Annotated in this window: 101 protein-coding genes and 1 tRNA gene (2 of these 102 only partly in view); 70 read left to right on the forward strand and 32 right to left on the reverse strand. The window is 68.2% G+C overall.

The features are described from left to right. The 3 genes in view from prsK to IP91_RS19110 are tightly spaced (at most 30 nt apart) and all read left to right on the forward strand, a layout consistent with a single transcriptional unit that may run on beyond the window. On the forward strand, nt 1–1,467 hold the 3' portion of the coding sequence (gene prsK, locus IP91_RS19100; protein ID WP_229474665.1) for an XrtA/PEP-CTERM system histidine kinase PrsK. 573 nt of this gene lie to the left of the window's left edge; only the last 1,467 of its 2,040 coding nucleotides appear in the window; the start codon falls outside the window, past its left edge; its stop codon occupies nt 1,465–1,467. 30 nt (nt 1,468–1,497) lie between these two features. Next, nucleotides 1,498–2,868, forward strand: coding sequence for a PEP-CTERM-box response regulator transcription factor (gene prsR / locus IP91_RS19105; protein WP_145650689.1), 1,371 nt, complete (start codon nt 1,498–1,500; stop codon nt 2,866–2,868). Further along, nucleotides 2,869–4,098 carry a VanZ family protein gene (locus tag IP91_RS19110; RefSeq protein WP_145650690.1) on the forward strand — a complete coding sequence of 410 codons (1,230 nt, stop codon included), beginning with the start codon at nt 2,869–2,871 and terminating at the stop codon, nt 4,096–4,098. An 18-nt stretch (nt 4,099–4,116) separates the two neighbouring features. Here the strand turns inward: IP91_RS19110 and IP91_RS19115 are convergent, their stop codons facing one another. The 7 genes from IP91_RS19115 to IP91_RS19145 are packed head-to-tail and all read right to left on the reverse strand — an operon-like array spanning nt 4,117 to nt 10,360. Further along, nucleotides 4,117–4,782, reverse strand: coding sequence for a tetratricopeptide repeat protein (locus tag IP91_RS19115; protein WP_145650691.1), 666 nt, complete (start codon nt 4,780–4,782; stop codon nt 4,117–4,119). Next, entirely contained in the window at nt 4,776–6,062 is a 1,287-nt protein-coding gene (locus IP91_RS19120) for a glycosyltransferase (protein ID WP_229474667.1), read from the reverse strand. The genes IP91_RS19115 and IP91_RS19120 overlap by 7 nt, the downstream gene beginning before the upstream one ends. A gap of 5 nt (nt 6,063–6,067) precedes the next feature. Continuing rightward, nucleotides 6,068–6,919 carry a hydrolase 1, exosortase A system-associated gene (locus IP91_RS19125; RefSeq protein ID WP_145650692.1) on the reverse strand — a complete coding sequence of 284 codons (852 nt, stop codon included), beginning with the start codon at nt 6,917–6,919 and terminating at the stop codon, nt 6,068–6,070. Further along, nucleotides 6,909–7,754: a hydrolase 2, exosortase A system-associated gene (locus IP91_RS19130; RefSeq protein WP_145650693.1), complete on the reverse strand. Its 846-nt coding sequence runs from the start codon at nt 7,752–7,754 to the stop codon at nt 6,909–6,911. The genes IP91_RS19125 and IP91_RS19130 overlap by 11 nt, the downstream gene beginning before the upstream one ends. Before the next feature lies 1 nt (nt 7,755). After that, nucleotides 7,756–8,004 (reverse strand): acyl carrier protein, encoded by a 249-nt coding sequence (locus tag IP91_RS19135; RefSeq protein WP_145650694.1) that lies wholly within the window; start codon nt 8,002–8,004, stop codon nt 7,756–7,758. A 2-nt stretch (nt 8,005–8,006) separates the two neighbouring features. Next, nucleotides 8,007–9,116, reverse strand: coding sequence for a GNAT family N-acetyltransferase (locus tag IP91_RS19140; RefSeq protein ID WP_145650695.1), 1,110 nt, complete (start codon nt 9,114–9,116; stop codon nt 8,007–8,009). Continuing rightward, the gene (locus tag IP91_RS19145; RefSeq protein ID WP_229474669.1) at nt 9,113–10,360 is read right to left on the reverse strand and encodes an aminotransferase class I/II-fold pyridoxal phosphate-dependent enzyme; all 1,248 of its coding nucleotides are present in this window, start codon (nt 10,358–10,360) and stop codon (nt 9,113–9,115) included. Before IP91_RS19145 ends, IP91_RS19140 begins: the two co-directional genes overlap by 4 nt. Nucleotides 10,361–10,632: 272 nt before the next feature. On the opposite strand from IP91_RS19145, the gene IP91_RS26500 reads away from it, so the two are divergent. The 11 genes from IP91_RS26500 (at nt 10,633) to IP91_RS19195 (ending at nt 25,211) form a co-directional block, all read left to right on the forward strand. Next, nucleotides 10,633–12,219 carry an acyl-CoA ligase (AMP-forming), exosortase A system-associated gene (locus tag IP91_RS26500; RefSeq protein ID WP_145650696.1) on the forward strand — a complete coding sequence of 529 codons (1,587 nt, stop codon included), beginning with the start codon at nt 10,633–10,635 and terminating at the stop codon, nt 12,217–12,219. Next, nucleotides 12,216–13,451, forward strand: a complete 1,236-nt coding sequence (locus tag IP91_RS19155) for a pyridoxal-dependent decarboxylase, exosortase A system-associated (protein WP_145650697.1) — start codon at nt 12,216–12,218, stop codon at nt 13,449–13,451. The genes IP91_RS26500 and IP91_RS19155 overlap by 4 nt, the downstream gene beginning before the upstream one ends. Before the next feature lie 78 nt (nt 13,452–13,529). Continuing rightward, nucleotides 13,530–15,377: an asparagine synthetase B family protein gene (locus IP91_RS19160; protein WP_145650698.1), complete on the forward strand. Its 1,848-nt coding sequence runs from the start codon at nt 13,530–13,532 to the stop codon at nt 15,375–15,377. Between the two features lies 1 nt (nt 15,378). Then, nucleotides 15,379–16,410, forward strand: a complete 1,032-nt coding sequence (locus tag IP91_RS19165) for a polysaccharide deacetylase family protein (RefSeq protein WP_145650699.1) — start codon at nt 15,379–15,381, stop codon at nt 16,408–16,410. Next, nucleotides 16,407–17,033 carry an arsenate reductase/protein-tyrosine-phosphatase family protein gene (locus IP91_RS19170; protein ID WP_145650700.1) on the forward strand — a complete coding sequence of 209 codons (627 nt, stop codon included), beginning with the start codon at nt 16,407–16,409 and terminating at the stop codon, nt 17,031–17,033. The genes IP91_RS19165 and IP91_RS19170 overlap by 4 nt, the downstream gene beginning before the upstream one ends. Next, a complete protein-coding gene (locus tag IP91_RS19175) occupies nt 17,030–18,136 on the forward strand; it encodes an acyltransferase family protein (protein WP_145650701.1) in 1,107 nt (368 codons plus the stop codon). The genes IP91_RS19170 and IP91_RS19175 overlap by 4 nt, the downstream gene beginning before the upstream one ends. After that, entirely contained in the window at nt 18,133–19,359 is a 1,227-nt protein-coding gene (locus IP91_RS26095) for a carboxylate--amine ligase (RefSeq protein WP_158643169.1), read from the forward strand. Before IP91_RS19175 ends, IP91_RS26095 begins: the two co-directional genes overlap by 4 nt. A 14-nt stretch (nt 19,360–19,373) precedes the next feature. Further along, entirely contained in the window at nt 19,374–20,381 is a 1,008-nt protein-coding gene (locus IP91_RS19180; RefSeq protein ID WP_158643170.1) for a glycosyltransferase family 2 protein, read from the forward strand. Further along, nucleotides 20,378–21,376, forward strand: coding sequence for a glycosyltransferase family 2 protein (locus tag IP91_RS19185; RefSeq protein WP_158643171.1), 999 nt, complete (start codon nt 20,378–20,380; stop codon nt 21,374–21,376). Before IP91_RS19180 ends, IP91_RS19185 begins: the two co-directional genes overlap by 4 nt. 197 nt (nt 21,377–21,573) lie before the next feature. After that, nucleotides 21,574–24,351 carry an XrtA/PEP-CTERM system TPR-repeat protein PrsT gene (gene prsT / locus IP91_RS19190; protein ID WP_158643172.1) on the forward strand — a complete coding sequence of 926 codons (2,778 nt, stop codon included), beginning with the start codon at nt 21,574–21,576 and terminating at the stop codon, nt 24,349–24,351. 62 nt (nt 24,352–24,413) lie between these two features. After that, nucleotides 24,414–25,211, forward strand: coding sequence for a GNAT family N-acetyltransferase (locus tag IP91_RS19195; RefSeq protein WP_229474671.1), 798 nt, complete (start codon nt 24,414–24,416; stop codon nt 25,209–25,211). A gap of 16 nt (nt 25,212–25,227) precedes the next feature. On the opposite strand, the gene IP91_RS19200 is transcribed toward IP91_RS19195, so the two are convergent. The 9 genes from IP91_RS19200 to IP91_RS19240 form a co-directional block, all read right to left on the reverse strand. Beyond that, nucleotides 25,228–26,766, reverse strand: coding sequence for an FAD-binding oxidoreductase (locus IP91_RS19200; protein ID WP_145650704.1), 1,539 nt, complete (start codon nt 26,764–26,766; stop codon nt 25,228–25,230). Nucleotides 26,767–27,089: 323 nt separating this feature from the next. Next, nucleotides 27,090–28,028 (reverse strand): EDSAP-1 family PEP-CTERM protein, encoded by a 939-nt coding sequence (locus IP91_RS19205; RefSeq protein WP_145650705.1) that lies wholly within the window; start codon nt 28,026–28,028, stop codon nt 27,090–27,092. Nucleotides 28,029–28,146: 118 nt separating this feature from the next. Beyond that, nucleotides 28,147–29,037, reverse strand: coding sequence for a lytic transglycosylase domain-containing protein (locus IP91_RS19210; RefSeq protein WP_145650706.1), 891 nt, complete (start codon nt 29,035–29,037; stop codon nt 28,147–28,149). Nucleotides 29,038–29,394: 357 nt separating this feature from the next. After that, the gene (locus tag IP91_RS19215) at nt 29,395–30,489 is read right to left on the reverse strand and encodes a nucleotidyltransferase domain-containing protein (RefSeq protein WP_145650707.1); all 1,095 of its coding nucleotides are present in this window, start codon (nt 30,487–30,489) and stop codon (nt 29,395–29,397) included. After that, nucleotides 30,486–31,403, reverse strand: coding sequence for an HprK-related kinase A (locus IP91_RS19220; protein ID WP_145650708.1), 918 nt, complete (start codon nt 31,401–31,403; stop codon nt 30,486–30,488). Before IP91_RS19220 ends, IP91_RS19215 begins: the two co-directional genes overlap by 4 nt. A gap of 4 nt (nt 31,404–31,407) precedes the next feature. Continuing rightward, nucleotides 31,408–31,644 carry an HPr-rel-A system PqqD family peptide chaperone gene (locus IP91_RS19225; protein WP_145650709.1) on the reverse strand — a complete coding sequence of 79 codons (237 nt, stop codon included), beginning with the start codon at nt 31,642–31,644 and terminating at the stop codon, nt 31,408–31,410. Further along, entirely contained in the window at nt 31,644–32,228 is a 585-nt protein-coding gene (locus tag IP91_RS19230; protein ID WP_145650710.1) for a hypothetical protein, read from the reverse strand. The genes IP91_RS19225 and IP91_RS19230 overlap by 1 nt, the downstream gene beginning before the upstream one ends. Before the next feature lie 201 nt (nt 32,229–32,429). Next, nucleotides 32,430–33,029, reverse strand: coding sequence for an XrtA/PEP-CTERM system exopolysaccharide export protein (locus IP91_RS19235; protein WP_145651205.1), 600 nt, complete (start codon nt 33,027–33,029; stop codon nt 32,430–32,432). A gap of 140 nt (nt 33,030–33,169) precedes the next feature. Then, complete coding sequence (locus IP91_RS19240; protein ID WP_145650711.1) at nt 33,170–33,958, reverse strand: S1 family peptidase; 789 nt, start codon at nt 33,956–33,958, stop codon at nt 33,170–33,172. 250 nt (nt 33,959–34,208) lie between these two features. Between IP91_RS19240 and IP91_RS19245 the strand changes: the two genes are divergently transcribed. The 18 genes from IP91_RS19245 (at nt 34,209) to IP91_RS19330 (ending at nt 56,079) form a co-directional block, all read left to right on the forward strand. Next, a complete protein-coding gene (locus IP91_RS19245) occupies nt 34,209–35,726 on the forward strand; it encodes an XrtA system polysaccharide chain length determinant (protein ID WP_307724428.1) in 1,518 nt (505 codons plus the stop codon). Between the two features lie 15 nt (nt 35,727–35,741). Then, complete coding sequence (locus IP91_RS19250; protein ID WP_229474675.1) at nt 35,742–36,617, forward strand: XrtA-associated tyrosine autokinase; 876 nt, start codon at nt 35,742–35,744, stop codon at nt 36,615–36,617. Next, on the forward strand, nt 36,610–38,151 hold the full coding sequence (locus IP91_RS19255) for a TIGR03016 family PEP-CTERM system-associated outer membrane protein (protein ID WP_158643173.1): 1,542 nt from the start codon (nt 36,610–36,612) through the stop codon (nt 38,149–38,151). Before IP91_RS19250 ends, IP91_RS19255 begins: the two co-directional genes overlap by 8 nt. Nucleotides 38,152–38,166: 15 nt before the next feature. After that, on the forward strand, nt 38,167–39,177 hold the full coding sequence (locus IP91_RS19260; RefSeq protein ID WP_145650714.1) for an XrtA/PEP-CTERM system-associated ATPase: 1,011 nt from the start codon (nt 38,167–38,169) through the stop codon (nt 39,175–39,177). After that, nucleotides 39,174–40,325, forward strand: a complete 1,152-nt coding sequence (wecB, locus tag IP91_RS19265; protein WP_229474677.1) for a non-hydrolyzing UDP-N-acetylglucosamine 2-epimerase — start codon at nt 39,174–39,176, stop codon at nt 40,323–40,325. The genes IP91_RS19260 and wecB overlap by 4 nt, the downstream gene beginning before the upstream one ends. A gap of 94 nt (nt 40,326–40,419) precedes the next feature. Continuing rightward, on the forward strand, nt 40,420–41,241 hold the full coding sequence (locus IP91_RS19270) for an XrtA system polysaccharide deacetylase (protein ID WP_229474712.1): 822 nt from the start codon (nt 40,420–40,422) through the stop codon (nt 41,239–41,241). Further along, complete coding sequence (locus IP91_RS19275) at nt 41,238–42,329, forward strand: FemAB family XrtA/PEP-CTERM system-associated protein (protein WP_145650716.1); 1,092 nt, start codon at nt 41,238–41,240, stop codon at nt 42,327–42,329. Before IP91_RS19270 ends, IP91_RS19275 begins: the two co-directional genes overlap by 4 nt. 4 nt (nt 42,330–42,333) lie before the next feature. Continuing rightward, nucleotides 42,334–43,599 (forward strand): TIGR03087 family PEP-CTERM/XrtA system glycosyltransferase, encoded by a 1,266-nt coding sequence (locus IP91_RS19280; RefSeq protein ID WP_229474679.1) that lies wholly within the window; start codon nt 42,334–42,336, stop codon nt 43,597–43,599. After that, nucleotides 43,596–45,152: an exosortase A gene (gene xrtA, locus IP91_RS19285; RefSeq protein WP_145650717.1), complete on the forward strand. Its 1,557-nt coding sequence runs from the start codon at nt 43,596–43,598 to the stop codon at nt 45,150–45,152. Before IP91_RS19280 ends, xrtA begins: the two co-directional genes overlap by 4 nt. 6 nt (nt 45,153–45,158) lie before the next feature. Beyond that, nucleotides 45,159–46,337, forward strand: coding sequence for a TIGR03088 family PEP-CTERM/XrtA system glycosyltransferase (locus IP91_RS19290; RefSeq protein WP_145650718.1), 1,179 nt, complete (start codon nt 45,159–45,161; stop codon nt 46,335–46,337). Then, on the forward strand, nt 46,325–48,220 hold the full coding sequence (locus tag IP91_RS19295; RefSeq protein WP_145650719.1) for an XrtA/PEP-CTERM system amidotransferase: 1,896 nt from the start codon (nt 46,325–46,327) through the stop codon (nt 48,218–48,220). The genes IP91_RS19290 and IP91_RS19295 overlap by 13 nt, the downstream gene beginning before the upstream one ends. A 31-nt stretch (nt 48,221–48,251) precedes the next feature. Further along, complete coding sequence (locus IP91_RS19300) at nt 48,252–49,496, forward strand: TIGR04063 family PEP-CTERM/XrtA system glycosyltransferase (RefSeq protein WP_145651214.1); 1,245 nt, start codon at nt 48,252–48,254, stop codon at nt 49,494–49,496. Next, entirely contained in the window at nt 49,493–50,599 is a 1,107-nt protein-coding gene (locus IP91_RS19305) for a glycosyltransferase family 4 protein (protein ID WP_145650720.1), read from the forward strand. The genes IP91_RS19300 and IP91_RS19305 overlap by 4 nt, the downstream gene beginning before the upstream one ends. Next, the gene (locus tag IP91_RS19310; RefSeq protein WP_145650721.1) at nt 50,596–51,993 is read left to right on the forward strand and encodes a phenylacetate--CoA ligase family protein; all 1,398 of its coding nucleotides are present in this window, start codon (nt 50,596–50,598) and stop codon (nt 51,991–51,993) included. The genes IP91_RS19305 and IP91_RS19310 overlap by 4 nt, the downstream gene beginning before the upstream one ends. Then, nucleotides 51,990–53,318 (forward strand): putative O-glycosylation ligase, exosortase A system-associated, encoded by a 1,329-nt coding sequence (locus IP91_RS19315; RefSeq protein WP_145650722.1) that lies wholly within the window; start codon nt 51,990–51,992, stop codon nt 53,316–53,318. The genes IP91_RS19310 and IP91_RS19315 overlap by 4 nt, the downstream gene beginning before the upstream one ends. Beyond that, entirely contained in the window at nt 53,305–54,291 is a 987-nt protein-coding gene (locus tag IP91_RS19320; RefSeq protein ID WP_229474682.1) for a polysaccharide deacetylase family protein, read from the forward strand. The genes IP91_RS19315 and IP91_RS19320 overlap by 14 nt, the downstream gene beginning before the upstream one ends. A gap of 13 nt (nt 54,292–54,304) precedes the next feature. Continuing rightward, entirely contained in the window at nt 54,305–55,780 is a 1,476-nt protein-coding gene (locus IP91_RS19325) for a lipopolysaccharide biosynthesis protein (RefSeq protein ID WP_145650723.1), read from the forward strand. Further along, nucleotides 55,777–56,079: a 2Fe-2S iron-sulfur cluster-binding protein gene (locus IP91_RS19330; RefSeq protein WP_145650724.1), complete on the forward strand. Its 303-nt coding sequence runs from the start codon at nt 55,777–55,779 to the stop codon at nt 56,077–56,079. Before IP91_RS19325 ends, IP91_RS19330 begins: the two co-directional genes overlap by 4 nt. Here IP91_RS19330 and IP91_RS19335 read toward each other — a convergent pair. Then, on the reverse strand, nt 56,076–56,990 hold the full coding sequence (locus IP91_RS19335; RefSeq protein ID WP_145650725.1) for an AraC family transcriptional regulator: 915 nt from the start codon (nt 56,988–56,990) through the stop codon (nt 56,076–56,078). The genes IP91_RS19330 and IP91_RS19335 overlap by 4 nt on opposite strands. 113 nt (nt 56,991–57,103) lie before the next feature. Here IP91_RS19335 and IP91_RS19340 point away from each other — a divergent pair, with 113 nt between their 5' ends. Next, on the forward strand, nt 57,104–57,646 hold the full coding sequence (locus IP91_RS19340; protein WP_145650726.1) for a carboxymuconolactone decarboxylase family protein: 543 nt from the start codon (nt 57,104–57,106) through the stop codon (nt 57,644–57,646). 23 nt (nt 57,647–57,669) lie between these two features. Here IP91_RS19340 and IP91_RS19345 read toward each other — a convergent pair whose 3' ends face one another. Next, nucleotides 57,670–57,975, reverse strand: a complete 306-nt coding sequence (locus IP91_RS19345; RefSeq protein ID WP_145650727.1) for a hypothetical protein — start codon at nt 57,973–57,975, stop codon at nt 57,670–57,672. A gap of 119 nt (nt 57,976–58,094) precedes the next feature. On the opposite strand from IP91_RS19345, the gene IP91_RS19350 reads away from it, so the two are divergent. Together IP91_RS19350 and IP91_RS19355 are read left to right on the forward strand one after the other, a co-directional pair. Further along, on the forward strand, nt 58,095–58,364 hold the full coding sequence (locus tag IP91_RS19350) for a MoaD/ThiS family protein (protein ID WP_145650728.1): 270 nt from the start codon (nt 58,095–58,097) through the stop codon (nt 58,362–58,364). A 1-nt stretch (nt 58,365) separates the two neighbouring features. Continuing rightward, nucleotides 58,366–59,496, forward strand: coding sequence for a WD40/YVTN/BNR-like repeat-containing protein (locus tag IP91_RS19355; protein WP_145650729.1), 1,131 nt, complete (start codon nt 58,366–58,368; stop codon nt 59,494–59,496). Here IP91_RS19355 and IP91_RS19360 read toward each other — a convergent pair. Further along, on the reverse strand, nt 59,481–60,107 hold the full coding sequence (locus IP91_RS19360) for a TetR/AcrR family transcriptional regulator (RefSeq protein ID WP_145650730.1): 627 nt from the start codon (nt 60,105–60,107) through the stop codon (nt 59,481–59,483). The genes IP91_RS19355 and IP91_RS19360 overlap by 16 nt on opposite strands. A gap of 108 nt (nt 60,108–60,215) precedes the next feature. Between IP91_RS19360 and IP91_RS19365 the strand changes: the two genes are divergently transcribed. Both IP91_RS19365 and IP91_RS19370 read left to right on the forward strand, forming a co-directional pair. Beyond that, a complete protein-coding gene (locus tag IP91_RS19365; RefSeq protein ID WP_145650731.1) occupies nt 60,216–61,226 on the forward strand; it encodes an MBL fold metallo-hydrolase in 1,011 nt (336 codons plus the stop codon). A gap of 79 nt (nt 61,227–61,305) precedes the next feature. Continuing rightward, nucleotides 61,306–63,327, forward strand: coding sequence for a 3'-5' exonuclease (locus tag IP91_RS19370; RefSeq protein ID WP_145650732.1), 2,022 nt, complete (start codon nt 61,306–61,308; stop codon nt 63,325–63,327). 57 nt (nt 63,328–63,384) lie between these two features. Here the strand turns inward: IP91_RS19370 and IP91_RS19375 are convergent, their stop codons facing one another. After that, a complete protein-coding gene (locus IP91_RS19375) occupies nt 63,385–65,859 on the reverse strand; it encodes a TonB-dependent receptor (protein WP_145650733.1) in 2,475 nt (824 codons plus the stop codon). A gap of 189 nt (nt 65,860–66,048) precedes the next feature. Between IP91_RS19375 and IP91_RS19380 the strand changes: the two genes are divergently transcribed. From IP91_RS19380 to IP91_RS19400, 5 genes are all read left to right on the forward strand, one after another. Then, the gene (locus IP91_RS19380; protein ID WP_145650734.1) at nt 66,049–67,053 is read left to right on the forward strand and encodes a LacI family DNA-binding transcriptional regulator; all 1,005 of its coding nucleotides are present in this window, start codon (nt 66,049–66,051) and stop codon (nt 67,051–67,053) included. Nucleotides 67,054–67,139: 86 nt separating this feature from the next. Further along, the gene (locus IP91_RS19385; protein ID WP_145650735.1) at nt 67,140–69,473 is read left to right on the forward strand and encodes a glycoside hydrolase family 65 protein; all 2,334 of its coding nucleotides are present in this window, start codon (nt 67,140–67,142) and stop codon (nt 69,471–69,473) included. Then, a complete protein-coding gene (gene pgmB, locus IP91_RS19390; protein WP_145650740.1) occupies nt 69,470–70,111 on the forward strand; it encodes a beta-phosphoglucomutase in 642 nt (213 codons plus the stop codon). Before IP91_RS19385 ends, pgmB begins: the two co-directional genes overlap by 4 nt. Nucleotides 70,112–70,149: 38 nt before the next feature. Beyond that, nucleotides 70,150–71,430 (forward strand): MFS transporter, encoded by a 1,281-nt coding sequence (locus IP91_RS19395; protein ID WP_145650747.1) that lies wholly within the window; start codon nt 70,150–70,152, stop codon nt 71,428–71,430. After that, on the forward strand, nt 71,427–72,437 hold the full coding sequence (locus tag IP91_RS19400) for a substrate-binding domain-containing protein (RefSeq protein WP_145650754.1): 1,011 nt from the start codon (nt 71,427–71,429) through the stop codon (nt 72,435–72,437). The genes IP91_RS19395 and IP91_RS19400 overlap by 4 nt, the downstream gene beginning before the upstream one ends. A 90-nt stretch (nt 72,438–72,527) precedes the next feature. Here the strand turns inward: IP91_RS19400 and IP91_RS19405 are convergent, their stop codons facing one another. The 5 genes from IP91_RS19405 to IP91_RS19425 form a co-directional block, all read right to left on the reverse strand. Then, nucleotides 72,528–72,728, reverse strand: a complete 201-nt coding sequence (locus IP91_RS19405) for a hypothetical protein (RefSeq protein ID WP_145650763.1) — start codon at nt 72,726–72,728, stop codon at nt 72,528–72,530. A gap of 22 nt (nt 72,729–72,750) precedes the next feature. Then, nucleotides 72,751–73,656, reverse strand: a complete 906-nt coding sequence (locus IP91_RS19410; protein ID WP_158643174.1) for a phytanoyl-CoA dioxygenase family protein — start codon at nt 73,654–73,656, stop codon at nt 72,751–72,753. A 186-nt stretch (nt 73,657–73,842) separates the two neighbouring features. Further along, nucleotides 73,843–77,163, reverse strand: a complete 3,321-nt coding sequence (icmF, locus tag IP91_RS19415; RefSeq protein ID WP_145650771.1) for a fused isobutyryl-CoA mutase/GTPase IcmF — start codon at nt 77,161–77,163, stop codon at nt 73,843–73,845. Between the two features lie 65 nt (nt 77,164–77,228). Continuing rightward, a complete protein-coding gene (locus tag IP91_RS19420; protein ID WP_145650778.1) occupies nt 77,229–80,762 on the reverse strand; it encodes an indolepyruvate ferredoxin oxidoreductase family protein in 3,534 nt (1,177 codons plus the stop codon). Between the two features lie 162 nt (nt 80,763–80,924). Next, a complete protein-coding gene (locus IP91_RS19425; protein WP_145650788.1) occupies nt 80,925–81,860 on the reverse strand; it encodes a LysR substrate-binding domain-containing protein in 936 nt (311 codons plus the stop codon). Between the two features lie 80 nt (nt 81,861–81,940). Between IP91_RS19425 and IP91_RS19430 the strand changes: the two genes are divergently transcribed. Then, nucleotides 81,941–83,158, forward strand: a complete 1,218-nt coding sequence (locus tag IP91_RS19430; protein WP_145650795.1) for an HD-GYP domain-containing protein — start codon at nt 81,941–81,943, stop codon at nt 83,156–83,158. Between the two features lie 13 nt (nt 83,159–83,171). Here the strand turns inward: IP91_RS19430 and IP91_RS19435 are convergent, their stop codons facing one another. Next, complete coding sequence (locus tag IP91_RS19435; protein WP_145650797.1) at nt 83,172–84,221, reverse strand: GGDEF domain-containing protein; 1,050 nt, start codon at nt 84,219–84,221, stop codon at nt 83,172–83,174. A 319-nt stretch (nt 84,222–84,540) separates the two neighbouring features. On the opposite strand from IP91_RS19435, the gene IP91_RS19440 reads away from it, so the two are divergent. The 15 genes from IP91_RS19440 (at nt 84,541) to IP91_RS19510 (ending at nt 98,266) form a co-directional block, all read left to right on the forward strand. Next, nucleotides 84,541–84,753, forward strand: a complete 213-nt coding sequence (locus tag IP91_RS19440) for a Flp family type IVb pilin (RefSeq protein ID WP_145650800.1) — start codon at nt 84,541–84,543, stop codon at nt 84,751–84,753. Between the two features lie 60 nt (nt 84,754–84,813). After that, nucleotides 84,814–85,350, forward strand: coding sequence for an A24 family peptidase (locus IP91_RS19445; RefSeq protein WP_145650802.1), 537 nt, complete (start codon nt 84,814–84,816; stop codon nt 85,348–85,350). A gap of 87 nt (nt 85,351–85,437) precedes the next feature. Next, nucleotides 85,438–86,826 (forward strand): DUF8689 domain-containing protein, encoded by a 1,389-nt coding sequence (locus tag IP91_RS19450; RefSeq protein WP_229474686.1) that lies wholly within the window; start codon nt 85,438–85,440, stop codon nt 86,824–86,826. Next, on the forward strand, nt 86,823–87,683 hold the full coding sequence (gene cpaB, locus IP91_RS19455; RefSeq protein WP_145650807.1) for a Flp pilus assembly protein CpaB: 861 nt from the start codon (nt 86,823–86,825) through the stop codon (nt 87,681–87,683). Before IP91_RS19450 ends, cpaB begins: the two co-directional genes overlap by 4 nt. Before the next feature lie 9 nt (nt 87,684–87,692). Next, complete coding sequence (locus tag IP91_RS19460) at nt 87,693–89,183, forward strand: type II and III secretion system protein family protein (RefSeq protein ID WP_145650811.1); 1,491 nt, start codon at nt 87,693–87,695, stop codon at nt 89,181–89,183. A gap of 7 nt (nt 89,184–89,190) precedes the next feature. Continuing rightward, nucleotides 89,191–89,475 (forward strand): hypothetical protein, encoded by a 285-nt coding sequence (locus IP91_RS19465; protein WP_145650814.1) that lies wholly within the window; start codon nt 89,191–89,193, stop codon nt 89,473–89,475. Beyond that, on the forward strand, nt 89,472–90,938 hold the full coding sequence (locus IP91_RS19470) for a pilus assembly protein TadG-related protein (RefSeq protein ID WP_145650816.1): 1,467 nt from the start codon (nt 89,472–89,474) through the stop codon (nt 90,936–90,938). The genes IP91_RS19465 and IP91_RS19470 overlap by 4 nt, the downstream gene beginning before the upstream one ends. After that, a complete protein-coding gene (locus IP91_RS19475) occupies nt 90,935–91,387 on the forward strand; it encodes a TadE/TadG family type IV pilus assembly protein (protein WP_145650826.1) in 453 nt (150 codons plus the stop codon). The genes IP91_RS19470 and IP91_RS19475 overlap by 4 nt, the downstream gene beginning before the upstream one ends. Next, nucleotides 91,377–91,970 (forward strand): TadE/TadG family type IV pilus assembly protein, encoded by a 594-nt coding sequence (locus tag IP91_RS19480; RefSeq protein WP_145650836.1) that lies wholly within the window; start codon nt 91,377–91,379, stop codon nt 91,968–91,970. The genes IP91_RS19475 and IP91_RS19480 overlap by 11 nt, the downstream gene beginning before the upstream one ends. 21 nt (nt 91,971–91,991) lie before the next feature. Further along, nucleotides 91,992–93,176: a CpaE/TadZ family protein gene (locus IP91_RS19485; RefSeq protein ID WP_145650844.1), complete on the forward strand. Its 1,185-nt coding sequence runs from the start codon at nt 91,992–91,994 to the stop codon at nt 93,174–93,176. 14 nt (nt 93,177–93,190) lie between these two features. Beyond that, on the forward strand, nt 93,191–94,537 hold the full coding sequence (locus tag IP91_RS19490) for a TadA family conjugal transfer-associated ATPase (protein WP_145650852.1): 1,347 nt from the start codon (nt 93,191–93,193) through the stop codon (nt 94,535–94,537). A gap of 9 nt (nt 94,538–94,546) precedes the next feature. After that, nucleotides 94,547–95,521, forward strand: a complete 975-nt coding sequence (locus IP91_RS19495; RefSeq protein WP_145650861.1) for a type II secretion system F family protein — start codon at nt 94,547–94,549, stop codon at nt 95,519–95,521. Continuing rightward, nucleotides 95,518–96,507: a type II secretion system F family protein gene (locus IP91_RS19500; RefSeq protein ID WP_145650870.1), complete on the forward strand. Its 990-nt coding sequence runs from the start codon at nt 95,518–95,520 to the stop codon at nt 96,505–96,507. Before IP91_RS19495 ends, IP91_RS19500 begins: the two co-directional genes overlap by 4 nt. A gap of 14 nt (nt 96,508–96,521) precedes the next feature. Beyond that, the gene (locus IP91_RS19505; RefSeq protein ID WP_145650877.1) at nt 96,522–97,640 is read left to right on the forward strand and encodes a LytR C-terminal domain-containing protein; all 1,119 of its coding nucleotides are present in this window, start codon (nt 96,522–96,524) and stop codon (nt 97,638–97,640) included. Nucleotides 97,641–97,705: 65 nt separating this feature from the next. Next, nucleotides 97,706–98,266, forward strand: a complete 561-nt coding sequence (locus tag IP91_RS19510) for a flavin reductase family protein (protein ID WP_145650879.1) — start codon at nt 97,706–97,708, stop codon at nt 98,264–98,266. 169 nt (nt 98,267–98,435) lie between these two features. Here the strand turns inward: IP91_RS19510 and IP91_RS19515 are convergent, their stop codons facing one another. Continuing rightward, nucleotides 98,436–99,530 carry a tartrate dehydrogenase gene (locus IP91_RS19515; RefSeq protein ID WP_145650881.1) on the reverse strand — a complete coding sequence of 365 codons (1,095 nt, stop codon included), beginning with the start codon at nt 99,528–99,530 and terminating at the stop codon, nt 98,436–98,438. Between the two features lie 89 nt (nt 99,531–99,619). Here IP91_RS19515 and IP91_RS19520 point away from each other — a divergent pair, with 89 nt between their 5' ends. Continuing rightward, complete coding sequence (locus tag IP91_RS19520) at nt 99,620–100,573, forward strand: LysR family transcriptional regulator (RefSeq protein WP_145650883.1); 954 nt, start codon at nt 99,620–99,622, stop codon at nt 100,571–100,573. A 5-nt stretch (nt 100,574–100,578) separates the two neighbouring features. Here IP91_RS19520 and IP91_RS19525 read toward each other — a convergent pair whose 3' ends face one another. From IP91_RS19525 to mscL, 3 genes are read right to left on the reverse strand one after another with little or no spacing between them, the layout of a single operon-like run. Further along, nucleotides 100,579–101,271 (reverse strand): DUF2461 domain-containing protein, encoded by a 693-nt coding sequence (locus IP91_RS19525; RefSeq protein WP_145650886.1) that lies wholly within the window; start codon nt 101,269–101,271, stop codon nt 100,579–100,581. Between the two features lie 12 nt (nt 101,272–101,283). Continuing rightward, nucleotides 101,284–102,468, reverse strand: coding sequence for a Do family serine endopeptidase (locus IP91_RS19530; protein ID WP_145650892.1), 1,185 nt, complete (start codon nt 102,466–102,468; stop codon nt 101,284–101,286). Between the two features lie 17 nt (nt 102,469–102,485). After that, nucleotides 102,486–102,920: a large conductance mechanosensitive channel protein MscL gene (gene mscL / locus IP91_RS19535; protein WP_145650894.1), complete on the reverse strand. Its 435-nt coding sequence runs from the start codon at nt 102,918–102,920 to the stop codon at nt 102,486–102,488. A gap of 246 nt (nt 102,921–103,166) precedes the next feature. On the opposite strand from mscL, the gene petA reads away from it, so the two are divergent. From petA to IP91_RS19575, 8 genes are all read left to right on the forward strand, one after another. Beyond that, nucleotides 103,167–103,775 carry a ubiquinol-cytochrome c reductase iron-sulfur subunit gene (gene petA, locus IP91_RS19540; RefSeq protein WP_145650896.1) on the forward strand — a complete coding sequence of 203 codons (609 nt, stop codon included), beginning with the start codon at nt 103,167–103,169 and terminating at the stop codon, nt 103,773–103,775. A 2-nt stretch (nt 103,776–103,777) separates the two neighbouring features. Next, nucleotides 103,778–105,190: a cytochrome b gene (locus IP91_RS19545; protein ID WP_145650907.1), complete on the forward strand. Its 1,413-nt coding sequence runs from the start codon at nt 103,778–103,780 to the stop codon at nt 105,188–105,190. 27 nt (nt 105,191–105,217) lie between these two features. Then, complete coding sequence (locus IP91_RS19550) at nt 105,218–105,985, forward strand: cytochrome c1 (protein WP_145650911.1); 768 nt, start codon at nt 105,218–105,220, stop codon at nt 105,983–105,985. 130 nt (nt 105,986–106,115) lie between these two features. Further along, nucleotides 106,116–106,727: a glutathione S-transferase N-terminal domain-containing protein gene (locus IP91_RS19555; RefSeq protein ID WP_090436157.1), complete on the forward strand. Its 612-nt coding sequence runs from the start codon at nt 106,116–106,118 to the stop codon at nt 106,725–106,727. Nucleotides 106,728–106,808: 81 nt separating this feature from the next. After that, a complete protein-coding gene (locus tag IP91_RS19560; protein ID WP_145650920.1) occupies nt 106,809–107,327 on the forward strand; it encodes a ClpXP protease specificity-enhancing factor in 519 nt (172 codons plus the stop codon). Nucleotides 107,328–107,363: 36 nt separating this feature from the next. After that, nucleotides 107,364–107,439 (forward strand) — tRNA-Thr (locus IP91_RS19565). Nucleotides 107,440–107,547: 108 nt separating this feature from the next. Further along, entirely contained in the window at nt 107,548–108,372 is an 825-nt protein-coding gene (locus IP91_RS19570) for a hypothetical protein (RefSeq protein WP_145650928.1), read from the forward strand. After that, nucleotides 108,372–109,211, forward strand: coding sequence for a hypothetical protein (locus tag IP91_RS19575; RefSeq protein ID WP_145650936.1), 840 nt, complete (start codon nt 108,372–108,374; stop codon nt 109,209–109,211). Before IP91_RS19570 ends, IP91_RS19575 begins: the two co-directional genes overlap by 1 nt. A 78-nt stretch (nt 109,212–109,289) precedes the next feature. Here IP91_RS19575 and IP91_RS19580 read toward each other — a convergent pair whose 3' ends face one another. Beyond that, nucleotides 109,290–110,054 (reverse strand): SDR family oxidoreductase, encoded by a 765-nt coding sequence (locus IP91_RS19580; RefSeq protein WP_145650944.1) that lies wholly within the window; start codon nt 110,052–110,054, stop codon nt 109,290–109,292. A gap of 158 nt (nt 110,055–110,212) precedes the next feature. On the opposite strand from IP91_RS19580, the gene IP91_RS19585 reads away from it, so the two are divergent. Both IP91_RS19585 and IP91_RS19590 read left to right on the forward strand, forming a co-directional pair. Beyond that, the gene (locus tag IP91_RS19585) at nt 110,213–111,172 is read left to right on the forward strand and encodes a GlxA family transcriptional regulator (protein WP_145650947.1); all 960 of its coding nucleotides are present in this window, start codon (nt 110,213–110,215) and stop codon (nt 111,170–111,172) included. 75 nt (nt 111,173–111,247) lie between these two features. Continuing rightward, entirely contained in the window at nt 111,248–112,498 is a 1,251-nt protein-coding gene (locus IP91_RS19590; RefSeq protein ID WP_145650949.1) for a hypothetical protein, read from the forward strand. A gap of 4 nt (nt 112,499–112,502) precedes the next feature. Here IP91_RS19590 and IP91_RS19595 read toward each other — a convergent pair whose 3' ends face one another. After that, a complete protein-coding gene (locus IP91_RS19595; protein ID WP_145650951.1) occupies nt 112,503–114,725 on the reverse strand; it encodes an alpha-galactosidase in 2,223 nt (740 codons plus the stop codon). Between the two features lie 165 nt (nt 114,726–114,890). Between IP91_RS19595 and IP91_RS19600 the strand changes: the two genes are divergently transcribed. Continuing rightward, a protein-coding gene (locus IP91_RS19600; RefSeq protein WP_145650959.1) for a cupin domain-containing protein crosses the window boundary here: on the forward strand, nt 114,891–115,009 show its 5' portion. 211 nt of this gene lie beyond the right edge of the window; only the first 119 of its 330 coding nucleotides appear in the window; the start codon lies at nt 114,891–114,893; its stop codon lies off the right edge, out of view.

Raw genomic sequence — 115,009 nt, forward strand, 5'->3', positions numbered from 1 at the left:
TGGGCCGCCCGGGGCCTCGTCAATGCGCTGACGGCGCCGCTGCTGGCGGTCGCACTGCCCCGCAGCGCATCGTGGTCGAACCAGCTGGCCGTGTCGCGCCGCATGCTGTTCCATTCGGCCGCGCTGCTCGGCTCGGCCGGCTACCTGCTGGCCATGAGTCCGGCCGCCTACTACCTGCGCTTCGTGGGCGGCGACTGGGGCTCGCTGATGCAGCTGGCCTTCCTGTTCGGCGCCACGCTGCTGCTGGTGGTGATCCTGTTTTCCGGCAGCGTGCGGGCCTGGCTGAAGGTCTTCCTCAGCAAGCATTTCTACCGCTACCACTACGACTACCGCGAGGAGTGGCTGAAGTTCACGCGCACGCTGTCGCAACCCGGGCCGGGCCTGGGGGAGCGCACCGTGCAGGCGCTCGCCGCGCTGGTGGAAAGTCCCGGCGGCGGCCTGTGGCTGCGGCGCGAGGGCCGCTGCGAGCCGGCGGCCTGCTGGCACACGGCGGCCTCCCTCGCCGTCGAACCGGCCGATTCGCCATTCTGCCGCTTCATCGAAGGGAAGGGCTGGGTGGTGGCGGTGGACGAAAGCGACAGCGCCGCCCCGCTGCCCGACTGGCTGCGCGTCTACCCGCGTGCCTGGCTGGCCGTGCCGCTGATCCTCCACGAACAGCTGCTGGGCTTCGTGGTGCTGCAACAGCCGCGCAGCCCCGTCACGCTGAACTGGGAAGTGCTGGACCTGCTGAAGGTGGCCGGCGCGCAGGCGGCCAGCCACCTGGCGCAGCAGGAGGCCGGCGATGCGCTGCTGGTGGCACGCCAGTTCGATTCCTTCAACCGGCTGTCGACGTTCGTCGTGCACGACCTCAAGAACCTGGTGGCGCAGCTGTCGCTGCTGACGGCCAATGCCGAGAAGCACCGCGACAATCCGGCCTTCCAGCGCGACATGCAGGAGACGGTCGGCTATTCCGTGCAGAAGATGAAGCTGCTGCTGCAGAAGCTGGGCCGCACCGCCACGCCGCCGCAGGCGCGGCCGCTGGCGGTGGAGCGCGTGCTGGCGCAGGCCGTGGCGCTGAAGGCCGCATTCGAGCCCCGTCCCGAGCTGGACATCGCCACGGCCGGCCAGCATGTGCTGGCCGATGCGGAACGCCTGGAGCGCGTGCTGGGCCACTTGGTGCAGAACGCCATCGAAGCCACGCCCAGGGATGGCCGCGTGACGGTGCGCCTGAGCGGCACGGCGGCGTGGGTACGCATCGACATCGTGGACACGGGGCAGGGCATGAGCGAAGCGTTTCTCCGCGAGCGTCTGTTCAAGCCGTTCGACTCCACCAAGTCGGCCGGCATGGGCATCGGCGCGTTCGAGAGCCGTGAATACATCCGCGAGCTGGGCGGCCAGCTGGAAGTGCGCAGCGCACCGGGGCGCGGTACCACGTTCACGGTCAGCCTGCCCCGGTACCGCGTGGCCGCGAATGTGCGCGCCGCCTGATGCCATGAACCCATCGCCGAAAGGACCGTTGTGACGCAAACCAAACCGAAGCTGCTGGTGGTCGAGGACGACCTGGGGCTGCAGAAACAGCTGCGCTGGAGCCTGGACTCCTGCGAGGTGGTGGTGGCCGGCGACCGCGAGGCGGCAATGGCCCAGCTGCGGCGCCACGAGCCGGCCGTGGTGACGATGGACCTGGGCCTGCCGCCCGATCCGGATGGCGCCAGCGAAGGCCTGGCCACGCTGCAGCAGATGCTGGCGCTGGCGCCGGACACGAAGGTGATCGTCCTCACCGGCAACCAGGACCGTGCCCATGCCGTGCAGGCGATCGCGATGGGCGCCTACGATTTCCACCAGAAGCCGTGCGAGCCGGAGCTGCTCGACCTCGTGATCCAGCGCGCCTTCGTGCTGCACGGACTGCAGCAGGAACATCGCCGGCTGCAGCAAAGCGGGGCCGATGCGCCGCTGGCCGGCGTGATCAGCCGCGATCCGGCGCTGCTGAAGGTGTGCCGCAGCGTGGAGAAGGTGGCGCCCAGCGGTGCGACCGTGATGGTGCTGGGCGAGAGCGGCACAGGCAAGGAAGTGCTGGCGCGCGCGCTGCACCAGCTGAGTTCCCGCGCGAAGGAACGCTTCATGGCCATCAACTGCGCGGCCATTCCCGAAACGCTGCTGGAATCGGAGCTGTTCGGCTACGAGAAGGGCGCCTTCACCGGTGCGGCAAAGCAGACGAAGGGCAAGGTGGAGCTGGCGCACGGCGGCACGTTCTTCCTCGACGAGGTGGGCGACCTGCCGCTGCCGCTGCAGGCGAAGCTGCTGCGCTTCCTGCAGGAGCGCGTCATCGAGCGCGTGGGCGGCCACGAAGAGATTGCCGTCGACGTGCGCATCGTCTGCGCCACGCACCAGAACCTGAAGGCGCTGGCGGCCAGCGGCAGGTTCCGCGAGGACCTGTATTACCGCCTGTCGGAAATCGTGCTGACGATTCCGCCGCTGCGCGAGCGCACGGGCGATGCGGTGCTGCTGGCCCAGCATTTCCGCAACCGTTTCTGTGCCCAGGAGGGCCGCCCGCTGCTGCACTTCGCGCCGGATGCGCTGGCCCAGATCGCCCGTCACGCCTGGCCCGGCAATGTGCGCGAAATGGAAAACTGCATCAGGCGCGCCATCATCATGGCCGACGGCCCCACCATCACGGCGGACGACCTGGGGCTGGGTCTCGGCCCGGTGGAAGACGAGCCGCTGAACCTGCGCCAGGTACGCGACGAGGCCGAGTACCGCGCCATCGTCAAGGCGCTGGCGCGGGTGGACGGCAATATCGTCAAGGCGTCCGAACTGCTGGGCGTGTCGCGGCCCACGCTGTACGACCTGCTGGAGCGCCACGGGCTGAAGGCCGGCGCGCTGTCGGCGTAGATGGGGCTCCGGCTGGTGTTCGTGCTCCTGCTTTATATACTGCTGCTGTTCTACGGCAGCTGGTATCCGTTTGCCTGGAGCGCCCCGGGCGCGCCGCTGCTGGCGTTCCTGCACGGGCCGCTGCCGTCGCACTGGGACAAGGGCGACGTCGTGCAGAACGTGCTGGTCTACATGCCGTTCGGCCTGCTGCTGGTGGCGTGTCGCGCCTGTCGTCAGCGCCGCATGCATTTTCCGCTGGCCGTGCTGCTGGCTGTCCTGTGCGGCACGGCGGTCAGCCTCGTCATCGAATGCGGCCAGCAGTACCTGCCGGCGCGCGTGCCGTCGCTGCTGGACGTGGCGATGAACGCCACCGGCAGCATCGCCGGCGCCCTGGCCGCCGCGCCGTTCGACCGGCACACCGGCGTCGGCATCAACGTGTTCCGGCTGCGCGAGGCGTGGTGCCGTCCCGGTCCGCTGGCCGGTACCGGCCTGGCCGTCATCGGCCTGTGGTTCCTGTCCCAGACCAGTCCTCTCGTGCCGTCGCTGGACATCGCCGAGCTGCGCCACGCGCTGGGTTATCTGTACCGCGGCGTCACGCAGCCGTCCACCGCGGACCCCGGCAAATTCGCCACGCTGCTGTGCTACCAGGCGGGCCTCGGCATCCTGCTCGCCAGCCTGCTCGCAACTGGCCGACCGCTGCTGCGCACGTATTGCGTTTTGATGGCGGTCGTCTTCGTCTGCAAGCTGCTGGTGGCGGGCCGCGTGCTCTCGATCGAACTGGTGGCCGCGACGGCCTGCGCGCTGCCGTTGCTGGCGCTGGTGCGCACTTTCCAGCCGCGGGCGCTGGCCACCTGCGGCATCGCGCTGCTGTCGGCCGGCCTGGTGGCCTACGAACGACAGCAGGGCGTGCCGCAACTGCCCTGGCAGCCGTTCAACTGGGTACCGTTCGCGGGGCAGATGGAGAGCCTGTCCGGCCTGGAAAACATCCTGGAATTCCTGTGGCCGACGATGGCTGCCGCCTGCCTGCTACGGCAGGTGCTGCCGTTCCACTGGCAGGATGGGGCCGCGGTGGTGGGCACGGTGCTGGTGGGGGCCGGCATGTTCCTGCTGGAGTGGCTGCAGCAGGATGTGCCGGGCCGGTATGGCGACATCACGCAGGCGGTGCTGGCCTGTGCGGGCTGGATCGTGCCCTGGTGCGTACCGCGGGAAGGACCGCGCACGGCGGCGGCGCTGGCGGCGCATCGGCACTGATCCGTTGCGGCTGGCCGGCTACCGTGCCGCCTCGTCCGCGTTGGCCGGCAGCGCCTCCACCTTGCCGTCCCACTGGCCGGCCGCCACCAGCGTGTTGCGCAGGCCCGCCAGCGGGATGTTCATGCGGTAGGCCTTCTTCGCGTATGCCACGGCGCGGTCGTAGCGTTTTTCAGCCGCGTAGGCGATTCCGAGGTTGTAGTTGAGCGACGCGTTGTCCGGTGCCAGCGCGGCTGCCTTTTCCAGCAGCGGCAGTGCGCGCCCGCGCTGGCCCAGCCGGTACAGGTACTGGCCGTACGCGCCCCAGGTGATGCCGTCGTCCGGCTGGAAGCGCACGGCCCGCTCGAAGTAGCATTCGACCGCGTAGTTCGCACCCGGCAGGGTGGTCGCTTTCGTGCGCAGCGCCACCTGCGCCAGCGTGGCCAGTGCCGGCGCGTGGTTCGGAAAGGCGCGCAGCGTGTAATCGAGGTCGCCGCCGACGGTGCTGGTGTTGCCGCGCACGCCCTGCGCCACGTCTTCCGTGTAGTGGGCCGATTCCACGAGGTGCAGCGCATCGGGCGGCGGCGTGCGGTAGTCGAAGGGCCCGAAGGCGTTGGCCAGTTCGCCGCAATAGGGCTTGCAGGAGGCTGGCAGCGACAGGGCCAGCAGTGCCAGGGTCATCGGCACGACAGGAAATCGTTTCAGCATGCTTCGCGTCCTTTCGTTTGCGTTGCGGGCACGGCGGCGGTCACCTGGTCCAGCAGCCGCGCCAGTTCGGCCGTGCGGGCGCGGCGCGAGTTGGCAGCCACGGCGGCATCCGATGCCAGCGGCGCACGGCCCGCTTCGGCCAGCGCCAGGAAGTGCAGCAGGGCAGACGCGATGCCAGCGCTGTCGTCCAGCGGGCCGATCGTATCGATGCCGGCGTGGCGCAGTGCGGCTGCCGTGTCGCCGGCCGGATCAGTCAGCGCCAGCACGGGGCGGCGCGCCCGCAGGTATTCGTACAGCTTGGCGGGGATCTGGTGGTTGCAGTTACTGGCCTGGAGGATCAGCAGGCCGTCCGTGGCCAGCATCTCGGCCAGCGCTTCGCGGTAGGCGATGTGCGGCGCCAGGCCGACGATGTCGCCGATGCCGTATTGCGAAATCAACCCGCGCAGGTAGTCGTCATGGGCGGTGGCGCGCAATACCACGCGCAGCCGCGCGGCCGTCACGCTGCCTGCTGCCTTCAGCGTCGCGAGCGCGGCGAACAGCGGCACGGGGTCCCGCTCGGACGGGTAGATGATGCCGCTGTGGACCAGCGTGAACGGCTGTCCCGCACTGGCCGCAGGCGTTCGCAGGCCTGCCGCGTTGGCGAAGTTCTCCTCGTCGTAGCCGTTCTCGATCAGCGCGAAGCGGCTGGCCGGAATCCCGGGAAAGCGGCGCGTGTAGGTGGCGATGGCGCCCGGCGTGGTGCACACAGCGAGCGTGCAGTGGCGCAGCGTCTGCACCTCGATCCAGCGGTACACGCGGCGTGTCAGCGGATCGGCCGGATAGTCCACATCCGTCATCGGGTCGCGCAGGTCGGCGATCCACGGCAGGCCTGTCAGCCGGTGCAGCGCCAGGCCGACCAGGTTGGCGCTGGCGATCGGGTAGGTGGTCCACAGCACCTGCGGTCGATGGCGGCGGATCATGCGCAGCCCGGCCGGAATCGCGCCGAGGCACCACGTCACCCAGCGGTCCGGCAGCGCCAGCCAGCCTGCGTAGCGTCCGCGCAAGGACAGGTGGCGCGAGGTGTCCAGCGCGAACGCGCGGTGCACGACCGCTTCCGGCGGGATCTCGGCCAGCTGGTCCGCGCCGCTGTTCGCATAGGCGCGCGGATGGGCCGACAGCACCAGCGGCTGCCAGCCATGCTGCGGCAGGTACTGCGAGAACTTCAGCGTGCGCTGGATGCCGCTGCTGCCCCGCATCGGCGGATAGTGGTAGGCCACCATCAGCACGCGTTGCGGCGGCATCGGGTTCACCATGAGCGTACCCACTCGATCGTCCACCGTGCCACCTGGTCGCGCCATGCGCGGCGCGAAAACGTGTGGTCCGCGGATGCCAGCGTGCGGCGCTGCACGCGCGGCAGCGCCAACTGCTGCTGCCAGGGGCGCGAACCGGCCGCCATGGCGAGAAATTCCTGCGCCGTCAGATCGGCACTGCTGATCACCAGCAGCACGGGACCGGCGAAACCCTGCCAGCCGGCCAGCATGCGCGCGTGCAGGCCGGGCTGCGCCGGCGCGGGTGCCGATGCCGCGCTGCGCGATGCCCGCACCAGTCCCGTCAGCGAGCGGACTGCGCCACCGAAGTCGAACCGGCCGCTGGCGAGCTTCTTCCAGAATGCCGGCTGCAGCAGGCGCGCCAGGTAGTAGTGCTTCAGCGTGGCGCGGGCGTGGCCGTCCGCCGTGCGCGCCCAGGGATTGAGCAGCACCAGGCCGGCGATGCGGCGGTCCTGCCCTGCGTAGAACAGCGCCGCGCTGGCCCCATCGCACAGGCCCCACAGCACCACTTCGCGCAGGTCCGGACAGGCGGCCAGGAAGGTGTCCGTGGCGGCGCGCAGGTCGGCATCCACGTCGTGGAAACCGCGGGGCGCGCCGCCGCTGTCGCCCATGCCGCGGTAATCGAAGCGCATGGCCGGAATGCCCTGCGCCGCCAGCGCGCGGGCCAGCAGCACGAACTGGCGGTGGCTGCCGGTGCGGTATTGCGGACCGCCGACGACGATCAGCACGCCGCGCTTGGCCGTGCCCTGTGATGGATCGGCCGGACTGAGGATGCCCGTCAGCCATGCGCCTTCGCAGGCGAAAGACAGCGCCTGGTCGTCAGGCGGCATGGCAGCTTGCCGTGAATGCGGCGGTGGTGGCCGCCAGCAGCGCCGGACAGTCCTCGATTTCCTGCGTGGCCCAGAACGACGGCCCGGCGACGACCTGCGTCGTCACGCTGGCCCCCGCGCAACGCCAGGCTTGCACCGTGCGCGCGGCGGCGGGGGAGAGGGGGCGCCCGTCTTCCGCCGCGATCTCGAACCAGTGCACGGGACAGGCCGGCGCCGCCAGCTGCGCCGCATCGCAGGCATCGAGGGGCAACGCCAGGCCCGGGTCGAGCGTGTAGCCGGCGATTTCCAGCGGCGCGCCGGCGGCCAGCGCCTGGCGCAGCGCAGCCGTGCCGGTCGGCGTGCCGGCATCGTTGAATAACTGGCTGGCCACCTTCAGGCGCAGGAACTGCGTGAGGTACTGGCTGCCGGAGGTCACCGGCTGCCACAGGAGCAGGCCGGCGACATCGCGCGTGGCGGCCACGTCCAGGGCCAGCAGCGCGCCCAGGCGCAGGCCCCACAGGCCGGGCGTGATGCCATGACGCTGCGCCAGCCAGTCCAGGCCGCGCGCCACGTCCTGCCGCCACGTGGCCCAGCGCGCATCGCCGAAATCGCCGGCGCTGTCGCCGCAGCCGTGCAGGTCCAGCTGCAGTACCGCGTGGCCGCCCTGCGCCAGCGCGCGCGCCTGCAGGAAGGCCATGCGGCGCGACTTGTTCATCTCTTCGGCGAACGGATGCATGTACAGCCAGGCGCCGCGGCAGGCCCCGGCCGGGGGGTGGTGCAGCCCGAAACGCGCCGCCGCCCCGCCGTCCAGGAAGAACGGCCGTGCGGGCGGCGGCGTGGCGGGGCTGCCGTCCATGTCAGGCCGTCATCTTGTGCTTCACGAAAGCGGCCAGGCTGCCCAGCGTGGCAAAGGTTTCCGCGCTGATCTCGTCGTCGTCGACGGCAAAGCCGAACCCCTCTTCCAGTGCGCCGATCAGCTGCACCACCGCCATCGAATCGAGTTCGGGAATGCTGCCCAGCAGCGCGGAATGTTCGTCCAGCGCCTGGCCGGCGGGGCCCAGGGTCAGCACATCGATGACAATCTGTTTTACTTCGTCGAGAACCATGTCTACTCCATTGTGGGGGTGGGCTGCCGGGCGGGCGCGGGCACGGATCGTTTGCGCAACCGCTGCAGCAGGGTGGCATGGCCGCCGGCGGCGGCATGCAGCTGGCGCAACAGCGGCCAGCGGTAATGGTTGACATGGTACATGGTGCGGATTTCATCGGTCCAGCGCGTGTGCCATTCCATGACCTTGCCGTAGAACTCCAGCCGCACGACCTGTTTTTCGTCAAACAGGCGGCGGCAGCCTTCCTCGCGCATCAGCAGGGTGGGCGACAGGCCGGGCGGCACCGTCTCGTCGTAGGTGGTCTTCAGCACGATCAGCGTGCCCTCGCCTTCGATGCACAGGTCCATCGCCACCAGCTGCCGGTCGAACCAGTAGCGGTAGACGGCGGCCTGGCCGCGCGCCGCGAAGCCGGCCAGCATGGCGGCGTAGAAGCGGCCCTGGGCATTGTCGGGATGGATGGCGGTGCCCAGCTGCGCCTTCCATCCCGCGCTTTCCAGGCGGCCGTAATCGGCCACGGCCAGGGCCATCTGTTCCGGCAGGCGGTCGATCTGCAGGCGCGTGACGGTGCCGTCCTTCAGCAGGCGGGCGCGCTGTTTTTTCAGGTTGCTGCGCAGGTTCTTGCCGCGCGCGTTCCAGTAGTCGTCGAAGCTGCCGGCCACCGGCACATGGGCGGTGCGGATGTAGTCGAGGGTGCGCAGGGTCGGGCTGTCGGGCGGGCGTGCTTCCAGCAGCGGATCGCGCTGCGTCAGGCCCACCAGCAGCGCGACGCCGGGCAGGCGGCGGGTCAGCGCTGCCAGCAGCGGTTCGAGCGGGATGTCGGGCCGGTGCAGCCACAGGCCGAGCGGTGCCTGCGAAGGCTGCAGCACTTCCCAGATGCCGCCGCCGCGCGCCGCCAGCACGGTCATCGCGACGATGCCGTCAGCGGCAGTGCAGATGGCGAGCAATGTGCGCGATGTGGCGAACTCCCGCAGCAGCGGTGCCACGAATTCCGGTGCCAGCAGCGGGGTGCGCGCGGTGGCAGCGTTCAGCGTACGCCACGTCTCTGCGTGTTCATCGAACGCCGTGGCGGGAAACAGCTGCCATCGCGGTTGCCAACTCGGTTGCAAACTCATCTTGCATGCTCTCCCGGCGCCAGCACGGCGGCGCGCACCGTGTCGATCATCCAGCCGATTTCCTCGTCCCGCAGGTCCTGGTGGCAGGGCAGCTGCAGCACCCGGCGCGACAGGTCGACGCTGTTGGCGCACACGCCCGCATCCACGCCCGGCCACAGGAATTCGCTGAAGCGGATCACCGGCACGCCGGTCTCCTTCAGGCGGTGGAACAGCGCCTCCGGTGCGGCGCAGCGCAGCGGGAACACCCAGGGGTACACGCCGTCCGGCAGGCTGGCGAACAGGGGCCGGCAGCCGGGCAGGGTGCCCAGCGCCTCGTGCAGGCGCAGGTAGTGGCGGCGCCGCAGGGCGCCCATCCGGCGGCGCGACACGGCGCGCAGCATCAGCCGCGAAAAGAAAGAAGAGCGCTTGGTCAGCCAGGCCGGATCGAAGCCGAAGCCGCCTTCCGACGAGCCGGGAGCCAGCGCCGGCACCGTGCCATGACGGCGCGCCTTGATGAAGCGCCATGCCGCATGCTGCGCCGCCATCGGCAGTGCGAGCAGCCGGCGCAGCAGCGGCAGGCGGCCGTACGCAAAGCCGTTCTCGATCGGGTTGAGCAGCATTTTCACTTCGAAGCCGATGCCGGCCGGTTGCAGTCGCACGCCGTCGAGCCGGTGGCGCGCCGAGACCAGGCAGCCCCCTTCGTAGACGGGATAGAACTTCATCGTGCTGGCGATCGCGTAATCGCCGAAGGAGCCGAGCGGCCGGCCGGCATGCTCGCCCAGGAAGGAATGGGCGCAGTCTTCCAGCAGCCGGATGCCGTGCGCGTCGCAGAACGCCCGCAAGGCCGGCAAGGGCTGGTGGAAGCCGAAGTAGTTGGTGGCCATCAGCACGCGCACGTTGCCCGCGCCCGCCAGCTTCGCGGCGATGTCGTCGAGATCGACGGCGGTATCGGCTTGGATGCGGTAGAACAGCGGCGCGGCGCCGGCCCACACCACCGGCTCGATCATCGACGCGCAGTGATAGGCGGGCACCAGCACCGTGTCGCCCGGCCCCACGCCCATCCCGCGCAGCGCCAGCGCGATGGCGACGCGGCCGCTGGTGACGAAACGCGCCTGGCCCGCATCGAGAATGGATGGCACGGGCGGCCCATCGCCGCGCCGGAACGCGTCCAGCGACAGGGCCGGGGCCGCCGGCAAACGGGCAGGCGGATAAGCTGGCGCCATCGGCACGGCGCTGGCGTCCGGGTTCGCTGGTGAAAGGCGCATCGTCTCCGTCTCGGTTGCGGAAGGTGCTGGCAGCCACTGTCATCTCTTGCAACTTCCGAGTATAACGATCAAGTAACTGGAGGTATATCAATGCGTTGCCAAAAACATACGTCCGTGGTTGTTTTCACAGCCGGGAATGGCGTTTAATTTACCGTTGGCTTTGCCAAAAAAAGGCGAAGAAGTAGTTGTAAAATGTTAATATCGCCCCCCGAGTTTCCGTACGGTTGCAAGCGCTGTTTGTCTCCACGGAGTTTTTGACCGCAGGACTGACCATGAGCGACCTGATCCACGATTTCATCTTCCATTCGGCCGCGCGCAAGCCCGGCGCGGAGGCCCTCGTGCACGGCACGCGGCGGCTCGATTACGCCTGCCTGGCCGGTCTGGTGCGCCGCACGGCGGGGGCGCTGCGGGCCGCCGGCCTGGAGCGGGGCGAGCGGGTCGCCGTGTACATGGAAAAGAATGTCGAGAACGTGGCGGCCATGTTCGGCGCGGCGGCGGCCGGTGGCGTGTTCGTGCCCGTCAATCCGCTGCTCAAGCCGGAGCAGGTGGCCTACATCCTGGCCGACTGCAATGTGCGCGTGCTGGTGACGACGGCCGACCGCTTCAAGCTGCTGGCCGGCGTGCTGCCCGCCTGCCGCGACCTGCGGCGGGTGCTGGCCGTCGGCGGCAGTGCCGGGCTGCCGGCCATCGAAGGTGTCGCCGTGGGGGCATGGGACGAAGCGCTGTCGCACGCCACGCTCGATGCGGCCGCGCCGCGCGCCATCGATGGCGACATGGCGGCGATCCTGTACACCTCCGGCAGCACGGGCAAGCCGAAAGGCGTGGTGCTGTCGCACCGGAACATGGTGGCCGGCGCCACCAGCGTGGCCGGCTACCTGCGCAACACGCCGCAGGACCGGATCCTCGCCGTGCTGCCGCTCAGCTTCGACTACGGCCTGTCGCAACTGACGACGGCGTTCCACGTGGGCGCCACGGCTGTTCTGATCAATCACCTGCTGCCGCGCGACGTGCTCAATGCCGTGGTGGCCGAGCGCATCACGGGGCTGGCCGCCGTGCCGCCGCTGTGGATCCAGCTGGCGCCGCTGGCCTGGCCGGCCGACTGCACGCTGCGCTACCTCACCAATTCCGGCGGGGCGATGCAGCGGCCCACGCTCGAGGCGCTGCGCCGCGCGCTGCCCGCCGCGCAGCCCTTCCTGATGTACGGCCTGACCGAAGCGTTCCGTTCCACCTACCTGCCGCCGGAAGAACTGGAACGCCGGCCCGATTCGATGGGCAAGGCGATCCCGAACGCGGAAGTGATGGTGCTGCGGCCGGACGGCAGCGAATGCGCACCGCACGAGCCGGGCGAGCTGGTGCACCGTGGCGCCCTCGTGTCGCTGGGCTACTGGAACGACCCTGCCAAGACGGCAGAGCGCTTCAAGCCCATCGGCGCGCGCCACTACGGCCTGCCGCTGCCGGAGCTGGCCGTGTGGTCCGGCGACACCGTGCGGCGCGACGAGGAAGGCTTCCTGTACTTCATCAGCCGCAACGACGAGATGATCAAGACCTCCGGCTACCGCGTCAGCCCCACCGAAGTCGAAGAAGTCGTGTATGCGCGCGAACACGTGGCCGAGGCGGCCGCGCTGGGCGTGCGGCATCCGGCACTGGGCCAGGCCATCGTCGTCGTCGCCTATCCCCGCGAAGGCGCCGCACTGACGGCGTCGGACCTGCTGGCGGCCTGCAAGCCGCACCTGCCGGCCTACATGCTGCCGCAGAAGGTGGTCATCGCCACGGCCGGCCTGCCGCGCAACCCCAACGGCAAGATCGACCGCAAGCTGCTGGCCACGCAGTACGAGAACGTCTTCATGGAGGAACAGTGACCGCACCCCGCCCGCAGCACGCACCGCTGCTGCAGTTCCCCGTCGTCGACGATTGCCTGCAGGTCGGCGGCATCGCCCTGACGCGCCTCGCCCAGCGGGTCGGCCAGACGCCGTTCTACGCCTACGACCGCGCCGCCATCACGGCACGCGTGGCCGACCTGCGCGCGCACCTGCCGGCGGACGTGCACCTGCATTACGCCATGAAAGCCAACCCGATGCCGGCCGTGGTGCAGCACCTGGCCACGCTGGTGGATGGCATCGATGTCGCTTCCGGGGGCGAGCTGCGCGTGGCGCTCGATACGCCGGTGGACCCGCTGCACATCAGCTTTGCCGGTCCCGGCAAGAGCGATGCGGAGCTGGCCAGCGCGATCGCGGCCGGCATCGTGCTGAACCTGGAGTCCCCTGGCGAGACGGAACGTGCCGCTGCTGTCGGTGAACGGCTGGGCATCACGCCCCGCGTGAACGTGCGCGTCAATCCCGATTTCGAACTGAAGTCGTCCGGCATGAAGATGGGCGGCGGGCCGAAGCAGTTCGGCGTGGATGCCGAAGCGGTGCCGGAACTGCTGCGCCGCATCGGCACGCTGGGGCTGGACTTTCACGGCTTCCACATCTTCTCCGGCTCGCAGAACCTGAAGGCGGCGGCGCTGCACGAGGCGCATGAAAAAACCTTCGCGCTGGCACTGCGGCTGGCGCAGGACGCGCCCCGGGCACCGCGCATCCTGAACATCGGCGGCGGTTTCGGTATTCCCTACTTCCCTGGCGAGGAACGACTCGACCTGGCCGCCGTGGGCCGCAACCTGGATGGCGTGATGCACGAAGTGCGGCCGCAGCTGGCCGGCACGCAGGTGGTCATCGAACTGGGACGCTATCTCGTGGGCGAGGCCGGCGTGTATGTCAGCCGCGTGGTGGACCGCAAGGAATCGCGCGGCAGCGTGTACCTGGTGACGGATGGCGGGCTGCATCACCACCTGTCCGCCTCCGGCAATTTCGGCCAGGTGATCCGCAAGAACTACCCGGTCGTCATCGGCAACCGGGTGCATGGCGGGGTGCGGGAGAAAGCGTCGGTGGTCGGCCCCCTGTGCACCCCGCTGGACCTGCTGGCGGACGGCATGGAGCTGGCCAGCGCGGGGCCGGGCGACCTGGTCGCCGTGCTGCAGTCGGGCGCGTACGGCATCACGGCCAGCCCGGGCGGCTTCCTCAGCCACCCGGCCGCGCTGGAAGTCCTGGTTTAACAATCGTTTCGGAAGTCCTCGGTAGTACACGTCTGATCGAACGGCCGGCTGGCGGCCGTCACACCTGCGGGGTGCACGATGAGCGGTCTGTGTGGATGGATGGGCTGGCAGGACCAGGAACATGACCGTGGCATGGCCGCGCGCATGGCGGCGCCGCTGGCCCGCTTCGACGGCAGCACGCTGTGCCCGCTGCAGGGCGGGCGCGCCGCCGCGGTCATTGCAGGGGCCGGCGACACGTGGCAGGGCAATGGCCTTCTCGTGGCGCTGTGGGGGCATCCGACGATGCTCGATGCCGCGCTGGCCGGGCCGGCCGTGGCGCAGGGTGTCGCTGCCGTGCTGGCGGCGCAGTACCGGAACCAGCCTGACCCGCAACGCCTGTGCGCGCTGCTGCACGGCGCCTTCGCGCTGGCGCTGCTGGACGAACGCACCGGCACGGCCATCCTGGCCATCGACCGCATGGGCGTCCATCCGCTGGCCTGGCAGCTGGCCGGCGAAGCGCTGCTGTTCGCCTCGTCCGCCGATGCGCTGGCCCGTCATCCGCTGGCGCGCACGGCGCTCGACCCGCAGGGTATCTACGACTACGTGTACTTCCACATGATGCCCTCGCCCGGCACCGTCTACCGCGACCAGCAGCGCCTGCTGCCGGGTCACCTGCTGCACTACCGCCAGGGCCGCGTCGAGACGCATCCCTACTGGCGCATGGCCTTCCAGGAAGAGGGCGGCCGTTCGTTCGGCGAGCTGCGGAACGAATTCCTGGCCCAGCTGAAGTACAGCGTGGGCGCGGCTGCCGGCGGTGCGAAGGTCGGCGCCTTCCTCAGCGGCGGCACCGACAGTTCGACGATTGCCGGCATGCTGTGCGAAGTGCGCGGCACGCCGGCCGACACGTATTCGATCGGCTTCGCGGCCGAAGGCTACGACGAGATGGCCTACGCGCGCATCGCCTCGCGCCACTTCGGCACCCGGCACCACGAGTACTACGTGACGCCGGACGATGTGGTGCAGGCGATTCCGCACATCGCCGCCGTCTGCGACCAGCCTTTCGGCAACGCGTCGGCCGTGCCGGCGTTCTACTGCGCGCAGATGGCGCGGCAGGACGGCATCACGCGCATGCTGGGCGGCGACGGCGGCGACGAACTGTTCGGCGGCAACGAGCGCTACGCGAAGCAGCATGTGTTCGCGCGCTACGAACGGGTGCCGGCGCTGCTGCGCAAGGCGCTGCTGGAACCGGCCGTGTTCCACTTCCCCGGCGGCGAGCGCGTGCGGCTGCTGCGCAAGGCGAAGAGCTATATCGAGCAGGCCTCGGTGGACATGCCGGCAAGGCTGGAAACCTATAACCTGCTGGGCCGCTACGGCGCGGCGCAGGTGTTCACTGCCGACTTCCTGGCCGGCGTGAACGTCGACGCGCCGCTGGCCGGCCTGGCCGATACGTATGGCCGCAGTGCAGCGCGCAGCCTGATCAACCGCATGCTGGCGCTGGACCTGAAGATCACGCTGGCCGACAACGACCTGCCGAAGGTGACGAAGGCCTGCGAACTGGCCGGCGTGGAGGCGGCCTTCCCGTTCCTGGACGATGCGATGGTGGCCTTCTCGGCCGGCCTCACGCCCCAGCAGAAGCTGAACGGCACGCAGCTGCGCTGGTTCTTCAAGGCGGCGCTGAAGGACTTCCTGCCGCCCGAGATCATCGCCAAGCAGAAGCACGGCTTCGGGCTGCCGTTCGGCGTCTGGCTGCAGCAGCACGCGCCGCTGCAGCAGCTGGCCAGCGACAGCCTGTCGGACCTGAAGGCACGCGGCATCGTGCGCGGCGACTTCATCGACCAGCTGACGGGCCGGCACCTGCAGGAACACGCCGGCTACCACGGCACCATGGTGTGGGTGCTGATGATGCTGGAGCAGTGGTTCCGCAGCCGGCCGCTGAGGGGGGCCTGACATGCGCACGCGCGTCTGCATCTCGGTCGACACGGAGTTCTCCATCGCCGGTGCATTCGGCCGCGCCGACCGGCAGCCGGTAGGCGACCCGATGGTGTGGTGCGAGGTCGATGGCCGCTCGCAGGGCCTGGGCTTCCTGCTCGAGCAGTTCGGCAAGCATGACATCCCCGCCACGTTCTTCGTCGAGACGGTACACCGCTGCCACTTCCGCGACGATCCGATGGCCCCGATCGCGCGCCTCATCGTCGCCCAGGGCCATGAGGTGCAGCTGCACACGCATCCCTGCTGGGCCGTGTTCCGGCACGAGGACTGGCGCGAACGGGTGCGGCAGCAGCCGGACCAGGACGATTTCGTGGGCCGCGCCGAGGCGGACACGGTGGCCCTGCTGCGCCAGGGCCAGGCAGCCTTTGCCGACTGGGGCGTGCCAGCCCCCACCGTGTTCCGCGCCGGGAACCTGCAGCACGACGATGCGCTGTATGCGGCCCTGGCGCGCTGCGGCATCCCGGCCAGCTCCTGCATCGGCCTGGCCGTGTTCGACAGCCACGATCCCGGCTACCGGCTGTACAGCGGCACGCACTGGCGCCACGGCGTGCTGGAACTGCCGGTGCTGACGTTCCAGGACTGGGCCGTCGGCGGCCGCCAGCATTTGAAGACGCTGACGGTGGCCGGCAGCAGCTTCGCTGAGATGCGCCTCGTGCTGGAACGCGCCCACGCGGTGCAATTGCCGCTGGTGGTGCTGCTCACGCATCCGTTCGAATACGTGCAGCGCCGCGGCGACGGCATGGGGACGGCCCGCGTCGATGCGCTGCACCAGGACCGGCTGGCACGCCTGTGCACCTTCCTGGACGGGGCGCGCGACCGCTTCCTGCCGGTCGGCATGGGCGACGCCGCCGCCGCACTGCGCGCCGTGCCGGACGAGCGCAATGTGCTGTTGCAGGGCAGTGCCTGGCTCGGCATGCGGCGCCTCGTCGAAGGCGCTGTCAACGACCGCTACGGCCACTGGGCGCTGGCGCGGCGGCAGGTGAGCGCATGAGATCCCCGCGCGCCTGGCTGGATGGCCGCTTCGGCACCTGGCGCGGCCTGGTGCGGCTGCTGCTGGCGCAGGGCGAGCGCATGACGGGCCGGCTGCGCGGCTTCGGGCTGCGCGAGCCGCGCCGGGTGCGCCGCGTGGTGTTCGTCTGCCTCGGCAATATCTGCCGCAGCGCGTATGCCGAACAGGTGGCGCGGGCCGCCGGGCTGCATGCCGTCTCCGTTGGCCTGTCGACGACGACCGGTGCCCCTTCGCCGGACGAAGCGCTGGCTGCTGCCTGGCGCCAGCGCCTGCCGATGGATGGGCACCGCGCCCGCGACTGGAAGGACTTCCGCGTCCAGCCCGGCGACCTGCTGCTGGCGATGGAAGTGCGGCAGGCGCGCGAGCTGCTGCGGCGGCTGGGCAACCGTGGCGACGTGCAGGTGGCGCTGCTGGGCGACTGGTGCCGGCCGCGCGTGCCGCACCTGCACGATCCGTTCTCGCTGTCGCGCGACTACTTCGACACCTGCTTCACGCGCATCCGTTACGCCGTCTACAGGCTGGCGCACGACGTCCCCGCGGCCCGTCTGCCGGCCGGTCCCATTCCCACCCATCCATTGCGCGGCACGCAGCGGCGGCAGCGATGAGCCGCGAATTCTCCCTGTACCTGGATGCGGTGCGCTTCCTGGCCGCGCTGATGGTCGTGGTCTACCACATGAACATGCGCTGGCTGAGCCGCGACATCCTGCCGCTCAGCGACCATGGGCATGCGGCCGTGATGGTGTTCTTCGTCCTGTCCGGCTACGTCATCTCGTCTATCCACGCGGGGCGCGAGAACACGCCGGCCGAATATTGGGCCAGCCGGCTGGCGCGCTTCTACTCTCTGGCGCTGCCCGTCGTGCTGCTGACACCCCTGGTGGACCTGGCCGGCGCCGCCATCGATCCGGGGCTCTACGAAGGCATGACCACCACCGGCCTGGCACCGGTGCGCATCGCCAGCAGCCTGCTGTGGCTGAACGAAGTGTGGAACGTGTCCATCATGTGCTTCTCGAACACGCCCTACTGGTCGCTGTGCTACGAGATGTGGTACTACATCCTGTTCGCCGTCTGCGTGTTCACGACAGGCCGCAAGCGCGCGCTGCTGCTGGTGGCCGGCGCGCTGGTAATCGGTCCGAAGATCCTGCTGCTGGCGCCCGTGTGGGCGATGGGCGTGGCACTGCACCGCTGGCAGTGGCTGGGGCGCATCGCGCCGCAACAGGGCGCCTGGCTGTTTGCCGCCTCGCTGCTGGCCTTCGCGCTGTTCCAGCACTACCGGCTGACGGATCTCGGCAGCGGCTGGCTGCGCAGCCTGGTCGGCCCGGAACAGCATCACCAGCTCACGTTCTCCCGCTTCGCCCTCACCGACTACCTGCTGGGCCTGATCGTGGCAGCCAATTTCGCCGGCGCGCGCGCCATCGCGCCCGTCTTCGGCCCCGTGCTGCTGCCGCTGCAGAAGCCGATCCGCTGGCTGGCCGGCTACACGTTCTCGCTGTACCTGATGCACCAGCCGCTGCTGCTGTTCTACGGCGTGCTGATCGACGGCGACCCGGCCGGCTCCCTGTACGTGACCGAGGTGTTCGGCGCGGTGCTTGTCACCGTCTGGCTGGCCGGCTCCGTGACGGAACGGCGCCGGCACCTGCTGCGCGCCTGGCTGCTGGCACGCCTGCAGGACGGGCGCACCCTGCCGTGGCGGCCACGGAGCGCGCGGTGACGGCGCTTTTACCGGCGCTTCTGCCGGCGGTCGTGCTGGGCATCGACACGCCGATCGGCGTGGCCATCGTGCGCAGCCTGGGCCGGCATGGCGTGCCCGTCTACGGCATCGCCCGCACGGCGGCCGCACCGGGCCTGGCATCCCGGCACCTTCATGAAGGCCTGCTGCGTGCGGACGATGCGGAAGGCACGCTGGCGCAGCTGGAAGGGCTGGCGGCGCGGCTGGGCGAAGCCTGCCTGTTCGCGATCTCGGAAGGCGATATCGCGCTGCTGAACGGGCACCGCGAACGCCTGACGGGCTACCGGCTGCTGTTCCCGGATGCACGGCGCATGCATTCGGTCGTCGACAAGGGGCTGACCTATGCCGCCGCCGCGAAGGCCGGCGTGCCGGTACCGCGCACCGTGCAGCCGGCCACGCTGGCCGAGGCGCAGGCGGCAGCCGGCACGCTGCGCTTTCCCGTCGTGCTGAAATGGGCCGAGCCGAACGAGGCCGGCATCCTGCTGCGCCGCGCCGGCCTGGCCCTGGACAAGACGCGCTATTGCCATGACAGCGAAGAACTGCTGGCCTACCTGCGCCAGTTCGCGCCGCTCGGCCGCTACCCGCTGATCCAGGAGTACTGCGCCGGCTACGGCCTGGGGCAGTTCTTCCTGATGCACGATGGCCAGGCGCACAGCGTGTTCCAGCACCGCCGCCTGCATGAATGGCCGCCGGAAGGAGGCGTGTCGACCATGTGCGAATCCGTGGCGCTGGACCGGCACGCCGCGCTGCGCGAACGTTCGCTGGCGCTGCTGCGGGAACTGGACTGGGAAGGCATCGCGATGGTCGAGTACCGCTACGATCCGGTGCGGGACGAGGCCGCGCTGATGGAAGTGAACGGCCGCTTCTGGGGCAGCCTGCCGCTGGCCTGCCACGCCGGCGTGGAATTCCCGTGGCTGGCGTATCGGCTGGCCACCGCGCAGGGAGGGGCGCCAACACGGCCGGTGCAATCTCCTTACCGCGCCGGCCTGCGCTGCCGCTTCATGATCCCGGAGACGAAGCGCCTGCTGCGCCTGCTGCTGCGGCCCGGTGCGGTGGCGGACCGCCGGCTGGCGTTCTCGCGCGGCGGCGAGCTGCTGGGCTACCTGGCGGACTTCCTGCGGCCGTCGATGCGCTACTACCTGTTCACGTGGTCCGACCCGGCCCCGTTTTTCCGCGACCTGTGGCATGTGCTGCGGCGCGGCTGACCGAAGGAGACTTGATGGAGCGATCCGCAGCACGCAGCGACATGGCACCAACCATCAAGGTGGCGGTGGTGATTCCCTATTTCCAGCGCCGTCCCGGCATCCTGGCGCGGGCACTCCGTTCCGTGGCCGCGCAGGAGACGGACGCACGGCTCGATGTCATCGTGGTCGACGACGGCTCGCCCGTGCCGGCCGACGGCGAAGTGGCACAGCTGCCGGCGCACGAACGCCTGAACATTCGCGTCCTCCGCCAACCGAATGGCGGACCGGCCGCCGCGCGCAACCGCGCCCTCGACCACGTCACGCCCGACACGGAATACGTGGCCTTCCTCGATTCGGACGATGCCTGGGAGCCCGCGCACCTGGCGAACGCACTGCGCGCACTGGGCGCCGGCCACGATTTCTATTTTGCCGACTTCTACCAGCTGGGCCAGGCGACCAGTGCCTTCGAGCGGGCCGGCCGCATCCATCCGGCGCGCCATGCGCTGCTGCCCGGCGAACGCGAGCTGCACGCGTACCAGGGCGACATGCAGGCGCAGGTCCTGGGCGGCAACGTGATCGGCACGCCGACCGTCGTGTACCGGTTCCGCTCCTTCCGCACGCTGCGCTTCCGCCCCGAATTCGTGTATGCGGGCGAGGACTACCTGTTCTGGCTGGACCTGGCGCGCCTGACGGACCGCATCGTCTTCTCGTCGGCCCGCGAGGTGGTCTGCATGGACGGCGTCAACGTCTTTTCCGGCTCGGGCTGGGGCACGGAAGCCTCGCTGCTGCGACTGCACCACGAGATGAAGTACCGCAAGGCGGTCGCGCGCCTGTACCCGCTGACGGAACGGCAGGCGCAGGACAACCGCGCCACCGTGCGGGCCCTGCGACGCAGTTTCGTCGCCGACGTGCTGCACCGCCTCGTGCACCGCAAGCCGTTTGCCGGCGTGGTCGCCAGGCAGCTGCGCGTCGATCCGCTTGGCATCCTGGGGTTCGTACCGCTGGCGGCGGGTCTCGTGCTGCGGCGGAGACGGGCAGCGTGACGCATCGCATCCTCGTCAGCATCCTGAACTGGAATGGCGCCGCCCGCGCGCTGCAGTGCGTGCGCTGCCTGCTGCGGCAATCCCTGCCGCCCGACGCGCGCATGGACATCCTCGTCATCGACAACGGCTCGGCGGCAGACGATGCCGAAGCGCTTGCGCAGGGACTGGCCGGCCTGCCCGTGACGCTGCGCCGCGAAGCCATCAACCATGGTTTCGCCGGCGGCCACAATCTCGCGATCGCGCAGGCGTTCGACGAGGGCCACGACTTTGCCTGGCTGGTGAACAGCGATGCGACGATGGCGGGCGAAGACGTGCTGGCGCAGCTGCTGGCGCTGATGGACAGTCAGCCATGCTGCGCCGCCGCGTCGCCCGTGCTGGCATTGCCGGACCGGCCGGAGCAGGTGTACTTCTGTGGCACCTTCCACGACTGGCCTTCGCTGGCCACGGTGCGTGCCCGCGATGCGGCGGAAGCGCGCCGCCTCGCGGTCGGTCGGGCCGCGCAGCAGTGGGTGCCCGGCACGGCGCTTCTGCTGCGCACGGCCGCGTTGCGCACCGCCGGCCTGCTGGACGAGCGCCTGTTCGCCTACTACGAGGACGACGAACTGTGCACCCGCCTCGCCACGCACGGCTGGCATTGTGCCGTCGCATACGGGGCGCGCGTGCTGCACGACATGCCGCCCCGTGAGACCGACCGTCCCGCGTATTACTTCTACCTGATGGCCCGCAACCACCTGCGCTTCTGGCACGGCAGCACGCCGGCGCCGCACCGCCGCGCGCTGGGCCTGAAACTGCTGGACCGCGCGCTGTATGACGTCAACCGCCTGCACCACCGGGGCTTTCCGCACCATGCCCGCGCGGCGCTGCTGGGCGTCGAGGATTTCCTGCGCGGGCGCCATGGCCGGCCCGTGCTGGAACGCTCCGCGGGCTTGCCGCTGCGGCTGGTCTGCCGCCTGCTGCGGCCCTGGCATGCACGTGTGCTGAGCCGAACCTGGTGACCGACAGCGGCTGACCCACAGCGTCTGCCACGAAGCGGCTGACCACACGGGGGATGACCGCACAGTGGCTGTCGCGGCGGCACCACGCACGCGCACCGGAATCTGCATGGGCATCCATCGGACCGCGAAGATTGCCCCCATTGCCATTAAACTATCTGGATGTGTTCGCCACGACCGGCGGCGTATGGGAGAGCTCCATGCAACGACGCACACGCATTGTCCGACGCACTTTCCACCTGACCTCGGGCCTTGCCCTCGCGGCGCTCCTGGTCACCGGTTGCGGCAGCAAGGACAACCCCGACCAGCTGCTGGCCCAGGCGCGCCAATACGAGGCGAAGGGCGATCACCGCGCCGCCATCATCCAGCTGAAGAACGCGCTGCAGCAGCGGCCGGACGATGCCGCCGCTCGCCTGGCACTGGGCCGCCTGTATGGCAAGACGGGCGACCAGCCGTCCGCCGAAAAGGAACTGCGCCGCGCGCTCGACCTGGGCGGGCCCCGCGAAACGGTCCTGCCGCTGCTCGCGAAATCCCTGATCGCCCAGAACCAGGCGCAGGCCGCGCTCGACCTGGTCGGCGCGGCGCCAGCCACTGCCCCGCTGCTGTCCCTGCGCGGCGATGCGCTGCTGGCGCTCAAGCAGTTCGATGCGTCGCGCGCCGCCTACCAGGCCGCGCTGCAAAAGGAGCCGAACCATGCCGATGCGCTCAATGGCCTGGCGCGCCATGCACTGCTGCAGAACGATGTCGATGGCGCCTTGCGCCTGGCCGATGCGGCGGTCGTGCACAATCCGGCGGACATCGACGCGCTGCTGTTCCGGGGCGACCTGGACAAGGCCATGGGCCGGATCGACGCGGCGCGCGCCACCTACGACAAGGCGCTGCAGCTCAATCCCGATGCCGGCACGGCGCACCTGCAGAAGGCCTACCTGGACATCGGCCAGAAAAAATTCGATGCGGCGCGCGCCGATCTCGCTGCGCTGAAGAAGGTTGCGCCGCGCAACCCGCTGGCCTGGCATGCCCAGGCGCTGCTCGACTTCAGCGAGGGCAGGTACCAGGCCGCGCTGGGCAGCATCCAGAACCTGCTGAAGGTGGCGCCGGACTATCCGCCGGCCCAGTTGCTGGCCGGTGCCATCCAGTTCGCGCTCGGCTCCCTGCCGCAGGCCGAGCAGCATCTGAAGAAGTACCTGGAGAACGATGCCGGTAGCGTCTATGCGCGCAAGATGCTGGCTTCCGTCTACCTGGGCCTGAAGCGGCCGGACGAGGCGCTGGGGCAGCTGAAGAACCAGCTGGCCACCTCCACCGACGTGGCGCTGCTCAACATCGGCGCTCGCGCGTACATGACGCTGAACCGGTTCGACCAGGCCGCCGTCACCTACCAGCGCGCGGTCGGCCTGGCACCGGGCGACGCGCCGGCGCACATCGGCCTGGGCCTGGCGAAGATGAGCCAGGGCGATGGCGCCGGTGCCATCGGGGCATTGCGCCGGGGCGTGGAACTGAGTCCGCCGAAGAGCGTGGATGCCGGCATCGTGCTGGCGATGACGCACCTGGAACTGAAGCAGTTCGATCCGGCTGTGGCGGTGGTGCAGGACATGCTGCGGCGCGCGCCGGACAACGCCATGCTGCACAACCTGCTGGGTGGCGCGCTGCTCGGCAGGAACGACCGCGCCGGGGCGCGCGCTGCGTTTACCCGGTCGCTGCAGCTGGCACCGGACTTCTTCACGCCGGCCGGCAACCTGGGCCGGATGGACCTGGCGGACCGCCAGCCGGAAGCGGCCCGCCAGCGTTTCCAGGCCTTCCTCGACCGGAATCCCGCCAGCGTGGAAGCGCTGACGGCGCTGGCGGAACTGGCGCAGGCGCAGAACCGCACGGCGGACGCCACCGCGCTGCTGGAGCGGGCCAGCGCAGCCCAGCCGGCGCTGCCGGGACCGGGCCTGCGCCTGGCGCAGCAGTACCTGCGCGTGGCCGAGCCGCGCAAGGCCCTCACGCTGGTGCGCGCGATGCAGGTGGCCAGCCCGGAAGATCCGGCCCTGCTGGACATGCTGGGCCGCGTGCAGCTGGCCAATGGCGACCGCGCGGCGGCACTGGAAGCCTATCATCGCATGGCCGCCATCCAGCCCCGCACGGCGGGAACGACCGCGCGGCTGTCGGCCGCCTACGAGGCGCTGGGCGAACGCGACCTGGCCGCCGACACGCTGCGCAAGGCGCACGCGGAGCGGCCGGACGACCTGGGCATCGTGCTGGCCCGCGCCGCCGTCGAAACGCGCCGCGGCAACTACGACCAGGCGATCCTGTTCGCGAAAGACGTGCAGGCCAGGCCGGCCAGCACGGTGGCCGGCCTGATCGTCGAGGCGGAGATCCGCGAGACGCAGCGCCAGCCGGAACAGGCCATCCCCCTGTACCGCAAGGCGCTGCAGCTGAACGGCGATGCCACGCCGGTGCGCATCAAGCTGGCCAACGCCTGCCGGCAGGCGGGGCGTCCCGATGAAGCGCTGAAGCTGGTGCGGCAATGGCACGCCGAGCGGCCGGACGACCTGGCGCTGGGCGTCTACCTGGGCGAGCTGTACGCGGCGCAGAAACAGTACCCGGCCGCGATCGATACCTTCCACGCGCTGCAGCGCAGATTGCCGGACAACGGCGTGGTGCTGAACAACCTGGCACTGGCGTACCAGGCCAGCGGCGATGCGCGCGCGCAGGCGGCGGCGGAAGGCGCCCTGAAGGCGCTGCCGGACAGCCCGGCCGTGCTGGACACGCTGGGCTGGATCCTCGTCGAGCAGGGCGAGGTGCCGCGCGGCCTGGGGCTGCTGAAGCAGGCCAGCGCCGCCGATCCCGCCGCCGGCGAGATTCGCTACCATCTGGCCGCTGCGCACGCGCGCAACAACGACAAGGCGGCGGCCCGGCGCGAGCTGGAAACGCTGCTGGCCGCGCGGGGCGACCGCAGCCAGGCCGAGCAGGCGCGCGCCCTGCTCAGGCGCTTGTGAGTCATGCTCGAGCATGCTGGAATCCCTAGCTTCCCCACCCATCGACGCGAAGGAGCGCCGCCATGCCAACCGTTCGTGACGGGACCACTCCCCATGGCAGCGACCTTCCCGCCGGCGGAAAGGATAAGCTGCAAAGCGAGCTGCATGGCGAACTGAAAAGCGACCTGCCCCTGTCCGAACCGGAAGCCTCCGGCAGCCTGCGCGACGTCATCATCGACACCCGCACCTTCGGCATCCGCCTGGCCGATACGGAGGAGGGCCGCAATTCGGCCAGCCTGCTGATCAACAAGATGTACGCGTGGCGCGGCTATGCCAGCGCGCACCGCATCGAGGCGCATCCGAACCGCATCACGCTGGCTGCTTCCGAGAAGGGCAACACGATCGGCACCGTCACGCTGGGCATCGACTCGCCGGCCGGCATCCTGGCCGACGAGATCTTCCGCGACCAGGTCGATGGGCTGCGGCTGTCCGGCGCGCGGGTCTGCGAGATCACCAAGCTGGCTTTCGATCACACGGTGCGCTCGAAGGGGGCACTGGCGGCGCTGTTCCACACGGTGTTCATCTACAGCTACCACATCCACCGCTGCACGCACGCGCTGATCGAGGTGAACCCGCGGCACCGCCGCTTCTACGAGCACATGATGGGCTTCCGGAGATTGGGCGACGTGCGCGAGAACCCCCGCGTGCAGGCACCCGCCTACCTGCTGGCGATCGAGCTGGCGGAGATGGCCGAGCGGATCCGGGAACTGGGCGGCACGGCCGAGCGGCCCGGCAGCCAGGCGCAGCGCTCGCTGTATCCGTACTTCTTCTCGCAGCGCGAGGAGGACGGCATCGTGCACCGGCTGCTGGCGATGTCGTGACGGGCGTGGTGTTTCGTCAGACCCCGTAGCGGCCCGGTGCGATCACGGCGTTCGGATCGAGCGCGCGCTTGATGGCCGCCACCGCCTGCCAGTACGGATCGGCCGGATCGACGATGGCCGCCATCATGTCGGCGCGGGCCCGGTAGACCTCCAGGCCATGGCTGCGCAGGTGCGCATGCAGCGCATCGGCCTTGCGTTGCGCTGCCGCCGTCTCGGCCGGCTTGCTGCGGTCGAACAGCAGGTTGATGACGGCAACCAGCGAGGTGGCCGTCTCGATATTGATCGTCATGTACAGCTCGAACGGACGGGCCAGGTCTTCCAGCTCGCGCACCAGCGCGGCCACCAGCGCGCCGTCCATCGGCAGGGCCGGATTGATGAACAGCAGGCCGCAGCGCGTTGCATCGAGCCGGGTCGCCGGCAGACCGGGCTGGCCATAGCGCCACGACAGGTTGTCGATCGCCGCATCGGTCGGCTGGCCCAGCGCCAGCACGTGCAGGGGCCGCAGCGCGGCAATCGCGGCGGCGTTGGCGCGCGCCTTGCGCAGGAAGCGCAGCGCATGCATCACGCGGTAGCCCAGCGCCAGCCGCTCCTCGGTCAGCACGCGCACGGTGGCAAGGTCGCCGAGGCGCGCGCGCAGCTCCGCCAGGTTGGCCTTCACCTGGGCCTTCGTGCCGGTGACCGCGCCCAGGCCCGTCCATTCCCCCTGCGCGACGATGGCCAGGGCCTCGCGGGCTTCGCTGGCCGCCGCTGCCGGCGTGCGGCCGCACTGCTGCTCCAGGTAGGTGGTGATGCCGTACATGAGCGAGGCATGGCTGCGCGCCCGGTTGCCGATGTGCGTTACCGAATCCATCACGGCTTCCCGCTTCAGTTCCGCCAGGCGGTCGATGAAGCTTGCAAGCGACGCCCCGGCGCGCAGGCCGAGCGTGATGGCCACCGCCACCGGCCGCCTTGGCACGAGGCGGAAGCAGGCGCTTGTGACGATGCCGAAGTTCCCCTGGAAGAACAGGCCGTCGAGGATGGGCCCCAGGCCGTAGGGATGGCTGTGCGCCAGCGGCGATTCCTCGCCCAGCCGGCGGAACCCGGTGCGCAGCAGCTCGCCGGTGCCCGTCACGATTTCGAGGCCGAACAGGTCTTCGCGGCGCGGACCGAAGTAGCCCACGCCACGGTCCAGCGCATTGCCGATGATGCTCGTCTCGCGCGCCGATCCCGTCACGTTGAACGCCAGGTCCGGGTGGTGCTGCTGCAGCCAGGCGTACAGGGCCTGCTGCGTGACGCCCGGTTCGATCACGGCCACCGGGTTGGCGCGCGAGATGGCAGCGGCATTGCGGATCGCCGTCATGCGCCGCAGGTCCAGCTGGATGTCGGTGGTGCGCGCCGGCGAGGCGCCGCCGTAGCCGTAGTTCAGGCCGGTGGAGACGGGGTTGACCGTCCAGCCGCGCAGGTTGGCCAGCCGCACGATGCGCTGCACCTGGGCCGTCGTTCTCGGCCGCAGCAACCGGCCGCCCGGCCGGGACCGGCCCGTGAGATTGCTCGTGTCGGCAAGGGTGCGTGGCATGTCTCAGCTGTAAAAATAAAGGCGCTGTCACCGCAAGCCGTGGGATTCCCCCGGCTGCCAGGGCAACGGCGCCGGTTCCACAGGCTGGTTGACAGCGCCAGGATAAAGGCTCTGTCACCCGGATCCGTGGAAAGAACGGAACCATTCAAGGCTGGCTGGCGAGCGGAGAACCGGTGTCAGACACCTGCTGCGGCCCCGCTGATCGCTGCACTGGACCGCAGCACGCGATGGTCAGTGCCAAAAGAAACTTCCACAGATTCGGGTGACAGCGCCAAGATGAAAGCCCGGGCACGCCCGGGCTCGCCTGCACCGATACTACGCCGTCAGCCGCGGGTGCGGCGCACCGCCACGCCCATCGCCAGCAGGCCCAGGCCCACCAGCAGCAGCGATTCCGGTTCCGGCACGGCGGCCAGCGTGACGGTGGAGTTGGCGGCCTGGTTGATCACCAGGCTGTAGGTGTTCCCGGCCAGCAGCGTGAACGTGTTCGAGAAGATCTGCGCGCTTTCCTCGAACGAGGCGTTCTCGCTGCCGGTGGTGGACGTGAAACCCTTGTTGAGCGCATCCGGCGTCCAGGCCAGCACGGTGGTACCGGTGGTGGTGTTGCGCAGCGTGAGGCTCCAGCTGATGGCGGAAGATGCCTGGTTGCCGGTGGCCAGCAGCGGATCGACGAAGGCGGCCACGAAGGCATTGTAGGTGAGCGCCAGCTGGAAATCGACGGTGCTCCCGGCGGCAAACGTGGTGACGACACCGGCGCCATTCAGGATCGTCGCGTTGGCGCCACCGCCGCCGGCATTGTCGATCGACGAGTCGGCCCGCGTCAGGCCGCTGGCGCCGCCGGCCAGGATGTTGCCGGAGTTGTACATGTCGCCCAGCGCGAAGTTGCCGCTGTTGGTATGCAGGTGCGTGCCCAGGTTGTTCTCGGCCGTGCCGCCGTAGATGGCGTTGATGCCGGCACAGGAACTGCCGGCACAGCGGTAGGCCACGTCCACGGACGCGGTGGTGCCGTCGGTGCGCGTGTCCGTGATGCTGCCGGCGCCGGTACCGGTGCCGACGATGCCGTTGAAATTGGAATTGGCGGTGCCCGTGCGGCTGTCCGTGCGGATCTGGATCTGGCTGGTGAACGGGCTGGGCTGGTGCGTGATCGGATCCACGGCCAGCAGTTGCGAAATGTTCAGGTCTGCCATGCCGGCCACACCCGCAAACGCCGGCGCGGCGCTGGCGGCGCCCAGGGCGAGGGCGGCCAGCAGTGTCTTGATCTTCATAGGTCTCTCCTGGAAAGTGCGGTTGGCCTTGCTTGACCAATGTTATGCACGGACCATGCCAGAAGAGGAAGGGCAATGAAATCAGGGACTTGGATTGCAGGTTTGGCTTAGCGCAAATTCACTGTAAAGATTTTCGACAATTGCGGTGGATCAGAGCTCGACCATTTACTGTATCCGTATCGAGGCACGCCATGATCTTGCGCACGTAATCGCGGGTTTCCGGATAGGGCGGCACGCCCTTGTGACGCAGCACAGCACCCTCGCCCGCATTGTAGGCAGCGGCCACCAGGCGCACATCGCCATCGAAGCGGGCCAGCAGCCACTGCAGGTAGGCCAGGCCGCCGCGCACATTCGCTTCCGGATCGAACGGGTCGCCCACGCGGAAGCGCCGCGCCGTGGCGGGGATCAGCTGCATCAGCCCTTGCGCGTTCTTCGGCGACACGGCATTGACGCGAAAACCCGACTCGACGGCGATCACGGCCAGCGCCAGTTGCGGATCCACGGCATAGGACGGTGCCAGCCGTGCCACCAGGCGCTCGACCAGCGCCGGCACCGCTGCCAGGCTGGGCGCTGCAGCGGCACCGGCTGCAGCGGCGGGAACTGGCGCGGAAACGGCCGCTGCTGCGGCAGGGCTGGCGATGCCGGACAGGGCCGCGTCGGCGAGGGCGGAGGGCGGCGTCATGCAGCGCGGCAGCGTGGCATCCGGCCGGGGTGGCAGCGCCGCCGCCATCCGGGCGGCCTGTGCGTGGCCGGCGCCTGCCGCCAGCGTGAACAGGCGCCAGGCGGTGCCCTCGTCGCGCGGCAGGCCCCTGCCGTTGACGACCATCCAGCCGAGCGCATACTGGGCTTCCGGCACCCCTTCGCGCGCGGCCTGGCAATACAGGCGCGCGGCCAGTTCGACGTCGCGCGGCAGCCCTTCGCCGTGTTCGAGCCGGGCCGCATCGGCCAGCAGGGCGGTCGTCGTGTCCGCCGGTGGCGTGGTGGCGCTGGCGCTGCCGGCGATCAGCATGGCCGCCAGCCAGCGGAAGGCGCCGCCAGGAGTGCTTCGCCGGCAGCGTGAAGATGGCGGCAGGGTCCGTGACGGCTGTTGGCCTGGCTGGTGGACTGGCTGGTGGACGGGCTGGTAAAGCGGCTGGTAGATAAGCTGGTAAAGCGGCTGGCAGATGAGCTGGTGAGGCGGGTGGTGAAGCGGCTGGCAGATGAGCTGGTGAGGCGGCTGGTGAAGCGGCTGGTGAAGCGGCGCGTCGATCGACTGGAACCGCGGCTGGCATGGGGTCGACGAAGACCGCGGCACCAGGCGGCCGGCAAAGGGCTTGGCCATGTTCCCTCCCGAGAAACTTTCATTGTAGTGGCCGGTGCCGCGGCGTCACGCCGTATCCGGCCCGGCTTTGCGCGGCGACAGGAAAGCCTTGTGCAGCAGGTGCCGGGCCAGCAGCAGGGGCGGCATGCGCAGCCAGTTGCCGCGCAGGTACAGCAGGCCGCGTGCCACGCTACTGAAGCGGTCGCCACAGCTGGCATGCTCCGGCAGCAGCGCACGGTGGAACAGCCAGTCCATCAGTGCCAGCAGCATCGGGCGGGGTCCCGGCACGTCCGCGCTGACGGCGGCCGGTACCGGCGTACCCAGCAGGGCGACCGTATAGCGCAGTGCGTAGAACAGGGGCCGTTCCAGGTCCAGCACGCGGGCGCGCGGGGCCAGCGAGACCCAGAAGCGGCGATCGGTGCCGAAGTGGCACAGCAGCCGGTGCAGGTCGAGCAGGTCGCGCAGGCCGTGGTCGAACTCGCCGTCGCAGAACAGGTGGGCGGCGCTGTGCAGCACCATGTCCACGGGCGCCAGCACGTACAGGCCGGGTTCCCCGTGTACCGGCACGGCCGCGGTGCGCAGCAGCACGGGGTCGGGCCGCAACGCCGCCGTCTTCGGCAGGATGGCATGGTGCACGTCGATCGTCGAGGCGCGGCGCACGTGACGCAGCGGCGGCAGTTCATGCATCCACTGGCGGTAGTAGCGCTGGTCGTAGGCGTCGTGGTGCGTGCCGGCCCAGCCGGCCAGCATCAGGGCCGCTTCCGCCACGCCCAGGTGCTCTTCCGGCACCAGCACGTCGATGTCCGCATACAGCCGGCCGGCAGCGGGTGGCAGCCGGGCGAGCGTGTACGCGGCGCCTTTCAGCAACGTCAGGGGCACGTCCAGGCCGGCCAGCGCCTGGCGGATCTGCCGGACCTCCCAGTGCACGCCGCGGGCATGGCGGCGCGCCACCATGTGCGCCCAGTCCAGCTGCTCGCGGGCCGGTGGGGGAATCCCTTCCAGCAGACCGGCATCCTCGACGATGCCATGCAGCGTGGCCAGCAGGTGGGCGCTTGCGGCCTGGCGCAGCAGCAGGTCCCAGCCGGCGTCGTCCAGCGACGGCAGGCCTTGCGGATCGCGCAGCGCGGCCAGCAACAGTGGACAGGTGCGCCCGGGCTTCATGGCAGCGTGTCGAAGTAGGCCAGCGCATCGTCCAGCACGCCGTAGCGGAAGCGCCACCCGCTGCTGCGGTCGACGAGATCGGCCAGCGCCGTGAAGCCCTCCGCGCCGAGCAGGCTGTAGTTGAAGGCGTTCTGCGCCAGTTCCATGAAGGTGTCCGCGCGCGGCAGGGGCTCGGCCGTCACGGCGGCTCCTGCTTCGTAGCGGGGAAACACTACCCAGCCGGGCGCTGCCGGGTCGCTGGCACGCGCCACGCTCCCGGCCGGGGCGCGCAGGTGCGCCACGGTGCCCTTCACCGTGTCGCGGACCGGTGGGCTCAGCACGCCATCGGGCAGGTAGTCGCGGATGACGCCGATCGATGCGTTCTTCAGGCTGATCGGGCGGGGCAGCGGATGCAGCAGGCCATCGTCCAGGCGCAGCAATGCCAGCTCGTCGGACAGCAGGCGCCAGCCGCCGCGCCCCACCAGTGCCGCGCACAGCGTGCTCTTGCCGGCACCGGGCGGGGCGGGCAGCAGCGCGGCGCGGCCATGCTTCTCGATGACGGCCGCATGCACGATCAGGTAGCGGTGCGCACGGCTGGCCACGCACCAGTTCAGCCCCCACTCGAACATGGGAAAGGCCTGGTCCAGCGGCAGGGGCCGGAAGGGCGCGCGGCCGTCGTACAGCAGCGTCACCTGCGGCCGCAGCCAGCGCCGTGGCGAGGCCGGCCGCACCAGGTCCAGGTGGAAGTCGGCAATGCCTTCCGGTGCCAGCAGCGGGTAGTCGCCATACAGCAGGTGCAGGCCATCGGCCACGCCGGCGATCGGCGAGCGCAGCCGGGTCGTGAAGCGGCCCGTGACGAGGCGGATGCCGGCACCGGCCAGGCACCGGCCCAGTTCGGCGCGGTCCAGGCTGGCGATGGTGGCTGCGCGGTCCATCGGCTCAGGGAACCGGTTCGATCAGGTCGAGCCGCTGCAGGGCGGCCAGGGGTTCCGCCAGCTCCGGCGCGGACAGTTCGTCCGCATCGATGTCGCCATCGCGCAAGGCCAGCAGCAGGACCATCGCTTCGGCCGTCAGCAGGTGGGTGTCGCCGGACAGGTCGTTGAACAGCACGCAGGCTTCGTCCCAGCCGCGGTGCAGCAGGGTCTGGCCGGAAACGAGGCGCCAGGGCTGGTCCATCAGTACATGGTGCCGCGCAGGTAGTCGACGATGCGCGCGCCGTCCCAGCGCACGCCGGCGGTGGGCGTGTAGTAGCCCCTGGCCTGGTACTCGCGCCAGATCGCCTGCAGCATCGCCAGCGTCTGGAAGGTGGACAGGCCGGCGCGCACGTTCAGGTGGCAGGCCACCAGGTGACGGCCGAGGCCGTAGGTGTCCCACGCCTTCGGCTCCAGGATCGCGCTCTGCGTCACGGCGCCGTAGGTGCGCGCATAGGCGCCGCTGCAGGCGAACAGCTTGGTGTACAGCGCCGTCTTGCTGGTGCCGGTCGGCCACGAGTGGGTGCGCCAGTAGTCCGGCGTGCGGCCGGCGCAGACGGGCGGGCGGCCGCGAAAGCTCTGCAGGCCGCCGGACAGCGAGCCGGACGGTGTCGTACAGATCTCGCAGGCCATGCCGGGCTGGCTGTGCAGGGTCAGCAGCACGCCGGAGGCCGCCGCACCGGCACGTGCGAAGCGGCGGCGTGCGGCACCGCGCGCGGACAGGGCGGCGTCGTCGCGCGCCCCGCGCAGGGCATCATCGTTGGCATCTGGCGGCAGGTCGATGGCCACGTCGGGCGTCCTTCATCGGGAGGGAGCAGGAGCAGGAAGCAAATCCTGTTCCCAACAGGTCGGCACGGTCCGGCCCGCGAACCGAATCAATGACTTAAGCTTGATCGGCGTCAGAATGTTCGTTCCCGGCGACGCAAGGCGCTTGAGATAAGTCATTGACTGTAAGATTTTTCGACAGAGGTTGCCTGCTGCAGCCGAGGCTCAGAAGAAGCTCTCCGGCACCACCAAAATGTCCCCGGGCCGCATCGGCACATTGGCCGTGATGTCGCCTTCCTTGATCAGGTCGTTCAGGCGCACACGGAACTGCTGCGGCCGGCCGTCGACATTGCGGATGATGGTGGCCTTGTTGCCGGCCGCGAATTCCGTCACGCCGCCCACCGCGATCAGCACATCCATCAGCGACATGTCGCGCCGGTACGGCAGCGCCTGCGGCCTAGCCGCCTGGCCGATCACGCGGATCTGCTCGCCATAGGTGCCCGTGAAGCCCGTGACGATCACCGTCACCACCGGCTGCTGGATGTACTTGGCGAGCGCCTTCTCGATATCGCGCGCCAGTTCCGTCGACGTCTTGCCGCTGGCGGGCAGGTCCTCGACCAGCGGCGTGGTGATCTTGCCGTCCGGCCGCACCGGCACCGCCTGCGACACCTCGGGATTGCGCCAGACGATGATCTGGACATTGTCGCCCGGGCCGATCAGGTAGTCGGTGGGAGGCGGTACGGTGACATCCGTGAGCGGCGTGCCGGAGCCGGCGCAACCGCCCAGCAGGGCCATGGCAAGCATGGCGGCAGACCACCACGCCATCGGTTTGAGGTTATTCACGGCGCTCTCCCGTCTCGAATGGTTTCTCCGGCACGGGGCCGGAGATAAACTTTCATTATATTAACTTCGAGTTATTGGGTTTGTGTTACCGGGTGGCTTTAATACCACGCTTGCGGCATTTTTTATTTTCCGGCGGGACTTTGCTGTAATAATTCGCGGACGTGCTGCACGGGAATGGCATAGGAAATGCCACTGGGGCTGCTCAAGGCATTTTCCTTCTGGTTTTTCAGGAAGGTCATGTTCAGTACACCGTACACGACGCCGCTGTCCGGGTCGTACACGGGGCTGCCACTGTTGCCGGGATAGGCGGTGCCGTCCAGCTGCAGGATGGGGAAGGGCCGGCGCTGCAGCTGGCTGATGGCGCGGGCGTCGAGGCGCCGCGCCGACAGCGACGGCAGCAGTACCGGCGTGATGGCAGACAGCATCGCGCGGTGCGTGACGGGCGTCAGGCCCAGCGCCATGCCGAGCGGGAAGCCCGTGAACGCCAGCGCCTGCCCCTCGGCGATGCTCCCGGCGCTGTCCAGGCGCAGCGGCGGCAGCGGCGCCCCGGCCAGGCGCAGGTGCGCCAGGTCGTGTTCCCGGTCGACCCCGGCCACTGTCACGGGACGGAAATCGATCTGCTCGCCCCGCCCGATGACGATGCCGAGCGTTTCCATGCGCTCCACGTCCAGGTCCGGCAGCGCGTGGGCGTTCGTGATGATCGAGCGGCCATCGCCGACCGCGAAACCGGTGGCCACGAACACCACGGCCGGACTGCGCGTGCGCAGCATCGTGCCGATGCCGACCACCGACGGCTTGACGGCGGCGATGGTGTCCGTTAGCGCCGCGCCGGCCGGCCACGGGCATGCCAGGACCACGGCGAGCAGGCCCGCCAGCAGCAGCCATTGCAAGGGACGGATTACGCGGTTCATCGAATCAGGATAGCAGAATGATTGGAACGGCCATTGCCCATTATTTTCAACAAATGAATAGTTTAGATATTCATCAAGCGACAAAAATTAATATGAATCGTTAATAAGTTCTGCGCTATCATGGAGCGATTCATATAATTTAGGCAACAAATTAAACGGCATGGCGGCGGCCATGATCGCATCGTCAGAAGTACATCGACCTCGATTCCGGATGGCTAGCTAAAGGCGGGTTATTAAGATGGCAGAATTGATGGCATTGCTGTTGAGCTTCCTCAAGGCAATCGGCAAGTACCGCTGGTACGCGGTGGCAATCACCTGGATCGTGGCTGCCGCCGGCTGGACCATCGTCTACCGGATGCCGAACGACTACCAGGCGTCCGCGCGCGTGTACGTGGACACGCAGAGCATCCTGAAGCCGCTGCTGGCCAGCATGACGACCTTGCCGAACACGGAACAGCAGGTGATGTTCATGCGCCGCACGCTGATCAGCCGGCCGAACGTGGAGAAGGTGCTGCGCATGGTGGATCTGGACCTGCGCGCCCGCAGCGTCAAGGAACACGAGAAGCTCGTCGACGAACTCGTCAACCAGATCCGCATTGGCGGCACCGAGCGGGACGACATCTACACGATCTCCTACAGCAATCCGGATCCGAAGCTGGGCAAGGACATCGTGGCCGCGCTGCTGACGATCTTCGTCGAGGGCAGCTACGGCAGCAAGCAGCAGGATTCCGGGAAGGCCATCCAGTTCATCGACGACCAGATCCGCATGGTCGAGGAAAAGCTGGCGGCCGGCGAGAACGCGTTGAAGGAATTCAAGATCCGCCACATGGGCCTGCTGCCGCGCCAGGGCGGCGACTACACCACGGCCTACGGCGAGCTGACCGAGAAGCTGGGCCAGGCCCGCCTGGAACTGCTGGAAGCGGAAGGAGCGCGCAACGCCGTGCGGCGCCAGATCGCCGGCGATGACATGGCGCCCGTGACGGACACCGACGCGCGCGCGGCCGCCGATCCGGAAACGGATGGCCGCATCGCCACGCTGCAGAAGAACCTGGACCAGCTGCGCATGCAGTTCACCGAAGAGCATCCGGACATCGTGGCCTCGAAACGCCTGCTGGCGCAGCTGGAAGAACGCCGCAAGGCCGAGGCGAAGAAGCTGCGCGGCGGCGATCCCGGCGCCGGCTACAGCCCGATGCTGCAGCAATTGAACGTGCAGCTGTCCGTCGAGGAAGCGCGCATCGCCTCGCTGCAGGCGCGGGTAGGCGAATTGTCCGCGCGGCTGGCGCAGATGCGCTCCCTCGGCACGCAGGCGCCCGAGGTGGAGGCGCAGCTGGCGCAGCTGAACCGCGACTACGCCATCAACAAGGACAACTACGAGAAGCTGGTGCAGCGCCGCGAGGCGGCCAAGCTGTCCGGCGACCTGTCCACCGCCACGGACATGCTGACGTTCCGCGTCATCGAACCGCCGGCCGTGCCCAGCGTGCCCGCCGGACCGAACCGCCCCGGCCTGTATTCGGCGGTGCTGGGCGGCGCGCTGCTGGCCGGGCTGGGCGCGGCGCTGCTGCTCGGCCAGATCCGGCCCACCTTCCTCAGCCAGCACAGCCTGCGCGAGGCCACGGGCCTGCCCATCCTGGGCAGCATCGCCATGAACTGGACGGACCGGCAGAAGGTGCGCCGCCGCCGCCGCGTGTACGCGTTCGCTGCCGCGGTGGCCGCGCTGTTCACGGCGTATGGCGGCGTGCTGGCGCTCACGCTGTCCCGGCAGGCCTAGAAAGCAGGTGACCACGTGAGCATCATCGAGAAAGCCGCCAGCCGCATCGCCCGTCCGCCCCGGGCAGCGGACGACGTGGCGTTGCCACCGGCACCGGCCCCGGTGCAGCCGCCGGCCGACATGCTGTCCAATCCGGACCCGGCCGAAGCCTTCGGTCCACGCCGGCAGGGCCGGGGCGTCGAGCTGGACCTGGCGCGCATGCACGAAGCGGGCCTCGTCACGGCCGCCGGCGGGCGCACCGGCCTGGTCGAGGATTTCCGCATCATCAAGCGGCCCCTGATCAAGCGCGCGTTCGGGCCGCGCAAGCCGGATGCCAATCCGGGCAACCTGATCATGATCACCAGCTCGCTGCCGGGCGAGGGCAAGACGTTCACGTCGATCAACCTGGCAATGAGCATCGCGATGGAGCTGGACCACACAGTGCTGCTGGTGGATGCGGACGTGGCGCGCCCGTCGGTGCTGCGCACGCTGGGCCTGCCGCCGCAGCGGGGGCTGATGGACATCCTGCTGGACGACGGGCTGGACATGGCGGACGTGCTGCTGCGCACGAATGTCAACACCTTGTCGATCCTGCCGGCCGGCTCGTCGAATCCGCGCGCCACGGAGCTGCTGGCCAGCCAGGCGATGTCCACGCTCGTGCTGGAAATCGCCCACCGCTACCGGGACCGCATCGTCATCTTCGATTCGCCGCCGCTGCTGCTCACCAGCGAGGCGCACGTGCTGGCCAGCCACATGGGGCAGATCGTCGTCGTCGTCGAGTCGGAGAAGACCACCCAGCATGCCGTGCTGGCCGCGCTGGCCCAGCTGGAAGGCTGCAGCAACGTCAACCTGGTGTACAACAAGTCGCGCGAGGCGGCCTCCACCAGCAAGTACGATTATCACTATGGCTAGAGCGTCGTCCCGCCGCAGGCTGCCGCTGCTGGGGCCGGTGTTCGTGCTGGCGCTGCTGCCCGGCGCCGTGCGTGCGGCGTGGCAGATCTCGCCCTCGCTGGAGCTGCGCGAAACCTGGTCGGACAATGCCGGCCTGCGCGCCGACGGCCAGAAGGAAAGCCGCTTCATCACCTCCGTCACGCCCGGCATCACGGCGACGAACAACACGCCGCGCTTCCAGTTCTCTGCCTCCTACCGCCTGAATGCCTTTGCCTACTCGGATGACCGCGTGACCGGTACGGACCGCTTCAACAGCAGCCTGAGCGCCACGGCGCGCGGCGAGCTGCTGAGCGACCTGCTGTTCTTCGATGCGCAGGCCGGCATCAGCCAGACGCCCGTCTCCGCGTTCGGTCCGGTCAGCGACAGTCCGTATTCGGATGCCAACCGCAGCGAGGTGCGCACCTGGCGCGTGGCACCCTACCTGCGGCACACCTTCGGCGGTTTCGCCAGCGCCGAGCTGCATTATTCCCACTCCGTCGTCGATGCCGACCAGGAAGGCTTCGGCCGCAGCGTTGCGGACGATCTCCGCCTGGCCGTCAGCAGCGGGCAGTCGTTCCGCACAGTGGGCTGGGCGCTGGACCTGGACCGCGAGAAGATCGACGACACCATTGCACCGGCCTCGATCAACAGCCGCGCGCTGGCGTCGCTGCGCTACATACTGACTTCCCAACTGAGCCTGACCGCCACGGGCGGCTACGACAAGTTCGACTACGAGCAGGCCGGCGAAGCGACGAAGGGCGCGTCCTGGTCGGCCGGTTTCGCCTGGACGCCCAGCAGCCGCACCAGCCTGCGCGCCTCCGCCGGCAAGCGCTACTACGGCAACAGCTACTTCCTTGCCGCCACGCACCGCAGCCGCAATACGGTCTGGAGCATCAACTACAGCGACGACGTCACCACCAGCCGCAGCAGCTTCCTGCTGCCTTCCGCGGTCGATACGGCGGCCATGCTGAACCAGATGTTCCTGCCGAATTACCCCGACCCGGTCCTGCGCGCCATTGCCGTGGCCGCCTATATCCGCGCGCTGAACCTGCCGCCCACGCTGCCGAACAGCATCAATTACTTCAGCAACCGCTACATGCTGCAGCGCCAGTTTAATGCCTCGGTGGCACTGCGCACGGCGCGCACGACGACCATGGCCACCCTGTACCGGCTGCGGCGCGAGGCCCTGTCCCGGCTGCAGTACGACAGCGCCCTGCTGGGCAGCGGCGTGCAGAACATCAACGACAGCACGGACCAGACGGGGCTGGCGCTGATGCTGGACTACCGCCTCAGCGCGCGCACCAATGCCGCCGTCTCCGCCACGCTGGCCCGCAACGAGTCGCGCAGCACCGGCCTGCGCCAGAACAACCGCCAGTACCGCGCCTACATCGCGCGCACCTTCAGCCAGAAGCTGGCCGGCAGCGTGGAAGTGCGCCGCAACCAGGGCGGGCTGTCGCTGGAGGACCGGTCCTATACGGAAAACACGGTGGCAGCCTCGCTGTCGATGCGGTTCTGATACGGCGGAGCATTCATGTACGAAACCTACTACGGACTGCGCGAGAAACCGTTCCGGCTGCGGCCCGACCCGCAGTTCTTCTTCGGCAGCAGGGGCCACAAGCGGGCGATGGCCTACCTGGAATACGGGCTGGCGCAGGGCGAGGGCTTCATCGTCATCACCGGCGACGTGGGTGCGGGCAAGACGACGCTGGTGCGCAAGCTGCTGCACCAGATCGCCTCGGACAGCATCGTGGCGGCGCACATCGTCAACACGCACCTGGAGGCGGACGATATCGTGCGCGGCGTGGTCGCCGCGTTCGGGCTGCCGTTCGAGGACAGTGCCAGCAAGACCACGCTGCTGGCCCGGCTGGAAACGTTCCTGCATGGTTGCGAGGAAGGCGGAAAGCGTGCCCTGCTGGTGGTTGACGAAGCGCAGAACCTGACGCCGAGGGTGGTGGAAGAATTGCGCATGCTGTCCAATTTCCAGCGCGGCGACCGGCCATTGCTGCAAACATTTTTACTGGGCCAGCCGGAATTTCGCGCCACGCTGCACAGCCCCGATATGGCCCAGCTGCGCCAGCGCGTCATCGCAACGTACCACCTGGGGCCGATGGACGAGCCGGAAACCCGGGCCTACATCGAACACCGCCTGCGCACGGTCGGCTGGGAAGGGGATCCGGCCATCACGCCGGCGGCCTTCGCGGCGATTTACCAGTTCACGGGAGGCGTACCCCGCAAGACCAACCACCTGTGCGACCGGCTGATGCTGATGGGCTTCCTCGAAGAACTGCATGCATTCACGGCCGCCGAGGTGGACGCCGTCATCGGCGACATCGGGCAGGAGTTCACCCCGCCCGTGGCCGTGGCGACCCTGGCCGGCGATGCCGGCCTGCAGACGACCGACACCTTGCCTGCCAGCGGAAACCCCGACGTGATGGACGAGCGCATGCTGCGGCTGGAAAAATCGATGGGCTCCGTCCTGTCGATCCTCAAGCGCATGGTCAGCACCCCGGCCGGGCCGATCGACAGCAGCGAGCAACCATGAGCCAGACCATGACGCACAGCAGCGCTTCACCCGCCGTCCACCGCATCCTGTGCGTCGTGGGCGCGCGGCCCAATTTCATGAAGATGGCGCCCGTCATGGCCGCGCTGGCCGCATTGCCGGGCATCGAAGGCAAGCTGGTGCATACGGGCCAGCACTACGACGTGACGATGAACCACCAGTACTTCCAGGCGCTCGGCATCGCGGCGCCGGACATCAACCTGGAAGTGGGCAGCGGCAGCCATGCCCAGCAGACGGCCCAGGTGATGCGCCGGTTCGAGCCCGCGCTGGACGAACTGGCGCCGGCCGCCGTGCTGGTGGTGGGCGACGTCAATTCCACGCTGGCCTGCGCACTGGTGGCCGCCAAGCGGGGCGTGCCAGTCATCCACGTGGAAGCGGGCCTGCGCAGCTTCGACCGGGCGATGCCGGAAGAGATCAATCGGGTACTCACGGACCAGCTGTCCGACCTGCTGTTCACCACCGAGGAGAGCGGCCGCGCCAACCTGCTGAAGGAAGGCATTGCCGAAGAGCGCATCCACTTCGTCGGCAACGTGATGATCGATACGCTGCGCCTGAACCTGCCGCGCGCCGTGCCTGTCGGCCGCATCGCCGCCGATGCCGGCCGGCCCGGGTTCGCGGCTGGGGGCCACGCCGTGCTGACCTTGCACCGCCCGGCCAATGTCGACGATGCGCAGGTGCTGCGCCGCTTGCTGGAAACGGTGGCGCAGATCAGCGACCGCGTGCCCGTCCTCTTTCCCGTCCATCCGCGCACCCGCGCCGCCATCGAGCGCTTCGGGCTGATGCCGCTGCTGGACCGGCCGGCGATCCTGCTGCTGCCGCCGCTGGGCTACCTGGAGATGCTGGGCCTGATGCGGGATGCCCGCGTGGTGCTCACCGACTCCGGCGGCATCCAGGAGGAGACCACGGCGCTGGGCACGCCCTGCATCACGCTGCGCCAGAATACCGAGCGGCCGATCACCGTCGACGAAGGCACCAACACCATCGCCGGCAGCGACCCGGCCGTCATCCTCGCCGCCTTCGACAGCGTGCTGGCCGGGGCCGGCAAGGCGGGGCGCATCCCGCATTTCTGGGATGGCCGCGCGGCCGAGCGCATCGCCTTCATCGTGCGCGACTGGCTCGTGCAGCGCTAGGGGAAAGACGATGGACGCGCCCGCACCGCATCTGCCGCTTCAAGCATTGGGCCAAGCATCGGGCCACACCGCGGGTGCGGTGGTGCGCAACGCGATGACGGTCGATGTCGAGGATTATTTCCAGGTATCCGCCTTCGCACCCTACATCGCGCGCGACAGCTGGCCGCAACGTGAATGCCGCGTCGAAGCCAATGTGGAGCGCCTCCTCGCCATCCTGGCCGAAAGCGGCGCGCACGCCACCTTCTTCACCCTCGGATGGATCGCCGAACGGTATCCAGCGCTGGTACGGCAGATCGTCGCCGCCGGGCACGAGCTGGCCAGCCACGGCTACGGCCACCTGCGCGCCTCGGACCAGACGCGCGAGCAGTTCCGCGACGATGTCACGCGCAGCAAGGCCATCCTGGAAGCGCTGGGCGGCCAGCCCGTGCTCGGCTACCGGGCGCCCAGCTTCTCGATCGGCCCCGGCAACCTGTGGGCGCTGGACGTGCTGCGCGAGGCGGGCTACCGCTACAGCTCCTCGATCTACCCGATCGTCCATGACCATTACGGCATGCCCGGGGCGCCCCGGTTCGCATTCCGTCCGAACGGTCCGGATGGCCTGCTGGAAGTGCCCATCACCACGGTGCGGCTGCGGGAACGCAACCTGCCGGCCGGCGGTGGCGGCTATTTCCGGCTGCTGCCGTATGCCCTGTCGCGCCGGCTCATGCGCCGCGTGAACCGGGTCGACGGCCAGCCGGCGATCTTCTACTGCCACCCTTGGGAATTGGATCCGGATCAGCCGCGCATCGCCGGCATCGGCATGAAGACGCGCTTCCGCCACTACGTCAACCTGGGTCGCATGGAACGCCGCCTGCGCGCCCTGACGCGCGACTTCGCGTGGGACCGCATGGACCGCATCTTCCTGGAGCGCACGTGAGTACCGTCATCGACAGCGGCCTGGCGAGCATCGATGCGGCGGCCGCGCCATTGTCGGTGCGCCTGCTGGGAACCGATGCGGCCGACCGCGCGCGCTGGGATGCGTTCGTGAATGCCTGCCCGGAAGCGACCTTCTTCCACCGCGCCGGCTGGCAGCGCGTGATCGAAGCGGCATTCGGTCACCGCACCTATTTCTACCTGGCCGAGCGGGACGGCCGGATCGAAGGCGTGCTGCCGCTGGCGCGCATCCGCAGCCGGCTGTTCGGCGATGCGCTGATCGCCTTGCCCTTCTGCGTGTATGGCGGCATCGCGGCGCAAACGCAAGAGGCCCGCACGGCACTCGATGCCGAGGCCATCAAGCTGGCGCAGGCGTTGAACACGGGCCACCTGGAGTACCGCAACTTCACCGCGGCGCAACCGGACGATGCGGCCTGGCTCACGAAAGACCTGTATGCCACCTTCCGCAAGGCGATCGGACCGGACGACGAAGCCAACCTGAACGCCATCCCCCGCAAGCAGCGCGCGATGGTCCGCAAAGGCATCAAGCTGGGTCTTGCTGGCGCGGTGGATGACGACGTGGAGCGCTTCTTCACCGCTTACGCCAGCAGCGTGCACCGCCTGGGCACGCCGGTGTTCCCGAAGCGCTATTTCGCGCTGCTGCAGCAGGAATTCGGCGCCGACTGCGAGGTGCGCGTGATCACGCAGAACGGCAAGCTGGTGGCCGGCGTGCTTAGCTTCTTCTTCCGCGACGAGGTGCTGCCGTACTACGGCGGCGGACTGCCGATCGCGCGCGACGTGGCCGGCAATGACTTCATGTACTGGAACCTGATGCAGGCTGCGGCGGCGCGTGCCTGCCGTCTGTTCGACTTCGGCCGCAGCAAGCGGGGCACGGGTGCCTTCGACTTCAAGAAAAACTGGGGCTTCACGGCCCAGCCGCTGCCCTATGCGTATCGCCTGATCCGGTCGCAGGACCTGCCGGACGTGAATCCCCTCAATCCGAAGTACCGGCTGTTCATCCGGCTGTGGCAAATGCTGCCGCTGGCGCTGGCAAATGCGCTGGGACCGCACATCGTCAAGGACCTGGGGTAGCGCCATGGCAGAAATGAGCGATCTGCTGCTGCTGGTGCACCGCATCCCCTATCCACCCAACAAGGGCGACAAGATCCGCTCGTGGCAGCTGCTGAAGCACCTGGCGGCGCGCTACAGGGTGCACCTGGCCACCTTCGTCGACGAACCGGCCGACTGGCAATACGTGGCGCAGGTGCGCAAGCTGTGCGCCTCGTGCCATGTGGCGGCGCTCAATCCTCGGCAAGCGCGCCTTCGCAGCCTGCGCGCGCTGCTGGCCAACCGCGCCATGTCGCTGGACTACTACGCCGATGGCGCCACCCGCGCCTGGGTGCGCCGCACGATGGACGACCATCCCGTGGGCCGCATCGTCGTGTTCTCCACGCCGATGGCGCAGTATGCCCAGGGCTGGCCGGCCGCGCGCTGCATCGTCGACCTGTGCGACGTCGATTCTGAAAAATGGCGGCAGTACGCGCAGCAGCAGGCCGGCCCGGCGCGCCTGCTGTACGCGTACGAGGCGGAGCGCCTGCTGCGCTACGAGCGCCAGGTGGCGGCGGCGTGCGATGCGGCGCTGTTCGTGTCCGCGCCGGAAGCGGCGCTGTTCCAGAAGCTGGCGCCGGAAAGCGCCGGCCACACGGGCTGGTACGGCAACGGCGTCGATACCGATTACTTCACGCCGGCGACCGTGTATGCCAATCCCTATGCGTCCGGCGAGCGGGTGCTGGTGTTCTGCGGCTCGATGGACTACTGGCCCAATGGCGACGCGGTGCAGTGGTTCGCGCGCGAGGTGCTGCCCCTGGTGCGGGCCCGGCAGCCGGCGGTACGCTTCTGCATCGTCGGTGCCCGGCCAACCGCCGAAGTCCAGGCGCTGGGCAGGCTGCCCGGCGTGAGCGTCACCGGTACCGTGCCGGACGTGCGGCCCTACGTGGCACGCGCCGCATTGTCGGTAGCACCCCTGCGCGTGGCACGGGGCATCCAGAACAAGGTGCTCGAAGCGATGGCGATGGGAAAAGCGGTCATTGCCAGCCCGCAGGCGCTGGAGGGCATCGATGCCGTCAACGGCAGCGAAATCCTGTGCGCGGCCGGCGCCACCGACTGGGCGCAACGCATCCTGGCCGCGCTGGCCGATGACGGCGGCCGCATGGCGATCGGCATGGCGGCCCGCACCCGCGTGGTGGCTTCCTACGGCTGGGATGCCCGCCTCGCGCCGCTCGATGCGCTGCTGGAGGGGCCACGCCGGCAGGCCGCAGCGCTCAGCGCTGCAGGCGAAACCGCCAGATGGAACCGGGCATGAACACGCTGGCCACCACCACCGCTGCGCAGCCTGTCGTCACCAGGCCGGCGCCCGTGCCCGCGTCGCCGCGGCTGCAATGGCTGATCGGCGCGGCAGCAGTGCTCTTGCCGCTGATCGCCTATTTCGGCACGGCCGCATCGATCGTGGCGATCTGGCAGCGTTCCGCCACGTTCGCGCACGGCTTCGTCATCGTGCCTATCACGCTGTGGCTGGTGTGGGGCCGCCGCGCCCAGCTGGCAGTGCTGCCGGTGCGGCCCTGCTGGCCGGCGCTGGCGGCACTGGCGCTGTGCGGCGCGGCGTGGATGCTCGCTTCGCTGGGCGACGTGCTGATCGTTCGGCAGTATGCGTTCGCCGCCATGCTGCCGCTGACCGTGCTGGCCGTGTATGGCACTGCCATCGCCCGCGCATTGCTGTTCCCGCTGGCGTTCCTGCTGTTCGGCGTGCCGGTGGGTGAAACGCTGATCGATCCGCTCATCCAGATCACGGCCAGCTTCACCGTCGAGGCGCTGCGCCTGACGGGCATACCCGTGCTGCGCGAAGGGAACAACTTCAGCCTGCCCACGGGCGACTGGTCCGTCGTGGAAGCGTGCAGCGGCCTGCGCTACCTGATCTCGTCCGTCACGCTGGGCTGCCTGTATGCGTATCTCACTTACCGTACGCTGTGGCGGCGCGCCCTGTTCGTGCTGGTGGCGCTGCTGCTGCCGGTGCTGGCGAACGGCATCCGCGCCTACCTGATCGTGCTGATCGGCCACTTGAGCGGCATGACGATGGCGGTCGGCGTCGATCACCTGATCTACGGCTGGGTGTTCTTCGGCGCCGTGATGCTGGCGCTGTTCTGGATCGGCAGCTTCTGGCGCGAGGACCACGGCACGCCACCGCAGGCGGATGTCGCCCATGCCGCCGGCCGGTCGGCGCCGCCCGCCGCAGTGGCTGCCGCCGCATTGGGCGTGGCCGTGTGCATCGGCGTCTGGCCCGCCTACGCATGGCAGATGGAACGCAGCAACGCGGTGCCGCGGCCCGTGGACCTGGCTTCGTTCCAGGCGCAGGTGCCGGAGACAGGACCGTTCACCGCCTGGGCACCCGACTTCGCGCCCGCCAGCGCCCGGTTGCAGCGCTACTACCGGGTCGATGATGCAACAGTGGGCTTCCTCCTGAAGTTCTACCGCGATGGCGGCCAGGGCAAGCTGGTGAGCTCGACCAACAAGCTCACGGGACAGCGCGCGGCATGGCACGAAACGGGCGTGGCAGTGCGCGCCGAAGCCATCGCCGGCCGCACGCTGGTGCTGCGCGAGACCACCGTGGCGGGCGTCGATGGCCGCTTCGTCGTCTGGCAGTGGTATGACATCGGCGGCCGCGCCACCGCCAGCAACTACGTGGGCAAGCTGCTGCAGGTGAAGCAGAAGTTCCTGACCGGCAGCGACGATGGCGCGGCGCTGATGGTCTACGCGCCGTATGACGAGAATCCGGCCACGGCGCGTCCCGCCCTGCGCGCCTTCCTGCGCGGCCACCTCGCGGCGATCGATGCCGTGCTGGCACGCAACCGTCGGCGCTGAGCGGCCATGCACGACATTCCCCTCATCGTCCACCTGATCTACCGGCTCGACTTCGGCGGGCTGGAGGCGCTGCTGGTCGAACGCATCAACCGCATGCCGGCGGAACGCTACCGGCACGCGGTGGTGTGCCTGACCCAGGCCGATCCCGCGTTCGCAACGCGCATCACGCGCCGCGGCGTCACCATTCACGCCCTGCACAAGCAGCCCGGCCTGGCGCTGTCCACCCACCTGCGCCTGTGGCGCCTGCTGCGCCGGCTGCGGCCCGCCATCCTGCACTCATACAACCTGTCGGCTGTCGAGTACGGGCCCGTGGCGCTGCTGGCCGGCGTGCCGGTGCGCATCAGCGGTGCCCACGGCCGCGATGCGGACGATCCACACGGCCGCAACCGCAAGCACAACCTGCTGCGCCGCCTGATGGCGCCGTTCTACGACTGCTGCTATGCCAATTCGGCAGCGATGGAGGCCTGGAACCGCAGCGTCATCGGGGTGCAAGCGGCGAAAAGCCGTGTGCTGGCCAACGGCATCGACACCGAGCGCTTCCACCCCCGCCAGCCGGATGATGCGGTGCCGCCCGGCTGGCCATTCGCGGCGGACGACATCGTGATCGGCAGCGTGGGCCGCCTCCAGGCCGTCAAGGACCAGGCGACCTTGCTCGACGCCTTTGCGCTGCTGCGCGAGCGGCTGCCCACAATGCGCGACCAGCTGCGCCTGGCCATCATCGGCGACGGCCCGCTGCTGCTGTCGCTGCGCGAACGTGCCGTGAGGCTGGGGCTGGCCGATGCGGCCTGGCTGCCCGGCGCGCGGCAGGATGTCGCGCCGCTGCTGCGGCACCTGCACGTGTTCGCGATGCCGTCGATCGCCGAAGGCACGCCCGGCTCGGCGCTGGAAGCGATGGCCAGCGGCCTGCCGGTGGTCGGCACGCGCGTCGGCGGCATTCCGGAAGTGGTGGACGATGGCGTCACCGGCACCCTCGTGCCGCCGTCGGATGCCGCGGCGCTGGCCGCTGCCCTGGAGCGCTATGTCGCGGTGCCGGCACTGGCCGCCCGCCATGGCGCCGCCGGCCGCGAGCGCGTGCTGCGCCTGTACGGGATGGCCGCCATGGTGGCCGCCTACCAGCAGCTGTACGACAGCCTGTGCGAACGAAAGATCCGAACGGGAAGGGCGGTGACATCATGTGCGGAATAGTGGGCATCCTGGACACGCGTGGCCAGCGTGCCATCGACGAGGCGCTGCTGCGCCGCATGAACGACACGCAGCGTCACCGCGGTCCGGACGAAGGCGATATCCATGTGGAACCGGGCGTCGGCTTCGGCCACCGCCGGCTGTCCGTCATCGACCTGTCGCTCGGCCAGCAGCCGCTCGGCAACGAGGATGGCAGCGTGATGGTCTGCTATAACGGCGAGATCTACAACTACCGCGAACTGACGGCGCAGCTGAAGGCACTGGGCCACGTGTTCCGCACCCACAGCGATACGGAAGTGATCGTGCATGCCTGGGAAGAATGGGGCGAGGCTTGCGTCGAGCGCTTCCGCGGCATGTTCGCCTTCGGCCTGTGGGACCGCAACCGCCAGGCCATGTTCCTGGCGCGCGACCACCTGGGCGTGAAGCCGCTGTTCTACGCGATGCTGCCCGATGGCCTGTTCGCCTTCAGCTCGGAGCTGAAGGCCCTGCGCGCGCTGCCCGGCCTGCCGCGCGGGATCGACCCGTGCGCCGTCGAGGACTATTTCGCCTATGGCTACATACCGGAGCCGAAGACGATCTACCGGGGCGCCTGCAAACTGTCGCCCGGTCACCGGTTGCTGCAGCAGGTCGGCAGTCCGTTGGCCCAGCCCGAACGCTGGTGGGATGTGCCGTTCCAGCTGCACCATGCGATGACGGAAAGCGATGCGCAGGGCGAGCTGGTGGAACGGCTGCGCGACTCCGTAAAAAGCCAGCTGGTGGCCGAGGTGCCGCTGGGGGCCTTCCTGTCCGGCGGCGTCGATTCGAGCGCCGTCGTCGCCACCATGGCGGGGCTGACCGATGGTCCCGTCAATACCTGCTCGATCGCCTTCCGCGACAAGGCCTACGACGAATCGGCCTACGCCGCCCAGGTCGCCGAGCAGTACGGCACCGACCACCACGTGCAAACCGTCGACACGGACGACTTCGGCCTGCTCGACACGCTGTCCGACCTGTACGACGAACCGTATGCTGACAGCTCGGCAATCCCCACCTACCGCGTCTGCCAGCTGGCGCGCCAGCGCGTGACCGTGGCGCTGTCGGGCGACGGCGGCGACGAGAACCTGGCCGGCTACCGCCGCTACCGCTACACGATGGCCGAGGAGCGCGTGCGGGGGCGCATCCCGTCCGCGCTGCGGCGCTCGCTGTTCGGCACCCTGGGCCGCTACTACCCGAAGGCCGACTGGGCGCCCCGCGTGTTCCGCGCCAAGAGCACCTTCGAATCGCTGTCGCGCGACCTCGTCGAAGGTTACTTCCACGGCGTGTCGATCATGACGGATGCGATGCGCGCGCAGCTGTTCTCGGATGCCTTCCGCGCCAGCCTGCAGGGCTACCGCGCCATCGACGTGATGCGTACCCACCAGCGGGCCGCGCCCACCGACGAGCCCCTGTCGCTGATCCAGTACCTCGACATGAAAACCTACCTGCCCGGCGACATCCTCACGAAGGTGGACCGCGCCAGCATGGCCCATGCGCTGGAAGTGCGCGTGCCGCTGCTCGACCATCGGCTGGTCGAATGGATATCGGGCCTGCCGCCGGCCATGAAACTGAAGGGCGCCGAGGGCAAGTACATCTTCAAGAAGAGCATGGAAAAATTCCTGCCGCACGAGATCCTGTACCGCCGCAAGCAGGGCTTCGCCGTGCCGCTGGCGGCGTGGTTCCGCGGCCCGTTGCGCGAACGCGTGCGCAGTGCGCTGCTGGGGCCGGACCTGGCCGCCACCGGCATGTTCAACGGCGCCTTCCTGGCCGAGATGGTCGAGCACCACCAGTCGGGGCGCCGCGACTACAGCGCGCCGATCTGGACGCTGCTGATGTTCGAGGCGTTCCTGAAGAAAGAACTGCAGGCCTGACATGGGGAACGCCGATTTCGCCGCCGCGCCCCTGGCCATCCTGCACGTGCTGGATCACTCGATTCCCCTGCACAGCGGCTACACCTTCCGCACCCGCGCCATCCTCCGGGCGCAGCGCGCGCTCGGCTGGCAGACGCACCATGTCACAAGCCCGAAGCATGCGGAAGGCGGCGGCGTGGCGGAGGATACGCAGGAGTCGGTCGATGGCCTGTGCTTCCACCGCACCCGCCCCGCGGACGGTGTCTTCGCGCGGCTGCCCCTGCTCAACCAGCTGGCCGTGATCGACCGGCTGGCCGCGCGGCTGCTGCAGGTCGCACGGCAGACAGCGCCGGACATCCTCCACGCCCACTCGCCCGCACTGAACGCGATCGCCGCACTGCGCGTGGGCCGCCGGCTCGGCATCCCCGTGGTCTACGAGGTGCGCGCGTTCTGGGAGGATGCGGCCGTCGACCATGGCACCAGCCGCGCATGGGGCCTGCGCTACCGGCTGACGCGGGCCATGGAAAGCTGGGCACTGCGGCGCGCCGATGCGATCACCACCATCTGCACCGGCCTGCGCGACGAGATCCTCGGCCGCGGCATCGCCGCCGGCAAGGTCACCGTCATCCCGAACGCCGTCGACATCGGCGATTTTGCCTCCGGCGGCACGCGCGACGAGGCGCTGGCCGGCACACTGGGCCTGCAGGGCAAGACGGTGCTGGGCTTCATCGGCTCCTTCTATGCGTACGAAGGCCTGAATGTCCTGCTCGACGCGCTGCCGACGCTGCTGGCGGCGCGTCCCGACCTGCGCGTGCTGCTCGTTGGCGGCGGGCCGCAGGAGGCAGCGCTGCGTGCCCAGGCCCGCGGATTGGGTGTGGCGGACAGCGTAATCTTCACGGGTCGCGTGCCCCACCACGAAGTCCACCGCTACTACGACGTAGTGGATGTGCTGTGCTACCCGCGCCTGAAGATGCGCCTGACCGATCTCGTCACCCCATTGAAACCGCTGGAGGCGATGGCGCAGGGCCGGCTGCTGGCCGCGTCCGACGTGGGCGGCCACCGCGAACTGATCGAGGATGGCCGCACCGGCGTGCTGTTCGCGGCCGGCGATGCGGCGGCACTGGCGGCGCGCGTACTGGCCCTGCTGGCCGCGCCCGCGCAGTGGCCCACATTGCGCGCCCAGGGGCGCCGCTTCGTCGAAGAAGAGCGCAACTGGGCCGCCAGCGTGGCGCGCTACGGCAGCGTGTACGCCAGCGTGGTACCGCTGCGGATGCCCGGCCTGGTGGAGGAAGCATGACGGCGCTGTCGGTCGGCCTGGTCGGTCCGTTGCCGCCGCCGTCAGGCGGCATGGCCAACCAGACCTTGCAGCTGGCCGGCCTGCTGCGCGGTGCAGGGATCGAGGTCGAGACGGTGCAGGTCAATGCCGACTACCGGCCGGCGTGGACGGGCCGTATCCGCGGCGTGCGCGCGCTGGTCCGCCTGCTGCCCTACCTGCTGCGGCTGTGGCGCACGGCCGGCCGCGTGCAGCTGTTCCACGTGATGGCCAATTCCGGCTGGTCCTGGCACCTGTTCGTGGCGCCGGCCATCCGCATCGCGCGGCTGCGGGGCACGCCCGTCGTCGTCAACTACCGGGGCGGCGAGGCGGCGGCGTTCTTCGCGCGCGCCTGGCCCCGCGTGGCAGCGAGCCTGGCGCGGGCGGATGCGGTGATCGTGCCCTCCGGCTTCCTGGAAACCGTCTTCGGCCAGTACGGCTTTGCGACGCAGGTGGTGCCCAATATCGTCGACCTGGAGCGCTTTGCGGCAGCGACCCGGGGCACGGCAGTTGCCGGTCCGCGCCTGCTGGTGGCGCGCAACCTGGAAGCGATCTACGACAACGCCACGGCCCTGCGCACGCTGGCACTGGTACGCGAAACGCATCCGACGGCCACACTGGTCATCGCCGGTTCCGGCCCGCTGCACGCCGTACTGGAAGCGCTGGCCGCTACATTGAACCTGCGGGAGGCCGTCACCTTCACGGGCCGCGTGGACAATGCCGGCATGGCGGCGCTGTACCGCGCTGCGGACGTGATGCTGAACTGCAGCCTGGTCGACAACACGCCGAACTCCGTGCTGGAAGCACTGGCCAGCGGCGTGCCGGTCGTCAGCACGAACGTCGGTGGCGTGCCGTACCTGGTGGAAGACGGCCGCACCGCGCTCCTGGTACCGCCCGCCGCGCCGCGCGCGATGGCCGATGCGGTGCTGCGTCTCGTCGCGGAACCTGCGCTGGCAGCAGCATTGCGTGAAGCAGGCCTGCGGCAGGTGCAGCAGTACACGTGGGCCAGCGTGCGGCCGCAGCTGCTGGGCGTGTACCAGGCCGTGCTGGCGGAACGAGCCGCCACCGCGGCGGTGAGCCGGCCATGAGCACGCGCTACCGCTTCACGCCCTACACGGCGCTCGTCACGAACCTGCTGTTCCCGCTGCACGAACGCGTCAAGCAGCACAGCAGCGTGGCCGTGCGCAAGGGGCTGGAGGAGTCGCAGTACTGGCCGGAGGAGCAGCTGCGCGCGCTGCAGCTGGAGCGGCTGCGCAGCCTGCTGGTGCGCGCGGGCGACAGCGTGCCGTACTTCCGCGACCTGTTCAAGAAGATGGACTTCGATCCGCACCGCGACGTGCACGGCCTCGATGTGCTGGAACGCCTGCCGTTGATGGACAAGGCGCTCATCCGCACCCATGCCGAGCGGCTGAAGGCGGCCGATGCGGCCGGCCTGGCCCGCTTCAACACGGGCGGCTCCAGTGGCGAGCCGCTGGTCTTCTACATCGGCAAGGAGCGCATCAGTCACGATGTCGCCGCCAAATGGCGCGCCACGCGCTGGTGGGATGTGGACATCGGCGATCCGGAAATCGTCGTGTGGGGTTCGCCCATCGAGCTGAAGGCGCAGGACCGCGTGCGTGCATTGCGCGACCTGGTGCTGCGCACGCACCTGCTGCCCGCGTTCGAGATGTCGGCGGACAAGCTCGATGCCTTCGTCGAACGCATTCGCGCGCACCGCCCGCGCATGCTGTTCGGCTATCCGTCCGCGCTGTCGCACATCGCCCGCCACGCGCGCGACAAGGGCCAGCGCATGGACGACCTGGGCATCCGCGTGGCATTCGTCACGTCCGAGCGGCTGTACGAGGAACAGCGCGCGCAGATCACCGAGACCTTCGGCTGCCCCGTCGCCAACGGTTACGGCGGCCGCGATGCCGGCTTCATCGCCCACCAGTGTCCGCAGGGCGGCATGCACATCACGGCCGAGGACATCATCGTCGAGATCCTCGATCCGGCCGGCCAGCCCGTGCCGCGCGGCCAGCCGGGCGAGATCGTCGTCACCCACCTGGCCACCGGCGACTTCCCGTTCATCCGCTACCGCACCGGCGACATCGGCGTGCTGGGCACGCAGGGCTGCAGCTGCGGGCGCGGCCTGCCGCTGCTGCAGGAGATCCAGGGCCGCAGCACCGATTTCGTGGTGGCGCAGGATGGTACCGTGATGCATGGCCTGGCGCTCGTGTACATCCTGCGCGACCTGCCGCAGGTGGCGGCGTTCCGGATTTCGCAGGAAAGCCTGGAGCTCACGCGCGTGCAGATCGTCCTGGCCGAGCCGCTGGAGGAGGCGGCGTTCGCGGCGCTGCGCGGCCACGTGGAACGGGGCTTCCGGGCCCGGCTGGGTGCCGGCGTGGCTGTCGAGGTGGAGCGGGTCGCGCAGATCGCGCCGGAACAGTCGGGCAAGTTCCGCTATGTCGTCAGCAAGGTCGCGGCCGGGAGAGCCGCCGCATGAGGGATGTCGTCATCACCCTGCTGGTGCTGGCCGCGCTGCCGTACATCTTCCGGCGGCCTTCGTTCGGGGTGGTGATGTGGATCTGGATGGGCGTGATGAACCCGCACACGCAGGGCTGGGGTTTCGCGCGCGAGTTCCCGTTCGCCGCCATCATTGCGGTCACGACCGTCGCGGCGATGGCCACCGACCCGCGGCGCCGCTACCGGCTGGCGCTGAACCCCGTCACCATCACCTTCCTGCTGTTCGTCGCGTGGATGGCCCTCACGTCCGCGTTCGCGATCCATGCCGACCAGGTCGGGGGCCAGCTGGTGAAGGTAATGAAGATCATGGGCATGACGCTCGTCGTGCTGCTCCTGCTGCGCAAGCGCGTGCATGTCGAATGGCTGGTCTGGGCCGTGGTCGTGTCGATCGGCTACTACGGCGTCAAGGGCGGCCTGTTCACGCTGCGCAGCGGCGGCCAGTACCGCGTGTGGGGCCCGATCGGCACCTTCATCGACGGGAACAACGAGATCGCGCTGGCCCTGGTGATGACGATCCCGCTGATGCTGTACCTGCATGGCCTGGTCGCGCACCGGTGGGGCCGGCGCGCGCTGCTGGCGGCGATGGTGCTGTGCGCGCTGGCTTCGCTGGCGTCGTACTCGCGCGGTGCGGCGATCGCCATGGCGCTGATGCTGGGCGCCCTGTGGATCAAGAGCCGCAACAAGGCGCTCACCGGCGTGCTGCTGGCCTGCTGCGTGCCGGTCGCGCTGCTGTTCATGCCCGCCCAGTGGCATGACCGCATCGACACGATCGACCAGTACCAGGACGACATGTCGGCGATGGGCCGCATCAACGCCTGGCACATGGCGTTCAACCTGGCCAACGACCGGCCGCTGGGCGGCGGCTTCGAGATCTACGATGCCGACGTGTTCGAGCGTTACGCGCCGGTGCCGGAAGACGTGCATGCCGCGCACAGCATCTACTTCCAGGTGCTGGGCGAGCATGGCTGGGTGGGCCTGGCGCTGTACCTGGCGCTCGGCTTCTTCACATGGCGCACCGGCACGGCGATCATCCGCCAGGCGGCGCCGTTCGCGGATCTGGCCTGGGCCGGCCACCTGGCGCGCATGATCCAGGTGAGCCTGCTGGGGTTCCTGGCGGGCGGCACCTTCCTCAGCCTGGCGTACTTCGACGTGCCGTATTACCTGATGGCGGCCCTCGTGGCGACACGCACGATCGTCGAGCGGGAGCGCCTCGTGCTGCTGCCTGCGCGCGGGAAAAATCCGCTGGCACCGGACGACGACGTTGCCGGGAACCCCGACGAAGAGCTGCGCCATGATCCCGCCTGACGAAGTAATGCATGGCGCGCCGCTGGCAAAAGGCCTGCTGCGGCTGCTATCGCCGGGCGGCACGCGGGGCCTGTCGATCCTGATCTACCACCGCGTGCTGCCGCAGCCGGACCCGCTATTTCCGGCCGAGGTGGATGCGGCGGCCTTTTCCGCGCAGCTGGGCATGCTGAAGGCCTGCTGCACCGTGCTGCCCCTGCCCGAAGCCGTGCGCTGCATGAAGGCCGGCACCTTGCCGCCGCGCGCGGCCGCGATCACGTTCGACGATGGCTATGCCGACAATGCCACGGTGGCGTTGCCGATCCTGCGGCGCCACGGCCTGCACGCCACGTTCTTCGTCGCCACCGGCTTTCTCGATGGCGGCCGCATGTGGAACGACAGCGTGTATGAAGTCGTGCGCCGCGCACCGCACGACGTGCTGGACGCGTCCATGCTGGGCCTCGGCACGCACCCGCTGCACACCTTGGCAGATCGCCGGCGCGCCATTCCCGCGCTGATCGGCCAGCTGAAATACCTGCCGCTGGCCGAACGTCACGACAAGGTGGCACGCCTCGTCGCACTGGCGGGCGTGCCGCTGCCGGACGACCTGATGATGACGACGGCGCAGGTGCAGGGGCTGCACGCAGCCGGCATGGCGATCGGTGCGCACACGATCAACCATCCGATCCTGGCGCGCCTGTCCGATGCCGCGGCGCGCGATGAAATCGCCCATGGCAAGCTGGCGCTGGAAGACCTCGTGGGCGCGCCCGTGACGCTGCTGGCCTACCCGAACGGCCGGCCGGGCGAGGACTATGACGCGCGCCACGTGGCGATGGCCCGCGAACTGCGCTTCGAAGGCGCCGTGTCCACCTCCTGGGGCAGCCGCCGCCGGCCGGACCTGTTCCAGCTGCCCCGCTTCACGCCCTGGGACCGCAGCCCGCTGCGCTTCGCGCTGCGCCTGGCGCGCAACCTCGCCACCAAAGCGCAGCTGGCATGAGGACCGGTTCCGCATGACGCTGAAAAGGGACGTCCTGCACGGCCTGAAGTGGGTGGCCGGCGCCCGCTTCGCCAGCCAGCTGGTGAGCTGGATCATCACGATCGTCGTCATGCGCCTGCTGGTGCCGGCCGACTACGGCCTGATGGCGATGGCCTCCGTGTTCCTGGCCTGGTGCGCGATGTTCGTCGAGATGGGCCTGGCACCGGCGCTGGTGCAGGCGCCGGAAGTATCCACGGACCGCCTGCGCCAGGCGCAGGGCATCTTCATGCTGGCCAACTTCGTCGTGGTGGCCGTGCTGCTGGCCGTGGCACCGCTGGCCGCGCACTTCTTCGACGAGCCGCGGCTGACGCCCCTGATCCGCGTGATGGCGCTGCAGTTCGTGCTGACGCCGTTCGGGCTGGTCTCGGAAGTGCTGCTGCAGCGGGGCCTGGACTTCCGGGCCCGCTCGCTGCTGGACCTGACGCAGTCGGTGGTCACCGCCGTCGTCACGCTGCTGCTGGCCTGGCGGGGACTGGGCGTGTGGGCGCTGGTGCTGGGCATCCAGGTGGCGGCGCTGTGGCGCACGGTGGCCGTCAATGTCGTGGCGCCGTTCCCGCACCTGCCGCGCTTCTCGGCCTCGGGCATGCGGGGCCTGTTCGCCTTTGGTGGCAAGATCTCCGCGTCGCGCCTGCTGTGGTTCGTGTTTACGCAGGCGGACACGGTGATCATCGGCCGCACGCTGGGCGGCGAGATCCTCGGCGTGTATTCGGTGGCGCTGCACCTGGCCAGCCTGCCAGTGCAGCGCGTGTCCGGCATCCTGAACCAGGTGGCGTTCCCCGCCCTGGCGCGCTACCAGCACGACCACGCCGCCATTGCGCGGCAGCTGCTGCGCGCCTTCGAACTGGTCTCCTTGCTGGCCTTCCCCCTGCTGTGGGGCATGGCCAGCACGGCGAGCGACATCGTGCTGGTGTTCCTGGGCGGGCACTGGGCCGAGGCGATCCTGCCGCTGCGCGTGCTGTGCCTGATCATGCCATTCCGCACCGTGGTGCAGTTCCTTCCGGCCGTCACGGATGCCGTCGGCCGGCCCGGCATCGCGCTGCAGAACGGCATCGTGGCGTGCACGCTGATGCCGCTGGCCTTCTGGTGCGGCACGCACTGGGGCATCTTCGGCGTGGCGATGGCGTGGGCACTCGTCTATCCCGTCGTCCTGCTGGTCAACCTGCACCGCATGCTGGCCGCGATCGGGCTGACGGTGCGCGACGTGGCACTGCGCATGCTGCCCGCCATGCTGGGCGGCGCAGCCATGTGCGCTGCGGTCGCCATCGCGCACGGTATGCTGTCGGACCTGCCCGACCGCCGCATCGCGCTGGCGCTCCAGGTTGCCGTGGGCGCGCTGGCCTACGGACTGGCCAGCTGCGTGTGCAACCGGCCGGCGGTGGCCGATGTGTGGCGCATGGTGCGTGGCAAGGGAAAAAGTCAAAGCAGGGACAAGGAAGAGGGCAGGGCATGAGCGAGGCAGGTTTTCAGATACGCGTGCTGCCGCACGGCTGGCAGTTCGAGGCGGCCGCCGGCGAGACGCTGCTGCGCGCCGCCGAGCGGGCCGGCATCCGGCTGCCCACGTCCTGCCGCAACGGCACCTGCCGCACCTGCCTGTGCGCCAGCGATGGCGGCGCCGTGCGCTACCTGGTCGAGTGGCCGGGACTGTCGTTCGACGAGAAGGTGGCGCACGACGTGCTGCCATGCGTGGCGGTGCCGGAAGGGGACATCACCATCGTCGTCCCGGCAGCGCGGAAGATCGCGGCGGTCTAGGGGTTGGCGCTGCGCGCGCTGCGGCGGTACTCGCCCGGCCCCACGCCATGGTGGCGCTTGAACACGCGGCTGAACGCCGCTTCCGACTGGTAGCCCACCTGTTCGCCGACCTGCGCCGTGCCGAGCCCGCCCTGCAGCAGCAGGCGCGCGGCCTGCGCCATGCGCAATTGCGTCAGCACCTCCGCCGGCGGCGTGCCCGCCACTTCGCCGAACAGCCGCGCAAACGTGGCGCGCGACATATGGCACAGCGCCGCCAGTCCCTCCAGGTTCCACGACCGCTGCGGTTCGGCCAGCATCGCATGCAGCGCCGCCTGCAGCCGCGGCTCGGCCAGCACGGCCAGCAGGCCCTGCGTGCCGGACTGCTCCAGCCAGCCGCGCAGCAGCAGAGCGAACAGGGCGGAGGACAATTGCGCCAGGATGGCCGCCGTACCGGGCCGCTCGCCCTGCGCCTCCTGCTGCAGCAGCGCGATCAGCGCCTGCAGGCTGGCCAGCGCCGGCTCGCCCGCCGTGCGCACCAGCACCGTCTCCGGCAATGTGCGCAGCAGGGGTTCCGCCTCGGGGCCGAAGCGCAATTCGCCGCACAGGATGTCGCTGGCCGGGCCGGTGCCGTCATTGGTTTCGATGAGCAGATGCGGTGCCTGGACCTTGCGCGATGGCGCGGGCGCGCCGTCGCCCGCCACGATGCGGTGTGCGCGCCCATGCGGGAACAGCACGGCGTCGCCGGCCTGCAATGCCACGCGCGTCCCGTCCGGCATCTCCAGCCAGCCGGCACCGGCAACCACCAGGTGCCACGGCGCGCGGCCCGGTCCCGCATCGGCCACCTGCAGCTGCCACGGCGCGCCGAAATGGCAGCGGATCGTCAGCGCCGTCTGCAGCGGGTAGAGCGTGAGGAGGCGGCTGAGGGAGTCCAAATCGATGACGGAATGGTTGAGACGATCGGGCAGATTATAGCGCCGCCCGGGCATTCACCGGCCGGTGCGCCGTGCCTAGACTGGAGTCCTCGAATCGACGCAAGGAGCACACCATGAACCGCCTGCACACCACCACCGTTGCCGAAGCCACCGGCCCTGCCGCGGAAGTCTTCGGCGCCATCAAGCGCGCCCTCGGCGTCGTGCCGAATGCCTACGTGGGCATCGGCAGCAACAGCCCCGTGGCCCTGGCCGCGGCGCTCGAGCTGGATGCCGCATTGAAGAAAGGCAGCCTGCCGGCGCGCGACATCGAAGTGATCAAGCTGGCCGTCAGCGAACTGGCGGGCTGCGATTACTGCCTGGCCGCGCATACGCTGGCAGGCCGCCGCGCGGGCCTGACCGCCGAGGCGATGCTCCAGGTGCGCAAGGGCGAGGCGACGGGCGATGCGCGTACCGATGCGCTGGTAACGTTCGTGCGCGAAGTAGTGGGCACGCGCGGCACGGTGCCGGAAGCGGTGGTGCGCGCCGTGCAGGCGGCCGGCGTGACGGATGCGCAGATCGCCGATGCCCTGCTGGCGATTGCCAGCATCACGTTCACGAATCTGTTCAACCGCGTGCACGACACGGTAATCGATTTTCCGGCCGCACCTGCGCTGTAGCACGCCACGAAGGCGCGGCGGGGCTATTCCTTCTTCCTCAGCCGCGCCAGCAGCGCCTCGGCCTGGCCATTGAGCGGCAGGCCGTGGCGGCGCAGCAGCTGGATGTGCAGCACCATGTTCTCCAGCACCAGCTTGGCCGACACGGCCAGCAGCGTGAGCTGGCGGTCCTCTTCGCTGAACGATTCCAGCGCATCGGCCATCTCGCACAGGTGACTGGCCACGATGCCCCGCAGGTCGTGCTCGTCGAAGGGCAGGTCGGCGAAATCGATCGGGTCTTCCTCCTCCACTTCGAGCATCAGCTGCTGCAGTTCCTGTGGCGTGATCGACATGCGTGCTCCCGGTTGATCCATCGTGGCTTCATTGTAGGCCACGGTAGGGCCCGACCGCGCTAGAATCGATCCATCGATCCATCGATCCATCGTTCCATGCATACCGGTACGCATCCGCCATGGCATCCATCGTCTTCACCCAGCAGCTTGCCAGGTTCCTGCCGGTGCCGCGGCTGGCCACCGATGCCCCTACCTTGCGCGTGGCGCTGGACGAAGTATGCGCCGCCCACCCTCGCCTGGCCGCCTACGTACTGGACGACCAGGGCCGGCTGCGCGAGAACGTGGTGGTCTTCATCGACGGTCACCGCTGCCGCGATCGCGCGCGGCTGGACGATCCCGTGCCGGCCGGCGCCACCATCCACATCCTGCAGGCATTGTCCGGAGGCTGACATGCACCATGCGCTGATTGCCACCCGCAAGGGTCTTTTCGAACTGGTGCAGGGCGACGGCGCCTGGCAGCTGTCCGCACCGCACTTCGCCGGCGATCCCGTGTCGATGGTGCTGCACGATGCGCGCGACGGCGCCACCTATGCGGCCCTGCACCTCGGCCACTTCGGCGCCAAGCTGCACCGGCGCGATGCGGGCAGCGCCACGTGGACGGAGATTGCCGTACCCGTCTATCCGCCCAAGCCGGCAGGCAGCATGGACAAGACCGACTGGACGCTGCGGATGATCTGGTCGCTGGAAGCGGGCGGCGCGGACCAGCCGGGCGTGCTGTGGGCCGGTACCCTGCCTGGTGGCCTGTTCCGCTCGGACGACCGGGGCGACAGCTGGCAGCTGGTGGAAGGATTGTGGCAGGTACCCGGGCGCGAGGACTGGTTCGGCGGCGGCTACGACACGCCCGGCATCCACAGCATCTGCGTCGACCCGCGCGACAGCGCCTGCGTGCTGGTGGGCCTGTCCAGCGCGGGCGCCTGGCTGACGGAGGATGGCGGCCGCACCTGGGCGCTGCGCACGCAGGGCATGGTGGCGCGCTACATGCCGCCCGAACTGGTGGACGCGGGCGCCGTGCAGGATGCCCACCGCATCGTGCGCTGCGCCGGCGCGCCGGACGTGCTGTGGTGCCAGCATCACAGCGGCATCTGGCGCTCGGCCGACAATGGCCGCAGCTGGCAGGAGGTCGTGGCGCCGCTGTCGTCGTTCGGCTTTGCCGTGGCCGTGCATCCCGCCGACGGCGACATGGCCTGGTTCGTGCCGGCCGTGGCCGACCAGCGGCGCGTGCCGGTCGATGGCGCCCTGGCCGTCAACCATACGCGCGATGGCGGCGCCACGTTCGCGTCGCTGCGCGAAGGCCTGCCGCAGGCGCACTGCTACGACCTGGTGTACCGCCACGGACTGGCGGTGGCCGACGATGGCCGGACGCTGCTCATGGCTTCCACGACGGGCCACGCATGGCTGTCGGAAGATGGCGGGCAGGTGTGGAAGGCGGTGGCGGCCTACCTGCCGCCCGTGTATGCGGTGCGCTGCGTGACCGGCGGTGCTCAGCTTCCCCCTCAGCTGCCCCCTCAGTTGCCCCAATAGCAGAGGAACATGTCGACGGCCGTCTCGACCACGGCGGCCTGCTGCGCCGCGTCCAGCGCCGGCTGACCCAGCGCCACTTGCGGCCAGAACGCGAAGGTCTTCAACTGGCCCTGCAGCACATTGGCCATGAAGGTGGCGTCGCCCGCCTTCAGCTTGCCGTCCGCCTGGGCCGCGCGCAGGAACGCCACGCCGCCTTCCTCCTTTTCCGACAGCCTGGCCACCATGCTGCGCGCCCGCTCCGGCGTATGGATCGCTTCGGCGATCGCCACCCGCGCCAGGTCGAGGAAGTACGGATCGCGCAGCAGCCCGATCTTCTGGTGCAGCAGCGCCACGAGCTGGCCGCGCAGCGGCTCGCCGGCCCGGTACGGCGCCGCATCGGCCGCCGCGCTGCAGTCCCACAGCTCGTGCAGGATCTGCAGGAACAGGTCGTCCTTGCTGGGGAAGTGGTTGTAGACGGTGCGCTTCGACACGCCGGCGGTGGCGGCCACGCGGTCCATCGACGTGGCCTCGAAGCCGCTGGCGCGGAATTCCGCGATCGCGGCCTGCACGATGGCGGCGCGCTTGCGGTCGGTCAGGCGCGTGGCCTCGGGAGGGGTGGGCAGATCGGACATGCGGTTATTTTACACCGGGTAGTTTACTTTTCGAAAAGGCGCCATTACACTTGATACTACACTGTGTAGTGTACTTGCTTCACATTCGTTATTCCAAATGGGACCGCCATGACCACCACCACCGCCCACGTTTCGCCGCAACTCCAGAACGGCCGCTTCCGCAACCCGGCGCGCATGCACCGCGGCAGCCTGGCCAAGATGCTGGGCATCATGTGGCGCGCGCTGTTCGACAAGCCGGCCGATACCGTGCCGGTGGCACCCATCCCCGTGCAGGCACTGACGCGCGCCGCGATCGAGGCGGCGCCGGACAACACGGTGTTCCGCCTCGGCCACTCGACCGTGCTGCTCAAGCTGAACGGCGGCCTGTGGCTGACGGACCCCGTGTTCGGCAAGCGCGCCTCGCCGTTCCCCTTCATGGGCCCGGCCCGCTTCCACGCGCCGCCCCTGACGATCGACGAGCTGCCGCCGCTGGCGGGCGTGATCCTGTCGCACGACCATTACGATCACCTGGACCATGCCGCCGTGGTGGCGCTGGCCGGCAAGACGCAGTACTTCGTCACGCCGCTGGGCGTGGGCGACCGCCTCGTCCAATGGGGCGTGCCGGCCGAAAAGATCCGCCAGATGGACTGGTGGCGCGGCGTGCGGCTGGACGGCATCAGCCTCACCTGCACGCCGGCCCAGCACTTCTCGGGCCGCAGCCTCACCGACGGCAACAGCACGCTGTGGTGCTCGTGGGTGATCGACAGCGGCAGCCACCGCGTGTTCTTCAGCGGCGACTCCGGCTACTTCCGCGGCTTCAAGGCCATCGGCGACCAGTTCGGGCCGTTCGACCTGACGATGATCGAAACGGGCGCCTACGATGCCAACTGGCCGGACGTGCACATGCAGCCGGAACAGACGCTGCAGGCCCACATCGACCTGCGCGGCCAGGTGCTGCTGCCGATCCACAACGGCACCTTCGACCTGGCCTTCCACGCCTGGCACGAGCCGCTGGACCGCATCGCCGCACTGGCCGATGCACGGGGCGAGCGGCTGGCCACGCCCGTGATCGGGCAGGGCATCGGGCTGGCCGCGCCGCACGTCGACGTGCGCTGGTGGCAGGGCCTGGCCCGGGCCTGATGCGGCAGCGTTGCCCGGATCACGTATAGTGCCGTGCGCGTGGCACCGTTGCCGCGCGAACGAACACAACGAGGTCCCCATGGCGCACGAACCCAGTCCAGAACAAACGGCGATCCTGCAATCGCGCGCCAATGTCGTCCTGATCGATGCGGTGGCCGGCTCCGGCAAGACGACGACGCTGGCCATGGTCGCCGGGGCCGCCAGCGCCCGCGGTCTGGCACCCGTCGCCATCGCCTGCCTGGCGTTCTCGGACGGTGCGAAAAAACGTTTCGCGCAGAAGCTGGCGGAAGAGAACGCGCCGGCCGCCCTGGTGCCGATGACGATCACCGAATTCGCCCGCCGCCACCTGCGCAAGCTCGCCACCCTTGGCGTGTTCACGCAGCCGCCCCAGATCGGCGCGGCCAAAGTCCGCGACCACCTGGTGAAGGCCGCCCAGGGCGTCTGGATGCGGCACCAGTCGCGTGGCAGCGATTCGGAATTCGACTTCGGCATCGAGCAGAACCGCGACCGCATCGACCACCTGTTCGCGGTGCTGCGCGAACTGAAAGCCAGGCTGCTGACCCACCAGTTCGGCGACGACGACTTCGGTTCGATCGGCCAGTACGACCTCGCCGAGGCGCTCGACCTGCCGGTGGAACTCATCGAGATCTGCGCCGCCTACGAGCGCCTGCGCGAACCGGATGCCGGCGACTTCGGCTGGCAGACGGAGGACGACGCCGTGCCGGACCTGCTGCGCCTGCTGGCGCTGCAGCCGGACGTGCTGGACCAGCTGTGGCAGCACGCGCTGTTCCTCGTCGACGAATGGCATGACGTGAACGCCGCCGAGTTCGCGCTGCTGCAATTGCTCAAGCGGCGCGGCCGGCTGGTGGTGGTGGGCGACCGCGACCAGGTGATCGATGCGGCGCGCGGTGCCGAGCTGCGCTTCTCGACCGACACCTTCCGCGCTGCCTACGCCGATGCCGTCTACCTGCCCCTGCACCGCACGCGCCGCTTCGGCGCCGCCGTGGCGCGCGCCGTGTCGAAGCTCACTTCGCGGCCCGTCGAAGCAATTCCCGAACTGCACACGGTGCAGCACAGGGCTGCCTACGATCCAGATGTGGCCGGTGCCTGCGCGCGCACGGTGGCCGGTCACGTGCAGGCGCTGCACAATGCGCACCACGCGGTGAAGCTGTCGGAGATCGCCATCATCACGCGCGAGGACGACCAGACCATCGACATCGAGAACGCGCTGCTCGATGCCGGGATCCCGTACCAGTGCGAAGGCATCGTGTCGTACCTGCTGCGCCCCGAGATCCTGTTCATGCGCGCGCTGCTGCACATCGCCAGCGGTTCATACGACACGCTGGAACAGGACAAGCCGACGATCCGCCCGATGGTGACGGCGCTGGCCGCCTTCGTGTCGATGCAGTCGTCGGCGCAGCACTTCGAGAGCGACTACCTGCAGGTGAGCGGCGCGGCGCAGAAGGTGCCGCTGGAGCAGGCCATCGAAACGGTGACGGGCACGCCAGCGTCGCTGCAGATGTTCTTCGACGGGATCGTCACCCGCGCGCAGGAAGGCGACAGTCCGCTCACGCTCAACTGGAAAGCCCGGTTCGCCGCCTGCGGCGCCGCGCTGGCCGAACGTCGCGCGTCGCTGCACAGTGCCCACGACGTGCTGCTGGCGGTCCGCGCGCTGATCGACCTGCCGGCCGCGGTGGCGCGGGCCGTGCCACGGCGCAGCGAGGCCGATGCGGCGGTGCGCTCGATCGCCCATTTCATCGACTTCGCCGGCACGTTCGGCCAGCGTCCCGTCGCCGACTTCCTGCACGAGCTGCGCGAACGGCAGGCCCGCCTGGCAGCGCGCACGAAAGGCAATCGCTATCGCGCACAGCTGGTGCTGACGACGGTGCGCACCGCGAAAGGGCAGGAATGGGAACACGTGATCCTGCCGTATCTGCAGCGGGGCGAATTCCCGCGCGGCCCGGACCTGGCCGAAGAGCGCCGCTTCCTGTACGTGGCGATGACGCGCGCGAAAGGTAGCCTGACCCTGTGCGAGCCGGACGAGGCGCACCGCGCGCTGTGGAGTCCGCTGCTGCATGGCGACGTGGCGCGCGGCGCGTAGTCGAGCCCAAAGTAAAAAAGGCGGCCCGCAGGCCGCCGATCCAGGGATGCTGACTGCTTAGAAGCGGTACATCACCGAAGCTTCCCACGTGCGGCCGAACAGCGGGCGCGCGTTGATCGGGCCGGTGCCGCCCGTCGTCAGGCGCGAATTGCCTTCCGTCAGACCCAGTTCATTGGACAGGTTGGTGCCGTTGACGCGGAACTCGATCTTCTCGCCGAGGCGGAACACGGCGCCCAGGTCGAACGTTTTATAGGACGGCAGGTACTGCTGGTTGGCCTGGTCGGCCCAGCGCTCGCCGATGTACGTGTAGGTGCCGTACAGTTTCAGCTCGTTGTCGCCCACCGGGATGCGGTAGGACGGGGTGAAGCGGTACTGCAGCTTCGGCTGGCGCTGCACTTTTTTCCCCGCCGTGACCGGGTTGTCCTTGTACTCCGAATCCTGCCAGTCGCCCGTCAGGGTCAGCGTCAGGTCGCGTACCGGACGCAGTGCGAGTTCCACTTCCACGCCATTGCCCTTCGAGCCGCTGGTGGAGTACAGCACGGTGCCGTCGGCCAGCAGCTGCTGGAACGAGATGCCGTCGAATTCGGTGTGGAAGTAGTTGATGTACGCGCTGTACAGCTGGGTGGCCGTCTTGAAGCCCACTTCCATCTGCTTGATCTTCGGCGTCGGCAGGAAGTTGCGGTCGTTGACATTGGCCTGCGTGCCGGCGTTGCGCAGGTCGTCGAACGCGACGAAGGTGTGGCCCGTGTTGGCGCGGGCGAACACGCTGGCGTCGCGCGACAGCTTGAAGTTGCCGCCAATGGTGAACGAGTTGGCCGAATCCGTGCGGGTCAGCGCCGTGTTGGAACCGGTCGGCATCGACGTGCCGTTGTTGTAGACGGTCAGCGGGTTGTTGTCCGTGTCGCCCGTCGCCAGGTTCGACACGGTGGCATCGAGCTTCTGGCGTTCGCGGCGGATGCCGCCATCGACGCGGATGCGGTCGTTGACCTTCCACTCGTTGGCGATGAACACGGCCGTGTTGCTGCCGTCATAGCTGGCGACCGGCGCGTAGTTGACGGGGCCTTCCTTGCCCTGGTTCGACACGATCACGCCATTGTCCAGGCGGACATCGATCAGGCGCGCGTTCGGCACGGCCGTCATCAGGTGACTGTTACCGAGGAACCAGACATCGTCCGACGAGTAGTTGGCGAAGTAGCCGCCGATCGTCACCGTATTGTCCTTGATCCATTCGCGGCTGACGCGGATCTCGTCGGTGGCCGACTGCAGCTGTTTCTCCACGGCCCACAGGCCGGCCTGCACCACCTGCTGGTCGTCCGCGACGGGCGTGCCGTCCAGGTAAGTGGCATTGGCCGTGGTGGCCGTGCGGCCCGCCACCGCGTTGCGGTAGGAGGACAGGGCACCGGCCTTGTACGCGCCCATCGACAGCGGGTTGTTCCCCGTGAACATGGCGATCGTGTTCAGGTCGCCGTCGAAGTAATTGAACTTGTTCGACACGTTCCAGTCGCCGATCTTCTGCATGAAGTCGATGCCGAACACGGTGGATTTGAGGCCGCGGCCGTCGCCCAGGTCGTAGTTCAGCGTGCGGCCGGGGCCGGCCTCCACGGTGAAGCGGCGCATCTCGCCGCTCATCAGCGTGCCCGTCAGCGGATCGAAGCCGGGGAATTCGGAAATCGTGCGGCCCTCGTTCGACGAGATCAGCGGCACGCCCGTGTAGAACGCGTTCTTGTCGTTCGTCTGGCGTGCGTAGAACGTCACTTCGCCGCCATCGAGCTTGCGGGTCAGCGTGCCGGTGATCTGGCCGCCCTTGTCGGACGGGAAGCCGGCGTCGCGCACGCCATTGGTGTTGCGGTAGAAGCCGCCGATGGTGCCGTACCAGCCGTCGGCGATCTTGCCGCCGTAGAACACGTCCACGCGGCGCAGTTCACCGGTGCCCGTCGAGAAGCGGATCGAGCCTTCCGGCGTGTCGGTGCCCTGCTTCAGGATGAAGTTCATCGTCGCGCCCGGCTGGCCATTCGAGAAGATCGTGCTCGGGCCGCCGCGCAGCACCTCCACGCGTTCGATCGTGTCGTCCAGGCGGAAGGCGGACGAGCCCTCGAAGAACGACAGCGTCGACACCGGGTAGATCGGGTTGCCCATCAGCTGCACGGAGACGAACGGCGAATCGGAGCCGGACGGGAAGCCGCGCACCTCGATATTGGCGCCGGACTGGCCGCCGGTCGCCTCGGCATACACGCCCGGCACCAGTTTCAGGATGTCGGCCGTGCTGCTCGGTGCGGCCTGGCGCAGCTGTTCCTCGTTGGCGGTGGTGATGGAGAACGCCGAATCGATCTTGCGCAGGCCGCCGCTGGCCACGCCCGTCACGACCACCTGCTGGATTTCCGCCTGCACCGCATCGGCCTGGGCGGAGGGGGCAGCGGCCTGTTGTGAAGTTGCTGCATCCTGACTGGCTTCTTGCGGGGCGGCGGCGCGGGCCTGGCTCGCCAGGGTGAGGACTGCCAGGGATATCGAGGACAGCAGGAATGCTTTTTTCATGGCCGTGGTGCTTTCATTATGGATTGTCGTCTCCGGACAATGCGCCGTGAAGGCGCCGCCGCTTGGTTGTTGGCTGCCATTGAAACAACAAATGACATCGATGTCAATGAAAATGCTATCGATGTCATTTTTCGTGACAGACACGCCATATCTGTCATAATGCCCCCTGATTTTTATGCAAGGTACCCGATGGCAACGCCCAAAACCGACACCGGACTGACGATGGAAGACCTGGCCAGGCTGGCCGGCGTGTCGCCCATTACCGTGTCGCGGGCCTTGCGCAACAGCCCCCTCGTGACGGAAAAGACACGCGACAAGGTGCGCCGCATCGCCGACGAGCAGGGCTACCGCTTCAATGTCAGTGCCCGCAACCTGCGCATGGGCCGCTCGTACTCTGTCGCGGTGGTGGTGGAAATGACCCCGGCGCGGGGCCGGCCGATGTCCGACCCGTACCCGCTGGAACTGCTGGGCGGGATCACCCAGGAACTGACGACGGCCGGCTACAGCGTCGTGCTGACGTCGAAGCAGCTGCTCGACACGGCGCCGGTGCAGGGTGCCGATGGCCTGATCCTGCTGGGACAAGGATCGCATGGCGAGGCCATGACGGCGCTGCAGGGCACGGGACGGCCACTGGTCGTGTGGGGCGCGCCGCTCGCCGGCGCCCAGGCCAGCAGCACCACGATCGTCGTCGGCAGCGACAACCGCAAGGGCGGCGCCAGCGCGGCCCAGCGTTTCGTCGAGCAGGGCCGCAAGAAGCTCGTGTTCCTGGGCGATGTCGACCATGCCGAAGTGCAGGAGCGCTGCGCCGGCTTCATCGACGCGATGGGCCGGCAGGGCAGCGTGCACATCCTGCGCCCGAAGGCCTTCACGTTCGAGGCGGGCTTCGACGCGATTTCCACGCTGCTCAAGAAGAAGGGCCAGGTGTTCGACGGCGTGTTTGCCGCCAACGACCTGCTGGCCATGGGCGCAATCCGTGCGCTGGCCGAGAAGAACCTGCGCGTGCCGGACATCGTCTCCGTCATCGGCTACGACGACACGCCCGGCGCGGCCAGCTTCGTGCCGCCGCTGACCTCCGTGCACCAGTACCTGCGCGATGGCGGCGTGCTGCTGGCCCGCAAGATGCTGGACCTGATGAATGGCGAACCTGCCACCTCCGAAATGCTGCCGACCATGCTGATGGTGCGGCAGACCTGAACGAACCACTCCCGCCGACGTGACGACCAGCACTGACGCGGGCTTTGCCACCCGGTATTCAAACCGGTTTGAATGACGAGGACACCGTGACCGCTTTATCGCCGCAGCCCCCATCCGAACGCTTTCCCGCCGATCCCTGGCGGCTGCGCGAAGCCGCGCCCGACAGCGCCACGCACTTCCTGAACGAGACCCTGTTCGCGCTGGGTAACGGCTACATCGGCGTGCGCGGCACGGCCGAAGAAGGCTGGAGCGGCCCGGCCGGCACGTCGCTCGATGGCACCTACCTGAACGGCTTCTACGAGTCGGAAGCCATCCACTACCCGGAAACGGCGTACGCGCTGGCGAAGACCAACCAGTTCATGCTCAACGTGCCGAACACGAAGGGCATCGCGATCTGGCTGGACGGCGAGCGCTTCGATCCCCTGGCGGGCACGCTGGCCGATTACGAACGGTCGCTGGACGTGCGCGAGGGCGTGCTGGAACGGCGGCTCACGTGGACGTCGCCATCGGGCCGCACGATCGCGCTGCGCAGCCGCCGCCTCGTGTGCCTGGACGAACGGCACCTGCTGGCGCTGGAGGTGCAGCTCACGCCCGTCAATTTCTCCGGCCCGGTGCGCATCGTGGCAGCGCTGGACGGTGCCGTGAAAAACCTGGAAGCGGGCGACGATCCCCGCATCGGTTCGGCCGTCTCCGGCGCTTCGCTGGAACTGGTGGATACCGTGCAGGAGGGCGACTACAGCGCGCTGGTGCAGCGCACCCGCAACAGCGGCTTTACCATCGTCAGCGCCACGCTGGTGGAGATCGCTGCGCAAGGACAGGGCACGAAAGATGGCCTGAAGCTGGAAACGGCGTATGCCATCGACGCCGTGCAGGGCGACACCGTCACCGTGCGCAAATACGCGGCGTATCACACGTCGCGCGACTATCCGGAAGACACGCTGCGCGAACGCAGCCGCACCCTGCTCGACGAGGCGCGCGCCGCGGGCTTCGAGGCGCTGGTGGCACGCCAGGCGGCCTATCTGGCCGACTTCTGGCGCGATGCCGATGTCGAGATCGATGGCGACGACCACCTGCAGCAGGGCATCCGCTTCAACGAGTTCCACCTGCTGCAGTCGGTGGGCCGCGACGGCAAGACCAATATCTCGGCGAAGGGCGTGACGGGCGAAGGCTACGAAGGCCACTATTTCTGGGACACGGAGATCTACATCTTCCCGTTCTTCCTGTACAACCGGCCCGACATCGCCCGCGCGCTGCTGGAATACCGCTGGGCGGGCCTGGAGTCGGCACGGCGCCGCGCGCGCCAGATGTCGCATGCGCAGGGCGCCCTGTACCCGTGGCGCACCATCGCTGGCGAGGAGTGCTCCGCCTACTTCCCGGCCGGCACCGCGCAGTACCACATCAACGCCGACATCGCCTACTCGATCCGCCTGTACCTGGACGCGACGGGCGACGATGCCTGGCTGCGCGCCCACGGCGCCGAGATCGTGATGGAAACGGCGCGCATCTGGATGGGCATCGGCAGCACGGACCGCCAGGGCCGCTTCGTCATCAACGAGGTCACGGGTCCGGACGAATACACGGCCCTCGTCAACAACAACTACTACACCAACGCGATGGCGCAGGCGCACCTGGAATTCGCGGCGGACATCGCCACGCGCCTGGCCGCCGAGTTCCCGCAGGATTACGCGCGCATCGCCGCCGCGATGGACCTCGATCCGGCCGAGCCGGCGGCCTGGCACGATGCCGCGCGCCGCACGCACCTGCCGTATGACGCGGCGCTGGGCATCCACGAGCAGGACGACAGCTTCCTCGCCAAGAAGCCCTGGGATTTCGCCGGCACGCCGAAGGAGAACTACCCGCTGCTGCTGAACTACCACCCGCTGGTGATCTACCGCCACCAGGTGTGCAAGCAGGCCGACGTGGTGCTGGCCGCGCTGCTGCTGTCGTCGCGCTTCAACGCGGACGACAAGCGCCGCGACTTCGACTACTACGAGGCGGTGACGACGCACGATTCCTCGCTGTCCTCGTGCATCTTCTCGATCGTCGCCGCCGAAGTGGGTTATGCCGACAAGGCCTACGACTACTTCATGGAGACGGCCCGCCTCGATCTCGACGACACGCATGGCAATACCTGCCACGGCGTGCACACGGCCGCGATGGCCGGCACCTGGCTGGGCGTGGCGTACGGCTTCGGCGGCATGCGCACCGATGGCGGCACGCTGCGCTTCGCGCCGACGCTGCCGCCGCAGTGGCAGGGCTACCGCTTCCGCATCCAGCTGCGCGGCTGCCTGCTGCTGGTCGACGTGAAGGCCGGCGGCACCACGTATCGCCTGCTGCGCGGCGCAGCGCTGCAGTTCACCCACCATGGCAGATCCGTCGCACTGAGTGCGGCACAACCCGAACAGATGGAGCCGGCATGAGCACTTCCCGTTATGCAGCAGTGATCTTCGACCTGGACGGCGTCATCACCGACACCGCCCGCTACCACTACCTGGCATGGAAGCGCCTGGCCGATGGGGAGGGCGTGCATTTCGACGAGGCGGCCAACGAGCACCTGAAGGGCATCGACCGGATGGGCTCCCTGGAGCTGATCCTTGCCTCGGCCACGCGCGCCTACAGCGACGCGGAAAAACTGGCGCTGGCCACCGAAAAGAACGAGCATTACAAGGAGCTGATCGCCACGATGTCGCCGGCCGACCTGCTGCCCGGCGCCGTCGCGGCACTGGACACCTGCCGCGCCGCGGGCCTGAAGATCGGCCTGGCGTCCGTCAGCCGCAACGCCTTCACGGTGCTGGACCGGCTGGGCATCACCGACAAGTTCGACTACATCGTCGATGCCGGTACCATCGCGAAAGGCAAGCCGGATCCGGAAATCTTCCTGAAGGCGGCGCGTGAACTGGGCGTGGCACCGGGCGACTGCTTCGGCGTGGAGGATGCGGTGGCCGGCGTGGCCTCGATCAAGTCGGCCGGCATGTATGCGATCGGCGTGGGCGACCCCGCCGTACTGACGGAGGCGGACCAGGTGATTCCCGACCTGGCCGCCTTCCGCATTCCATGACAAGAACCATAAAAAATTAAAACAGCGGAGGAGACACCATGCAGCGACGCCGCATCCTGTTCATCTTGTTCCTGATTTACTTCGTGTTCGCGATCCTGCTGAACAGCGTCGGCACCGTGATCCTGCAGGTGATCGCCAACTACGGCGTCGGCAAGTCCGCCGCCAGCGTGCTGGAAGGGTTCAAGGACCTGCCCATTGCCATCGTCTCGTTCCTCGTCGCGTCGTTCCTGCCGCGGCTGGGCTACAAGCGGGCGATGCTGACGGGCCTGGCCATCGTCACGGCCGCCTGCCTGGCGATGCCGCTGGTGCCGGGCTTCGCCACCGCCAAGCTGCTGTTCCTGAGTGTCGGCGTGGCGTTCGCGTTGACGAAGGTGTCCGTGTATTCGACCCTCGGCCTGATCGCCACCAGCCGGCGCCACCATGCCGGCATGATGAACACGCTGGAAGGCTTCTTCATGGTCGGCGTGCTGTGCGCCTACTGGGTGTTCAGCTTCTTCATCGATTCCGCGAACCCCGCCTCGCAAAGCTGGCTGAACGTCTACTGGCTGCTGGCGGCGCTGTGCGCGCTCACCTTCGTGCTGCTGCTGGCCACGCCGTTCGACGAGCGGCTGGCCGCGCTGCCGGCCGAGCGCACCCCGGCCCAGGATTTCGCGGCGATGCTGCGGCTGTTCTTCAAGCCGCTGGTGTGCATCTTCGTCGTCACGGCCTTCCTGTACGTGCTGATCGAGCAGAGCGTCGGCACCTGGCTGCCCACCTTCAACAACGAGATCCTGATGCTGCCGGCCGCCATGAGCGTGCAGGTCACCAGCATCTTCGCCGCCTGCCTGGCGATCGGCCGGCTGTCGGCCGGCGTGATCCTGCGCCGCCTGCACTGGTACCCCGTGATGAACGTGTGCCTGCTGGGCATGGGCGCCGTCGTGCTGGTGGCGCTGCCGCTGACGCATGGCGTCACGGCCGATGCCGGCGTCACGTGGCTGACGGCGCCGCCGGCCGCCTTCCTGTTCCCGCTGATCGGCCTGTTCATGGCGCCGATCTACCCGGGCATCAATTCCGTGATGCTCAGCTCCCTGCCGCAGCACCAGCATTCCGCGATGACGGGCCTGCTGGTGATCTTCTCGGCGCTGGGCGGCACCACCGGTTCGCTGATCACGGGATATGTGTTCGGCGCGTTCAGCGGCCACACGGCGTTCTACCTGACGCTGGTGCCGATCGCCGTGGTGCTGGTGATGCTGTACTTCTTCCGCCGCGCAGTGGACGGGGCGGGCGATGCGGCCACGTCGCCGCCCGCGGTCGATACCGACGCGAACCGCGCCGCATGAACCTGAAGGCGCTGGCCGACACGCTCGGCATGTCCAAGACCACCGTCAGCCGCGCGCTGAACGGCTATCCGGAAGTGTCCGCAGCCACGCGCGAACGGGTGCTGGCCGCGGCGGCCGCGCATGGCTACCGCGCCAACCCGGTGGCGCGGCACCTGGCCGTCGGCCGCAGCAATGTGCTGGGCATCATCTATCCGCTGCTGCCGGCCGACCTGGGCGACCCGATGTTCCTGGCCGTCGTCGGCGGCGTGTCCGCGGCGCTCGAAGACTCGGGCATGAACTTCATCATCGTGCCCGTCTCGCCGGCGAACGAACTGCGCTCCTACGAACAGATGGTGGCCGGGCGCCGCGTGGATGGCCTGATCGTCAGCCGCACGCAGGCCGACGATCCGCGCATCGCCTACCTGCTGGAAGCCGGCTTTCCGTTCGTGGCGCATGGCCGCACCGGGACGGACCTGCCCTACGCGTGGTTCGACTACGACAACGCGGCCGGCATCGCGCTCGCGGTGGACGCGCTGCTGGCACACGGCCACCGCCGCATCGCGCTGCTGGGTTCCCCGCTGGCGCTGAACTTCGCCCGCCAGCGCCGCGCCAGCTTCATCGCCCGCATGGCGCACGCCGGCCTGCCCGTCGATGCGGCGCACCTGCCGGAAGTGGCGATCGACCGCCGCAGCGGCTACCAGGCCATGCAGGGCCTGCTGGCCACGACGCCGCGGCCCACCGCCGTCGTCGTCGACAACCACCTGTCCGGCGTGGGCGCCGTGCGCGCGCTGCTCGATGCGGGCCTGGCGATCGGCCGCGACATCTCGCTGGTGGTGTGGGGCGGCATGGCCGATGCGCTGGCGGGGCTGGACGTGGCCACCGTCGACCAGCCCGACCCGCGCGGCGCCGGCGCGCGGATGGCCGCGATGCTGCTGGCGCGGCTCGATGGCACGCCGGCGGCGGCACTGCAGGAGCTGTGGCAGCCGGTGCTGCTGCCGGGGACGACGATCGGCGCCTGTCCGGGCTGACCGTCAGGACCGGTCTTCAGGACTGGCTTCAGGACGAAGGTTCAGGATCGAGTTTCAGGACGACTATTCAGGACGACTGTTCAGGACCGGTCATTGGGACTTCCGGCGCCGGGGCGGCGCACTCTCCGGGTCGTCGACGACCGCCAGGCCGCCATGGGCCAGCAGGTCGGCAAAGGTGCGGCGGCGGATCTCGTCGCGCAGCAGGTCGGCCACCACCTGCGGGTTGAGCAGGCCCAGTTCGGCCGCTTCCTCGGCCAGTTCGCGCGGCAGACGCAGTTCGATCGTCGTCATGGGGTGGCGGTCCTTTCAGTGGTCAGAACACGATCAGGCGGTTGATGTAGCGGTCGAACGACAGCGCGCCCGTGTAGGGTTGCGGCTCGTACAAGTAGGCGTAGCTGCGGAACAGCGAGTACTGGATCTGCAGCATGAGGCGGGGCTTGTCGACGGGCGGCGCGCCCTTGTGCACGCCGGCCGTGTCGACGGCAAAGGCGAAGCCCCGCTCGCCGGTGGCCGTGATCAGGCGCTCGGTCCCGTATTCGCGGCTGATCTCGCCATCGGACTGGATCTTCAGCCGCACCGGCGCGCGCGTGCGGTGCGTGCCCCGCACGTACACGTGCGGACCGTCGCCGGCGCCCACGTCCGTCAGGTAGACCAGCACCTTGAAGTAGCGCCAGTCTTCCGAATCGCGGTGGAAGGTCTGCAGGTCGGAGCGCCGGTCCGGTGCCGGCGGGGCGGGGAACGACCAGCGCACGCCCAGCTGCGAGATGGTGGGCTTGCAGCCGATGTAGCGTTCCGCCAGTTCCAGCAGGCGGCTGTCATTGGCCAGCGCCAGGATGTGGGGGCAGGCTACGATGTCCTGCATGCCGTATTCGGCCAGCCGCGTCCTGGGCGGCACGTGTGCCAGCGTGAAGGTGGCGCTGTCGTCCTGGCGGTCGGTCAGGATGCGGTCGCGGAAATACGCGTGGATGTCGTTGCACTGCTCTTTCGTGAGCACCTGGCCCAGGGCGACATAGCCATCGGCATGCAGCCGGTCCAGCAGCTGGCGCAGCTCCGGCGTGACGTCGTGGGCATTGATGCCCTGCCGCACGCGCACCCAGGCGCGGAACAGGCGCACGCACAGCCCGCGCAGGGGCGGCGCGACAATCAGGCGTTGCAGGTAGTAGAGCAGGCTGTTGGCAGGTTTGAAGCCGTGTCCCGGCGTCAGTCTGGCGTATTTCATCGTGGACCTCGTCGGGCCTGGGGCCATTGCAGCGAGATACCAAGTTAGCCGAGCGCCTTATGTGCGTATTGATACATAGCAGAGCCAGCAGGCCGGCCCTGGACGGGTGTGAAGTCACCTTTGTGCCCGATCAATACGGCCGGGGAGAAGTCTGTAGGTTTCTCCCGGCTTTGTCTGACAGGGTTTCTACATATTGCGCCGGTATTGTCCGCCCACCTCGAACAGCGCTTCCGTCACCTGGCCTAGCGAGCACACGCGCACCGCATCCATCAGCTGGGCGAACACATTGCCGCCGTCGATCGCGGCCTGGCGCAGGGCCGCCAGCGCAGCCGGTGCCGCGTCCGCATGACGGGTGTGGAAGTCGGCCAGGCGCGTGAGCTGCGACTGCTTCTCGTCGTCCGTCGAGCGGGCCAGTTCGATCGTCTGCGGCGCGCCGGCACCCTTCGGATTGCGGAAGGTGTTCACGCCCACGATCGGCAGCGAGCCGTCGTGCTTGCGGTGCTCGTACAGCAGCGATTCCTCCTGGATGCGGCCCCGCTGGTACCCCGTCTCCATCGCGCCCAGCACGCCGCCCCGTTCGGCGATGCGCTCGAACTCCTGCAGCACGGCTTCCTCCAGCAGGTCCGTCAGCTCTTCGACGATGAAGGCGCCCTGGTTCGGGTTCTCGTTCTTCGCCAGGCCCCATTCGCGGTTGATGATCATCTGGATCGCCAGCGCGCGCCGCACGGATTCGTCGGTGGGCGTGGTGATCGCCTCGTCGTAGGCATTGGTGTGCAGCGAATTGCAGTTGTCGTAGATGGCGATCAGCGCCTGCAGCGTGGTGCGGATGTCGTTGAAGTCGATCTCCTGCGCGTGCAGCGAGCGGCCGGAGGTCTGCACGTGGTACTTCAGCTTCTGGCTACGTTCGCTGGCGCCGTACTTGTCGCGCATCGTCACGGCCCAGATGCGGCGCGCCACCCGGCCCAGCACCGTGTATTCAGGGTCCATGCCGTTCGAGAAGAAGAACGACAGGTTCGGCGCGAAATCGTCGATGTGCATGCCGCGCGCCAGGTACGCTTCGACGAAGGTGAAGCCGTTGGCCAGCGTGAACGCGAGCTGCGAGACGGGGTTTGCGCCCGCCTCGGCGATGTGGTAGCCGGAGATGGACACGGAGTAGAAATTGCGCACCCCGTTCTGCACGAAGTATTCCTGGATGTCGCCCATCACCTTCAGCGAGAACTCCGTGCTGAAGATGCAGGTGTTCTGGCCCTGGTCTTCCTTCAGGATGTCGGCCTGCACGGTGCCGCGCACGTTCTGCAGCACCCAGGCGCGGATCTCGCTGGCCTCCGCCGCCGTCGGCTCGCGGCCCTGTTCGGCGACGAAGCGCGCCAGGCGCTGATCGATCGCCGTGTTCATGAACATCGCCAGAATGGTCGGCGCCGGGCCGTTGATCGTCATCGACACGGACGTCGACGGATCGCACAGGTCGAAGCCGTCGTACAGCACCCCCATGTCGTCCAGCGTGGCGATCGACACGCCCGAGTTGCCCACCTTGCCGTAGATGTCCGGCCGCAGCGCCGGGTCGGCGCCGTACAGCGTGACGGAGTCGAACGCCGTCGACAGCCGTTTCGCATCCAGGCCAGCGGAGACCAGCTTGAAGCGGCGGTTGGTGCGGAACGCATCGCCTTCGCCGGCAAACATGCGCGTGGGATCCTCGCCTTCGCGCTTGAACGGGAACACGCCGGCCGTGTAGGGAAAGGCGCCCGGCACATTTTCCAGCATCAGCCAGCGCAGCAGCTCGCCGTGATCCTCGAACTTCGGCAGCGCCACCTTGCGGATCTTCGTGCCGGACAGCGTTTCGTGGATCAGGTTCGTGCGGATCTCGCGGTCGCGGATGCGCGTCACGAATTCGTCGACGCCATACGCGGCCTGGGTGGCCGGCCAGGTGGCCAGCAGGTGCTTCGCTTCGGCATCCAGCGCACCCTCGCGCGCGGCGATGATGTCGTCGAAGCCGGCCTCCCGTCCGGCGGCGACCAGCATGCGCTGCGCGGCCTGCAGCTGCTGGCGTTCGCGCGCCAGCGTGGCCTGCCTGCGCACGCGGCCATGGTAGCCGCGCACCGTGTCGGCGATCTCGGCGAGGTAGCGGGCCCGCGCCGGCGGCACGATCACGTTGCGGCCGGAGCTGGCGCGGATCGTCACGGGGGCCAGGCGGCCCGGCTGCGTGCGCAGGCCGTGCACCGCCAGCCGCGGCAGCAGGCCGTGGTACAGCGCCGTCACGCCATCGTCGTTGAAGCGGGAGGCCTGCGTGCCGTAGACGGGCATCTCGTCGGGGCTGCTGGTCCACAGCTCGCGGTTGCGCTGGTACTGCTTGGCCACGTCGCGCAGCGCATCCTGGGCGCCCTTGCGGTCGAACTTGTTGATGGCGACGAGATCGGCGAAATCGAGCATGTCGATCTTTTCCAGCTGCGAGGCGGCGCCGAATTCCGGCGTCATCACGTACATCGACACATCGACGTGCGGCACGATGGCGGCATCACCCTGGCCGATGCCGGACGTCTCGACGATCACCAGGTCGAAGCCGGCCACCCGGCAGGCGGCGATCACGTCCGGCAGCGCCTGGGAGATCTCTGAGCCCGCCTCGCGCGTGGCCAGCGAACGCATGAAGACACGGCTCTGCGGTATGCCATCCTTGTGCCAGGGATTGATGGCGTTCATGCGGATGCGGTCGCCCAGCAGCGCGCCACCGGACTTGCGGCGCGACGGATCGATCGAGATCACGGCGATGTGCAGCGCGTCGTCCTGGTCGAGGCGCAGGCGGCGGATCAGTTCATCCGTCAGCGACGACTTGCCCGCGCCGCCCGTGCCCGTGATGCCGAGGACCGGCACGGTGGTCGCTGCGGCGGCATCGAGCAGCGCGCGGCGCAGCTCGGGCGCCACGCGGTCGTTTTCCAGCGCCGTCACCAGCTGCGCCAGGGGGCGGTGCCGCGCGGCGATGTCGCCCGCGCGCAGGGGTTCGAGCGAGGTGGGCGCATACGGCGACAGGTCCACGTCGCACTGCGCCACCATCCATTCGATCATGCCAGCGAGGCCCATGCGCTGGCCATCCTCCGGGCTGAAGATGCGCGTCACGCCATAGTCGTGCAGCGCCGCGATCTCGGCCGGCACGATCACGCCGCCGCCGCCGCCGAACACCTTGATGTGCGCGCCGCCCCGCTGGCGCAGCAGGTCGATCACGTACTTGAAGTACTCCACGTGGCCGCCCTGGTAGCTGGAGATGGCGATGCCCTGCACGTCTTCGGCCAGCGCGGCCGTCACCACTTCGTCGACGGAGCGGTTGTGCCCCAGGTGCACCACTTCCACGCCCTGCGACTGCAGGATGCGGCGCATGATGTTAATGGAGGCGTCGTGGCCGTCGAACAGCGAGGCGGCGGTGACGAAGCGCACGCGGTTGGCGGGGCGTGGGGGCTGTGCTGGCTGCGCTGCGGCGAGGGCGGGGGCAAGATTCGTGGCGGAGGTCAGGTCGTTCATGGTGTCTCTCTTGATATTTTTTTGCCTGGAAAAGTTGCCTGAAAAATGGGGTCTGTCCCCATTTTTCAGGCAAGTAAGCGGGCGCGGTCGGCGTGGTAGGCGGTTACGGCCCGTGCCTTCACGTGGCCGAAGCCGCGGATCTTTTCCGGCAGCGCGGCCAGCTGCACGGCGCGTTCGTAGTTGTCCGGCGTGAGGCCGGCGAGCAGGTCGGCGACCGTCTGCCGGTATTCGGCGATCAGCGCGCGCTCCATGCGCCGCTCGGCGGTGCGGCCGAACACGTCCAGCGGGCCGCCGCGCAGGCCTTTCAGTTTCGCCAGCACGCGGAAGGCGGCCCAGGTCCATTGGCCGTATTCCGACTTCACGGGATGGCCGTGCGCATCCTTCTTCGCGAACAGCGGCGGCGCCAGGTTGAGCTTGAGCGTGACGTCGCCGTCGAACTGTTCCTGCAGCCGGGCCAGGAAGCGGCCATCCGTGTACAGCCGCGCCACTTCGTATTCATCCTTGTAGGCCATCAGCTTGGCGAGCGATTTCGCCACGGCGAGGGACAGTTGATGTGGCAAGCCCAATGCCGTCTCGCGCTCGTGCACCTGCTCCACCACCTGGCGGTAGCGCGCGGCGTAGGCAGCATCCTGGTACTCCGTCAGCAGCGCCACGCGCCGGGCGACGACGGCGTCGAACCGTTCCGGCATCTGCAGCACGACGGGCTGCGCGGGCGTGGCGGTCTTCTGCACGCGCGCCAGGTCGACGGCGGCGCGCCGGCCCCACAGGAAGCTTTTCTGGTTGGCGGCGGCGGCGATGCCGTTCATCTCGATGGCGCGCAGCAGCGCCCCTTCGGACAGGGGGATGCGGCCCCGCTGCCACGCATAGCCCAGCATGAACAGGTTGGCGGCGATCGAGTCGCCCATCAGCGCGGTGGCCAGTTTCGTCGCGTCGATGAAGTCGGCCGCATCGGCACCGCCCACGGATTCGGCGATCAGCGCGCGCACGTCGCCGGCCGGGTATTCCCAGTCGGCGTCCTGCGCGAACGTGCCGGGCGGCTGCTCGTGCAGGTTGACGACGGCCAGCGTGCGGCCGGGGCGCATCTTGGCCACGGCATCGGCCGCGCCGGCCGTGAGCATGTCGCAGCCCAGCACCAGGTCGGCCTCGCCGGTGGCGATGCGCTGGGCGCGCAGGTGGGCCGGCGAGCGGGCGATCTTCACGTGCGAGGTGACGGAGCCGTTCTTCTGCGACATGCCCGTCATGTCCAGCACCGAGGCGCCCTTGCCCTCAAGGTGCGCGGCCATGCCCATCAGCGCGCCGACGGTGATCACGCCCGTGCCGCCGATGCCGTTGATGAGGATGTTGTACGGCTGCGTGCAGTCCGGCAGCTGCGGCTGCGGCAGCGGGCCCCAGTCATCGGTCGCTGCCTGCCCGGCCTTCGATTTCTTCAGCGTGCCGCCCTCCACCGTGACGAAGCTGGGGCAGAAGCCTTTCACGCACGAATAGTCCTTGTTGCAGCTGGACTGGTCGATGGTGCGCTTGCGGCCCAGCGGCGTTTCCTTCGGCAGGATCGACACGCAGTTCGACTGCACGCCGCAGTCGCCGCAGCCTTCGCAGACGGCGTCGTTGATGACCATCCGCCTGGCGGGATCCACCAGCTCTTTCCTTTTCCGGCGTCGGCGCTTCTCGGCCGCGCAGGTCTGGTCGTAGATCAGCACCGTGCAGCCGGGCAGGTCGCGCAGCTCGCGCTGTACTGCATCCATCTCCTTGCGGTCGTGCAGCGACACGATGGCGGGCAGGGCGGAGCGGTCCGCATAGCGTGCCAGGTCTTCCGTGACGATGGCGATGCGGCCGATGCCCTCGGCGGCCATCTGCTGCGCGATCATCGGCACGGACACGGTGCCGTCCACCGGCTGGCCGCCCGTCATGGCCACGGCGTCGTTGTACAGGATCTTGTACGTGATGTTCACCCTGGCCGCCACGGCCGCGCGGATGGCCAGGTAGCCGGAGTGGAAATAGGTGCCGTCGCCCAGGTTCTGGAACACGTGCGGCACCTTCGAGAACGCGGCCTGGCCGATCCACGGCGCGCCTTCGCCGCCCATGTGGGTGGTGAGCTTGTTCATCTCCGGGTAGATCGACGTGGCCATCACGTGGCAGCCGATGCCGGCCAGCGCGAAGCTGCCGTCCGGGACCTTGGTGGACGTGTTGTGCGGGCAGCCGGAGCAGTAGAAGGCGGGGCGGAACGGCGTGCCGATGGCCTTCTGCAGCACGGCGTCCTTGGCATCGAGGAAGGCCAGGCGGGCGCGGATCTGGTCCTGGATAGGCGCATCGTCCACGTAGCGGGCCACGCGCGAGGCGATCACGCGCGCTACCTGCGACACGGAGAAGTCGGCCTTCGGCGGCAGCAGCCATTCGCCGCGCGGCGCCACCCATTCGCCCTTGTCGTCGAACTTGCCGATCACGCGGGGACGCACGTCGTCGCGCCAGTTGTACAGCTGTTCCTTCAGCTGGTATTCGACGAACTGGCGCTTTTCCTCGACCACCAGGATCTCGTCCAGCCCTTGCGCGAATTCGCGCACCGAATCCGGCTCCAGCGGCCATGGCATCGCCACCTTGAACAGCCGCAGCCCGACCTTGGCGGCCATCGCTTCGTCGATGCCCAGCTCCTCCAGCGCTTCCAGCACGTCCAGGTAGGATTTGCCGGAGGCGATGATGCCCAGCTTTGCATCGGGGTTGTCGATGGTGGTGTGGTTCAGCCGGTTTTCACGCGCATAGGCCAGGGCCGCATAGATCTTGTAGTCCTGCATCAGCGCTTCCTGGTTGCGCGCCTGCCGGCCCAGCGGCACGTTCGACAGCTGCGCATTCAGGCCGCCTTCGGGCATGTGGAAGTCGCGCGGCAACCGCACCTGCACGCGGAACGGATCGGCATCGACGGAAGCGGACGATTCCACCGTATCGGCCAGCGCCTTGAACGCCACGGCGCAGCCGGAAAAGCGCGACATCGCCCAGCCATGCACGCCCAGGTCCAGGTATTCCTGCACATTGCACGGGTACAGCACGGGGATCATGCAGGCCGAGAAGATGTGGTCGGACTGGTGCGGTAATGTCGACGAATACGCGCCATGGTCGTCGCCCGCCACCAGCAGCACGCCGCCATGTTTCGCCGTGCCGGCATGGTTCATGTGCTTGAACACATCGCCGCAGCGGTCCACGCCGGGGCCCTTGCCGTACCACAGGGCGAACACGCCATCGTATTTCGCCGGGCCGATCAGGTCGACCGTCTGCGAGCCCCACACGGCGGTGGCCGCCAGTTCCTCGTTCACACCGGGCACGAACTGCACGTCGCGCGCCTGCAGATGATGCTTTGCAGACCACAGCGTTTCGTCCAGGCCGCCCAGCGGCGAGCCCCGGTAGCCGGAGATGAAGCCGGCCGTGTGCAGGCCGTTGGCCGTGTCGCGCAGCTTCTGCATCAGCGGCAGCCGCACCAGCGCCTGGATCCCGGAGAGAAAAATCTTGCCGGAGGTGGCAGTGTACTTGTCGTCGAGGCTGACGGTGGCGAGAGGGCCTTCCGGCTGGGCAGGTGCGCCCAGCGCCGGTGTGGCAGCCGAGGAATCGGGCATGGCGTGTCTCCAAAATCGTTTTCTGGTCGTGCCCGCGCCTTGGTGCTCCGGATGGGAGCCTGCCGGGTGGGGCAAAGCCGCTTGTGTGCGGTCTGTGGGCCAGTCTACGCGCCGCCTGCCGGCGGCGGAAATACGGATCGCCGATGGGGGTATAAGGAAAAACTATGGCTGGCCGACGGCCATCGCCCCCGGCCACGCGCCGCCGTCGCACAGTTCGCGCGCCACGTCGACGGCCAGCTTGCTGATGGCCGTGACGGCGATGGTGGGCGGCAGCGTGCGGGAGGCGCACAGCACCACCGAGCGGGCGATGGCGGGCGAGTGGATGTCCAGCCAGCGCATCTGGCCCCGCTGGATCTCCGCCAGCACGGGCGCCACGGGCAGGATCGTCGCGCCCAGGTCCGCCAGCAGCGCCGACTTCAGGATGGTGATGGAATTGATCTCGATGACGTTCGCCGTGGCCAGCCCCGCCGCGCGCGCCACCGCCTCGATGCGGGGCCGCACGCCATGCTGCAGGCCGGGCAGGATCAGCGTCGCGCCCAGCGCCTCGGCCAGCGTGACCGCGGCGCGGCCGGCGAACCAGGGCGCATCCGTGCGGCAGATGAAGCGCAGCGCCTCGTCCGCCAGCGGCGTGGTGGCGAAGGGGGTGAGCTGGCCGTCATCGAACAGCACGGCCAGGTTGACGCGGCCCGATTTCAGCTGCTCGGTCAGGTTGCCGGTCAGTTCCTCCGTCAGCTGCAGCGTGATGTCGGGATAGTGGGCGCGCGCCGCCGTCAGCAGGGGCAGGGCCAGTGCGCCGGAAATACTGTGCGGCAGGCCGAGCGTGACATTGCCGGCCGGCCGGGCCGACTGCGTGACGGCGGAGCGGGCATCGGCCACCTGTTTCAGGATGGCCTGCGCATGCTCGTAGAACACCTTGCCCGCATCGGTGCTGTGCACGCCCTGCGCCGTGCGGTGCAGCAGCTGGGCACCCAGGTCTTCCTCCAGCTGGCGCAGCTGCTGCGTGAGGGCGGGCTGCGCCACATGCAGGACCAGGGCGGCGCGGGACAGCGAGCCGTGATCCACGATTGCAACAAAGTAGCGCAGCTGGCGGAGTTCCATGTTGTCGGAAAGTTATATTTGGTTCTCTGGGGTAAAACTCTTGCTATACTTTTGTAACCTACCGTTCACCAGCTACCACGATGCTCAAGAAAGTCGAATCATCGCAGCTTCAGCCGGGCATGTACATTCATGACATGTCCTGCGACTGGCTGACGCATCCGTTCCTGCGCAACCGCTTCCTGCTGGCGAACCAGAACGAGATCCGCAAGATCCTGGCGGCCGGCATCCGCGATGTCGTGATCGACACGGCGCGCGGCCGGGACATCGAGGCGCCGACGGTGGCGGAGGCCGGCGCTGCCGTGGAGGCCGAGGTGCAGCAGATTGCCGCGGTACCGGTGCGGCCGGCGCGGGTGTCGCTGGGCGAGGAGCTGCAGCGCGCCACGCGCATCCGCCGCCAGGCCTCCGAACTGGTCAAGAGCGTGATGGCCGATGCGCGGCTGGGCAGGGCGATCGAGGTGGGCCAGGTGCGGCCTGTGGTGCAGAACGTCACGGAATCCATCCTGCGCAATCCCGGCGCGCTGACCGGGCTGCTGCGCATCAAGAACAAGGACGACTACACCTTCCTGCATTCCGTCAGCGTGTGCGCGCTGCTGGTGGCGTTCTGCCAGTCGCGCGGCATGGATGCCGACACGGTGCGCGAGGCGGGCCTGGGCGCGCTCCTGCACGACACGGGCAAGGCGCTGGTGCCCGACGCGATCCTGAACAAGCCCGGTCCCCTCACGCCGGAGGAATTCGCCATCGTGCAGCGCCACCCGGAAGACGGCTGGAACATCCTGCGCCGTTCGCCGGACGTGGGCGGCATCGCCCTCGACATCACGCGCCACCACCACGAGCGCCGCGACGGCTCCGGCTACCCGGACCGGCTGGCCGGCGACACCATCAGCGAGCTGGCGCAGATGGCCGCGATCGTCGACGTGTACGACGCCATCACGGCCGACCGGCCGTACCACAAGGGCATCCCCGCGGCGGCCGCGCTGCGCAAAATCCATGACTGGAGCCGGCACCACTTCAACCCGCAGCTGGTGCAGGAATTCATGCGCTGCGTGGGCATCTACCCGGTGGGCAGCCTGGTGATGCTGGAATCGGGGCGGCTCGCCGTCGTCGTCGAACCGCACGAGACGAACCTGCTGGCGCCCAAGGTGAACGTGTTCTTCCATGCGCGGAAGAACGTCTACATCCGTCCTGAAATGGTGGACCTGGCGCGCGGCCTGGGCTTCGGCGGCGCGGACCGCATCACCAGCCACGAAAACCCGGCGCAGTGGAACGTCGATCCGATGCGTTTCCTGGCGCTGGCCTGAACCGCCGCCCGGTCTAGAAGAATTCGGCGGTATCGTTCGATTCGACGGTCTGCAGCAGGCCGCCGCTGACCAGCTCGTCGTAATGGCATGCCATGTTGCGGCCATGGCTCTTGGCGTAGTACAGCGCCTGGTCGGCGCGGCCCAGGATCACCACCGGCGCCTCGTAGGCGCTGATCGCCACGAAGCCCACGCTCACCGTCACCTTGCCCACCTGCGGGAAGTCGTGCTGCTCCACGTTCAGGCGGAAGCGCTCGATGATCTTCTTGGCGTTGTCCAGCGTGGACGAACGCAGCAGCACCACGAATTCCTCGCCGCCGAAGCGGAACACGCGGTCCTGGGCCCGGAACGACGAGGTCAGCAGGTTGGCGATCAGGATCAGCACCTCGTCGCCGTACAGGTGGCCGAAGCGGTCGTTGACGTGCTTGAAGTGGTCCACGTCGATCACGGCCAGCCACTGCTTTTCTTCCTGGCAGTGCTGGCGGCGCTCCTGCTCGCCGGGCGGCAGGGTCAGCGAATCCTGCTCGGCGCCGGAGGCCAGCAGCATCTTGGCCAGCTGGTCGTCGAAGGTCTTGCGGTTGAGCAGGCCCGTCAGCGAGTCGCGCTCGCTGTAGTCCAGCAGGTTCTGGAAATTGCGGTACACGCTGAGGACGCCGCCGATGATGTGGATGGTGTCCGAGGTGTAGGGCGTCGGATTGACGATCTCCAGGCAGGTGTCGGCCTTGTCGCCCAGCCAGATCGGCAGCCACAGCGTGTGGTTCCCTGTTGCATCCACCTGGTCGACGAAGGCTTCATGGCGGGCGATGCAGCCGGCCAGCGCCGGAATGTTCGCGATGGGCTCGCCGGGGCTGGACGGATCGGGATTTTCTTCCATGCGGGCCGGCTGGCCGGCCACGACGACTGCCCGCGGCCGCACGTACAGCTGGCCGCGCACGCTGGCGAGGGTCAGCACGCGGGCCAGGCTGGCACAGGCGAGCTCCTGCACGGCCGAGATCACGGAGATGTCCAGCATCGTGTGATCGCGATGGCCGGTCATGTCCACCATGTGTTTCAGTAGGGAATCCATTCTCTTCCGCGTTTGTTTCCGAACAACAAGGCTCGCAGTGACGTGAAGCACCAGGCCTTTCCCAGAGACAGCTGATCAGGATAAATCCTTTTTGCATTGTAAGCAATTGACTGTGAAGAATATTCCTAAAAACGACACCATTTTCCGTCGACTGTCCGTGTCGTGGCCGAACGGACGCCATGCGTGCCGGATTTCACAATTTTTTGGTTCCTCGAAGAAAGCTTGTGAGCGGTCAATGTTGCCTACAGGCATAAAAACTATAGTGGTCCCAATGGCACTGGCCAGAGGAGGTTCCAACGCATCTTCACAGGAGGTAACCATGCAATCGTTAATTGTCGCAGCCCGGGAATTCGCCCGGGATGAAGAAGGGATTACCGCGATCGAGTATGGCCTGATCGCGGCCGTGATCGCGGGCGTCATCATCGGCGCTTTCGGTGGACTGGGCAACATCATCAGCGGTGCTTTCACGACGATCGGCACCAAGATCACCAACGCGCTGAACGGCGGCACTCCCACCCCCGGGGGCAGCTGATCGGCATTTCCCGCCGGCATTGCCGGCGGGTTCCCGGACCGATTCCGCCAGGAGTACCAGATGAACCCGGCCATTCAATTCATGCTGCTGTGGCTGGTCGTGCAGGCCGCGCTGACCGATATCGCGCTGCGCCGGATTCCCAATGTACTGGTCCTGTCCGGCCTGATCGTGGCCGTCGGGCTGCACATGCTCGCCGCCCCCGCGACCATTGCCGACAGCCTCGCCGGCACTTGGCTGGCGGGCCTGGCCACCGGCTTCTTCCTGTTCCTTCCCTTGTACGTGCTGCGCGGCATGGCCGCCGGCGACGTGAAGCTGATGGCGATGGTGGGCGCCTTCACCGGCCCCGTGCCGGCCGTGCAGATCGCGCTGCTGACGTGCCTGTTCGGCGGCGCGCTGGCGCTGGCGATGCTGGCGCTGAACGGCCGCTGGCGCCTCCTGCTGCGCAACCTGAAGTTGCTGCTGGCACCGCTGCTGTGGCGGCTTGCCGGCGTGCCCGTCCAGCCCGTCCGTCTGCCCCGCGCAGCGAGTGCCGGCGGCATTCCGTATGGCGTGGCGATCGCGCTCGGCACGGTCGCCGTGGTGCTCCAGTCACGCTAGCTCGCCGCGCCACGGCGTTTTGCTGGTAGTCAATATCCACCTGGAAACGATGGCTAGAATCAACTTCCTCAACAGGGAGGAACGGCGATGATGGACCTGCACACTGCGGTACCCGACAGCGAACGCACGGAAGGCCTGCCGGACCTGCCCACGCAGCCGAAGACGGTGCGCGACACGGGCCTGGACCTGGGCCTGCTGGCGGAACTGGCGGCCAAGCATCTGTTCGGCGCCGGCCGGACGCACCTGCCCGTTCTCACCACCCGGCTGCGCCTCTCGATCAACGTGCTGCGCGAGGTGCTCGACTTCATGGTGGCCGAAGGGCTGGCCGAAGTGGCCTGGCGCGGCGAATCGGACATCGACGTGCAGTACCAGCTCACCGGCACGGGCCGCCAGCGCGCCGTGGCATGGCTGGAACGCAGTCCGTATGCCGGCCCGGCTCCGGTACCGCTCGAGACCTACCGGGCGCTGCTGCAGCGCCAGGCCGCCCGCCTGCCGTCCGTGATGGCGGACGACGTGGCGGCCGAATTCGCCGGCGACTGCCTGCCCGCGACGGTGCGGCGGCTGGCCGGCGCCGCGCTGCATGCGCACCGCCCCCTGCTGCTGCACGGCCCGTCCGGCAGCGGCAAGACCCACCTGGCGCGCCGCCTGGGCCGCCTCCTGCAGGGCTGCGTGGCCGTGCCGCACGCGGTGCTGGTTGGCCAGGAAATCATGCAGGTCTTCGACGCGGCCCTCCACCAGCCGCCACCCGCCCTGCCGGCTGCCCTGTCCCATGCGCGTGCCGTGGGCGAGCGCCGCAGCAGCGATACGCGCTGGACGCTGTGCCGCCGCCCCGTGCTGCACCTGGGCGCCGACCTGGCGGCCGACATGCTGGACCTGCGCCTCGACGCCTTCGCCGGCTGCTACCACGCACCGGCCCACGTGAAGGCGGCCGGCGGCCTCGTCATCGTCGACGACCTGGGCCGCCAGCGCATCGGCGCGGCCGCGCTGCTGAACCGCCTCACGCAGCCCCTCGACACGGGCAGCGAACAGCTGGCGCTGCAGGGCGGCCACACGTTCGCGGTCCCGTGCGACGCGCGGATGATCTTCGTCACCAACCTGGACCCGGCGGTGCTGCTCGATCCGTCCTCACTGCGCCGCCTCGGCTACAAGGTGCACGTGGGCCCGATCGGCGCCGCCGCCTACCGCGCCCTGTTCCGCCAGCAGTGCCGCGGCTGCGGCATCGAGCCGGACGAAGCGGCGCTGGACTACCTCGTCGACGCGCTGCACGGCGACAGCGGCCAGCCGCTGCTGGCCGGCTTCCCGCACGACATCCTGGCGCGCATCGCCGACTTTGCCGCGTTCGAGGGCCGCCATCCCGTGCTGTCGGCGGCGGCGCTCGACCAGGCCTGGGCCAGCATGTTCGCCACCGACGTACCCCTGGCCGACGCCGACACGGAAGACGACGCAGCCGTCACCCTGTACGCGAGGATCGGATGAAGAACCGCCGCGCTTATTCAATGATGGCACTGGCCATCGTGCTGGGCCTGGCCGCCGTCGCGCTGGCCTCGCGCTGGCTGCTGGGCCAGACCCCCGCCAACGCAGCCCGCATCGTGGTGGCCACGGCCGACGTGAGCCTGGGCCAGCGGCTGGCCCCGGAGATGCTCAAGCTGGCCGAATGGCCGGCCGGCAGCCTGCCCGCCGGCGCACTGCGCGATCCGCTGGTGCTGTCCGGGCGCGTGCTCAAGACGAGCGTGCTGCGCGGCGAACCGCTGACGGAAGCAAAGCTGGCGCCGGCCGGTACGCTGGGCGGCCTGTCCGCGCTGATCAGCGAAGGCAAGCGTGCCATCACGGTGCGCGTCAACGATGTGGTCGGCGTGGCGGGCTTCGCGCTGCCGGGCAATTTCGTCGACATCCTGGTCAGTACCCAGTCCGAGGCCGCGCAGGCCAGCCGGGGCGAGCAGGCCATCTCGAAGATCGTGCTGGAGCGCATCCTCGTGCTGGCCGTGGCGCAGGAAGTGAGCCGCGACGACACCAAGCCGCGCGTGGTGAACGCCGTCACGCTGGAGGTCACGCCGGCGCAGGCCGAGCAGCTGGACCTGGCGCGCAGCGTCGGCAGCCTGTCGCTGGTGCTGCGCAACCAGGTCGATCCCACGCCCGGCACGACGGCCGGCGCGACGAAGCACAGCCTGCTGGGGCTGGCCGAGCCCGTGATGGCGGCCCTGCCCGCGGCGGCCGTGCTGCTGCCCGCGCCGCCCGCCGCCGCCCGCCCGCCACGGCCTGCCGTGATGCGCTCCGAACCGCGCCACTGCATCGGCGCCATCGACGGCCTGAAAAGCCGCCAGGAATGCCTGTGAGGAGCCGCGATGAAGACCTGTCCCGCCATCCTGTTCGTCCTGGCACTGGCCGCCGGCACCGGCACCGGTGCCGTCACGCCGGTGCGCGATCCCGTCATCGCACCGCCGGCGGCCGCCGAAGCCGAAGCACCGGCCAGGAACCCTGCCGCGCCGCGCACCGAGGGGCCGCGCTGCCGCGGTGAAGCGGCCACGCCGGGCCGCCTGGCACTGCAGCTCGGCAAGTCCACGCTGATGCGGCTGCCGGAACCCGTCGTGCAGCGCAGCGTCGGCAATCCGGCCGTGCTGCAGGCGATGCTGGTGGCACCGGAAACGCTGTACCTGGTGGGCGTCGATGTCGGCAGCACCAACATGATCGTGCAGGGCAAAAGCGGCAACTGCAGCGTGATCGAGGTGACGGTGGCGATGGATGCGGGCGGCCTGCAGGGCACGCTGGCGGCCGTGCTGCCGGAGGAAAAGGGCATCGCCGTCACGGCCGCCGCCGATTCGCTGGTGCTGAGCGGCACCGTGTCGGATGGGCCGACGCTGGCCCAGGTGCTGGAGCTGGCGCAGGCCTACGTGCGCCGCCCGGCCCGCGGCCTGGTGAAGGCCGACGAAGGGGGGGCTGCCGCGGCACCGGGTGGCAATGCGCGGATCGTCAACCTGCTGGCGGTGGGCGCGCCGCAGCAGGTGATGCTGGAAGTGAAGATCGCCGAAGTATCGAAGACCTTGCTCGACAAGCTGGAGGCCGGCACCGCCGTGCGCCTGAAGGGCGGCGAATGGACCGCGTCGCTGCTGTCGAATTTCCTCAGCGGCACGCTCAAGGGCGGCATCGAACTGTTCAAGTCCGCCAACAATGCCCTGCGCGTCGATGGCGAACGCAACCACGGCCTGGTGCGCGTGCTGGCCGAGCCGACGGTGATGGCGATCAGCGGCCAGGAGGGTAGTTTCCTCGCCGGCGGCAAGATCTTCGTGCCGGTGGCCCAGGACAACAACAAGGTCACGCTGGAAGAAAAGGAATTCGGCGTGGGCCTGCGCTTCACGCCCACCGTGCTGGCGGGCGGGCGCATCAACCTGAAGGTGGCGCCGGAGGTCTCCGAGCTGTCGCGCAACGGCGTGGGCCTGAGCGCCAGCGGCATCGTCGGCAACGCCATCCTGCCGCTGATCACCACGCGCCGCGCCACCACGACCGTGCAGCTGTTCGACGGCCAGAGCTTCGCCATCGGCGGGCTGATCCGCAATAACCAGGTGACCAATATCGACGCGCTGCCCGGCCTGGGCGAGGTGCCCGTGCTGGGCACGCTGTTCCGCAGCACGGACTTCCAGCACGACCGCAGCGAGCTGCTGTTCGTCGTCACGGCGCACCTGGTCAAGCCGCTGCCACCTGGCCAGGCCCTGCCCACCGATGCGCTGCAGCCGGCCGGGCGCGCCGAGATGTTCATTGGCGGGCGGCTGGAAGCCGAAGGGCCGGCCGCCGCACCGGCACCGGCCGCTGCGCAGTCCTCCCCGTTCCAGCTGAAGTGAGGCGACCATGCTCCCGCGCATTCAAACGACACTCCTGCTCATCGGCCTCGGCATGCTGGCCGGCTGTGCCAGCCCGGCCGCCACGCCGCACTGGGATGCCCGCTTCGGCATGGCCACCCGCGCCGCGTTCGCGGCCCAGGTCCTGCACCCCGAGGCGGCGCGCGACGGTCGCCCGGTCGACGGCATGGATGGCCCGAGTGCGGCCGCGGCCCAGCAGCGTTACCAGAAATCGTTCGCCGAGCCGCCGTCCGCGGCCAGTCCGTTCACCATCGGCGTCAGCGGTGCGAAATGATGCCCCGGGCACCACGCCATGCCGCTGCTGCCATGCGGCGCGCGCGCCAGCGGGGCGCCATCCTGATCCTGTATGCGTTCGCGCTGGTCGTGATCCTGGGTTTTGCCGGGCTGGTGCTGGACCTGGGCCTGGTCTATTTCCGCAAGGCGCAGCTGCAGGGCGCGGCCGACGCCATCGCACTGGCCGCCGCGCAGCGCCTGAACGGCACGGCGGCCGGCGTGGCGACCGCCGTCACGGCCGCCGCCACGAACGCCGCCACTCACCGTGTCGGCCTGGCCGACAGCCTGCCGTGGAATGCCGATGCGGCGCTGCGCTTCAACAGCAGCCCGGATGCGGCGGGCGGCTGGCTGTCGGCCGGGGAAGCGGCGGCGGCGCCGGCCGGCATCTGGTATGCGCGCGTCGATATCGGCGCGCTGGCGTCCACCGCGCATGTGATGCGGCCGATCTTCATGGGACTGGTCGGCGCGGACAGCCCGATCGACGTGGGTGCCGCCGCGGTGGCCGGCCAGGCCGCGCTGAAGGTCACGCCGCTGGCCATCTGCGCGCTGAAGACCCAGCAGACCACGCAGCGCGACAACGGCGGCGGCCTGCTGGAGACCATCACCTACGGCTTCCGCACCGGCGTCACCTACAACCTGCTCAACCTCAATCCGGCACTGGGCGCCAGCAGCGGCGCCTATTTTTTCCTCGATCCGCTGGCGCCGCCCGGCACGGTCGCCACGGCTGACACGAGTACCGATGCGGTGGTGGCGCCGTTCCTGTGCAGCGGCACCCTGGCCTATGGCAGCCTGGGCACCGGCACCACGGCGCTCGCGGCCAACCTGCGGCGGCTCGAAGCCTTCCACCTGGCCGCCCAGCTCAATTCGCGCTTTGGCCAATACGCCGCGCCATACAGCGGCACGAATGCCTGCGTGCGCAACGGCGCGCCGCCGGACACCAACGTGAAGAACTACGCGGGTGCTGGCGCCACCTGGCATCCGACCGATGCCCAGCCAACGCAGCCCAGCGCCCGATCCTCGTCCGGCGCCGGCCTGCCGCTGGCCACGATTGCCGATCTGTCGCCAGCGCAGACCTTCCCGGCGGGCCACTACGGCATCCGCTGGGCATTCGCGCAGCCCGCCAGGCCGGACGGCACGCTGATCGGCCGGAATTCGTGGAATACCCTGTACCCGCCCACCGTGGCGGTGGCGAATACGCCCACCTGGACCAGCACGCCTTACAAACTCATCCGCGAGACGCCGGATCCGGCCACGCCATCGCGCGCCGAGCGGCGCGTGCTGACGGTGCCCCTGCTGGACTGCAGCACGGTCCCGCCCAGCGGCCTGGCCACGGTGCGCGTGCTGGCGCTGGGCCGCTTCCTGCTGTCGGCACCGGCCACCGACAGCGAGGTGCCGGGCGAGTTCGGCGGCGTGCTGACGCAGGCGCAGACCGACCGGCTGCGCACCGTGGAGATCTTCCGATGAAACGCGATCAGCGCCAGCGCGGCACGGCCGCCATCGAGATGGTCATCGTGCTGCTGTTCGCCTTCGTGCTGCTGAACGGCCTGGTGCTGTTCGGCCGGCTGACCTGGCACCTGACCGCGCTGCAGAAGAGCGTGGACAGCACGGTGCGCATCGTGTCGGCCCTGCCGGTCGAGCGGCTGAGCGGCACCGGCGCCGCCGCGTCGATGCGGCTGTTCGGCGACGCCAGCGTGCGCGCCGCGCTGCGCTCGGCCGGCACGGACCTGGAACCGCCGCCCGAAACGATCACCGTGAAGTGCAATGACAACGCGTGCTTCACGCTGGCCGTCAACAAGGTCGATGTCACCGCCGCGCTGATCTTCGAGGACACGCTGTTCGGCGATCCGGATGGCTACCTGACGGGCGGGATCCTCGAGATCGTACTGTCGTCCTCCCTGAACTATGTGCCCTGAACCATTCCGCTACCCGGCCGCGCGCGGCGCCGTCACCGTGGAACTGGCAATGACCTTGCTCGTGTTCCTCGGCCTCGTGTTCGGCACGCTGGAAGTGGCCCGGGCACTGTTCCTGTTCAACACGGTGCAGGAAGTCACGCGCCGTGCCGCGCGCGGCGCCGCCGTCACGGATTTTTCCAGTGGCACCGCGATGGCGGCCCTGCGCGCGGATGCGCTGTTCGGCAGCAGCAGCGGCACCGTCGCCAGGCTGCCGCTGGCGCCGGAGATCGATACGGGCAAGCTGCGCATCGAATACCTGTCGCAGGATGCCGGTGGCGCGTACGTGCCCGTGACGGCGATGCCCGCCTGCCCGCAGGCGAACCTGGCCAACTGCGCGCAGGACGCGAACGGCGCCTCGTGCATCCGCTTCATCCGCGCCAGCCTGTGCGCCAGTGCCACCGGCAACTGCACGGCGCTGCCCTACCGGCCGATGACAGGCCTGGTGCCCGGCTTCGACGCCATGCACGTGCCGATGGCCGCCACCCTCGTCAAGGCCGAGATGCTGGGCTACCGGCCCGGCGTCAACCACTGTCTCCCACCCTAAGGACACGACAAGGACCCCACCATGAAAGCCCTCATGATCAGCAAGGACAGCCAGCTGCACGCCGAGATCGCCGCGCAGGGTTCGGCGCGCATGCCGGCCGTGCAGCTCATCGCCTCACGCCAGGGCCTGCGCGATGCGGCCGACCGCATCCTGCCCGATTCGCCCGACCTGGTGATCTTCGATGCCGGCGGGCCGGGCGAGTGGGACCTGGTGGAACGGCTGCAGCGCCTGTATCCGGAGGCGCGCTTCCTGCTGCTGGCGCGCGAGGCGCACCAGGACCTGCTGATCCGCGCCATGCGCGCCGGCATGCGCGAGGTGCTGCAGCTGCCGCTGGTGCACCGCGCCTTCCACGAAGCGATGGACCGCATCGAGATCGAGGCGGGCATCACCCGCATGCGCGATGGCAAGGTGCTGGCCTTCATCGCCTGCAAGGGCGGCAGCGGCGCCACCTTCCTGGCCACGAATTTCGGCTACGCACTGGCCGCGCTGGCGGAAAAGAAGGTGCTGCTGATCGACCTGCACGGCCAGTTCGGCGACGCCACGCTGTATGTCTCCGACCAGAAGCCGACGATGACGCTGTCCGACATCTGCCGCCAGATCAACCGCATGGACGGCGCCTTCCTCGAATCGTGCCTAGTGCACGTGACGGCGGGCTTCGGCGTGCTGGCCGGCGCCGACGATCCCACCCAGGCGGTGGACATGAAGCCGGAGCACATGGACACGATCCTGCGCGTGGCGCGCCAGCATTACGACTACGTGGTGCTGGACGTGGGCCGCCAGATCGATGCGCTGTCGCTGCGCGCGCTCGACAGCGCCGACACGATCTACCCGGTGCTGCAGCTGGCCCTGCCGGACATCCGCGACGGGCGCCGCCTGCTCGACATCTTCCGTTCGCTGGGCTATCCGGCCGAACGCACCCGGCTGATCGTCAACCGCTACGAGAAGGGCGGCAAGCTGCGCCTGTCCGACCTGGAACATGCGCTGGGCGCGGACGTGGTGCACACGGTGCCGAACGACTACCTGTCCGCGACCGATTCCGTCAACCAGGGCATCCCCGTGCTGCAGCTGTCGCGCAGCAGTCCGGTGGCGCGCAGCCTGGCCGACCTGGTGGAACTGGTGACGGAGCGCCGCGTCACCGAAGCGAAGGGCCTGTTCGACCGGCTGTTCGGCCGCGGCGAAACGGATTCCGCCGTCAAGGGCGCCTGAGAAAGGAGCACACCATGAGCCTGCGCGAACGCCTCGCCGCCGTCGAGGACACCCGCAACAACACCATCACGCTGCCCGTGCAGTCGCAGGCCGCATACCAGGAGCTGAAGGCCACGATGCACCAGCTGATCCTGGACCGCATCGACCTGGAGCGCCTGAAGCGCCTGACGCCGGAGCAGTTCAAGCACGAGCTGGCGCTGCTGGTCCAGCGCATCATCGAGGACGAGCGCATCGTGCTGAACCAGAGCGAGCGCCACCACCTGGTGCTGGACATCCAGCACGAGATGCTCGGCTTCGGCCCGCTGGAGCGGCTGCTGTCCGATCCCGGCATCTCGGACATCCTCGTCAACACGCACGCGAAGGTGTACGTGGAACGGGCCGGCCGGCTGGAACTGACGGACGTGACGTTCAACGACAATGCCCACCTGATGAAGATCATCGAGAAGATCGTCAGCCGGGTCGGGCGCCGCGTCGACGAATCGAGCCCGATGGTCGATGCGCGGCTGCCGGACGGCTCGCGCGTCAACGCGATCATCCCGCCGCTGGCGGTGGACGGGCCGATCCTGTCGATCCGGCGCTTCTCCGCGCATCCGCTGACGATGGCCAACCTGATCGAGTACAAGAGCCTGACGCCGCCGATGCAGCAGGTGCTGGAGGCGCTGGGCCACGCCAAGGTGAACATCCTGATCTCCGGCGGCACGGGCAGCGGCAAGACCACGCTGCTCAACGTGCTGTCCGGCTTCATCCCGCCGGCCGAGCGCATCGTGACGATCGAGGATGCGGCGGAACTGGCGCTGCGCCAGCCGCATGTGGTGCGGCTGGAGACGCGGCCCGCCAACATCGAGAACAAGGGCGAAGTGAACCAGCGCGCGCTGGTGCGCAATGCGCTGCGCATGCGGCCCGACCGCATCATCCTGGGCGAGGTGCGCGGCGCCGAGGCGGTCGACATGCTGCAGGCGATGAACACGGGCCATGAGGGGTCATTGGCGACGATCCACTCGAACACGCCGCGCGATGCGCTGTCGCGGCTGGAGAACATGGTCGGCATGTCCGGCGTGAACCTGACGCCGCGCGCCACGCGCCAGCAGATTGCCTCCGCCGTGACGGTGGTGATGCAGGTGTCGCGGCTGACGGATGGCGCGAGGAAGCTCGTCAGCCTGCAGGAAGTGACGGGCATGGAAGGCGACGTGATCGCGATGCAGGAGATCTTCCGCTTCGAGCAGACCGGCGTGGACGGCAACGGCAAGGTGCAGGGCCACTTCTATGCGACGGGCGTGCGGCCCCGCTTCGCCGACCGCCTGAAGCTGTTCGGCGCCCCCGTGCCGGAAAGCGTGTTCGATCCGGACCGCGTGTTCGAATAGGAGGCGGCGATGGATATGGTGTTCACAGCGTTCACCGTGCTGCTGTTTGCCGCCGTGATCTTCATGGTGGAAGGGGCCTGGCTGTGGTGGAGCACATCGCATGGGCGCGGTGCGCGCCGCATCGCGCGCCGGCTCGACCTGATGGCCGGCCGCGACGAGCGGGGCGAGCGCATCAGCATCCTGAAGCAGCGCCGCTATGCCGTGTCGCCGCTGCTGGAAGGCTGGCTGCGCGCCGTGCCGCAGCTGGCGGTGCTGGACCGGCTGCTGCTGCAGTCCGGCGTGCGCTGGCAGGTGGCGCGCTTCCTGGGCTGCTCCGTGCTGCTGCTGGCCGCTGCCGTGTGCGTGCTGCTGGCGATGCCGGTGCCGCTGCCGGCGGCCTGCCTGCTGCTCGCGGCCGCCGCCGGGGCACCCTACTGGCTGCTGCTGCGGGCGCGCGGTGCACGGCTCAAGAAGATCGAGGCGCAGTTGCCCGAGGCGGCCGATTTCCTGGCCCGTGCGCTGCGCGCCGGCCACTCGTTCGCCAACGTGCTGCGCATGGTGGGCGACGAGATCGCCGATCCGATCGGTGGTGAATTCAAGGCCACCTACGAGGAGGTCAACTACGGCGTGCCGATGAACGAGGCGCTGCACAACCTGGCCGCGCGCATTCCGCTGACGGACCTGCGCTACTTCGTGCTGGCCGTGCTGATCCAGCGCGAATCGGGCGGCAACCTGGCCGAGCTGCTGGGCAACATCAGCCGCCTGACGCGGGCCCGGCTGAAGCTGCAGGGGCAGATCCGCGTGCTGTCGGCGGAAGGGCGCATGTCGGCCTGGATCCTGGGCCTGCTGCCGCTGGTGATGCTGGCGTTCATGAGCGTGGTCAATCACAAATACGTGAGCATGCTGTGGACCACGCCGTCCGGCATCCGGATGCTGTGGTGCGCCGCCGGCGCGATGCTGCTGGGGATGCTGTGGATGCGCCAGGTGGTGAGGATCCGCGTATGAACGCCGCCCAGCTGGTCTTCCTGTGCGTGGTGTTCCTGGTGGTGGCCACGGTGGTGCTGGCGGGGATGGCGATCTTCTCGCCGATGCCGCTGCGTGAACGGCTGCGCGCGTTCCGCAGCGGCGCTGAAGGGAGTGGCGCGACCGGCAGTGCGGCCGGCAGTGTGGTCGGCAGTGCGGCCAGTGAGGCGGCGGGGGAGGGACAATGGATCGAGCGGGTGGCGCGTGCCGCCCGGCCGCTCACCCGCTTGTCGCTGCCGGAGGAAGGGTGGGAACGCTCGCCGCTGCGCACGAAGTTCATCAATGCCGGCTGGCGCCATCCGTCCGCGCCCACGCTGTATTTCGCCGCCAAGACCGTGCTGTCGCTGGGCCTGCCCGCCGTGCTGGCGGTGCTGGTGGCCAGCGCCAGCGGCGGTATCGGCAACGGCTTCCTGATGCTGCTGTTCACGGCCGCGGCCCTCGGCTACTACCTGCCGAACGGCGTGCTGTCGCGTACCGCGCAGCGGCGCCAGCGCGAGATCTTCGAGAACATTCCCGATGCGCTGGACCTGCTGACGGTGTGCGTGGAAGCGGGCCTGTCGATGGAGCGGGCGCTGACCAAGGTGGCGGCCGAGATCGACGTGAAGAGCCGCGTGCTGGCGCAGGAGCTGCAGCTGGTGCTGATGGAGATGCGCGCCGGGTTCACGAAGGAGAAGGCGCTGCGCAACTTCGCGCTGAGGAGCGGCGTGGACGATGTCGACACGCTGGTGGCGATGCTGATCCAGGCCGAGCGCTTCGGCACCAGCATGGGCGACTCGCTGCGCGTGCATGCCGACAACCTGCGGCACAAGCGCACGCTGCTGGCGGAGGAGGCGGCCGCGAAGATCGGCCTGAAGCTGCTGTTCCCGCTGATCTTCTGCATGTTCCCCACGCTGATGCTGGTGCTCGTCGGGCCGGCCGCGCTGCAGATGATCCAGGTGGTGCTGCCGGCGATGTCCGGCCAGCGCTGAATACGGAGAACGATATGCGCACGACACGCAAACTGATGGCCGCCGCCTGCACCGGAGCACTGCTGCTGGCCTGCGGCACGCCGCCGGCGTCACGGATTCCGGATGGCGCCGGCACCGCCTTCCTCGGTGCGGACGCCTACTACACGCTGGGCCGCGTGGAGCACGGCGCCGGCCGGCTGGTGCAGGCCCGCCAGGCCTGGCAGCTGGCACTGCAGGTGGACCCGCGGCACCGCGCCGCGCGCAACGGCCTGGCCGTGCTGCGGGCCGGGCAGGGCGACTACGCTGGCGCCATCGCGCTGTGGCGCACGCTTGTGGCGGAAAGCGCGGACGCGGCACCGGGCGAGCGCGCCTTCCTGCTCGGGAACCTGGGCTATGCGTTGTACCTGCAGGGCGGGTACGATGAGGCGGTAACCCTGCTGGAACAGGCCTGCGTGCTCGATCCGCTGCAGCCGCAGACGTGGGAACAGCTGGCCGCGGTGCTGGCGGCCGCCGGCGACACGGCGCGGGCGCTGCGCATGACGAAGCAGGCGCGCACGCTGCGCACCCATGACATCCGGCGCGATTACGGACTGGCCGGGGCCACCGCATCCATGCCGCCAGGCGCCGGGACGGCAGAAGGGGTGGCAGGAAGCGTTGCAGGAAGCGTGGCAGAAAGCGCGCGCGACGTGACGCCGTGGCCGGCCGGCATGGCCCGCACCGAACTGCGGCAGGCCGGGGCCGTGGTCGAGGTGCACCGCATCGCGGCGCCGGAAGCACTGGCCGCACCGCCTTCTTCCGGCCCACGGCCGGTGGCCACCACCCCTGCGCTGCACCTCGAAATCAGCAACGGCAACGGCGTACGCGGCATGGCGGCTGCGTGGGCGCGCCGGCTGCAGGACCAGGCGTGGCAATCGGTGCGGATCACGAACGCCCGGCCCTATACGGTGCCCGTCACGCGCATCGAGTACCGCGGCACGGCGGATATCGCATCGGTGGCACGGGCACTGGCCGGTCGCCTGGGTCTGGCGACACCGCTTCCAATGGCCGGAAGCACCACGACGGCGGACCTGCGCATCGTGCTCGGACGGGACCAGCGCGCGCGGGTGGCGCGGGCCGCCGTTCATGTACCGGCAGGCGGCCGGGCGGTGCCCTGACACGCGTGCTCCGCTGCCAGCGCCGTTCCGCTAAGGTGTCGGAAACATGACGGCGAGGACGACAGGTGCGGCACGAACGAAGGGCAGATTTTCCGCTGGAGAGGGTCCGGCAATTCCTGGAACCGGGGCCGGTGGTGCTGGTCAGCTCGCAGTGGCGCGGCGAACGCGACATCATGACGATGGGCTGGCACATGGTGGTGGACTTCGCGCCGTCGCTGCTGGCATGCGTGATCGCATCCGGCAACCACACCCACGAACTGGTCAGGCGCAGCCGCGAATGCGTGATCAACCTGCCGACCTTCGCACTGATCGACACGGTGGTCGGCATCGGCAACACGAGCGGTGCCGACATCGACAAGTTCGACCACTTCGGCCTGACGGCGCAGGAAGGTACGCTGGTGAAGGCGCCGCTGATCGCCGAATGCCACGCCAGCTTCGAATGCCGGCTGCATGACGATGCGCTGGTGGCGCGCTACGGCCTGTTCGTGTGGGAGGTGGTGAAGGCGCACGTGGCCCCGTCGCCGAAGGTGCCGCAGACCATCCACTACCGCGGCGACGGGCAGTTCATGGTCTCCGGCCGGCAGGTCAGCCGCCGGAGCGCATTCAGGCCGGAGATGCTGCCCTAGGGAACCGCTGATTTATTCATGGCGGCGATCCTAGCCCTGAGAAAACGCGCCCAGCTGCGCCACAAATTCCCCGCCATACCCCGGTATGACGGGGAATTTGCGTCTTGCTGAACACGTTTTTCAGGACTAATCTCATCCACCAGCAATAAATCAGCGCTTCCCTAGCGTTTCAATCCTCGAGCAGGGCGGCGATCGCTTCGCCCATCTGCGTGGTCGAGGCAGCGCCCCCCATGTCCGGCGTGTGCGGGCCGTCCTTCAGCACCGTCTCGACCGCCGCCATCAGCGCATCGTGCGCCGACTGGAAGGCCGCGTCGCCGTTGCCCAGGAATTCCAGCATCATCGCGCCGCTCCAGATCATGGCCACCGGGTTGGCGATGTTGCGACCGTAGATGTCCGGCGCCGAGCCGTGCACCGGCTCGAACAGCGACGGGAAGGCGCGCTCCGGATTCAGGTTGGCCGAGGGCGCGATGCCGATGGTGCCCGTGCAGGCCGGGCCCAGGTCGGACAGGATGTCGCCGAACAGGTTCGAGGCCACGACGACATCGAAGCGTTCGGGGCTCAGCACGAAGCGGGCGCACAGGATGTCGATGTGGTACTTGTCCCACTTCACTTCGGGGTAGAAGGGGGCCATCGCCACGACGCGCTCGTCCCAGTACGGCATGCTGATCGAGATGCCGTTCGACTTGGTGGCGGAGGTCAGGTGCTTCTTCGGCCGCGACTGCGCCAGCTCGAACGCGTATTTCAGGATGCGGTCGGTGCCGTGGCGGGTGAACACGGATTCCTGCATGACCGTCTCGCGTTCCGTGCCTTCGAAGAGGCGGCCGCCCACGGACGAATACTCGCCCTCCGTGTTCTCGCGCACCACGTAGAAGTCGATGTCGCCCGGCTGCTTGTTCGCCAGCGGGCAGGGCACGCCCGGCATCAGGCGCACGGGGCGCAGGTTGACGTACTGGTCGAACTGCCGGCGGAACTGCAGCAGCGAGCCCCACAGCGACACGTGGTCCGGCACCGTGTCCGGCCAGCCCACCGCGCCGAAGTAGATCGCGTCGAAGTCCTTCAGCTGCGCGTACCAGTCGTCCGGCATCATCTTGCCGTGCTCGGCGTAGTAATCGCAGTTTGCCCATGCGAAGGTGGTGAATTCCAGGGGCAGATCGAACCTGCCGGCGGCGGCACGCAGCGCGCGCAGGCCCTCCGGCATCACTTCCTTGCCGATGCCGTCGCCGGCGATCACGGCGATGCGTTTGATGTTGGCTGCGGTGCTCATGCTCGTCTCCTTCGATGTGATGGACACAGCATAGCGCGGATACAAGGTGGATATAATCTGGAGAATCGTTACTTCATCATGCACGAATCGTGAACAATCCTCCCCAGCTGGACGACCTTGCGCTGTTTGCCGCCGTCGTCCGCCACAAAAGCTTTGCGGCCACGGCGCGCGCGCTGGGCGTGTCGAACGCTTTTGTCAGCAAGCGCATCGCCGTGCTGGAGGATGCGATGGGCGTGCGGCTGCTGCACCGGACCACGCGCACGGTCGCCGTCACGGAACAGGGCCAGGTGGTGCACGGCTGGGCGCTGCGCATCCTGGAGGACGTCGAGCAGATGGGCGAGGCGGTATCGACGGAGAAGATGGCGCCGGCCGGCCTCTTGCGCATCTGCACCAGCTCCGGCTTCGGCCGCAACCGCGTGGCGCCGGCCCTGTCCGCGCTGGCGCAGCGCTATCCGGCGCTGGAGATCCAGCTGGAACTGCTGGACCGCTCGGTGGACCTGATCGGCGAGGATTTTCATCTGGACGTGCGGGTCGGCCAGGCGCATGAGCCGCACCTGATCTCGCGGCGCATCGCCATCAACGCGCGGGTGCTGTGCGCGGCGCCGGCCTACCTGGAAAAGCACGGCACGCCAGGCACCCTGGCCGAACTGGCGGGGCACTATTGCATCGTCATCCGCGAACGGCACGAGGATTTCGGCCGCTGGGTGCTACAGGGGCTGGATGGCGAAGAGAGCGTGAAAGTGGGCGGGCCGCTGTCGGCCACCAATGGCGAAGTCGTCCACCAGTGGGCGCTGGACGGCCACGGCATCATCCTGCGCTCGCTGTGGGACGTGGCTCCGGCGTTGTCGCGCGGCGACCTGGTGCGCGTGCTGCCCGCCTACGAGCAGCCCGCCGACGTGTGGGCCATCTACCCGTCGCGCCTCTCGGCTTCGGCCAAGCTGCGGGTGTGCGTCGAATTCCTGGAAGCGTTCCTGAAGGCGCCCGCCCAGTACAGCCGAGCCCGTGTCCTGGTGCCAGGCACCAGGACACGGGCTCGGCTGTAGTCAGCTCAGGCTTCTTCGACTTCGTCGACCTTCGCGGCGCGCATCCACTGCACCAGCGGCAGCGCGGCCTTGAAGCCGTCGACGATCATCGGCAGCAGCGCGTCCGGGTCGTTCAGGTCCAGGTCCACGTCGGTCCACACGAAGAAGCTTTTCAGCTTGATGAACTCGATGTGCTCGTGGTCCGGATCGAAGCCCTTCGGCGGGCGCTGCAGCTTGCCCTCGTCCTGGATGGTGCCGTAGGTGGCTTTCAGCCCCTTGTTGTTGAGCGCCTTGCGGAAGCCCGCCGCGTCTTCCACCATGTGGCGGCGCAGCGCGCGCAGCCGGTGCGGTGGCGGCATGTATTCGCCGGCGCCGAACTGCACCTGGCCCTTGCCGTTCAGTTGAAAATAGAACGTGGGACCGCCGGACTGGCTGGGGCGGCGCAGGTCGCTCGGTGCCAGCGCGGCCGAGAAATGCGTCTTGTACGGGCTCTTGTCGTGGGCGAAGCGCACGTCGCGGTTGATGCGGAAGATCGCCTTCTTCGGATTGCAGAACTTCACTTCCTTGTCGAACTTGCCCGTCTCGGCGATCACCTGGGTGACGAGTTCGACGAATTCCTCGCGCAGGATGTCGTAGCGCGGCTTGTTCATCACGAACCACGGACGGTTGTTGTTGTCGGCCAGCTCGCGCAGGTAGCCGGTCAGGTCACGGATATGCATGGAATCTCTTGATTACTTTTTCTGTGGCGGGCGCTTGCCCACCGTGATGGCGAGGTCGGTCTCGCGGTTCTTGCGCAGCACGCGCATCGTGGCTTTCCCGCCCGGCTGCAGCTGGGCGATCAGGTTCAGCATCTCGTTGGTGTCGCGCACCGGCTTGCCTTCCACGGACAGCAGGATGTCGCCCGGCTTCATGCCGGCCTTGTCCGCCGGGCCGTTGCGCACGATGCCGGCAATGATGGCGCCGCTGTCGCGCTTCAGGCCGAAGCTCTGCGCCAGTTCCGGCGTGATCTCCTGCGACTCCACCCCGATCCAGCCGCGCACCACGTGGCCGTTCCGGATGATCGACTCCATCACCATCTTCGCCGTGCTGACCGGGATCGCGAAGCCGATGCCCACCGAGCCGCCGGTCTGCGAATAGATCGCCGAATTGATGCCGAGGAGGTTGCCGCTGGTGTCGATCAGCGCGCCGCCCGAGTTGCCGAAGTTGATCGCCGCATCCGTCTGGATGAAGTTCTCGAAATGGTTGATGTGCAGGTTGTTGCGGCCCAGCGCGGAGATGATGCCCATGGTGACCGTCTGGCCCACGCCGAACGGGTTGCCGATGGCCAGCACCACGTCGCCCACGCGGGCCTGGTCGGCATTGCCCAGCACGATGGCGGGCAGCTGCGTCAGGCTGATCTTGATGACGGCCAGGTCCGTCTCCGGATCGGTGCCCACCAGCTTGGCGGACGCCTTGCGGCCATCGGCCAGCACGACCTCGATCTCGTCGGCCGCTTCCACCACGTGGTAGTTGGTGAGGATGTAGCCATCCGGGCTGACGATCACGCCGGAGCCGAGGCTGTTCTGGTCGTCGTCCTCGTCGTCCTCGCCATCACCTTCGCCGCCCCGGTCACCGAAGAAGCGCTTGAAATAAGGATCGCGCAGCAGCGGGTGCTGGGTCTTGACCGCTTTCGAGGTAAGGATATTGACGACGGCCGGCATGGCCCGTCCCGCCGCGGAGCGGAACGAGTTGGCGGTGGGTGCCGGCGCCGCCACCAGCGCGGTGGCCGGCTGGCTGGGCGTGCCCAGCTGCTGCACGGTGCCGGGCCGGGACGTGGCGGCATCGCGCGGCCACTCGGGCCGCATCGCGGAATAGACGAAATACAGTGCCAGGACGATGGTCACCGCTTGCGCAAACAATAACCAGAGTCGTCGCATGGAGCTTTGTTAGAGGTTTATTTTTTCAGGGCGTCGCGGATCTCGCGCAGCAGCACGATGTCTTCCGGCGGCGGCGCCGGTTCGGACGGCTTGGCCGGATGTTCCACTTCTTCCAGGCGCTTGCGCGCGGCATGCACCAGCCGCACCATCTGGAAGATCACGAACGCCAGGATGAGGAAGTTTAACAGGATGGTGAGGAAGTTCCCGTAGGCGAGCACCGCGCCGAGCTTCTTGGCCTCGGCCAGCGACAGGTGCGGGTCCTGGTGGTTCAGCGGCACGTAGTAGTTGGCGAAATCGAGCCCGCCGATCAGCTTGCCGATGGGCGGCATGATGATGTCCTGCACCAGCGAATCGACGATCTTGCTGAATGCGGCGCCGATGATCACGCCCACCGCCAGGTCGATGACGTTGCCGCGCATCGCGAACTGTTTAAATTCCTGCAATATGGCCATGACTTCCTCCCGAATAGTTGGTACTGCCGGGATCATAACGGGTTTTCATTGCTGCGCTCAAACACTGCCGTACGAGGCGGCGCAGGGCGGATGGCGGCCGATTTACCCTGCACCGCAGCATCGGAACTCTTTTTACTTGTGCAACGTTTCGCTTTAATAAGCCGAAGGGTTCACTTATAATTTTGTGTTGCCAGATGGTCTGTTGTCCCATATCAAATAAACGATTTCTATAAGATTGGGGTGTGTATGAGCATTGAGAAGCTTGTCGATCCCAGCCGGCGAGGTCTGCTAGCGGCAACATGCGCAGCGGGCGGCGTGGTTGGATTGAGTACCGCAGGTGTCCTGGTCAGTACCTTTCAACCTTCCGAGCGTGCCAAGGCGGCCGGCGCCCCCGTCGAAGTCGACATCGCCACCCTGCAGCCCGGCGAGATGCGCACCGTCGAGTGGCGCGGCAAACCCGTCTGGATCCTGCGCCGCACGCCGGAGATGCTGTCCTCGCTGAAACAGACCGACAAGGAAGTCGCCGATCCGGACTCGAAACGCAATCCGGACGAATTCACTCCCGAGTACTGCATCAACGAGCACCGCTCGCGCAAGCCCGAACTGCTGGTCGCCATCGGCATCTGCACCCACCTGGGCTGTTCTCCTTCCACCAAGTTCGCCCCCGGCCCGCAGCCTTCGCTGCCGGACAACTGGGAAGGCGGCTTCCTGTGCCCGTGCCACGGTTCCACGTTCGACCTGGCCGGCCGCGTCTTCAAGAACAAGCCGGCACCCGACAACCTCGTGGTGCCCCGGCATATGTACCTGAGCGATACCCGCATCCTGATCGGCAAAGACGAAAAAGGCGAGGCTTAACGATGGGCGCATTCAAGGAGACGAAACTGCCGGCGGATGCGCCGGCAGCACAAAAAGCGCTGGGGTGGGTCGATGACCGCTTCCCCCTGTCGAAACTGTGGAACGACCAGTGGGGCCGCTACTATGCCCCGAAGAACTTCAATTTCTGGTACATCTTCGGCTCGCTGGCCATGTTCGTGCTGGTGTTGCAGATCGTCACCGGCATCTTCCTGACGATGCACTACAAGCCGGACGCCAACCTGGCGTTCGCCTCCGTCGAATACATCATGCGCGAAGTGCCGTGGGGCTGGCTGGTGCGCTACATGCACTCGACCGGCGCCTCGGCGTTCTTCATCATCGTCTACCTGCACATGACGCGCGGGCTGCTGTACGGCTCGTACCGCAAGCCGCGGGAGCTGATCTGGCTGTTCGGCTTCGCCATCTTCCTGTGCCTGATGGCCGAGGCGTTCTTCGGCTACCTGCTGCCGTGGGGCCAGATGTCGTACTGGGGCGCGCAGGTGATCGTCAACCTGTTCGGCGCCATTCCGCTGATCGGGCCGGACCTGTCGCTGTGGATCCGCGGCGACTACGTCGTCTCCGATGCGACCCTGAACCGCTTCTTCGCGTTCCACGTGATCGCCATCCCGCTGGTGCTGCTGGGCCTGGTGGCGGCGCACCTGATCGCGCTGCACGAAGTGGGTTCGTCGAACCCGGACGGCATCGAGGTGAAGGAGAACCTGGGCCCGGACGGCCACCCGGTCGATTCGATCCCTTCGCACCCTTACTACACGGTGCATGACCTGTTCGGCGTCTCCGTGTTCCTGTTCATCTTCTCGGCGGTGGTGTTCTTTGCGCCGGAAATGGGCGGCTATTTCCTGGAATACAACAACTTCCTGCCGGGCGACTCGCTGAAGACGCCGCTGCACATCGCGCCGACCTGGTACTTCACGCCGTTCTACTCGGTGCTGCGCGCAACGACCGCGGACTTCATGTGGGTGCTGATGGTGGCCGTCGCCGCCTACGTGTCGTTCCTGTGGCTGAAGTCGAAGCTGGCGTTCCGCACCAAGGCCGTCATTGCCGTGATCGCCATCGTGGCCATCGTCGGCATGCTGCCGCAGGTGCTGGACGCGAAGTTCTGGGGCGTGGTGTTCTTCGGCAGCTCCGTCGTGATCCTGGCCTTCCTGCCGTGGCTGGACCACTCGCCGGTGAAATCGATCCGCTATCGTCCGGACTGGCACAAGTACCTGTACGCGCTGCTGGCGGTCACCTTCGTCACGCTGGGCTACCTGGGCACGCAGCCGCCGTCCGTGATCGGCACGATCGTGTCGCAGGTGGCCACGCTGTACTACTTCGCGTTCTTCCTGCTGATGCCGTGGTGGAGCGAGATGGGCACCTTCAAGAAGGTCCCGGACCGCGTCGTCTATGCCGCGCATTGAGTCAGCCACCGAGCCACGAGGACACGAATGAAAACTTTCCGTACCAAGTTCTTCGCCCTGCTGGCCCTGGTGCCGGCGCTGGCCTTCGGCAGCGAGGGCGGCTTCCCGCTGGAACGCGCCCCGGACCGCTCGCACGACATGGCGGCGCTGCAGAATGGCGCCCGCCTGTTTGTCAACTATTGCCTGAACTGCCACAACGCCTCGTCGATGCGCTACAACCGGCTGCGCGACCTGGGCCTGTCCGAGGACCAGATCAAGCAGAACCTGCTGTTCACCGGCGAGAAAGTGGGCGAGATGATGACCACCGCCATGCCGGCCAAGGATGCCAAGGCCTGGTTCGGCGTGGTGCCGCCGGATCTCTCCGTGATCGCCCGCGCCAAGGCCGGCCCGGGCGGCACGGGCGGCGACTATCTGTACACCTACCTGCGCACCTTCTACCAGGACGACACCCGCCCGACCGGCTTCAATAACCTGGTGATCCCGAACGTGGCGATGCCGCACGTGCTGTGGCCGCTGCAGGGCATCCAGGCGGCCAAGTTCGTCGAGGAGAAGGATCCGCACGATGCCAGCAAGACGATCCACAAGTTCGCCGGCTTCCAGCAGGTCTCGCCCGGCGCGATGAACAAGCTGGAATTCGACACCGCCGTGGCCGACATCGTGGGCTACATGGAGTGGATGGCGGAACCGGCCCAGCAGACCCGCAAGCGGCTCGGCGTGTGGGTCCTGCTGTTCCTGGGCGTGTTTGCCTTCCTTGCCTGGCGCCTGAATGCTTCGTACTGGAAAGAAATCAAATAAATTTGATTTTTACCGGCCGATTTTGTTAAGGTCGCATTCTTTGCACCGCGCCGGCCCCGCCGGCCGCGCCCAACCGGGGTGAACCGTTCGCGGCTTCGCCCCCTTTGTTTTTTCTTGAAGGAACTACCATATGATGGTTCTCTACTCGGGCACCACCTGCCCATTCTCCCAGCGCTGCCGCCTGGTCCTGTTCGAAAAAGGCATGGATTTCGAAGTGCGCGATGTTGACCTGTTCAACAAGCCGGAAGACATCTCGACGATGAACCCGTACGGCCAGGTGCCGATCCTCGTCGAACGGGAACTGATCCTGTACGAATCGAACATCATCAACGAATACATCGACGAGCGCTTCCCGCACCCGCAGCTGATGCCGGCCGATCCGCTGATGCGCGCCCGTGCCCGCCTGATGCTGTTCAACTTCGAGAAAGAGCTGTTCGTCCACGTGCACACGCTGGAAAGCGAACGCAACAAGACGAACGACAAGAGCCACGACAAGGCCCGCGCCGAAATCCGCGACCGCCTGACGACGCTCGCGCCGCTGTTCCTGAAGAACAAGTACATGCTGGGCGACGAGTTCTCGATGCTGGACGTGGCGGTGGCCCCGCTGCTGTGGCGCCTGGATCACTACGGCATCGAGCTGTCGAAGACGGCCGCGCCCCTGATGAAGTACGCGGAACGCATCTTCTCCCGCCCGGCCTACATCGAAGCGCTGACCCCATCCGAGAAAGTGATGCGCCGCTGATCGGCGGATTCACGTAAGCTCATGCAGTTCCCGCGCGTCTGCAACCCTTGTTGCGGGCGCGCCAGCCTTCCAAGAAGAGTCATGTCAGAAATTTCAACCAAGCCCTACATGCTGCGCGCCATCTACGAGTGGTGCACGGACAGCGGTTACACGCCATATCTCGCCGTCAAGGTCGATGCCGCCACGACCGTGCCGATGGAGTTCGTGAAGAAGGGCGAGATCGTCCTGAACATCAGCTTCGGCGCCACCTCCGGCCTGAAGATGGACAACGACAGCATCCGCTTCCATGCCCGCTTCGGGGGCGTGTCGCGCGAGATCTTCGTGCCCGTGAATAACGTGATGGCGATCTACGCGAACGAGAACGGGCAGGGCATGGCCTTCGAACCGGTGCTGGGCGAGCCGGGTGCCGGCACGTCGTCGCCGCCTTCGCCTGTATCGGAAGAGCCGGCCGCGCCGATCCTGTCGTCCGTGCCATCCCCTTCCGCGCCCACGCTCGCCGCCGCGCCAGCACCGGCCCGCAGTGACGACAGCAACGGTCCCGACGATGGCGGCGACGGCCCGAAGAAGGGCGGCCGCCCCACCCTGACTCGTATCAAGTAGGCAAATCGCGTATAATCGCGCCGTTGTCCAGATCACGCCGGCTTAGCTCATTTGGTAGAGCAGTTGATTTGTAATCATCAGGTGGCCAGTTCGAAACCGGCAGCCGGCACCAGAATTCAATGCCTTACGTGCGCTGTACGTAAGGCATTTGTTTTTGCAACGCGCCAAATGCGTTCATGTGCGACTTCGCAGCCCTCTTCAGGTAACATCAGGAAACAGCGTGGACAACGATCTGATACCGATCCTTACTGCAGCTTCCTACCGTGGCCTCTCAGTGCAGGCCCAATTGGCGTCTGCTGGAGCACAGCCGGTATTTGTCGGCAGACTCGAGTGGCCAGGAACTGCGGAGATCATCGATGTCGTAATCAAACTCTACGAAGCTGGAACTTGTGGGGTCGCTAACGAGTCGATCGGCTATGTAGCGAATGCCGGACGGGGAATAGCGCAGCCCGCACGCGCCGCAATCTTATTATTGACAAGCCAGGAGCTAGCTGGCCTCGATATCGACTTGACGAACTATATTGATGCGAGTGGATATATTGTTTGCTGGGTGACGTCGTTTGAACAGGGCGCACATCCGTTCAAGTTCGTGCGCCGGCTGGCGACATTCTCGGAACGCCAGTCCAGGGCATTTTTCGGGAGTACGTTCTGCATTCGCCTCGCTGCCGTGGATTATGTCACTGGCAACAGCGACAGGAACGATGGCAATGTGCTCTACGTGGATGACCTGCATTATCTGGCTATCGATCAGGGATGTACCGGAGGTGGGCCTTATTGGCATTTGCATTGGCCAGATAAACTCGCGCCAAACTGCTTGTTGGAATTAGCGCGCGAAATGTTGACGTCGTCGCGTGCAGCCGACTTCATCACGCATGCGGTAATCGAGCATGCCGGATCGAATGCGGATTGGCTGAAGACCCTGGCCTATCTGGCGCAGTTTCTTCCCGGCCTGCTGGATGAGGAGGCGGTACACGCGATTCTTGATTACATGAGCACGCGTGCCGATGGAAATGCGTTTGCCGAAAGCTGTGGACGATTAATGTGATGAATGTTGTCGAGTTACTGAAGCGTGCCAATGCGGTTGCTGGACCTGCGCATATTGGACGGTGGGCAACCTTGCTGTTCCGCCCGGATCTGGGCAGCCAGCAGGACTTCGTCATTGGTGTTGCCGCATCCGTAGAAGGCGATCCTGAGTTGCATTTGCAGTGGTTGCCATCGCTGGCCAAGCTGTCGAAGCTGTATGGCGATGCAATCACGGCGGAAGATGTACGCGATTTGCTGTCAGGTATCGAGCGCGCACTCGTTCGTAGTTATCGTATTTCCCTGAAGGAACTGGTGACAGGTTCCCCGCACGTCCGGATCGTCGACAATGGCTATTTCTCGGCCCATCACGTCGATGCCGAGTTGCACCAGCTGCTGCGTCGGCATGCCGGGGCCCTATGGAGCGAATCGGGTCCACGCGACGAACAGACGAACGACGACTGGGCCTATTCCCTTATGTCTAAAGCCCTTGAGGGAATCGAGAAGCGCATTTTCCTTCCGGGCCGCATGCTCCCCATCGGCGGTCGCATGCTCGAAATCGGGCTGGATAACGGCACCAGTTACGGCAGCATCCTGTCGGCCCGGTATGCCCATTTCGCGACGGTCGAACGGCATATTTTTACGGCCAATCTCGCCGTCATGACTGCCCACAATCTTGCTCAACGGCGTGAACCTCCAGCCTTGTTCGTCGTGCTCCCTCACGCTGCTACGCCGCAGGAGGCGCTGATTCGCCGGCGCAGCAGTGAGCTACTGGGCCATATCGAGGCTTCAGGTACCCGACAGTTTTGCGAAGCTGATCCTGCCGCCCTGGCGGAAAGGATACGGAGCTGGGCGGCCACCTGAATCGTAAACGGGCGAGCTGGGCTAGCGAAGTGCCAGCACTAACGACTGCAGACGGTCGCCGTCGGGTCCAGTAGCTGATCAGTGCCCGACCGGAATCGGATTCTCCTTCAGCGCCTGGTTGAACGCGTTCACGAAACCATGTTCGCCGGAACCCGGATTGTCCCGCAGCGACTGCACCGCCTCGACATACACCTCATCCTTGCCCGCCGCCAGGCCTGCCATCGTGGCGGCCACGAAGTCCGGCAGTGGCATGGCGCGCGCGTCGCCGCTCTTGTAGACCAGGTCGGTGTCGACCCACGGCGGCGAGATTTCCACCACGCGCACGCCGCTGCCCTGCAGCATGAAGCGCTGCGACAGGGCATACGAGTGCATGGCGGCCTTGGTGGCCGAATAGACGGCGGTGCTGGCCAGTGGCACGAAGGCCAGCACGGAGGAGTTGTGGATCACCAACGCATCCTTCTGCGTCTTCAGGTGCGGCAGCAGCGCGGACGTCATGCGCACCGGGCCCAGCAGGTTGGTCGTGACGGTGGCCAGCGCCGTTGCGTCGTCGATCGCGCCGGCGGCATCGTCGAACGGCATGATGCCGGCGTTATTGAACAGCACGTTCAAGGTCGGGAAGTCCTTCACCAGCTGCGCGGCCACGGCCTTGATCTGCGCGGGATCCTGGATATCGAGTTCCACGCCCGCCATGCCGGGATTGGCCTTCGTCACCTCGTCGAGCAGGGCCTTGCGGCGGCCGCTGATGATGACCTGGTTGCCCAGGCGGTGGAACGCTTCCGCGATACCGCGGCCGATGCCCGAGGTGCCGCCCGTGATGAAGATCGTGTTTCCGCTGGTGTTCATGATGTTTCCTTTCGGTTCGGTGAGTGGATGAAGGCCATTCTGAACCGCCGAGCGATGTCTGTTGTGACAGGAATAACGCAATTCAGGACATGATTTGTACGGGCAGAAATGCAAAAGCTGTCCTAAAATGCGGCTTATCGATTTAATTGGACGTCATCATGAGCAAGCGCATCGGCCTCGTCATCTACCCCGGGTTCCAGGTGCTGGACACGGCCGTCCTGAGCGTGTTCGAGTTCGCCAATACGCTGCTGGAGCAGCCGCTGTACGAGCTGGCCACGCTGTCGGCGACGGGCGGTCCGGTCAGGAGTTCCAGCAGCGTGGCGGTGGACAGCCAGCCCCTCGGCTGGGGCGGCTACGACACCCTGCTGGTCGGCGGCGCCATCGGCATTCCCGCGCCGCAGCCGGAGCTGGAATCGACGTTGCGGAACAATGCCGGGGCCACGCGTCGCATCGCCAGCATCTGCACGGGCGCCTTCATCCTGGCCCGCACGGGACTGATGGATGGCAAGCGCGCCACCACGCACTGGGCGTTCGGGCGCCGCCTGCAGGAACAGCATCCGGCGCTGGTGGCCGACGAGGACAAGATCTTTGTCCGCGAAGGCAATATCTGGTCATCGGCCGGCGTCACGGCCTGCATCGACATGGCGCTGGCCATGGTCGAGGAAGACCTGGGCATCGATATCGCCCGCAAGGTGGCGCGTGCGATGGTCGTCTATCACCGCCGCACTGGCGGCCAGTCGCAGTTCTCCGCCATCGCCGAAATCGAACCGAGTTCGGACCGCGTGAAGGAGGCGCTGCTGTACGCGCGCGACAATCTGCACAAGGAACTGAGCGTGGACGAACTGGCCGCGCGGGTGCACTGGAGCCCCCGTCACTTCAGCCGCGTGTTCCAGGCGCAGACGGGCATGGCGCCCGCCAAGGCGATCGAGAAGCTGCGCGTGGAGGCGGCGCAGGAGCTGATCGAGCAGGGCCACTCGTCGATCGGCCGCATCGCCGGCATGACGGGCTTCGGCGACGAGGAACGCATGCGCCGTGCCTTCCTGCGCGCCTTCGGCCAGCCGCCGAAGATGTTCGTGCACCAGGCAAGGCAGCGCAACGAGCACGTGTACTTGTCGTGAGCGGGCCGGCAGGGTGTCGGTTGGCGTAGGTTGGCGCAGGCAAGCGCAGATAAGCGCAGGTTAGAATGGTTGCCGATGACTTCCACCAGCACCTCCCCCTACCTCCGCTCTGCCACCTGGCAGGATCTCGAACGCCTGTCCCTCGCGCTGCTGTCGGCGGAATACGGCGCTAAATTCCGTCGCTGGGGCGGGGCCGGGCAGCGCAAGGATGGCATCGATGCGTGGGCGAAGCTGCCGGATGGCCGCATCGTCGCGGCACGCTTCGAGGGCCGCGAGGCGCGTTTCGGCCAGCCGCTGACGGATGCCGATATCGACAGCGCGCTGGCCGAGGTCGCGGCCTTTCCGCACCCGATCGATGAGCTGCTGATCCTGACCACGGCGTCGAACGATGCCGGCATGGTGTCGACAGCCCGGGCGCCTGCGAAAGAGGTAAAGGTCTGGGGCTGGCAGTCGATCGGCGCGCGCATCGACCGGCATCCGGCCATCCAGAAGAAATTCTTCGGCATCGGGGGCAAGCCACCGGTCGGTGCCAGGCTGGCGCTGGGTGTTGCGGCCGTGCTGATCGTCGCGGGCGGCGCCGGCTCGCTGTTCCTCAGCAAGAGCGCAATGGACAATTCGCAGCGCATCCAGCAGGATGCGCCGCAGACGATTGCCGCCATCGCCGCCAATGTGGCCGCCCTCGACAAGACCTACGAGGGCTGCCTCGCCGCCTTCGACCAACACGTATTCACGCCCGGCCCCGCGCTGAGCGCCAGCTGCCGCGATACGGCGACCCGGCAGCTGACGACGCTGACGAAACAGGTCGACAAGGCGCGCAACGGCCTGCCGCCGGACGTGCAGACGGAACTGTCGCGCATGATGGTGATCTTCAACGAGGACGTGCGCGAAGCGTCGGTGGTCACCTCGTCCACCTACGCGTTCGCCAAGGCGGTGGCGGAAGGAACGGACGAAGCCTGCGTGCCCGCCTCTTCTTCCGCCTTGGAAAAGGCCGGCGACGAAGCGATGACGGCGCAGCTGCGCTACTACTTCCTGCTGCGCGATTTCATCCGGCCGGAAATGGATGCCGCCCGCACCATCCTCGCGCTGCACGCGCGGGCCATCAAGGAACCGGTGCAGAACGAGATGGCGGCGGCCGCCCAGCGCATGGAGCAGGTGCTGGTCGAGCGCACGAAGTACGACCTGAAAAACGTGGCGCGGCCGTTCTCCCTGTCGGCGGAAAAGAAAACGGCCAGCCCCGGTGCGACGCCTGGCGACGATGCGGCGGAGGCAGCGCGCTGGCGCAACGTGCTTGCCAGCGCCTGCCGCACCGTGCCGGGCAAGCGCTGACTTCTTACTGCACCTCGAACGCCACGGCACCCGCCGCGAAATCGCCCCACAGCATCAGCCCGATGCCATTGCCCATCCAGTAGGCGCCGCTGGCCTGCTTCGGCGTCTCCGGCGCGACCGTGCCCGAGATGGTGCGCAGCGTGTAGACCTTTTTCGGATCGAGCCCGCGCAGCTGGATGCGCGGCTGCCGCTCCATCCGCGAGCTTGCATGCAGGAAGGCGAACAGCACGGCCTGGTTGGCGTCCGGCGACACGGACAGCGTGGCCGAGCGCGGCGAGTTCTTCTGCGGCGACACGAGCCGGTACAGGTTGCCCTGCTGGACCGTCAGGCGGATCGTCTTGTAGTCGGCAACGAGCTGCTTGGCTTTCTGGAAGTCTTCCGGCTTCCAGTGGTTCAGGTTGGCGCCGATGCCCAGGCCGCCCTGCATCGCCGACAGGAAGCGGTATTCCAGCGACGTCACGCGCTTGTTGAGGAAGTTCGGCGCATCCGTCACCCACGCCATCATCACGGCCGGCGTGTAGGCGCGTGTAAAACCGTCCTGGATCATCAGGCGGTCGAACGGGTCGGTATTGTCGGAGGTCCAGACCTGGTCCGTGAGGCGCATGATGCCCAGGTCCACGCGGCCGCCGCCGCTGGCGCAGGACTCGATTTCCACCTTCGGATGGCGGCGCCGCAGTTCGCCCAGCAGCTTGTACAGGTTGTCCACGTAGGCCACGTACAGGCGCTGCTGCTCGCCCGGTGCCACGCCCGGCCAGCCCGGCTCGGACCAGGCGCGGTTGTGGTCCCATTTGAGGAACGCGATGTTGTGGTCCTTGAGCAGCGTGTCGAGCATCTTCAGCAGGTACTCGTAGACATCCTTGCGTGCCAGGTTCAGCACGAGCTGGTTGCGCGCCTCGCTGCGGGGCCGGCCCGTGAAGTGGATGATCCAGTCGGGGTGGGCGCGGTACAGGTCGCTGTCCGGGTTGACCATCTCCGGTTCGACCCACAGGCCGAACTCCATGCCCAGGTCGTTCACGCGCCTGATCAGCGGCGCCAGCCCGTTCGGGAATTTCTTCCGGTTGACGACCCAGTCGCCCAGGCCGGCGCGGTCGTCGTTGCGGGCGCCGAACCAGCCGTCGTCCATCACGAAGCGTTCCACGCCGAGGCCGGCGGCCTTCTCGGCGATCTCGCCCTGCGTCTTTTCATCGACGGCAAAGTAGGTTGCTTCCCACGAGTTGTACAGCACCGGACGGACGCGGGGCGTTGGCGCGCCCGGCAGGATGCGCGTACGCTGGTAGCGGTGGAACACGCGCGAGGCGCCGCCAAAGCCTTCGTCCGAATAGCCGGAATGGAAGGCGGGCGAGGCGAGGCTCTCGCCGGCCTTCAGGCGGTACGAGAAGTCGAACGGGTTGTAGCCGGCCGTCGCCCGCACGTTGCCGGCGGCGTCCATGTCCACGTGGATGCGCCACGAGCCGCTCCAGGCCAGCGCGCCGAACCAGACGGGGCCGGCCTCTTCGTCGGTGCCGGCGCGGCTGATGGCGATCCATGGATTGGCCTGGTGCGAGGTAACGCCCTTGCGGCTTTCGATCACCGTCGAGCCGGGCGTGATGGCGCGCGTCTCCAGCGTGAATTCGCCGGACCATTTGCCGGTGAGGTACTGCAGCTGGTAATCGTCCTGGTAGGGCAGGTTGATGCTGGCCGCGGCCAGCTGGTCGACCTGGATCCAGCTGTTCGTGCGGTTCTCCACGGTCGCCGAGCGGGACAGGATGCCGGTGGCCTCGTCCATCGCATACGTGAGCGTCACGTGCACGGCGCGGCTGACATCCTTCAGGCGCACCACGATGCGGTCCTCGCCCGCCTGGTGGTCCACGTAGCGCAGCGCCAGGTCGCGCACGCCGTCCGGGAAGGTCACTTTCAGGGCCGGCTCCACCGTCAGGCCGCCGCCGAAGCCGGGGAACTCGAACGGCGTGACGACGGACTGCGTTTCGTTGCTGGAGTTTTCCCGGAACGCCGCGGCGCCCGGCAGCTTGTCGGCCGCCGCCAGGGCACTGCCCCAGTACAGGGTCTGCAGCTGGCCCTGCGGATTGAGGCCGAACGCATACGTCACCTTGCCACCATCGAGGCGGAACACCTTGCCCTGGTCATCCACGGTGGGGCGGGCTTTCGCGGCCCCGCCGAGGGCCATGCCGGCCAGGCCGCCCAGCAAGCCGATGCAGACGCTGCGGCGAGCGCCATTCACTTCGGTCATACAGTCTCCTTGTCGTTATTTTGATAGGAGAGTATATAAGCTTGCCGTAGCAAAATGTTATGACATTGCAGGTTTTTGCGGGCGACCCGGCGTGCGTCGCCGCGCGGCCCGCCCTGCTAAGATGAGCCATCGGACTGCTCACGCACCACTACATAAGGAACGTTCATGGCACTACAACACGCCTCTTCCGGCCAGGTCATCGCGCTGCAGCGCAGCGGTGAAGATGGTTCGCAATTCTCGTCCATCGCGCTGGCGAAGACGGACGATATCGAGCTGATCCGGCT

It is taken from the genome of Pseudoduganella lurida (assembly GCF_007830455.1).
Lineage (GTDB): Bacteria > Pseudomonadota > Gammaproteobacteria > Burkholderiales > Burkholderiaceae_D > Rugamonas > Rugamonas lurida.

Coding starts and splice junctions, on each gene's coding strand:
- IP91_RS19110 (WP_145650690.1), top strand. CDS start 2,869: ATGGGGCTCCGGCTGGTGTTCGTGCTCCTGCTTTATATACTGCTGCTG.
- IP91_RS19115 (WP_145650691.1), bottom strand. CDS start 4,782: ATGCTGAAACGATTTCCTGTCGTGCCGATGACCCTGGCACTGCTGGCC.
- IP91_RS19120 (WP_229474667.1), bottom strand. CDS start 6,062: ATGCCGCCGCAACGCGTGCTGATGGTGGCCTACCACTATCCGCCGATG.
- IP91_RS19125 (WP_145650692.1), bottom strand. CDS start 6,919: ATGCCGCCTGACGACCAGGCGCTGTCTTTCGCCTGCGAAGGCGCATGG.
- IP91_RS19130 (WP_145650693.1), bottom strand. CDS start 7,754: ATGGACGGCAGCCCCGCCACGCCGCCGCCCGCACGGCCGTTCTTCCTG.
- IP91_RS19135 (WP_145650694.1), bottom strand. CDS start 8,004: ATGGTTCTCGACGAAGTAAAACAGATTGTCATCGATGTGCTGACCCTG.
- IP91_RS19140 (WP_145650695.1), bottom strand. CDS start 9,116: ATGAGTTTGCAACCGAGTTGGCAACCGCGATGGCAGCTGTTTCCCGCC.
- IP91_RS19145 (WP_229474669.1), bottom strand. CDS start 10,360: ATGCGCCTTTCACCAGCGAACCCGGACGCCAGCGCCGTGCCGATGGCG.
- IP91_RS26500 (WP_145650696.1), top strand. CDS start 10,633: ATGAGCGACCTGATCCACGATTTCATCTTCCATTCGGCCGCGCGCAAG.
- IP91_RS19160 (WP_145650698.1), top strand. CDS start 13,530: ATGAGCGGTCTGTGTGGATGGATGGGCTGGCAGGACCAGGAACATGAC.
- IP91_RS19165 (WP_145650699.1), top strand. CDS start 15,379: ATGCGCACGCGCGTCTGCATCTCGGTCGACACGGAGTTCTCCATCGCC.
- IP91_RS19170 (WP_145650700.1), top strand. CDS start 16,407: ATGAGATCCCCGCGCGCCTGGCTGGATGGCCGCTTCGGCACCTGGCGC.
- IP91_RS19175 (WP_145650701.1), top strand. CDS start 17,030: ATGAGCCGCGAATTCTCCCTGTACCTGGATGCGGTGCGCTTCCTGGCC.
- IP91_RS19180 (WP_158643170.1), top strand. CDS start 19,374: ATGGAGCGATCCGCAGCACGCAGCGACATGGCACCAACCATCAAGGTG.
- prsT (WP_158643172.1), top strand. CDS start 21,574: ATGCAACGACGCACACGCATTGTCCGACGCACTTTCCACCTGACCTCG.
- IP91_RS19195 (WP_229474671.1), top strand. CDS start 24,414: ATGCCAACCGTTCGTGACGGGACCACTCCCCATGGCAGCGACCTTCCC.
- IP91_RS19200 (WP_145650704.1), bottom strand. CDS start 26,766: ATGCCACGCACCCTTGCCGACACGAGCAATCTCACGGGCCGGTCCCGG.
- IP91_RS19205 (WP_145650705.1), bottom strand. CDS start 28,028: ATGAAGATCAAGACACTGCTGGCCGCCCTCGCCCTGGGCGCCGCCAGC.
- IP91_RS19210 (WP_145650706.1), bottom strand. CDS start 29,037: ATGCTGATCGCCGGCAGCGCCAGCGCCACCACGCCACCGGCGGACACG.
- IP91_RS19215 (WP_145650707.1), bottom strand. CDS start 30,489: ATGAAGCCCGGGCGCACCTGTCCACTGTTGCTGGCCGCGCTGCGCGAT.
- IP91_RS19220 (WP_145650708.1), bottom strand. CDS start 31,403: ATGGACCGCGCAGCCACCATCGCCAGCCTGGACCGCGCCGAACTGGGC.
- IP91_RS19225 (WP_145650709.1), bottom strand. CDS start 31,644: ATGGACCAGCCCTGGCGCCTCGTTTCCGGCCAGACCCTGCTGCACCGC.
- IP91_RS19235 (WP_145651205.1), bottom strand. CDS start 33,029: ATGGCGTGGTGGTCTGCCGCCATGCTTGCCATGGCCCTGCTGGGCGGT.
- IP91_RS19240 (WP_145650711.1), bottom strand. CDS start 33,958: ATGAACCGCGTAATCCGTCCCTTGCAATGGCTGCTGCTGGCGGGCCTG.
- IP91_RS19245 (WP_307724428.1), top strand. CDS start 34,209: ATGGCATTGCTGTTGAGCTTCCTCAAGGCAATCGGCAAGTACCGCTGG.
- IP91_RS19255 (WP_158643173.1), top strand. CDS start 36,610: ATGGCTAGAGCGTCGTCCCGCCGCAGGCTGCCGCTGCTGGGGCCGGTG.
- IP91_RS19260 (WP_145650714.1), top strand. CDS start 38,167: ATGTACGAAACCTACTACGGACTGCGCGAGAAACCGTTCCGGCTGCGG.
- wecB (WP_229474677.1), top strand. CDS start 39,174: ATGAGCCAGACCATGACGCACAGCAGCGCTTCACCCGCCGTCCACCGC.
- IP91_RS19270 (WP_229474712.1), top strand. CDS start 40,420: ATGACGGTCGATGTCGAGGATTATTTCCAGGTATCCGCCTTCGCACCC.
- IP91_RS19280 (WP_229474679.1), top strand. CDS start 42,334: ATGGCAGAAATGAGCGATCTGCTGCTGCTGGTGCACCGCATCCCCTAT.
- xrtA (WP_145650717.1), top strand. CDS start 43,596: ATGAACACGCTGGCCACCACCACCGCTGCGCAGCCTGTCGTCACCAGG.
- IP91_RS19290 (WP_145650718.1), top strand. CDS start 45,159: ATGCACGACATTCCCCTCATCGTCCACCTGATCTACCGGCTCGACTTC.
- IP91_RS19295 (WP_145650719.1), top strand. CDS start 46,325: ATGTGCGGAATAGTGGGCATCCTGGACACGCGTGGCCAGCGTGCCATC.
- IP91_RS19305 (WP_145650720.1), top strand. CDS start 49,493: ATGACGGCGCTGTCGGTCGGCCTGGTCGGTCCGTTGCCGCCGCCGTCA.
- IP91_RS19310 (WP_145650721.1), top strand. CDS start 50,596: ATGAGCACGCGCTACCGCTTCACGCCCTACACGGCGCTCGTCACGAAC.
- IP91_RS19315 (WP_145650722.1), top strand. CDS start 51,990: ATGAGGGATGTCGTCATCACCCTGCTGGTGCTGGCCGCGCTGCCGTAC.
- IP91_RS19320 (WP_229474682.1), top strand. CDS start 53,305: ATGATCCCGCCTGACGAAGTAATGCATGGCGCGCCGCTGGCAAAAGGC.
- IP91_RS19325 (WP_145650723.1), top strand. CDS start 54,305: ATGACGCTGAAAAGGGACGTCCTGCACGGCCTGAAGTGGGTGGCCGGC.
- IP91_RS19330 (WP_145650724.1), top strand. CDS start 55,777: ATGAGCGAGGCAGGTTTTCAGATACGCGTGCTGCCGCACGGCTGGCAG.
- IP91_RS19340 (WP_145650726.1), top strand. CDS start 57,104: ATGAACCGCCTGCACACCACCACCGTTGCCGAAGCCACCGGCCCTGCC.
- IP91_RS19345 (WP_145650727.1), bottom strand. CDS start 57,975: ATGTCGATCACGCCACAGGAACTGCAGCAGCTGATGCTCGAAGTGGAG.
- IP91_RS19350 (WP_145650728.1), top strand. CDS start 58,095: ATGGCATCCATCGTCTTCACCCAGCAGCTTGCCAGGTTCCTGCCGGTG.
- IP91_RS19355 (WP_145650729.1), top strand. CDS start 58,366: ATGCACCATGCGCTGATTGCCACCCGCAAGGGTCTTTTCGAACTGGTG.
- IP91_RS19360 (WP_145650730.1), bottom strand. CDS start 60,107: ATGTCCGATCTGCCCACCCCTCCCGAGGCCACGCGCCTGACCGACCGC.
- IP91_RS19365 (WP_145650731.1), top strand. CDS start 60,216: ATGACCACCACCACCGCCCACGTTTCGCCGCAACTCCAGAACGGCCGC.
- IP91_RS19370 (WP_145650732.1), top strand. CDS start 61,306: ATGGCGCACGAACCCAGTCCAGAACAAACGGCGATCCTGCAATCGCGC.
- IP91_RS19375 (WP_145650733.1), bottom strand. CDS start 65,859: ATGAAAAAAGCATTCCTGCTGTCCTCGATATCCCTGGCAGTCCTCACC.
- IP91_RS19380 (WP_145650734.1), top strand. CDS start 66,049: ATGGCAACGCCCAAAACCGACACCGGACTGACGATGGAAGACCTGGCC.
- pgmB (WP_145650740.1), top strand. CDS start 69,470: ATGAGCACTTCCCGTTATGCAGCAGTGATCTTCGACCTGGACGGCGTC.
- IP91_RS19395 (WP_145650747.1), top strand. CDS start 70,150: ATGCAGCGACGCCGCATCCTGTTCATCTTGTTCCTGATTTACTTCGTG.
- IP91_RS19400 (WP_145650754.1), top strand. CDS start 71,427: ATGAACCTGAAGGCGCTGGCCGACACGCTCGGCATGTCCAAGACCACC.
- IP91_RS19405 (WP_145650763.1), bottom strand. CDS start 72,728: ATGACGACGATCGAACTGCGTCTGCCGCGCGAACTGGCCGAGGAAGCG.
- IP91_RS19410 (WP_158643174.1), bottom strand. CDS start 73,656: ATGAAATACGCCAGACTGACGCCGGGACACGGCTTCAAACCTGCCAAC.
- icmF (WP_145650771.1), bottom strand. CDS start 77,163: ATGAACGACCTGACCTCCGCCACGAATCTTGCCCCCGCCCTCGCCGCA.
- IP91_RS19420 (WP_145650778.1), bottom strand. CDS start 80,762: ATGCCCGATTCCTCGGCTGCCACACCGGCGCTGGGCGCACCTGCCCAG.
- IP91_RS19425 (WP_145650788.1), bottom strand. CDS start 81,860: ATGGAACTCCGCCAGCTGCGCTACTTTGTTGCAATCGTGGATCACGGC.
- IP91_RS19430 (WP_145650795.1), top strand. CDS start 81,941: ATGCTCAAGAAAGTCGAATCATCGCAGCTTCAGCCGGGCATGTACATT.
- IP91_RS19435 (WP_145650797.1), bottom strand. CDS start 84,221: ATGGATTCCCTACTGAAACACATGGTGGACATGACCGGCCATCGCGAT.
- IP91_RS19440 (WP_145650800.1), top strand. CDS start 84,541: ATGCAATCGTTAATTGTCGCAGCCCGGGAATTCGCCCGGGATGAAGAA.
- IP91_RS19445 (WP_145650802.1), top strand. CDS start 84,814: ATGAACCCGGCCATTCAATTCATGCTGCTGTGGCTGGTCGTGCAGGCC.
- IP91_RS19450 (WP_229474686.1), top strand. CDS start 85,438: ATGATGGACCTGCACACTGCGGTACCCGACAGCGAACGCACGGAAGGC.
- cpaB (WP_145650807.1), top strand. CDS start 86,823: ATGAAGAACCGCCGCGCTTATTCAATGATGGCACTGGCCATCGTGCTG.
- IP91_RS19460 (WP_145650811.1), top strand. CDS start 87,693: ATGAAGACCTGTCCCGCCATCCTGTTCGTCCTGGCACTGGCCGCCGGC.
- IP91_RS19465 (WP_145650814.1), top strand. CDS start 89,191: ATGCTCCCGCGCATTCAAACGACACTCCTGCTCATCGGCCTCGGCATG.
- IP91_RS19470 (WP_145650816.1), top strand. CDS start 89,472: ATGATGCCCCGGGCACCACGCCATGCCGCTGCTGCCATGCGGCGCGCG.
- IP91_RS19475 (WP_145650826.1), top strand. CDS start 90,935: ATGAAACGCGATCAGCGCCAGCGCGGCACGGCCGCCATCGAGATGGTC.
- IP91_RS19480 (WP_145650836.1), top strand. CDS start 91,377: ATGTGCCCTGAACCATTCCGCTACCCGGCCGCGCGCGGCGCCGTCACC.
- IP91_RS19485 (WP_145650844.1), top strand. CDS start 91,992: ATGAAAGCCCTCATGATCAGCAAGGACAGCCAGCTGCACGCCGAGATC.
- IP91_RS19490 (WP_145650852.1), top strand. CDS start 93,191: ATGAGCCTGCGCGAACGCCTCGCCGCCGTCGAGGACACCCGCAACAAC.
- IP91_RS19495 (WP_145650861.1), top strand. CDS start 94,547: ATGGATATGGTGTTCACAGCGTTCACCGTGCTGCTGTTTGCCGCCGTG.
- IP91_RS19500 (WP_145650870.1), top strand. CDS start 95,518: ATGAACGCCGCCCAGCTGGTCTTCCTGTGCGTGGTGTTCCTGGTGGTG.
- IP91_RS19505 (WP_145650877.1), top strand. CDS start 96,522: ATGCGCACGACACGCAAACTGATGGCCGCCGCCTGCACCGGAGCACTG.
- IP91_RS19515 (WP_145650881.1), bottom strand. CDS start 99,530: ATGAGCACCGCAGCCAACATCAAACGCATCGCCGTGATCGCCGGCGAC.
- IP91_RS19525 (WP_145650886.1), bottom strand. CDS start 101,271: ATGCATATCCGTGACCTGACCGGCTACCTGCGCGAGCTGGCCGACAAC.
- IP91_RS19530 (WP_145650892.1), bottom strand. CDS start 102,468: ATGCGACGACTCTGGTTATTGTTTGCGCAAGCGGTGACCATCGTCCTG.
- mscL (WP_145650894.1), bottom strand. CDS start 102,920: ATGGCCATATTGCAGGAATTTAAACAGTTCGCGATGCGCGGCAACGTC.
- petA (WP_145650896.1), top strand. CDS start 103,167: ATGAGCATTGAGAAGCTTGTCGATCCCAGCCGGCGAGGTCTGCTAGCG.
- IP91_RS19545 (WP_145650907.1), top strand. CDS start 103,778: ATGGGCGCATTCAAGGAGACGAAACTGCCGGCGGATGCGCCGGCAGCA.
- IP91_RS19550 (WP_145650911.1), top strand. CDS start 105,218: ATGAAAACTTTCCGTACCAAGTTCTTCGCCCTGCTGGCCCTGGTGCCG.
- IP91_RS19555 (WP_090436157.1), top strand. CDS start 106,116: ATGATGGTTCTCTACTCGGGCACCACCTGCCCATTCTCCCAGCGCTGC.
- IP91_RS19560 (WP_145650920.1), top strand. CDS start 106,809: ATGTCAGAAATTTCAACCAAGCCCTACATGCTGCGCGCCATCTACGAG.
- IP91_RS19575 (WP_145650936.1), top strand. CDS start 108,372: ATGAATGTTGTCGAGTTACTGAAGCGTGCCAATGCGGTTGCTGGACCT.
- IP91_RS19580 (WP_145650944.1), bottom strand. CDS start 110,054: ATGAACACCAGCGGAAACACGATCTTCATCACGGGCGGCACCTCGGGC.
- IP91_RS19585 (WP_145650947.1), top strand. CDS start 110,213: ATGAGCAAGCGCATCGGCCTCGTCATCTACCCCGGGTTCCAGGTGCTG.
- IP91_RS19590 (WP_145650949.1), top strand. CDS start 111,248: ATGACTTCCACCAGCACCTCCCCCTACCTCCGCTCTGCCACCTGGCAG.
- IP91_RS19595 (WP_145650951.1), bottom strand. CDS start 114,725: ATGACCGAAGTGAATGGCGCTCGCCGCAGCGTCTGCATCGGCTTGCTG.